General features: G+C 70.8%; 106 protein-coding genes and 4 pseudogenes (2 of these 110 only partly in view). 38 read left to right on the top strand and 72 right to left on the bottom strand.

All coding sequences use genetic code 11. The features are described 5' to 3' along the window. On the bottom strand, positions 1–556 hold the start of the coding sequence (locus ACXYMW_RS02520; RefSeq protein ID WP_459033712.1) for a xanthine dehydrogenase family protein molybdopterin-binding subunit. It extends 1,676 nt beyond the left edge of the window; only the first 556 of its 2,232 coding nucleotides appear in the window; the start codon lies at positions 554–556; the stop codon falls past the left edge of the window. Between the two features lie 311 nt (positions 557–867). Between ACXYMW_RS02520 and ACXYMW_RS02515 the strand changes: the two genes are divergently transcribed. Further along, positions 868–1,338 (top strand): (2Fe-2S)-binding protein, encoded by a 471-nt coding sequence (locus tag ACXYMW_RS02515; protein WP_459033711.1) that lies wholly within the window; start codon positions 868–870, stop codon positions 1,336–1,338. 11 nt (positions 1,339–1,349) lie between these two features. Continuing rightward, on the top strand, positions 1,350–3,641 hold the full coding sequence (locus ACXYMW_RS02510; protein ID WP_459033710.1) for a xanthine dehydrogenase family protein molybdopterin-binding subunit: 2,292 nt from the start codon (positions 1,350–1,352) through the stop codon (positions 3,639–3,641). Positions 3,642–4,226: 585 nt separating this feature from the next. Here ACXYMW_RS02510 and ACXYMW_RS02505 read toward each other — a convergent pair. The 7 genes from ACXYMW_RS02505 to ACXYMW_RS02475 all read right to left on the bottom strand — a co-directional run bounded on the left by ACXYMW_RS02505 (position 4,227) and on the right by ACXYMW_RS02475 (position 10,367). After that, positions 4,227–5,000, bottom strand: a complete 774-nt coding sequence (locus tag ACXYMW_RS02505; RefSeq protein WP_459033709.1) for an SDR family NAD(P)-dependent oxidoreductase — start codon at positions 4,998–5,000, stop codon at positions 4,227–4,229. Next, positions 4,993–5,781, bottom strand: coding sequence for an SDR family NAD(P)-dependent oxidoreductase (locus tag ACXYMW_RS02500; RefSeq protein ID WP_459033708.1), 789 nt, complete (start codon positions 5,779–5,781; stop codon positions 4,993–4,995). Before ACXYMW_RS02500 ends, ACXYMW_RS02505 begins: the two co-directional genes overlap by 8 nt. Further along, complete coding sequence (locus ACXYMW_RS02495) at positions 5,781–6,965, bottom strand: zinc-dependent alcohol dehydrogenase (protein WP_459033707.1); 1,185 nt, start codon at positions 6,963–6,965, stop codon at positions 5,781–5,783. Before ACXYMW_RS02495 ends, ACXYMW_RS02500 begins: the two co-directional genes overlap by 1 nt. A 13-nt stretch (positions 6,966–6,978) precedes the next feature. Then, positions 6,979–7,638 (bottom strand): SRPBCC family protein, encoded by a 660-nt coding sequence (locus tag ACXYMW_RS02490; protein ID WP_459033706.1) that lies wholly within the window; start codon positions 7,636–7,638, stop codon positions 6,979–6,981. Between the two features lie 340 nt (positions 7,639–7,978). Further along, entirely contained in the window at positions 7,979–8,479 is a 501-nt protein-coding gene (locus ACXYMW_RS02485; protein WP_459033705.1) for a YciE/YciF ferroxidase family protein, read from the bottom strand. 431 nt (positions 8,480–8,910) lie between these two features. After that, positions 8,911–9,654 carry a sulfite exporter TauE/SafE family protein gene (locus tag ACXYMW_RS02480; protein WP_459033704.1) on the bottom strand — a complete coding sequence of 248 codons (744 nt, stop codon included), beginning with the start codon at positions 9,652–9,654 and terminating at the stop codon, positions 8,911–8,913. After that, the gene (locus tag ACXYMW_RS02475) at positions 9,651–10,367 is read right to left on the bottom strand and encodes a GntR family transcriptional regulator (RefSeq protein ID WP_459033703.1); all 717 of its coding nucleotides are present in this window, start codon (positions 10,365–10,367) and stop codon (positions 9,651–9,653) included. The genes ACXYMW_RS02480 and ACXYMW_RS02475 overlap by 4 nt, the downstream gene beginning before the upstream one ends. Positions 10,368–10,457: 90 nt before the next feature. On the opposite strand from ACXYMW_RS02475, the gene ACXYMW_RS02470 reads away from it, so the two are divergent. The 4 genes from ACXYMW_RS02470 (at position 10,458) to ACXYMW_RS02455 (ending at position 15,140) form a co-directional block, all read left to right on the top strand. Then, positions 10,458–11,315: a fumarylacetoacetate hydrolase family protein gene (locus ACXYMW_RS02470; protein ID WP_459033702.1), complete on the top strand. Its 858-nt coding sequence runs from the start codon at positions 10,458–10,460 to the stop codon at positions 11,313–11,315. Positions 11,316–11,422: 107 nt separating this feature from the next. After that, positions 11,423–12,496 (top strand): tricarboxylate transporter, encoded by a 1,074-nt coding sequence (locus ACXYMW_RS02465; RefSeq protein ID WP_459033701.1) that lies wholly within the window; start codon positions 11,423–11,425, stop codon positions 12,494–12,496. Positions 12,497–12,588: 92 nt separating this feature from the next. Continuing rightward, complete coding sequence (locus ACXYMW_RS02460) at positions 12,589–14,601, top strand: tripartite tricarboxylate transporter permease (RefSeq protein WP_459033700.1); 2,013 nt, start codon at positions 12,589–12,591, stop codon at positions 14,599–14,601. Between the two features lie 11 nt (positions 14,602–14,612). Further along, positions 14,613–15,140 carry an OsmC family protein gene (locus tag ACXYMW_RS02455; protein ID WP_459033699.1) on the top strand — a complete coding sequence of 176 codons (528 nt, stop codon included), beginning with the start codon at positions 14,613–14,615 and terminating at the stop codon, positions 15,138–15,140. Positions 15,141–15,234: 94 nt separating this feature from the next. Here the strand turns inward: ACXYMW_RS02455 and ACXYMW_RS02450 are convergent, their stop codons facing one another. The 4 genes from ACXYMW_RS02450 to ACXYMW_RS02435 form a co-directional block, all read right to left on the bottom strand. After that, positions 15,235–16,482, bottom strand: coding sequence for a TRAP transporter large permease (locus ACXYMW_RS02450; protein WP_459033698.1), 1,248 nt, complete (start codon positions 16,480–16,482; stop codon positions 15,235–15,237). After that, on the bottom strand, positions 16,479–17,015 hold the full coding sequence (locus ACXYMW_RS02445) for a TRAP transporter small permease (RefSeq protein WP_459033697.1): 537 nt from the start codon (positions 17,013–17,015) through the stop codon (positions 16,479–16,481). Before ACXYMW_RS02445 ends, ACXYMW_RS02450 begins: the two co-directional genes overlap by 4 nt. Before the next feature lies 1 nt (position 17,016). Further along, positions 17,017–18,000 carry a TRAP transporter substrate-binding protein gene (locus ACXYMW_RS02440; protein WP_459033696.1) on the bottom strand — a complete coding sequence of 328 codons (984 nt, stop codon included), beginning with the start codon at positions 17,998–18,000 and terminating at the stop codon, positions 17,017–17,019. A gap of 420 nt (positions 18,001–18,420) precedes the next feature. Next, positions 18,421–19,038 carry a trimeric intracellular cation channel family protein gene (locus ACXYMW_RS02435; RefSeq protein WP_459033695.1) on the bottom strand — a complete coding sequence of 206 codons (618 nt, stop codon included), beginning with the start codon at positions 19,036–19,038 and terminating at the stop codon, positions 18,421–18,423. 322 nt (positions 19,039–19,360) lie between these two features. Between ACXYMW_RS02435 and ACXYMW_RS02430 the strand changes: the two genes are divergently transcribed. Then, entirely contained in the window at positions 19,361–20,380 is a 1,020-nt protein-coding gene (locus ACXYMW_RS02430) for a nucleotidyltransferase family protein (RefSeq protein ID WP_459033694.1), read from the top strand. 89 nt (positions 20,381–20,469) lie between these two features. On the opposite strand, the gene repC is transcribed toward ACXYMW_RS02430, so the two are convergent. The 11 genes and pseudogenes from repC to qhpG all read right to left on the bottom strand — a co-directional run bounded on the left by repC (position 20,470) and on the right by qhpG (position 34,216). Beyond that, on the bottom strand, positions 20,470–21,642 hold the full coding sequence (repC, locus tag ACXYMW_RS02425; protein ID WP_459033802.1) for a plasmid replication protein RepC: 1,173 nt from the start codon (positions 21,640–21,642) through the stop codon (positions 20,470–20,472). Positions 21,643–21,809: 167 nt separating this feature from the next. Beyond that, positions 21,810–22,760: a plasmid partitioning protein RepB gene (gene repB, locus ACXYMW_RS02420; RefSeq protein WP_459033693.1), complete on the bottom strand. Its 951-nt coding sequence runs from the start codon at positions 22,758–22,760 to the stop codon at positions 21,810–21,812. Next, entirely contained in the window at positions 22,744–23,937 is a 1,194-nt protein-coding gene (gene repA / locus ACXYMW_RS02415) for a plasmid partitioning protein RepA (protein WP_459033692.1), read from the bottom strand. The genes repB and repA overlap by 17 nt, the downstream gene beginning before the upstream one ends. A 238-nt stretch (positions 23,938–24,175) precedes the next feature. Then, positions 24,176–25,875, bottom strand: a pseudogene (locus tag ACXYMW_RS02410) (AMP-binding protein). Between the two features lie 113 nt (positions 25,876–25,988). Next, positions 25,989–26,651, bottom strand: coding sequence for a hypothetical protein (locus tag ACXYMW_RS02405; RefSeq protein ID WP_459033691.1), 663 nt, complete (start codon positions 26,649–26,651; stop codon positions 25,989–25,991). After that, positions 26,648–28,456, bottom strand: a complete 1,809-nt coding sequence (locus tag ACXYMW_RS02400; RefSeq protein ID WP_459033690.1) for an ABC transporter transmembrane domain-containing protein — start codon at positions 28,454–28,456, stop codon at positions 26,648–26,650. Before ACXYMW_RS02400 ends, ACXYMW_RS02405 begins: the two co-directional genes overlap by 4 nt. A gap of 16 nt (positions 28,457–28,472) precedes the next feature. Continuing rightward, positions 28,473–29,558 carry a quinohemoprotein amine dehydrogenase subunit beta gene (gene peaD, locus ACXYMW_RS02395; RefSeq protein WP_459033689.1) on the bottom strand — a complete coding sequence of 362 codons (1,086 nt, stop codon included), beginning with the start codon at positions 29,556–29,558 and terminating at the stop codon, positions 28,473–28,475. An 11-nt stretch (positions 29,559–29,569) separates the two neighbouring features. Continuing rightward, on the bottom strand, positions 29,570–29,893 hold the full coding sequence (gene qhpC, locus ACXYMW_RS02390; RefSeq protein WP_459033688.1) for a quinohemoprotein amine dehydrogenase subunit gamma: 324 nt from the start codon (positions 29,891–29,893) through the stop codon (positions 29,570–29,572). Next, complete coding sequence (gene peaB, locus ACXYMW_RS02385) at positions 29,890–31,314, bottom strand: quinohemoprotein amine dehydrogenase maturation protein (protein ID WP_459033687.1); 1,425 nt, start codon at positions 31,312–31,314, stop codon at positions 29,890–29,892. Before peaB ends, qhpC begins: the two co-directional genes overlap by 4 nt. 26 nt (positions 31,315–31,340) lie before the next feature. Beyond that, entirely contained in the window at positions 31,341–32,885 is a 1,545-nt protein-coding gene (gene peaA / locus ACXYMW_RS02380) for a quinohemoprotein amine dehydrogenase subunit alpha (RefSeq protein ID WP_459033686.1), read from the bottom strand. Further along, positions 32,861–34,216 carry a flavin-dependent monooxygenase QhpG gene (gene qhpG, locus ACXYMW_RS02375; protein ID WP_459033685.1) on the bottom strand — a complete coding sequence of 452 codons (1,356 nt, stop codon included), beginning with the start codon at positions 34,214–34,216 and terminating at the stop codon, positions 32,861–32,863. Before qhpG ends, peaA begins: the two co-directional genes overlap by 25 nt. Before the next feature lie 154 nt (positions 34,217–34,370). On the opposite strand from qhpG, the gene qhpR reads away from it, so the two are divergent. Then, the gene (qhpR, locus tag ACXYMW_RS02370; protein WP_459033684.1) at positions 34,371–35,387 is read left to right on the top strand and encodes an AraC-like transcriptional regulator QhpR; all 1,017 of its coding nucleotides are present in this window, start codon (positions 34,371–34,373) and stop codon (positions 35,385–35,387) included. 132 nt (positions 35,388–35,519) lie between these two features. Here qhpR and ACXYMW_RS02365 read toward each other — a convergent pair whose 3' ends face one another. Next, a complete protein-coding gene (locus tag ACXYMW_RS02365) occupies positions 35,520–36,458 on the bottom strand; it encodes a LysR family transcriptional regulator (RefSeq protein ID WP_459033683.1) in 939 nt (312 codons plus the stop codon). A 109-nt stretch (positions 36,459–36,567) separates the two neighbouring features. Between ACXYMW_RS02365 and ACXYMW_RS02360 the strand changes: the two genes are divergently transcribed. The 3 genes from ACXYMW_RS02360 (at position 36,568) to ACXYMW_RS02350 (ending at position 39,821) form a co-directional block, all read left to right on the top strand. Beyond that, entirely contained in the window at positions 36,568–37,731 is a 1,164-nt protein-coding gene (locus tag ACXYMW_RS02360; protein WP_459033682.1) for an acyl-CoA dehydrogenase family protein, read from the top strand. A 139-nt stretch (positions 37,732–37,870) separates the two neighbouring features. Beyond that, the gene (locus ACXYMW_RS02355) at positions 37,871–38,989 is read left to right on the top strand and encodes a CaiB/BaiF CoA transferase family protein (RefSeq protein ID WP_459033681.1); all 1,119 of its coding nucleotides are present in this window, start codon (positions 37,871–37,873) and stop codon (positions 38,987–38,989) included. After that, positions 38,979–39,821, top strand: coding sequence for an HTD2 family dehydratase (locus ACXYMW_RS02350; protein WP_459033680.1), 843 nt, complete (start codon positions 38,979–38,981; stop codon positions 39,819–39,821). The genes ACXYMW_RS02355 and ACXYMW_RS02350 overlap by 11 nt, the downstream gene beginning before the upstream one ends. 134 nt (positions 39,822–39,955) lie before the next feature. On the opposite strand, the gene ACXYMW_RS02345 is transcribed toward ACXYMW_RS02350, so the two are convergent. Next, positions 39,956–40,639, bottom strand: coding sequence for a winged helix-turn-helix transcriptional regulator (locus ACXYMW_RS02345; protein WP_459033679.1), 684 nt, complete (start codon positions 40,637–40,639; stop codon positions 39,956–39,958). 68 nt (positions 40,640–40,707) lie between these two features. On the opposite strand from ACXYMW_RS02345, the gene ACXYMW_RS02340 reads away from it, so the two are divergent. The 3 genes from ACXYMW_RS02340 to ACXYMW_RS02330 all read left to right on the top strand — a co-directional run bounded on the left by ACXYMW_RS02340 (position 40,708) and on the right by ACXYMW_RS02330 (position 42,123). Continuing rightward, positions 40,708–41,139 (top strand): VOC family protein, encoded by a 432-nt coding sequence (locus tag ACXYMW_RS02340; RefSeq protein ID WP_459033678.1) that lies wholly within the window; start codon positions 40,708–40,710, stop codon positions 41,137–41,139. 101 nt (positions 41,140–41,240) lie between these two features. Continuing rightward, positions 41,241–41,606: a DUF1428 domain-containing protein gene (locus ACXYMW_RS02335; protein WP_459033677.1), complete on the top strand. Its 366-nt coding sequence runs from the start codon at positions 41,241–41,243 to the stop codon at positions 41,604–41,606. 28 nt (positions 41,607–41,634) lie between these two features. Beyond that, positions 41,635–42,123 carry a VOC family protein gene (locus ACXYMW_RS02330; protein WP_459033676.1) on the top strand — a complete coding sequence of 163 codons (489 nt, stop codon included), beginning with the start codon at positions 41,635–41,637 and terminating at the stop codon, positions 42,121–42,123. Between the two features lie 60 nt (positions 42,124–42,183). On the opposite strand, the gene ACXYMW_RS02325 is transcribed toward ACXYMW_RS02330, so the two are convergent. Further along, positions 42,184–43,455: an MFS transporter gene (locus tag ACXYMW_RS02325; protein WP_459033675.1), complete on the bottom strand. Its 1,272-nt coding sequence runs from the start codon at positions 43,453–43,455 to the stop codon at positions 42,184–42,186. Positions 43,456–43,647: 192 nt separating this feature from the next. Here ACXYMW_RS02325 and ACXYMW_RS02320 point away from each other — a divergent pair, with 192 nt between their 5' ends. Then, on the top strand, positions 43,648–44,208 hold the full coding sequence (locus tag ACXYMW_RS02320; RefSeq protein ID WP_459033674.1) for a hypothetical protein: 561 nt from the start codon (positions 43,648–43,650) through the stop codon (positions 44,206–44,208). A 31-nt stretch (positions 44,209–44,239) separates the two neighbouring features. Here the strand turns inward: ACXYMW_RS02320 and ACXYMW_RS02315 are convergent, their stop codons facing one another. The 4 genes from ACXYMW_RS02315 to ACXYMW_RS02300 all read right to left on the bottom strand — a co-directional run bounded on the left by ACXYMW_RS02315 (position 44,240) and on the right by ACXYMW_RS02300 (position 47,996). Continuing rightward, positions 44,240–45,520 carry a TRAP transporter large permease gene (locus tag ACXYMW_RS02315; protein ID WP_459033673.1) on the bottom strand — a complete coding sequence of 427 codons (1,281 nt, stop codon included), beginning with the start codon at positions 45,518–45,520 and terminating at the stop codon, positions 44,240–44,242. A 2-nt stretch (positions 45,521–45,522) separates the two neighbouring features. Next, positions 45,523–46,038 (bottom strand): TRAP transporter small permease, encoded by a 516-nt coding sequence (locus tag ACXYMW_RS02310; RefSeq protein WP_459033672.1) that lies wholly within the window; start codon positions 46,036–46,038, stop codon positions 45,523–45,525. A 270-nt stretch (positions 46,039–46,308) separates the two neighbouring features. Next, a complete protein-coding gene (locus ACXYMW_RS02305) occupies positions 46,309–47,274 on the bottom strand; it encodes a C4-dicarboxylate TRAP transporter substrate-binding protein (protein ID WP_459033671.1) in 966 nt (321 codons plus the stop codon). Between the two features lie 32 nt (positions 47,275–47,306). Further along, a complete protein-coding gene (locus ACXYMW_RS02300) occupies positions 47,307–47,996 on the bottom strand; it encodes a GntR family transcriptional regulator (protein WP_459033670.1) in 690 nt (229 codons plus the stop codon). Positions 47,997–48,119: 123 nt separating this feature from the next. Between ACXYMW_RS02300 and uxuA the strand changes: the two genes are divergently transcribed. The 12 genes from uxuA (at position 48,120) to ACXYMW_RS02240 (ending at position 62,102) form a co-directional block, all read left to right on the top strand. Further along, complete coding sequence (gene uxuA / locus ACXYMW_RS02295) at positions 48,120–49,334, top strand: mannonate dehydratase (protein WP_459033669.1); 1,215 nt, start codon at positions 48,120–48,122, stop codon at positions 49,332–49,334. 355 nt (positions 49,335–49,689) lie between these two features. After that, entirely contained in the window at positions 49,690–50,628 is a 939-nt protein-coding gene (locus tag ACXYMW_RS02290; protein ID WP_459033668.1) for a PDR/VanB family oxidoreductase, read from the top strand. Beyond that, positions 50,618–51,808: a Gfo/Idh/MocA family oxidoreductase gene (locus tag ACXYMW_RS02285; RefSeq protein WP_459033667.1), complete on the top strand. Its 1,191-nt coding sequence runs from the start codon at positions 50,618–50,620 to the stop codon at positions 51,806–51,808. Before ACXYMW_RS02290 ends, ACXYMW_RS02285 begins: the two co-directional genes overlap by 11 nt. Further along, positions 51,805–52,797 (top strand): ABC transporter substrate-binding protein, encoded by a 993-nt coding sequence (locus tag ACXYMW_RS02280; RefSeq protein ID WP_459033666.1) that lies wholly within the window; start codon positions 51,805–51,807, stop codon positions 52,795–52,797. Before ACXYMW_RS02285 ends, ACXYMW_RS02280 begins: the two co-directional genes overlap by 4 nt. An 11-nt stretch (positions 52,798–52,808) precedes the next feature. After that, on the top strand, positions 52,809–53,255 hold the full coding sequence (locus ACXYMW_RS02275; protein WP_459033665.1) for a hypothetical protein: 447 nt from the start codon (positions 52,809–52,811) through the stop codon (positions 53,253–53,255). A 98-nt stretch (positions 53,256–53,353) separates the two neighbouring features. Continuing rightward, the gene (locus ACXYMW_RS02270; protein WP_459033664.1) at positions 53,354–54,835 is read left to right on the top strand and encodes an aldehyde dehydrogenase family protein; all 1,482 of its coding nucleotides are present in this window, start codon (positions 53,354–53,356) and stop codon (positions 54,833–54,835) included. Positions 54,836–54,861: 26 nt separating this feature from the next. Then, positions 54,862–56,619 carry a thiamine pyrophosphate-dependent enzyme gene (locus ACXYMW_RS02265; RefSeq protein ID WP_459033663.1) on the top strand — a complete coding sequence of 586 codons (1,758 nt, stop codon included), beginning with the start codon at positions 54,862–54,864 and terminating at the stop codon, positions 56,617–56,619. A 138-nt stretch (positions 56,620–56,757) separates the two neighbouring features. Further along, positions 56,758–57,285: a MarR family winged helix-turn-helix transcriptional regulator gene (locus ACXYMW_RS02260; protein WP_459033662.1), complete on the top strand. Its 528-nt coding sequence runs from the start codon at positions 56,758–56,760 to the stop codon at positions 57,283–57,285. A gap of 226 nt (positions 57,286–57,511) precedes the next feature. Continuing rightward, entirely contained in the window at positions 57,512–58,495 is a 984-nt protein-coding gene (locus tag ACXYMW_RS02255; protein WP_459033661.1) for a TAXI family TRAP transporter solute-binding subunit, read from the top strand. Continuing rightward, positions 58,492–60,396, top strand: a complete 1,905-nt coding sequence (locus ACXYMW_RS02250; RefSeq protein WP_459033660.1) for a TRAP transporter permease — start codon at positions 58,492–58,494, stop codon at positions 60,394–60,396. The genes ACXYMW_RS02255 and ACXYMW_RS02250 overlap by 4 nt, the downstream gene beginning before the upstream one ends. Before the next feature lie 70 nt (positions 60,397–60,466). Next, complete coding sequence (locus ACXYMW_RS02245) at positions 60,467–60,706, top strand: hypothetical protein (protein WP_459033659.1); 240 nt, start codon at positions 60,467–60,469, stop codon at positions 60,704–60,706. 115 nt (positions 60,707–60,821) lie between these two features. Beyond that, positions 60,822–62,102, top strand: a complete 1,281-nt coding sequence (locus ACXYMW_RS02240) for a Rieske 2Fe-2S domain-containing protein (RefSeq protein ID WP_459033658.1) — start codon at positions 60,822–60,824, stop codon at positions 62,100–62,102. A gap of 419 nt (positions 62,103–62,521) precedes the next feature. Here the strand turns inward: ACXYMW_RS02240 and ACXYMW_RS02235 are convergent, their stop codons facing one another. Next, positions 62,522–63,487 (bottom strand): sodium-dependent bicarbonate transport family permease, encoded by a 966-nt coding sequence (locus ACXYMW_RS02235; protein WP_459033657.1) that lies wholly within the window; start codon positions 63,485–63,487, stop codon positions 62,522–62,524. 97 nt (positions 63,488–63,584) lie between these two features. Between ACXYMW_RS02235 and ACXYMW_RS02230 the strand changes: the two genes are divergently transcribed. Further along, positions 63,585–64,496, top strand: coding sequence for a LysR family transcriptional regulator (locus ACXYMW_RS02230; protein WP_459033656.1), 912 nt, complete (start codon positions 63,585–63,587; stop codon positions 64,494–64,496). Positions 64,497–64,655: 159 nt separating this feature from the next. Here ACXYMW_RS02230 and ACXYMW_RS02225 read toward each other — a convergent pair whose 3' ends face one another. Then, the gene (locus tag ACXYMW_RS02225) at positions 64,656–64,883 is read right to left on the bottom strand and encodes an antitoxin Xre/MbcA/ParS toxin-binding domain-containing protein (RefSeq protein WP_459033655.1); all 228 of its coding nucleotides are present in this window, start codon (positions 64,881–64,883) and stop codon (positions 64,656–64,658) included. 1,441 nt (positions 64,884–66,324) lie between these two features. Here ACXYMW_RS02225 and ACXYMW_RS02220 point away from each other — a divergent pair. Continuing rightward, positions 66,325–66,792: a cupredoxin domain-containing protein gene (locus ACXYMW_RS02220; protein WP_459033654.1), complete on the top strand. Its 468-nt coding sequence runs from the start codon at positions 66,325–66,327 to the stop codon at positions 66,790–66,792. 51 nt (positions 66,793–66,843) lie between these two features. Continuing rightward, a complete protein-coding gene (locus ACXYMW_RS02215) occupies positions 66,844–67,293 on the top strand; it encodes a DUF411 domain-containing protein (RefSeq protein ID WP_459033801.1) in 450 nt (149 codons plus the stop codon). Positions 67,294–67,359: 66 nt separating this feature from the next. On the opposite strand, the gene ACXYMW_RS02210 is transcribed toward ACXYMW_RS02215, so the two are convergent. Both ACXYMW_RS02210 and ACXYMW_RS02205 read right to left on the bottom strand, forming a co-directional pair. Beyond that, positions 67,360–68,253: a DUF305 domain-containing protein gene (locus ACXYMW_RS02210; protein ID WP_459033653.1), complete on the bottom strand. Its 894-nt coding sequence runs from the start codon at positions 68,251–68,253 to the stop codon at positions 67,360–67,362. Between the two features lie 81 nt (positions 68,254–68,334). Next, positions 68,335–68,586, bottom strand: a pseudogene (locus ACXYMW_RS02205) (haloacid dehalogenase); the annotation flags it as partial. Between ACXYMW_RS02205 and ACXYMW_RS02200 the strand changes: the two are divergent. After that, positions 68,525–68,671: pseudogene (locus ACXYMW_RS02200) on the top strand (metal-sensing transcriptional repressor); the annotation flags it as partial. The pseudogenes ACXYMW_RS02205 and ACXYMW_RS02200 overlap by 62 nt on opposite strands. A gap of 130 nt (positions 68,672–68,801) precedes the next feature. On the opposite strand, the gene ACXYMW_RS02195 reads toward ACXYMW_RS02200, so the two are convergent. The 8 genes from ACXYMW_RS02195 to ACXYMW_RS02160 all read right to left on the bottom strand — a co-directional run bounded on the left by ACXYMW_RS02195 (position 68,802) and on the right by ACXYMW_RS02160 (position 74,546). Continuing rightward, on the bottom strand, positions 68,802–69,224 hold the full coding sequence (locus tag ACXYMW_RS02195) for a c-type cytochrome (protein ID WP_459033652.1): 423 nt from the start codon (positions 69,222–69,224) through the stop codon (positions 68,802–68,804). 127 nt (positions 69,225–69,351) lie between these two features. Further along, a complete protein-coding gene (locus ACXYMW_RS02190; protein WP_459033651.1) occupies positions 69,352–69,627 on the bottom strand; it encodes a copper-binding protein in 276 nt (91 codons plus the stop codon). A 32-nt stretch (positions 69,628–69,659) separates the two neighbouring features. After that, entirely contained in the window at positions 69,660–70,154 is a 495-nt protein-coding gene (locus tag ACXYMW_RS02185) for a cupredoxin domain-containing protein (protein WP_459033650.1), read from the bottom strand. Positions 70,155–70,182: 28 nt separating this feature from the next. Then, positions 70,183–71,568 carry a multicopper oxidase family protein gene (locus ACXYMW_RS02180; protein ID WP_459033649.1) on the bottom strand — a complete coding sequence of 462 codons (1,386 nt, stop codon included), beginning with the start codon at positions 71,566–71,568 and terminating at the stop codon, positions 70,183–70,185. A gap of 12 nt (positions 71,569–71,580) precedes the next feature. Next, positions 71,581–73,038, bottom strand: a complete 1,458-nt coding sequence (locus ACXYMW_RS02175; RefSeq protein ID WP_459033648.1) for a TolC family protein — start codon at positions 73,036–73,038, stop codon at positions 71,581–71,583. Continuing rightward, entirely contained in the window at positions 73,035–73,259 is a 225-nt protein-coding gene (locus tag ACXYMW_RS02170; protein WP_459033647.1) for a hypothetical protein, read from the bottom strand. Before ACXYMW_RS02170 ends, ACXYMW_RS02175 begins: the two co-directional genes overlap by 4 nt. Positions 73,260–73,336: 77 nt before the next feature. After that, complete coding sequence (locus tag ACXYMW_RS02165; RefSeq protein ID WP_459033646.1) at positions 73,337–73,729, bottom strand: hypothetical protein; 393 nt, start codon at positions 73,727–73,729, stop codon at positions 73,337–73,339. A gap of 181 nt (positions 73,730–73,910) precedes the next feature. Beyond that, positions 73,911–74,546 carry a hypothetical protein gene (locus ACXYMW_RS02160; protein WP_459033645.1) on the bottom strand — a complete coding sequence of 212 codons (636 nt, stop codon included), beginning with the start codon at positions 74,544–74,546 and terminating at the stop codon, positions 73,911–73,913. 32 nt (positions 74,547–74,578) lie between these two features. Here ACXYMW_RS02160 and ACXYMW_RS02155 point away from each other — a divergent pair. Together ACXYMW_RS02155 and ACXYMW_RS02150 are read left to right on the top strand one after the other, a co-directional pair. Next, positions 74,579–75,652, top strand: a pseudogene (locus tag ACXYMW_RS02155) (aldehyde dehydrogenase family protein). Between the two features lie 11 nt (positions 75,653–75,663). Next, on the top strand, positions 75,664–76,080 hold the full coding sequence (locus ACXYMW_RS02150; RefSeq protein WP_459033644.1) for a cupin domain-containing protein: 417 nt from the start codon (positions 75,664–75,666) through the stop codon (positions 76,078–76,080). A 224-nt stretch (positions 76,081–76,304) separates the two neighbouring features. Here ACXYMW_RS02150 and ACXYMW_RS02145 read toward each other — a convergent pair whose 3' ends face one another. The 17 genes from ACXYMW_RS02145 to ACXYMW_RS02065 all read right to left on the bottom strand — a co-directional run bounded on the left by ACXYMW_RS02145 (position 76,305) and on the right by ACXYMW_RS02065 (position 92,694). Further along, entirely contained in the window at positions 76,305–76,694 is a 390-nt protein-coding gene (locus ACXYMW_RS02145; RefSeq protein WP_459033643.1) for a MerR family DNA-binding protein, read from the bottom strand. Between the two features lies 1 nt (position 76,695). Continuing rightward, positions 76,696–77,505 (bottom strand): HpcH/HpaI aldolase/citrate lyase family protein, encoded by an 810-nt coding sequence (locus tag ACXYMW_RS02140; RefSeq protein ID WP_459033642.1) that lies wholly within the window; start codon positions 77,503–77,505, stop codon positions 76,696–76,698. Next, positions 77,502–78,701, bottom strand: coding sequence for an MFS transporter (locus tag ACXYMW_RS02135; RefSeq protein WP_459033641.1), 1,200 nt, complete (start codon positions 78,699–78,701; stop codon positions 77,502–77,504). Before ACXYMW_RS02135 ends, ACXYMW_RS02140 begins: the two co-directional genes overlap by 4 nt. Beyond that, positions 78,698–79,459: a GntR family transcriptional regulator gene (locus ACXYMW_RS02130; protein WP_459033640.1), complete on the bottom strand. Its 762-nt coding sequence runs from the start codon at positions 79,457–79,459 to the stop codon at positions 78,698–78,700. Before ACXYMW_RS02130 ends, ACXYMW_RS02135 begins: the two co-directional genes overlap by 4 nt. Positions 79,460–79,462: 3 nt before the next feature. Further along, the gene (locus tag ACXYMW_RS02125; protein WP_459033639.1) at positions 79,463–80,641 is read right to left on the bottom strand and encodes a CaiB/BaiF CoA transferase family protein; all 1,179 of its coding nucleotides are present in this window, start codon (positions 80,639–80,641) and stop codon (positions 79,463–79,465) included. Continuing rightward, the gene (locus tag ACXYMW_RS02120) at positions 80,638–81,789 is read right to left on the bottom strand and encodes an acyl-CoA dehydrogenase family protein (protein ID WP_459033638.1); all 1,152 of its coding nucleotides are present in this window, start codon (positions 81,787–81,789) and stop codon (positions 80,638–80,640) included. The genes ACXYMW_RS02125 and ACXYMW_RS02120 overlap by 4 nt, the downstream gene beginning before the upstream one ends. 15 nt (positions 81,790–81,804) lie before the next feature. Then, positions 81,805–83,223 carry an MmgE/PrpD family protein gene (locus ACXYMW_RS02115; protein ID WP_459033637.1) on the bottom strand — a complete coding sequence of 473 codons (1,419 nt, stop codon included), beginning with the start codon at positions 83,221–83,223 and terminating at the stop codon, positions 81,805–81,807. A gap of 17 nt (positions 83,224–83,240) precedes the next feature. Further along, a complete protein-coding gene (locus tag ACXYMW_RS02110; protein ID WP_459033636.1) occupies positions 83,241–84,509 on the bottom strand; it encodes a TRAP transporter large permease in 1,269 nt (422 codons plus the stop codon). A gap of 3 nt (positions 84,510–84,512) precedes the next feature. Then, a complete protein-coding gene (locus tag ACXYMW_RS02105) occupies positions 84,513–85,043 on the bottom strand; it encodes a TRAP transporter small permease (protein WP_459033635.1) in 531 nt (176 codons plus the stop codon). Positions 85,044–85,068: 25 nt separating this feature from the next. After that, a complete protein-coding gene (gene dctP, locus ACXYMW_RS02100; RefSeq protein ID WP_459033634.1) occupies positions 85,069–86,061 on the bottom strand; it encodes a TRAP transporter substrate-binding protein DctP in 993 nt (330 codons plus the stop codon). A 50-nt stretch (positions 86,062–86,111) separates the two neighbouring features. Next, positions 86,112–86,618 carry a MaoC family dehydratase gene (locus tag ACXYMW_RS02095; protein ID WP_459033633.1) on the bottom strand — a complete coding sequence of 169 codons (507 nt, stop codon included), beginning with the start codon at positions 86,616–86,618 and terminating at the stop codon, positions 86,112–86,114. A gap of 191 nt (positions 86,619–86,809) precedes the next feature. Further along, positions 86,810–87,790, bottom strand: coding sequence for a 4-hydroxythreonine-4-phosphate dehydrogenase PdxA (gene pdxA / locus ACXYMW_RS02090; protein ID WP_459033632.1), 981 nt, complete (start codon positions 87,788–87,790; stop codon positions 86,810–86,812). 25 nt (positions 87,791–87,815) lie between these two features. Continuing rightward, entirely contained in the window at positions 87,816–88,772 is a 957-nt protein-coding gene (locus ACXYMW_RS02085; RefSeq protein ID WP_459033631.1) for a phosphoglycerate dehydrogenase, read from the bottom strand. Continuing rightward, positions 88,772–89,659, bottom strand: a complete 888-nt coding sequence (locus tag ACXYMW_RS02080; RefSeq protein ID WP_459033630.1) for a dihydrodipicolinate synthase family protein — start codon at positions 89,657–89,659, stop codon at positions 88,772–88,774. Before ACXYMW_RS02080 ends, ACXYMW_RS02085 begins: the two co-directional genes overlap by 1 nt. Before the next feature lie 11 nt (positions 89,660–89,670). Next, positions 89,671–91,155 carry a tripartite tricarboxylate transporter permease gene (locus ACXYMW_RS02075; RefSeq protein ID WP_459033629.1) on the bottom strand — a complete coding sequence of 495 codons (1,485 nt, stop codon included), beginning with the start codon at positions 91,153–91,155 and terminating at the stop codon, positions 89,671–89,673. A 91-nt stretch (positions 91,156–91,246) separates the two neighbouring features. Next, a complete protein-coding gene (locus ACXYMW_RS02070; protein WP_459033628.1) occupies positions 91,247–92,200 on the bottom strand; it encodes a tripartite tricarboxylate transporter substrate binding protein in 954 nt (317 codons plus the stop codon). 44 nt (positions 92,201–92,244) lie between these two features. Next, entirely contained in the window at positions 92,245–92,694 is a 450-nt protein-coding gene (locus ACXYMW_RS02065) for a tripartite tricarboxylate transporter TctB family protein (RefSeq protein WP_459033627.1), read from the bottom strand. Between the two features lie 378 nt (positions 92,695–93,072). Here ACXYMW_RS02065 and ACXYMW_RS02060 point away from each other — a divergent pair, with 378 nt between their 5' ends. From ACXYMW_RS02060 to ACXYMW_RS02050, 3 genes are read left to right on the top strand one after another with little or no spacing between them, the layout of a single operon-like run. Further along, positions 93,073–94,191 carry an iron-containing alcohol dehydrogenase family protein gene (locus ACXYMW_RS02060; protein ID WP_459033626.1) on the top strand — a complete coding sequence of 373 codons (1,119 nt, stop codon included), beginning with the start codon at positions 93,073–93,075 and terminating at the stop codon, positions 94,189–94,191. Positions 94,192–94,209: 18 nt separating this feature from the next. After that, the gene (locus ACXYMW_RS02055) at positions 94,210–95,217 is read left to right on the top strand and encodes a four-carbon acid sugar kinase family protein (protein WP_459033625.1); all 1,008 of its coding nucleotides are present in this window, start codon (positions 94,210–94,212) and stop codon (positions 95,215–95,217) included. A gap of 30 nt (positions 95,218–95,247) precedes the next feature. Beyond that, positions 95,248–95,970 carry a FadR/GntR family transcriptional regulator gene (locus ACXYMW_RS02050; RefSeq protein WP_459033624.1) on the top strand — a complete coding sequence of 241 codons (723 nt, stop codon included), beginning with the start codon at positions 95,248–95,250 and terminating at the stop codon, positions 95,968–95,970. A gap of 115 nt (positions 95,971–96,085) precedes the next feature. Here ACXYMW_RS02050 and ACXYMW_RS02045 read toward each other — a convergent pair whose 3' ends face one another. From ACXYMW_RS02045 to dctP (ACXYMW_RS02015), 7 genes are all read right to left on the bottom strand, one after another. Further along, entirely contained in the window at positions 96,086–97,600 is a 1,515-nt protein-coding gene (locus tag ACXYMW_RS02045) for an aldehyde dehydrogenase (NADP(+)) (RefSeq protein WP_459033623.1), read from the bottom strand. Beyond that, positions 97,597–98,337, bottom strand: coding sequence for a ribonuclease activity regulator RraA (locus ACXYMW_RS02040; protein ID WP_459033622.1), 741 nt, complete (start codon positions 98,335–98,337; stop codon positions 97,597–97,599). Before ACXYMW_RS02040 ends, ACXYMW_RS02045 begins: the two co-directional genes overlap by 4 nt. An 11-nt stretch (positions 98,338–98,348) precedes the next feature. Further along, complete coding sequence (gene araD / locus ACXYMW_RS02035; RefSeq protein ID WP_459033621.1) at positions 98,349–100,082, bottom strand: L-arabinonate dehydratase; 1,734 nt, start codon at positions 100,080–100,082, stop codon at positions 98,349–98,351. 5 nt (positions 100,083–100,087) lie between these two features. After that, complete coding sequence (locus ACXYMW_RS02030) at positions 100,088–100,255, bottom strand: hypothetical protein (RefSeq protein ID WP_459033620.1); 168 nt, start codon at positions 100,253–100,255, stop codon at positions 100,088–100,090. An 11-nt stretch (positions 100,256–100,266) separates the two neighbouring features. Next, positions 100,267–101,583 (bottom strand): TRAP transporter large permease, encoded by a 1,317-nt coding sequence (locus ACXYMW_RS02025; RefSeq protein WP_459033619.1) that lies wholly within the window; start codon positions 101,581–101,583, stop codon positions 100,267–100,269. Continuing rightward, positions 101,573–102,094 carry a TRAP transporter small permease subunit gene (locus ACXYMW_RS02020; RefSeq protein WP_459033618.1) on the bottom strand — a complete coding sequence of 174 codons (522 nt, stop codon included), beginning with the start codon at positions 102,092–102,094 and terminating at the stop codon, positions 101,573–101,575. Before ACXYMW_RS02020 ends, ACXYMW_RS02025 begins: the two co-directional genes overlap by 11 nt. A 63-nt stretch (positions 102,095–102,157) precedes the next feature. After that, positions 102,158–103,180 (bottom strand): TRAP transporter substrate-binding protein DctP, encoded by a 1,023-nt coding sequence (dctP, locus tag ACXYMW_RS02015; protein WP_459033617.1) that lies wholly within the window; start codon positions 103,178–103,180, stop codon positions 102,158–102,160. Positions 103,181–103,312: 132 nt separating this feature from the next. On the opposite strand from dctP (ACXYMW_RS02015), the gene ACXYMW_RS02010 reads away from it, so the two are divergent. Then, positions 103,313–104,044: a GntR family transcriptional regulator gene (locus tag ACXYMW_RS02010; RefSeq protein WP_459033616.1), complete on the top strand. Its 732-nt coding sequence runs from the start codon at positions 103,313–103,315 to the stop codon at positions 104,042–104,044. Positions 104,045–104,198: 154 nt separating this feature from the next. Here the strand turns inward: ACXYMW_RS02010 and ACXYMW_RS02005 are convergent, their stop codons facing one another. Genes ACXYMW_RS02005 through ACXYMW_RS01995 form a run of 3 tightly spaced genes read right to left on the bottom strand, consistent with a single transcriptional unit; the run spans position 104,199 to position 107,197 of the window. Then, a complete protein-coding gene (locus ACXYMW_RS02005; RefSeq protein WP_459033615.1) occupies positions 104,199–104,963 on the bottom strand; it encodes an ABC transporter ATP-binding protein in 765 nt (254 codons plus the stop codon). Beyond that, on the bottom strand, positions 104,957–106,018 hold the full coding sequence (locus ACXYMW_RS02000; RefSeq protein ID WP_459033614.1) for a FecCD family ABC transporter permease: 1,062 nt from the start codon (positions 106,016–106,018) through the stop codon (positions 104,957–104,959). Before ACXYMW_RS02000 ends, ACXYMW_RS02005 begins: the two co-directional genes overlap by 7 nt. A gap of 45 nt (positions 106,019–106,063) precedes the next feature. After that, on the bottom strand, positions 106,064–107,197 hold the full coding sequence (locus tag ACXYMW_RS01995) for an ABC transporter substrate-binding protein (RefSeq protein ID WP_459033613.1): 1,134 nt from the start codon (positions 107,195–107,197) through the stop codon (positions 106,064–106,066). A gap of 123 nt (positions 107,198–107,320) precedes the next feature. Between ACXYMW_RS01995 and ACXYMW_RS01990 the strand changes: the two genes are divergently transcribed. After that, positions 107,321–108,076: a class I SAM-dependent methyltransferase gene (locus tag ACXYMW_RS01990; protein WP_459033612.1), complete on the top strand. Its 756-nt coding sequence runs from the start codon at positions 107,321–107,323 to the stop codon at positions 108,074–108,076. 211 nt (positions 108,077–108,287) lie between these two features. Here ACXYMW_RS01990 and ACXYMW_RS01985 read toward each other — a convergent pair whose 3' ends face one another. The 3 genes in view from ACXYMW_RS01985 to ACXYMW_RS01975 are tightly spaced (at most 20 nt apart) and all read right to left on the bottom strand, a layout consistent with a single transcriptional unit that may run on beyond the window. Further along, entirely contained in the window at positions 108,288–109,283 is a 996-nt protein-coding gene (locus ACXYMW_RS01985) for a Gfo/Idh/MocA family protein (RefSeq protein WP_459033611.1), read from the bottom strand. Further along, positions 109,280–110,167, bottom strand: a complete 888-nt coding sequence (locus ACXYMW_RS01980) for a sugar phosphate isomerase/epimerase family protein (RefSeq protein ID WP_459033610.1) — start codon at positions 110,165–110,167, stop codon at positions 109,280–109,282. The genes ACXYMW_RS01985 and ACXYMW_RS01980 overlap by 4 nt, the downstream gene beginning before the upstream one ends. Positions 110,168–110,187: 20 nt before the next feature. Continuing rightward, positions 110,188–110,518, bottom strand: the 3' portion of a protein-coding gene (locus ACXYMW_RS01975; RefSeq protein WP_459033609.1) for a carbohydrate ABC transporter permease. 503 nt of this gene lie beyond the right edge of the window; only the last 331 of its 834 coding nucleotides appear in the window; the start codon falls outside the window, past its right edge; it ends in the stop codon at positions 110,188–110,190.

Raw genomic sequence — 110,518 nt, 5'->3', positions numbered from 1 at the left:
GCGGGCGGGCCAGCGCACAGCGCGGCTCCAGCGCGAAGGCCGCGACCCGCGGCCAGTCGAGCCGCACCTTGGCGCGATGCGCCGCGTCGGCCAGCGCCGCCTCGGTCTCCGCCGCGCGCCCGAGCCGCCGGAAGAAGGCCCGCCCGGCGCGGGCCGGCGCGTCGTCGATGTCGAGCGCGATGGCCTCCAGCGCGTCCTGCACCGCCGCGGCGCTGTCGCCCACGACCAGCGCCACCGCCTGGCCGAGATGCGCGATCTCGTCGCCGGCGAGGATCGGCTGCGGATACTCCTCGGCGGCGCCGCCATCATCGCGCGGCAGCGGCTCGTGCTCGATCGGCCCGATGCCGTCGGCGGCGAGATCCTCCGCGGTCAGCACCGCGCGGATGCCGGGCAGGGCGGCGGCCTCCGAGATATCGAGACCGACGATCCGGCCGCTCGCCACCGGGGCGCGCAGGAACCCGGCCTGGCAGACCCCGTCCTCCAGATGGTCGGCGACATAGCCCCCCGCCCCGGTCAGCAGCCGTGCGTCCTCGCGTCTCCCGTTCCAGCCGGTCACCCTGCCACCTCCCCCGGTCGTTGCGCGCGGATGGTAGCGTCTGAGTGCTCGGGCGCAAACAGAACGTCGTTCTGCCATGCGAAACGGATTGCGGATTGTTTCGGGCCGGCAGCCCGCAAGGGCACCGGCCGTCGTTCCGCTGGCTGGAACGCCATTCAGCATTGAGTTGTCGCCTGACGGGCGCGCTCGCTACCGTTGGGGCATTCCCGCCGGTCGGTGTCGTGCCGCGACGGAGAGGGCACCGCTGTGCCGTCTCCGCGCGCCGGAGCTGCGCGCGCCGCGAAGGCCTCGGGGACAGGGAGGAGACCACCATGACCAAGCAACGATTCGACCTCACCGTCGATGGCCAGGCCCACAGCGTCGAGGCCGAGCCCGACATGCCGCTGCTCTACGCGCTGCGCGGCGATCTGGCCAAGAAGGGACCCAAGTTCGGCTGCGGCCTCGCCCAGTGCGGCGCCTGCACCGTGCTGCTCGACGGCGAGCCGATCCGCTCCTGCGTGACGCCGATCGACAGCGTCCAGGGCGAGGTGCGCACCCTCGACGGGCTGGCGGAGGACGGCACGCCGCACCCCGTGCAGGCCGCCTTCATCGAGGAAGAGGCGCCGCAATGCGGCTACTGCACCAATGGCTGGATGATGTACGCCGTGGCCATGCTGGAGAAGAACCCCGACCTCTCGGACGCCGAGATCCGCGACAACTTCGCCGGGCTGAAGTGCCGCTGCGGCACCCATATGGCGATCCTGCGCGCCACCAAGGCCGCCGCGGCGGCGATGAAGGCGTGAGGAGAGCGACCATGACCGAGACCCTTCAGGACCGCTCCACCCTCACCCGCCGCGCGCTGCTGAAATCCGGCGGTGCGCTCTTCGTGAGCTTCGCCGCCACCGCCGGGATCGTCGCCGCGCCGGAGATCGCCGCGGCCCGCGAACCGCACCGCCCGCTCGACCCCGCCGCGCTCGACAGCTGGATCGCCGTCGGCCAGGACGGCCGCGTGACGGTCTACTGGGGCAAGATGGACATGGGCCAGGGCACCGATACCGGCATCGCCATCATGGCGGCCGAGGAGCTCGACGTGGACATCGACAACGTCGACATCGTCGCCGGCGACACCGCGCTCTGCGTCGACCAGGGCGGCGCCTCGTCGTCCTCGGGCGTGCAGCGCTCGGGCGTCGCGATCCGCCACGCCGCCGCCGAGGCCCGCCGCCTGCTTCTGGAGATGGCGGCCGAGGAACTCGAGGTGCCCGCCGCCGAGCTCAGCGTCGAGGGCGGCCGCATCACCGCCGCGGGCGACGCCGCCAAGTCCGTGAGCTACGGCGAGCTGGTCGGCGGCGGCCTGTTCTCGCACAAGCTCGACTGGAACGGCCGGCTCGGCAACCGGCTGGAGCTGGCCGGCACCGCGCAGCCCAAGGACCCGAAGGACTACAAGCTCGTCGGCACCGAGATCCCGCGCAAGGACGTGCCGGGCAAGGTGCTGGCGACGATGGACTTCGCGCATCACCTGGTGGTGCCGGGGATGCTGCATGGCCGCATGGTGCGCCCGCCCGTCGCCGGCGCGGTGCCCGAGGCGGTGGACGAAAGCTCCATCGCCGAGACCGGCGCCCGCGTGGTCTGGAAGGGTGCCTTCCTGGGCGTCGTGGCCGAGGAGGAATGGGACGCCATCCGCGCCGCGCGCGACCTGAACGTGACCTGGTCGCAGCCCGGCCCGCAGCTTCAGACCGACACCAAGGGCGTGCACGACTTCATCCGCGCGGCCGAGATCAAGCACGAGGAGCACACCACCGACGAGGGCGATCTCGACGCGGCGCTGGAGGGTGCTGCCACGCTGGTCGAGGCGGAATACGAATACCCGTTCCAGAGCCATGCCCGCATGGCGCCGGCCTTCGGCCTCGTCGACGTGCGCGACGGCGGCGCGACGATCTGGACCGACAGCCAGAAGCCGCATTCGGTGCGTCCCGGCGTCGCCGACGTGCTCGGCCTCGACATCGAGAACGTGCGCGCGATCTGGATGCCGGGGCCCGGCTCCTACGGCCGCTCGGACGCCGATGACGGCGCCATCGACGCCGCGGTGCTGTCGGCCGAGGTCGGCCGCCCGGTCCGCATGCAGTGGATGCGCAACGAGGGCATCGCCTGGGATCCGAAGGGCGTGGCCGCGGTCTCGACCGGGCGCGCCGGCATCGACGCCGAGGGCAATGTCACCGGCTACCATTACGGCATCAAGGGCTTCTCGCGCTCCAACATGCGCTCGCGCGGGGACGAGGCGGGCTCGGTGCTGGCCGGGCACCTGCTGGGCCGCGAGCCCGAGAACGGCTATGCCGCGCGCTCGCCCGAGCAGAGCTACGCCTTCGACTCAATGCGCTACACCGAGCAGGTGATCGACCCGCTGCTGAAGGTCGCCTCCCCGCTTCGCACCGCGCATTTCCGCGACCCGATGGGGATGGAGGTGCATTTCGGCCAGGAGAGCTTCATCGACGAGGTCGCCCATGCCGCCGGCATCGACCCGGTCGAGTTCCGGCTGCGCCACCTGACCGAGGAGCGCGACCGCGCCGTGCTCGAGCTGGCCGCCGAGAAGTCCAACTGGCAGGCCCGCAGCGGCCCCAACCCCGAAGCCGGAGACGGCCCGGTCCGGCGCGGCCGCGGCATGGCCTATGCGCAGCGCAACGGCGCGGTGAACGCGCTGGTGGCCGAAGTCGAGGTCAACATGGAGACCGGCGAGGTCTACGTGCCGCGCTTCATCCTCGCCTCCGACCACGGCCAGATCATCAACCGCAAGTCGATGCGCACCACGCTCGAGGGCAACCTGATCATGGCGCTCAGCCGCACGCTCTTCGAGGAGGTCGAGTTCGATTCCGAAATGGTGCGGTCGGAGGATTGGGCGACTTACCCGATCCTCGAGATGGCGCAGGTGCCGCAGGAGATCGACATCCACATGATCGACCGGGTGGAGATCGGCCCGCGCGGCGCCGGCGAGGCCTCGACCCGGATCGTGCCCGGTGCGGTGGCCAACGCCATCTATGACGCCACCGGCCTGCGCATCCGCAAGCTGCCGCTGACGCGCGAGCGCATGCGCACCGCCCTCGCGACGCTCTGATCGCGGCCCGGGCGGCCCCGTCGCGGGCCGCCCGGCACATCGCGCGCCCCCGGGCGCGGTCCCCGGGACGTGCGGACCGGCGCCTCGGCCGGCACCGGCGCACTGGAGCGCGCCAACCCTCTCAACCATCAACAGCTGTTAACTTTCCGCGGCAGCCGACCGCCCGGTTCGGCGGAGCGCGCAGGACGCCCTAGCGAGCAGTCGGGTCTTGAACGCGGGGCTGTCTGTCAGATCGCCCGGAACGGGCGTGTGGGGGGCATCCGCAATCACGGGCCGCCGCCTCCCGTTCACCGGCCGCGACGTTGCGGATGAGGGCGCCGAGCGGGCGGCGGAGAATGTCCGTTCCGTCCGCGCAAGACCGGCCGGCGCCAGTGGGTCTCAATCGCCAGCGGCTCCCGCACGCCGCGCCGCTGCAAGCCGCGCTCACTCAGAAAGACGCGCCGGCGCCGCCGGTTTCATCCGATTGAGGCCGGGATTTCATGCCCGGGTCTGCCATCCAGGTCAGCGCCCTATGCGCAGTGGGCTCGCACAGATCGGCGCGTTCGCCGGGTTCGGCGGGGACGCGCGGCGCCCCGCCGCCTCCCCTCACTCGGGCTTGGCGCCCATGCGGTGGATGCGTGCCAAGACGCTCTCGGGCACCAGCCCGGTGAGCGCGGTGATCGCGCGGTTGTGCAGGCCCGGGACCACGCCGCGGCGGCCGGCCATCACCGCCTCGTAGCCCTTGCGCGCCACCATGTCGGGGTCGTCCTTCTGCTTCTCCGCGATCGGTGCGTCGGCCAGGTCGTTGCCCTTTCGGTAAAAGATCGGCGTCTCGGTCGGGCCCGGCATCAGGCAGGTCAGGGTCACGCCGCTGTCTTTCCACTCGTCCTGCAGGGCGTAGCACAGGCTGTCGAGATAGGCCTTGGTGGCGTTGTAGACCGCATCGTAAGGACCCGGAACGAAGCCGCCGATGGAGCCGGTGACGAGGATCCGGCCGCGGCCCCTTTGGGCCATGCGGCGCCCGAAATGATGCAGCATCGTGGTGGTCTGCAGCATGTTCAGGTCGATCAGGCGCTTGATGTCCTGCCAATCCTGATCGGCAAAGGCCCGGCCCAGGGCGCGCCCGGCATTGGCGCACAGAAGGTCGACCTCGCGGGGGCCCACCGCGTCGAGAAAGGTCCGGACCCCGTCGCGCGACGCCAGATCGACGACGGAGGCCTCGACGGCCACGCCCAGCTGCCGCAGCTCGTCGGCGGCGGCATGGATCTCCTCCTCGTCGGCACAGATGACGAGGTCGTGGCCATCCTCCGCCGCCAGGCGGGCGAGACGCAAGCCGAGCCCGGTCGAGGCGCCGGTCACGACGGCAAGCTTGTCAGCCATGGGAACGGTCCTCCGGTTCGGCCATGTTGCGATGCAGGCGCGCCAGGAGGGCGTCCGGCAGAACCCCGCTCAGCGCTGTCTGCACCTTGGTCATCACGCCCGGCGAAACTCCGGAGGCGCCCCGCTTCATCGCCGCGTATCCCGCGCGGGCGACCTCGGCGGCATCGGCCTTGCGGCGGCTCTGCCCGACCGGGGTGTCGTCCATCTCGGCGCGGTGGAAGAACTCGGTCTCGACCGGGCCGGGCATCAGGCAGGTCACGGTGATCCCGGCATCGCGCAGCTCGTCGCGCAGGCCCCAGCTCAACGTGTCGATATAGGCCTTGGTGGCGTTGTAGACAGCCTGGTAGCTGCCGGGAATGTGCCCGGCCAGCGATCCGGTGATCAGGATTCGCCCGCTGCCGCGCGGCACCATGGCCCGCGCCGCGCGGTGCAGCAGCGCGGTCGTGCCGGTCACGTTCAGGTGGACGACCTCCTCGATCCTTGCGGGATCCTGCTTCAGGAAGGCATCGCCCAATCCGCGGCCGGCATTGGCCATCAGGTCGTCGGGAACGCGCCCCTCGAGCGCGTCCCAGAGCGTCGCGACGCCGCTTTCTGTGGCGAGGTCGGCCTGCACCGCCGTGACCGCGGCGCCCTCGGGGCGCAGTTCCGAGGCGATCTCGGCGATCTCCGGCTCGTGGGCCGTCACGATGAGCGCGGCGCCATCCGCGGCGGCCAGCCGGGCGAGCTCGCGCCCGATTCCGGTCGACGCCCCGGTCACGAGGGCCAGACGTGGTCTTTCCATCAGGCGGCCTGCAGGCCGGGCTTCAGAACGACCTTGGTCCATTCGTCCTGATTGTAGCGGAAGTTCTGGTAGCCCGTGGGCGCCTCCTCGAGCGGCAGGCGGTGCGAGATCAGGAACTGGGTGTCGAGCTCGCCCTCGCCGATGCGCCGCAGCAGATCGTCGAGGTACTTCTGAACGTGGGTCTGTCCAGAGCGGACCTGCACGCCCTTCTCCATCAGCGCCCCCAGCGGGAACTTGTCTAGCATGCCGCCATAGACGCCGGGGATCGAGATCGTGCCGCCCTTGCGCACGCACATGATGGCCTCGCGCAGGGCATGGGCGCTGTCGGCGCCGATGCCGACATTCTGCTTGATGTTGTCCATCACCGTGTCGGGGGCGAAGCCGTGGCTTTCCATCCCCACCGCGTCGATCACCGCGTCGGGGCCGAGCCCGCCCGACATTTCGGTCAGCGCCTCGAGCACGTTGGTCTGCTTGAAGTCGATGACCTCGGCGCCGAGCTTCTTGGCCAGCGCCAGCCGGTTCGGGAACTCGTCGATGGCGATCACCCGTCCGGCGCCCAGCACCAGCGCCGATTGCACCGCGAAGAGCCCGACCGGGCCGCAGCCCCAGACCGCCACGGTGTCGCCTTCCTTGATGTCGGCGTTCAGTGCGCCCTGCCAGCCGGTGGGCAGGATGTCCGACAGGAACAGCACGTCGTCGTCGTCCATGCCGTCGGGGATGACGATCGGGCCGACATCGGAGAACGGCACCCGGACATATTCCGCCTGTCCGCCCGGATAGCCGCCGGTGAGGTGCGAATAGCCGAAAAGCGCCGACAGCGCATGGCCGTAGAGCGGCTCGGTCAGGTCCTGCTTCTCCGCCGGGTTGGTGTTGTCGCAGGCCGAGTAGAGCTGGCTCTTGCAAAAGAAGCAGCTGCCGCAGGAAATGGTGAAGGGCACCACCACGCGCTGGCCCTTCTTCAGCGTGCTCTTGGGGCCGGTCTCCACCACCCGGCCCATGAATTCATGGCCGAGGATGTCGCCGGACAGCATGCCCGGGATGACCCCGTCATAAAGGTGCAGGTCGGAGCCGCAGATCGCCGTCGAGGTGACCTCGATGATGGCGTCGCGGGGATTGACGATTTCGGGGTCGGGCACGGTGTCCATGCGGACGTCGTGCTTGCCGTGCCAGGTGAGTGCGCGCATGTCGTACTCCGTCTCAGGCCGCGTCGCGGCGGTTGGCGTTGGTGGCGATCTCGCCGGTCTCCAGCAGCATCTTCAGCCGCTTCAGGTCGCGGCGCGCCTGCAGGTGCGGCTCGGCCTGGAGCAGCTTGGCGACGGCGCGGCCGAGAGTGCCGCCCGGCGCGTCGTAGGCCAGGTCGAGCGTCACTTCGGTGCCGCGCCCGGCCGGGGCGTCGCGGAACTGCACCTCGCCGCGATGCGCGAGGTCCGACTCGTCGGTGCTGTGCCAGGCGATGCGACGGTTCTCCTCGTCGGCGGTGATCTCGGTCACCAGCGTCACGTCGCGGTTGCCCGGGCCGGCGATCTGCCAGCGCGAACGCTCGCCCTCGACCCGGATGTCGTGCACGTTCGCCATCACCGTCTTCAGGTTGGTGAAGTCGCGCCAGAAGGCGTAAATCTCGGATTTCGGCCGGTCGATGGTGATGGTGCGGCCGGTCACGGTCCAGCGTCCCTGCCGGTAGCGGGAGCTGCGTTCGGGGGCGTCGTCGGCGGGCCGGTACGCCACCGAGTTCCGGGTGCGGGCCTGGTACCACGCCAGCCCGGCGATCCCCAGCACCGCCCCCGCGCCGGCCGCCAGCCAGAGCCGGTTGCGATCCGCATCATGAGGCTGCGGGACGGGAAGGTAGTCGTGTTCCATGATGAACCTCATCGCATCGGTGGGGCGGTTCCCGGTGATCCGGGGGTGGCCGACGTCATTTCGGGTCGGGCCGAGACTTGGGAAATCCACCCGTCAACTCTGCGGCGAACGCGGCGGGGCGGAAAAACGATCCCCTCGAAATTGGGTCGGCAGAACGGCACGGCAGGATTCGCGGCGTTTCCCTTTTGGCCGGGAGTCCGGGTATCAGCCGGCAAACGCCGCCAATCGGATTTCCTATCCGGATAGGCAAAAGCGACGGCCCCGTCCTGCCGTCGACCGACAGCGGTCGGCCGCGGAGCAAGGGGCCGCGCGCGCGGCCCCTTGCGGCCTGCCGCTCGGGTCAGGCGGCCTTGTTCAACGAGGTCTCGGCCAGCTTCGTCAGCTTCTCGTCGGTGGCCTTCTCCTCGTGCAGGGTGGCCTCGAAGAGCGCCACGCAGTCGGAATGGCCCATCTCGTTGGCCCAGGCGATCAGCGTGCCGTAGCGCGCGATCTCGTAATGCTCGACGGCCTGCGCCGCCGCCGCCAGAGCCGCATCCAGCACCTGCTGGTCCGCGGTTTCGCTGGCGAGCTCCTCGGCCTCCTTGATGATGCCGTCGATGGCCGGGCATTCGACGCCCTTGGGTTCTTCGCCGAGGGAGCGGAAGGCCTCCTCGAGTCGCTTGACCTGGCCGTGGGTCTCCTCGAGATGCGCCTCGAAGCCCTCGCGCAGCGGCCCTGCCGAGGCCTTCTTGATCATCTTGGGCAGGGCCTTCTCAATCTGCTTCTCGGCGTAATAGACGTCCTGCATGGTGTGCAGGAAAAGATCGTGGAGCGTTTTGATGTCCTTGGAAAACAATGCCATCGGTATCTCCTTCGGGTTTCGTGCGGAGCCGTCTCCGCGTCGTGTCGGAAAACCCGGGCCATTTGCTTCCGTTCCCGTGCCGAATTCATATTCAATTCGCGAACGCTCCGAATAGGCAATGCGCCGCCGATTCGAATTAACGCAATCGATTTGCGATATGTCTGGCCATTGGAATGCGTGTGAAGTCCGGGGGATCTCAGCAGCCTGTGGGCGGCCTACCCGCGGTCGAAGGCCACCGCGGGGCAGCGGTGGCCTTCGGAAGCGTCTCGAGCGCCAATGTACCAGGATTTACCATGCGCGCGGCGTCGTGGACGGACTTCAACGCCGCCAGACTAGCACGCTTTGCCGCCGCTGCCCCGACCGCTTATCGGTCAGCTGCCGCCAGCCGCGGCCGGAGCGTCCGGCGCCCCCTTTCCCGGCCCCCGGGCGGCTCAGATCAGGAAGGAGACGGCCAGCACCACGCCGATGGCCGAGACCGCGAGCCGCATCGGGCGTTCGGGGATCTTCCGGGTCACCGCGGCGCCGAGATAGCCGCCCACCAGCCCGCCCAGGAGCACCGCCACCGCGGCGTCCCAGCGCACCAGCCCGGACAGCGCCAGCGGCGCCACCGCGGTGGTGTTGATGGCGGCGGCGAGCAGGTTCTTGGCGCCGTTCACCCGGCCCAGCGGCACCGCGTCCGAGGCTGCCAGCACGGCGAGCAGCATGAAGCCCAGGCCGGCGCCGAAATAGCCGCCATAGAGCCCGCAGAAGAACAGCAGCAGCGCCGTGGCCGGCCCGATCCGGTTGCCGGGGAAGGCGCGCCGCATCAGTTCGGCGCTGCGCGGCCCGAGCGCGATGGCGCCCACCGCGATCGCCAGCAGGAACGGCACCACCGCCATGAAGGCCCGCTCGGACGAGAAGATCAGCGCCAGCGCGCCGAACAATCCGCCCGCCAGCACCGGCAGCAGGCGGCGCAGAAGCTGGCCGGCATCGGCCCGCAGCTCGTGGCGGTAGACCCAGGCGGCGGGCAGCTGCGCCGGCCAGACCGCGATGGTCGAGGTGGCATTGGCGACGATCGGCGGCAGGCCCGAGGCGACGAGCAGCGGGAACACGAAGAGCTTGGCGCCGCCGGCGGCGGCATTGACCATGCCGCCGAGAATGCCGGTCGCGAAGAGCAGGGCCGCGTTGTCGATCATGTCGGGGTGTCGCCGCCCCCCGACAGGACCTCGGCGGTGCGGGCGAAATGCGCCTCGGTCAGGCGGCAGACCGCCTCGCTGTCGCGCGCCAGCGCCGCCTCGGCGATGCCGCGATGTTCGGCGCCGAGGTCGCGGGCGCCGATATGGCGGTAGATCGAGGCGCGCCGGTAGCGTTCGCAGATGTCGTGCAGCCCGTCGCGGACATGCAGCAGCCAGCTCGACCCGCAGGCGCTGACCAGCGCGGTGTGGAACTCGGCATTGGCGCGTTCCCAGGCGTCGGTGACGCCGCCGGATCCCGCCAGCGCCGCGTCCTGCTTCTCGAGCCGGTAGGCGGCGGCGACGATTCGCGCCTCCCAGGCATCGTCGCCGCGCGCCAAAGCGAGGCGCAGGGCCTCCTTCTCGATGGCGGTGCGCGCGACGTTGAGATCGGCGAACTCGCCCGCGTCGAGCGGCGCCACGGTGAACCCGCGCTGCCCCTCGGCCACCACCAGCCGCTCCGAGGAGAGCCGCTGCAGGGCCTCGCGGAGCGGCGTCGGGCCGGTCTCGTATAGTCCCCGAAGCCGTTCGATTCGCAGGCGTTCCCCGGGCTTGCGCACGCCGCGGATGATGTCGGTGCGCAGCGCCTGGTAGGCCGCCTCGGTCAAGGTCGTCCCGTCGCCCGCCCGCGGGCGGGTGGAGAGCTTGGCAGGGGCGTTCGGGGACCGGTCCGTCATGTTCAGGCTTGTAGCAGCATTCAATCAGACTTTGACAGCGAAAAAATCTACGGTTACACATTTCATCGATAATTTGAGGAATCATCGCAAATGAAGCTTGTCACTGTTTCGCACGGCGGCGACCACCATGCCGGCTACCTCGACGGCGATGAGGTCGTCCTCTGCGCCAGCGGCGCCCACGCGCTGCGCACCCTGATCGAATCCGGCGAGGCGCCCGACGCCTGGTCCAAGGCGGGCGACACCCGGGTGCCGCTGTCCGAGGTCACGCTGGCCGCGCCGATCCCCGAGCCCCGGCGCGACATCTTCTGCGTCGGCAAGAACTACTTCGCCCATGCCAACGAGTTTCACTCCAGCGGCTTCGATTCGAGCGGCAAGGAGGCGGTACCCTCGGCGCCGGTGGTCTTCACCAAGGCCACGACCTCGATCTGCGGCCCGGGCGAGGACGTGCTGGGGTCGCTCGACCCGACCGAATCGGTCGATTACGAGGGCGAACTGGCGGTGGTCATCGGCCGCGGCGGCCGCGGCATCTCCGCTGCCGAGGCCATGGACCACGTCTTCGGCTACACCATCGTCAACGACGTCACCTCGCGCGAGCTGCAGAAGACCCACAACCAGTGGGTCATCGGCAAGGGCATCGACACCTTCTGCCCCATGGGCCCGTATATCGTCACCGCCGACGAGGCCGGCAGCGTCGACGCCATGGAACTGGTGACCGAGATCAACGGCGAGGTGCGCCAGAAGGCCCGGGTGGCCGATCTGGTCTTTGACATCCCGACGCTGATCGAGACCCTGTCGCGTACCATGACCCTGCTGCCCGGCGACATCATCGCCACCGGCACCCCGGAGGGCGTCGGCATCGGCTTCCGGCCGCCGCGCTACCTGGCGCGGGGCGACCGCATGCGGGTCTCGATCTCGGGGCTCGGCAGCCTGGAGAACGCCATCGCGTGAGCGGTGCCGGGCCGCGGCCGCCGGGAGGAGCGGGGCCGCGGCGCGACGACGACGAAGACAGCCGGCCGCCAGAGAGGCCGGCGCATTTCAAGGGAGGAAAGATCATCATGCGCATGCGCACCCACCTGCTCGCCACCGCGGCGGCCCTCGCGCTTCCGGCGGCGGCCCTGGCCGAGGTCGATTTCAGCGGCAAGACCATCGAGGTCGTCGTGCCCTTCGGCGTCGGCGGCGCCACCTTCGTCTCGGCCAAGTTCCTCGAGCCGTATTTCGAGAAGCACCTGCCCGGCAACCCGACCATCGAGGTCGTCGACCGCCCCGGCGGCGGCTCCATCCTCGGCGCCAACTGGTTCGAGCAGAACGCCAAGGCCGACGGCACCACGATCCTGTTCACCACCTCCTCGACGGCGAACCCCTTCGTTCTGGGCCAAGAGGGCGTGGAATACCGGCTGGCCGATTACCGCGTCGCCTACAGCCATCCCTTCGGCTCGGTGGCCTATACCTCGCCGGCCACCGGCATCACCGAAGCGGCCAACATCAAGGAATCCGACGTGCCGCTGGTCTATGGCGGCATCGCCGCCGCGGCCTCGGACCTGCCGGCGCTGCTGTCCTTCGAGGTGCTCGGCCTCGACGTGAAATCGGTGCTCGGCTTCAACGGCCGCGGCCCGGTGCGGCTGGCCTTCGAGCAGGGTTCGGTCAACCTCGATTACCAGTTCACCCCGGTCTACCTGACCCAGGTCGTGCCCTCGATCGAGGAAGGCAGCGCGGTGCCGCTCTGGACCGGCGGCTCGGTCGACGACAACGGCGACCTGACCCAGCCCGACCCGCTGGCCCCGGAACTGCCGCCGGTCTACGAGGTCCACAAGTCGCTCTACGGCGAAGCGCCCTCGGGCATCGAATGGGACGCCTTCCAGTCGATCGCCAAGGTGACCTATGCCTACGGCCTGACCGGTTACATGCATCCCGACACGCCGCAGGAGGTGCTCGACACCTTCGCGCAGGCGGTCGAGGCGATCAACGCCGACCCGGAATTCCAGAAGGAAAGCCAGGAGGTCACCAACGGCGCCCGCCTGAGCGCCGGGGAGAAGACCGAACAGGCGATCAAGGCGGCGCTGTCGCCGTCGGAGGAGGTGCGCACCTATCTGCGCGACCTGCTGAGCGACAAGTATGGCGTGAGCTTCTGATCGTCTGACCCCTCCCGCGAGGGTCCGGCCCAGGCAGAACCCGTTCCGGCGCCCTTCGGGGGCGCCCCCCATTGGCCCAGCAAGGAAACCCGATGCTTTCAGAAGCGCTCAGCGCGCTCGGCGACATGGCCGATCCGATCCGGATGGCGGCATTGCTCGGCGGCATGGTGGTCGGCATCGTCTTTGGCATGCTGCCGGGTCTCGGCGGCGTCGCGGCGGTGTCGATCCTGCTGCCCTTCATCTTCTATCTCGACGACTTCTCCGGGCTCGCCATGCTGCTCGGGGCGGTCTCGGTGGTCTACACCTCCGACACCATCACCTCGGTCCTGATCGGCGCGCCGGGCTCTCCGGCCTCGGCGCCGACCGCCATCGAGGGCCACGCCATGGCCAAGAAGGGCCAGGCCAGCCGCGCCCTCGGGGTGGGCTTCCTGGCCTCGATGGTCGGCGGCCTCGTCGGCGCGGTGATCCTCGCCCTGGCGATTCCGGTCGCCGGCCCGATCGTGCTGATGCTGGGCGAGCCCGAATTGTTCATGTTCGCCCTCGTCGGGCTGTTCTTCGCCGCCTCGATGGTCGGGCCGGACCTCGTCAAGGGTCTGGCCGCGGCCTGCATCGGCATCCTGCTGGGCGTCGTGGGCCCGGCCCAGGCGGCGGCCGATTACCGCTTCACCTTCGGCCAGGTCTACCTGCTCGACGGGCTGTCGCTGACCATCGTGGCGCTCGGCCTGTTCGGCGTCGCCGAGGTCATCGGCATGCTGGCCTCGGGCGGCGGCATCTCGCATCAGCGCATGGAGGTGACGGGCTGGTCGCAAAGCGTGCGCGACTTCGCGCAGCACTGGTTCCTGATCCTGCGCTCGGCGGTGATCGGCGTCTTCGGCGGCTTCGTGCCCGCGGTCGGCGCCTCGGCCTCGACCTGGGTGGCCTACGGCCACGCCATGCGCTCGGCGCGCGACAAGTCGCGCTTCGGCAAGGGCGAGATCCGCGGCATCGCCGCGGCCGAGGGCGCCAACAACGCCACGGTGATCGCCGACCTCGTCCCGACGCTGCTGTTTTCGGTCCCCGGCGGGCCGGCGGCGGCGATCTTCCTCGGCGCGCTGTTCTCCTTCGGCTATTACCCGGGGCCGCGGATGATCTCGCAGAACCCGGACCTGATGTACCTGATCATCTGGTCGGTGGCGCTGACCTCGGTGCTGGGGGCGCTGATCTGCTTTGCCATCACGCCGACCCTGGCGCGCCTGACCCGCATTCCCTTCGGCATCATCGCGGCCCCGCTGATGGTCGTCATGGTGATCGGCGCCTACCAGTCGACCTCGACGCTGGGCGACATCTACATGCTGTTCGCGCTCGGCACGGTGGGCTGGCTGATGAAGCACGCCTCCTGGCCGCGCGCGCCGGCGCTGGTGGGCTTCGTGCTGTCGGGCCCGATGGAGCAGTATTTCTGGCTGTCCAACCAGCTCTTCGGCTGGTCCTGGCTGCTGCGCCCCGGGGTGCTGGTGATCGCCTCGATCATCGTGCTGCCGATCCTCGCCCGGCTGGCCGGACGCGCGCTGCGCCGCCGGCGCCAGCGGGCGGCCGCGATGGCCGCCGGATCCGGGGCATCGGGCGCCGGCGGCTCCGCCCAGACGCTCGCCGAGGCCGATGCCGCCGCCGCCGACGCGGATGACGAGCCGAGACCGGGGCAACCGCCGCGCGCGGTCGAACTGGCCCTGGCGCTGGTCGCCACCGCCGCCTTCGGCTGGGCCGCGTGGGAGACCGCGCAGTTCAACCAGTCGTCGCGGCTGATGCCCCTGCTCTGCATCGTGCCCGGCCTGCCGCTGGCGCTCCTGCTGCTGGTGCGCGGCCTGCGGCGCGGCGCCGACAGCCTGCCCGAGGCCGAGCGCGACGAGGTCCGGGTGCTCGGCGCGCTGGTGCTCTATGCCGCGGCGATCTGGGCCTTCGGCTTCTCGCTGCCCACGATCGCCCTGCTGACCTGGATGCTGGTGCTGCGCGCCGGGCTGCGTCCGCTCGCCGGCATCGTCTACGGCGGGGCGATCTTCATCGCCGCGCATGTCCTGTTCTCCCTCCTGCGCGGCGACGCGCCGGTGGGAGCCATCCTGCCCATCAGTTGAGGAGATACGCCATGTCCGACATGATCGACGACGACATCATCGCCCCGAGCATCGATCCCGAGACCAAGAAGATCGGCATCCGCCACGTCAAGGCGACCAACGCCGCCGGCACCCGCACCAAGATCCAGGTGCGTGACTTCGCGCCGGTCTACACCGACGAGCCCGACAGCCTCGGCGGCACCAACAGCGCGCCGAGTCCCTTGGAGACCGTGCTGGTGGCGCTGGTCGGCTGCGACGGCGTGATCATCAACGGCGTCGCCGAGGCGATGAAGTTCGCCTATGCCGGCGTCGACTTCGCCTGCCAGAGCCAGATCGACGTGCGCGGGCCGAAGGGCGTGCCGGGCGTTCGGCCCTACTTCGAATCCGCCAAGCTCGACATCACCGTCTACAGCGACGAGAGCGAGCAGCGCTTCGCCCAGCTGCGCAAGAACGTCGAGTATCGCTGCCCGGTGATGAACCTGCTGAACGCGGCGGAGGTCGCCATGGACGTCACCTGGACGCAGCGTCCGGCGGCGGACTACGCCGGCTCGGTGGACTGAGGCAGCCGCGCCCCCGGCGAACCCCGGACGCGGGGGGACGTGCTGCGCCGCGCCGGGCGGATCCTTCCGCCCGGCGCGGTTGCGCCTTTCGGGCTCAGACCAGGAGCGGCACGAAGGCGATGAGCAGATAAACCAGCAGCAGCACGCCCAGATAGGGCAGCACCGCGCGGGTGATCCGCTCGATCGGCAGGCCCGCCGTCGAGGAGGCGACGAAGAGGTTGATGGCCACCGGCGGGGTCACCATGCCGATCGCCAGGCCGACGACGATGATGATGCCGAAATGCACCGTGCCGAGGCCCAGCTGCAGCGCCAGCGGCAGCAGCATCGGGGTCAGGATGATCAGCGCCGAGGCGGTCTCGAGGAAGACCCCCGCGACCAGGATCACCGCCATGATCAGCAGCAGCAGGACATAGGTCTCCGAGGACAGCGCCATCGCCGCCTCGGCGATGCGTCCCGGCACCTGCCAGCTCGACAGCGTCCAGCTCAGCACCGCCGAGGCGGCGATCACGAACATGATCACCGCGGTGGTGACCCCGGCCCGCACCACGATGGCATAGAGCGCCCCGAGGCTCAGGTCGCGGTAGACGAAGATCGAGATCAGGATGGCGTAGTTCACCGCCACCACCGCCGCCTCGGAGGGCGTGAAGATGCCCGAGAAGATGCCGCCCAGAATGATCAGCGGCGCCATCAGGCCCCAGCTTGCCGCGGCCAGGCTGCGCCCGATGGTGCGGAGGTTGAGCGCGGTGCCGCGCGGATAGGCCCGCCGGTGGCCCTGGATCAGCGCCACCGCGATCAGGCCGAGCCCCATCGCCACGCCCGGCAGAAAGCCGTTGAGAAACAGCCGGGCAACCGATTCCTGCGCGATCACCGCGTAGATGATCATCGGCACCGAGGGCGGGATCACCACCCCGATGGTGCCCGAGGCGGCGATCAGCGAAGCCGCCGCTGCCGGGTCGTAGCCCTTGCGGCTGAGCTCCGGCACGAGGCTCGCGCCGACCGCCGCGGTGGTCGCGGCGCCGGAGCCCGAGATCGCCGCGAAGAACAGCCCCGCCAGCACCGAAACGATGGAGAGCCCGCCCTTCAGGAAGCCGAACAGGCTGTCGGCAAAGGCCACGAGGCGGCGCGAGATCTCGCCCTGCGCCATGACGTCGCCGGCCAGGACGAACATCGGCACCGCCACCAGCGCGAAGGAATTGATCCCCGCGAACATCTGCTGCGGCACCACCATCAGCGGCAGGCCGGACGCGTCGAGCGCCGTCATCGTGGCGGCGCCGATGACGATCGCCACCGGCAGGCCCATCAGCAGGAAGAGCAGGAACAGGGCCCCCAGGAGAAGCGTCACGGCACGCCCTCCCCGCCTGTGCGGCCCGCGGCGGCAAGCTCGGACGCCGCCGCCCGCGGCGGCGCCCCGGCGATCAGCCGCACGAGGTCGATCGCCGCCAAGAGCGCCATCAGCGCGGCGCTCACCGGCATCACCGCGTAGACATGGCTCATCGACAGCCGCAGCGACGGCGATTTCTGGAAGCTCTGGACCTGCATGTAGTGCCAGCCGATCACCGCGAGGGTGACGAGAAAGGCCAGGGCCACCAGCAGCGCCGCGCCGGTCACCGCGCGCCGCCAGAGCGGCGGCAGGCTGTCACGCAGCAGCGCCACGGCGATGTGGCGGCCCTGCTGGTAGGCCAGCGCGGCGCCCAGGAAGGTGATCCAGATCAGCCCGAACCGCGCCACCTCCTCGGTCCAGCGCAGCGAGGTGAAGGCCACCCGGCTGACGATCTGGAGGGTGATCACCAGGGTCAGCCCGGCCATGCCGGCGAACACCACGGGCGCCAGCACGGCCGCGACGGCCCTGTCGATCCAAGCCAGCGCCCGGAGCATGTTACTGCAGCGCGTCCTGGATGCGCGGCAGGTAGTCGCCGAACTTCTCGCCATATTCGGCATAGACCGGCTGCACGGCTTCGGCGAAGGCGGCGAGGTCGGCATCCTCGATCACCTCCATGCCGGCATCCTTCAGCGCCTGCAGCTGCTCGCCCTCGAGCCTGGCGTTGAGCGCGCGCTCGTATTCCGCGGCCTCCTGCGCGGCCTCCGCCACGATCTGCTGCGTCTCCTCGGAGAGCTGGCCCCATTTCGGCAGGCCCATGACGAAGATCGCCGGCGCGTAGGTGTGCCGGGTCATGGTCATGTGGGTCTGGGTCTCGTTCAGCTTGAACGAATGCACCACGTTGACCGGGTTCTCCTGGCCGTCGATGGTGCCCTGCTGCATCGCCGTCAGCGCCTCGGTCCAGGCCATCGGGATGGCGTCCGCGCCAAGCTGGCGGAAGGTGTCGATATAGACCGGGTTCTCCATCACGCGGATGCGCAACCCGTCGAGATCGGCGGGGCTGGCCACCGGCTTCTCGGAATTGGTCAGGTTGCGGAAGCCGCGCTCGGCATAGGCCAGGCCCTTGAGGTTCACCTCCGACAGCCGGTCGAGCAGCTCCTGCCCGATCTCGCCGTCGAGCACCTCGTAGGCGGCCTCGGGGGACGGGAACAGGAAGGGCAGCTCGAACACCGCCATCTCCTCGAGGAAGTTGGAGACCGGGCCATTGGTGATGATGCCCATGTCGACGGTGCCGATCTGCATGCCCTCGAGCAGCGTGCGCTCGTCGCCCAGCGTGGCATTGGGGAAGATCTCGACGCTGATGGCGCCGTCGGAGTGCTCGGAGACCAGCTCCTGGAACTTCTCGGCGGCGGCGTGGAAGCCGTCCTGCTCGTTGACCACATGCGCAAGGCGCAGGGTCACCGGCTCGATCTCGGCCGGGACCGGCGCGGCGGCGAGAGTCATCGCGGCGGCGAGGCCGGTGAATGTCAGAAAGCGGGTCATGTCATACTCCGTGGCTGAAGGCGCACGCCACTGGCGCCGCGGCCGAACCGTGCGCGCGGGCGGGAAAATTTGTCATATCGCTGCGGCAAACCTGCGCGAAATGGCGGTTTGTTGCGCCTATGGCGCAGAAGCCGGGGGAATTGCAAGACGTTGCGGGTCGACATTTCCGAAACCCCGCGGGCCCGAAAATCGGGCACCCGGCCCGGGGAATGGCTTGCCTTCGGGGTGCCGAGGGGCCGCGTGGCGCCGGTGGGTGTTTCGCCGTCCTGAAAGCGGGCGATCCCGGCCGCCCCCGGAGCCGGGCGCCGCGCCGGTGAGGGTCCGGGCCCCCTGCCCCGCCCTTGCCGCCGCCGCCCGCGCGGGTCTTGTGCCGAGTGCGGCCCCTTGCCCTCCCGGCGCCGGAGCCGCATCTGCCAGGTCCTACGACCCCGGCGCGCGCGGGGCGCGCCAGCCGCGCCAGACGCTGATCACCCGGATCGCGAAGGCCGCGACGACGCCCGCCGCGGCGGTCCAGCTCTCGGCCAGGCCCAGGGCGGCGCCGATCACCACCAAGGCGGCCCCGACCATCGCGGCAAGCGCGTAGATCTCCTCCCGCAGCACCCGCGGCGTTTCCACCACCAGCAGGTCGCGGACGGCGCCGCCGCCCACCGCGGTGAGCACGCCCAGCAGGATGGCGGGGGTCGGGTCGAGCTCGAAGTGCAGCGCCTTCCGGCATCCGCTGACCGCGAAGAGACCGAGCCCGAGCGCGTCGAGCACCATCACCGGCTTGCTGAGACGGGCCAGCACGCGATGGCCGGCAAAGCCCACGAGGCCCGCCGCGAGCGCCGTCAGCAGATAGCGGGGATCCTCGAGCGCGGTGGGCGGCGTGGCGCCGAGCAGCATGTCGCGGATCATGCCCCCCGCCAGCCCGGCCGCCACCGACAGGACCGCGATGCCGAAGATGTCGAGCCGGCGCCGCACCGCGACCACCGCGCCGCTGATGCCGAAGACGAAGGTGCCGAGCAGGTCGAGCCAGAGACCAAGCGGGAGGACTTCCATGTGCGGGACCGATGCCGTGAAACCGGACAGCACCATCGCCGCTAACGGGCCCGGCGTCCACCGGACCGCGGCGCTGCTGCTCTCGAACCGTGTCGGTCGGACCCGGCCGCGCAAGCGGGAATGCCGATTGGCCCCTCTGGCTTAGCGGTCCTGGCTAGCGCTGTGGCAGGCGCCCGAAGCCCCTGCCCTCTCCGGCCGGCGATTGCGCAGATCTGCGGCTCAATGAATGCGCGCATTCGCGGCCCTACCCGACAGAAAATTTTTCCTAGGGTAGACTTCAGAGTCTCTTACCCTACAAAAAATTTAGCGTAGGGTAGCCGGCATGATCGCGCATCACTCGCATATCGGCGTCGCCGCCTGGACCGACCTTCTGCGCCTCCTCAAGGATACGCAGGTGTCCGAGCTGCGCGGATCGCCGAAGCTGAAGACGGTCGGCAACCGCAAATACTGGTATGACCAGTACCGCATCGGCACCGAGGTTGTCGACCGCTACATCGGCGAGGACAGCTCCGCGCTGCGCGAACGGCTGGAGCGGATCGGCGAGTTGGCGCGCGCCCGCAAGGCCAACGAGGCCGAGCGCGCGCGGCTCATGCGGGTGCTCCGGGCCGAGGGATATCTGATGGCGGATGCCCAGACCGGGCAGGTCGTCTCGGCCATGGCGCGGGCCGGGGTCTTCCGGCTCGGCGGCACGCTGATCGGCACCCAGGCCTTCCGGCTCTACGAGGGCGAGCTCGGCCTGCGGATCGGGTTCGGCCAGACCGCGGTCACCGACGACATCGACATCGCAAGCTTCGAACGGCTGTCCCTTGCGCTCCGCGACGTGGTGGACGAGTCCCTGCCCGAGGTGTTTTCACAGCTGCGCTTCGCGCCGGTTCCCTCGATGGAGAAGTCGAGGGTCTGGCGCTGGAAGCAGACCGACCGCAATACCCTGGTCGAGTTCCTGACCCCGTCTTTCGACGCGCAGGAGGGTCTGCGCGACCTCCCTGCCCTCGGCGTCGCCGCGCAGAGCCTGCATTATCTGAATTACCTCATCGCCGAGCCGATCCAGACCGCGCTGCTCTACCGGTCCGGAACGCTCGTGCAGATCCCGCGCCCCGAGCGTTTTGCCATCCACAAGCTGATTGTCGCGGATCGGCGCAGGGCGGACCCGGACCGGCTCAAGGTGCGGAAGGATCGCGCGCAGGCCGAATTCCTGATCGAGGCGCTGAGCGAGGAGCGGCCCGAGGACCTCGCCGAGGCCTACCGGACGGCTCTGGACCAGGGGCCTGCCTGGCGCAGCCGGCTGGCATCGTCGCTGGAGAATTTGCCGAAAAGCCGGGAGCGGCTTCAGGCCTTGCTGTGAGTGCCGCCGGCCAGCAGCAGCTCCACCGGCGCAGTCGCGTGGACTTAACAGCTGTTAAGCGGCCCGCAGCGACGGGCATTTAACAGCTGTTAAGCCGCCTCCGCGACCCGGGTCAGCGCCAGCAGCATCGGCCCGCAGCCAAACTGACGCGCCGCAGCCTTGGCCGAAAGGGCCCGCAAATAGGCGCCGGGCGAACGGATCTGGCCGAACCGCTGCAGTATGGCGGCCACGACGATGGCGGCCTGTGCCGGTCCCATGCTGCGCTGCGCCTGCAGCCATGTCGCGTCGTCGATGCCCATGCCGGCACGCAAATTCGCCGCCAGTTCGTGCAGTTGATGCCAATGCCGGATGGGTTCCTGCGCGAAGACCTGGATCTCCGAACAGCACGAGAGCACCAGGGGCAAGGGCACGTGCGGAAGACCCCGCGCCTCGCCCTCTGCGTTTTCTTCGCGATGACCGGCGTTGCCATCGCAGCCTTCAGATTCAGGATCTTCTTTGTCTGAATTCTGATGGTGCTGCTCAATTCGGGACTCGCTGGTGCTCAGATTTACCGTTTTGCAGCGACTCGGGCCTTCCAGAACGTCGCGCGCCAGATCGAGCAGGCCGAGGAGATCGGACTTGAGGTCGAGCAGGTCGCCCTCGGGCAGCTTGCGGCGCAACGCCCGTGCCGCCAATGCGGCCCTGTCCGACAATTCGTCCCAGAGCGCCAGCCCGGGGCGCTCGGTGGCGCCCAGTGTGGCCACCGCCGCCAGATCGCGGCGCATCAGGCTGACGACCTCGCGCAAGCTCCGCAGGCGTTCTTCCGCGGCATCGACCGCCTCGGCGGCCTGGCGGATCTCCGCGGCCCGGCGGGGCAGGGGGCTCAGGTCGAAGCCGAAGGCCACGTCGCCGCCGGCATTGCGACGACAATAGCGCTTGCCGTTGGGGCTGTCCCTGCGCGCCAGAAAGCCAAGGGCGACCAGCCGGGCCAGGTGGCGCCGCATCGTCGAGCAGGCCATGCCGTTCAGCCGCTCGGCCAGGGCCTTGTTGGAGGGAAAGACCACGGAGCCGCGATCGGCGGCCAGGTCGCGGTCCGGATGGAAGCTCAGGAGGCCCTGGAGCACGGTCAGCTCGCGCTCGCCCAGCCCGAAGGCGCGGCGCGCGCGGGTCAGATCGCGGTGCAAAGCCCACTTGTCCACGGCCAATGAGGCCGCGGGGTCAGACGGTGCCAGATGGGCGCGCGTCATCGGCCGCTGAAACGGCGAAATCGGGGTGTAATGCATGGTCTTGGCCACGAAAGCACAGCTCCGCCGGCCCGCAACGCGCTTTGCGCTTGCAGGGGATCGGGCCGGTCGCTAAGCTCAGAGGTGCGAAAACTGAGGGCTGTAGCGGGCCGGTCCTGCGACGGTTCTTACCTGAGGCCTCGTGAAGTCACATTCACGGGGCCTTTTCATGCGCTTCCTGTCGTGTCTCCCTGTTGTGACTGCTCATCCTCGGTCTTCCGGGCGTTCCATCGCCCGTGAAGTTCGGCGATCAGGGCAGGGGCCTCGCGTTCGAGCCAGCCGGCAAAGCCGGCATCCTGCGCTGCGATGTCGATTCTCAGATTGCGGCCGCGTCCCGACCGCGACAGCCGCGCCGTGCCGACGCCCGGGATGGCGTGTCCGGCGTCGCGCGGGGCCGGGGTCGCCTTCGGCTGCGCCGCCTTGAGCACCGCCAGGAAGGCCGCGTCCGAGCGTTCCCCGGTGGCGCCGCCACGCTCGGCGGTGGCCGCGGCCTCGAGCAGGGTCTGGCCCTCGGCACCCCCGGCAATGGCGCGCTTCAGCTCCTCCCAGCGCGGCCGGCCGATGCCGGGCGCCGGTCCGATGGCGCGGATCAGATCGTCGCCGACGGTGCGCACCACGCCGAGCATCTGCGACAGCCCGGCCTCGGTCAGGTTCAGCACCTCGGCCACCGCCTTGTTGCTGCGCTCGCCCTCCGGCAGATGGTCGCCCTCGACCAGCGCGGCGGCGACCAGCGCCCGTTCGATGAAGCTGAGGTCGCGCCGCTCCTGGTTCTCCAAGAGCTGGTCCTTCAGCGCCTGGTCGTCCTCGAGCTCGGTCACGATGGCGCGGACCGGGCGGTCGAGCTGCCGGCACGCCTCCAGTCGGCGGCGCCCGTAGATCAGCTGGTAGCTGTCGCCCTCGCCGGGCCGCACCAGGATGGGCACCCGCTGGCCGTTGCGCTGGATCGACGCGGTGAGGTCCGCGACGTCGAGCCCGAGGCGGTCGTCGAGCCGTCCGGACACGGCGATGCGCTCCGGCTCGATCTCGGCGATGCCGCCGCGCAGGCGTCGGTTCTCGCGCACGTCCGGCGCGTTGTAGAGCGTGCTCAGCGCCGGGTTAAGCTTAGCCCTTCGTGCCATCTCGGCCCCACGTCTTCTGGATCAGCATGGCGATCTCGTCGTTCACCGCGTTCATCGATTCCACCGCCCGGTCGTAGGTCGAGCGGGTGAAATCCTTGCGCTCGACCTCGTAGAGGGTCTGCTTGGTCAGCCCGGCATCCGAGATGGCGGTGGATTCGACCATGTGGTTGGTCAGCACCGAGCGCCCGAACAGGCCGCGGATGAAGGCGATCATCTCGGTCTGCGGGGCGTCGCCGACTTTGTAGCGCGTGGGCAGGAATTTCAGCCATTCGTAGCGCAGGTTGGCGCCGGCATCGCGGATCACGCCAAGAAGGTCCGAGGTCATCCGCAGGAACTGGCTCATCGACATCAGGTCGAGCATCTGCGGATGCACCGTCACCAGCACCCCGGTCGAGGCCGAGAGCGCCGACATGGTCAGGAAGCCGAGCTGCGGCGGGCAGTCGATCACCACCACGTCGTAATCCGGCTCGACCTCGTCGAGCGCGTCGCGCACCCGCGAGAAGAATGCCTTGGCGCCGCCGCGATGGATCGCGGCGGGCGTTTCGTGCTCGAATTCCATAAGCTCGAGATTGCCGGGAATCAGGTCGAGCCCGCGCATGTAGGTGCGGCGGATGACGTCGGCGATCGGCACCGGGTCGTCGTAGCGCACGACATCGTAGAGCGTGCCGCCCTCCATCAGGTCGATCTCCGGCTGGATGCCGTGCAGGGCGGACATCGAGGCCTGCGGATCGAGGTCGATGGCGAGCACCCGGTAGCCCTTGAGCGCCAGCCGTTGCGCCAGGTGAGCAGAGGTCGTGGTCTTGCCCGACCCGCCCTTGAAGTTCACCACCGAGATCACCTGGAGGGCGTCGCCCTCGCTGCGGCCGGGCACGTAGGTGTTCGGCTTTTTCGCTTTCAGCTCAAGAGCTTGACGGATTTCCCAGATATCGTCGAGGGTGTAGCGCCGGTGGTTGCCGGCGGTCATGTCGACCTCGGGAATCTTGCCTTCGCGGTGCAGCTTGCGAAGATAGGTGTGGTCGACGCCGAGCAGGTCGGCGGCCTCGCCGCTGGTCAGGCTGCGCATCGCCTTCTGGGCATTGGGGGGAAAATGCGCCTCTCTCTGCGCATGCAGATTCGCCGCCAGCAATTCGGCATAATGGCCGATGGCAATGTCCAGGTCCTGGTCCGTATCCGTCATGCTCTGCTCGATCCGTGGGCGCGGTTTTTCGTGAAACTCGCGCTATTTTTCGAGACTATTGCCCGGCGTAACGGATTCGTGCAAGAGATTTCCTTGTCGGACGGCCGGTTGGGTCCCTGGCGCCACGTGCGGCGAGGATAGACGCGGCGCTTCGGCGACACCAGACGGCGCACCCGCGGAGGGGCGCGCCGGCCGGGCGCTGCGCGGGGGCGCCGCTCCGGCCACCCCGGGGATCGCCTCACCCGGCGCCGTTCTCCGCGGTCTCGCGCTGCATCGCTTCGCGCATGAGAAACTTCTGCGGCTTGCCGGTCACCGTCATCGGCAGGCTCGCGACGATGCGGACGTGCTGCGGCACCTTGAAATGCGCGATCTGCCCGCGGCACATCTGTCGCACCGCCTCCGCGTCGAGCGTGGCGCCGCGCTTCGGCACGATCCAGGCGCAGACCCGTTCGCCCAGCCGGTCGTCGGGGATGCCGAAGACCTGCGCGTCCGAGATGCCTGGGCAGGTCAGCAGGAACTCCTCGATCTCGCGCGGATAGATGTTTTCGCCGCCGCGGATGATCATGTCCTTGGAGCGGCCGACGATGGTGCAGAACCCCTCCGCATCCAGGACGCCGAGATCGCCGGTGCGCATCCAGCCGCCAACGATGGCGGCATCGGTCGCCGGGGCATCGTTCCAGTAGCCCTGCATCACCGAATAGCCGCGCACCTCGAGCTCGCCGCGCGTGCCCACCGGCACCACCCGGCCCTCGGCATCGGTGATCCGCACCTCGAGATGCGGGTGCACGCGGCCGACCGTCTCGCAGCGCTTGTCGATGGGGTCGTCGGTGAAGCTCTGGAAGGAGACCGGCGAGGTCTCGGTCATGCCGTAGCAGATCGTCACCTCGGCCATGTTCATGCGGGTGTTGACCTGCCGCATGACCTCGATCGGGCAGGTGGCGCCGGCCATGATGCCGGTGCGCAGGCTGGCGAGATCGCGGGGCGCGGAATCGAGCTCGCCCAGCATCGCCACGAACATCGTCGGCACGCCGTAGAGCGCGGTGCCGCGCTCGGCCGCCACCGCGTCGAGCGTCGTCGCTGGGTCGAATCCCTCGTCCGGAAACACCATCGCCGCGCCTTTGGAGACCGCGCCCAGGACGCCCATCACCATGCCGAAGCAATGGTAGAGCGGCACCGGGATCACCAGCCGGTCGGACGCGGTCAGACGGATCCGGTCGGTGACGAAGCGGGCATTGTTGACGATGTTGGCATGGGTCAGGGTGGCGCCCTTGGGCTTGCCGGTGGTGCCCGAGGTGAACTGGATGTTGATCGCGTCGTCGGGATCGAGGCTGGCGGTGATCCGGTCCAGCGCCGCCTTTTCGACCCCGTTTCCGCCCGCTGTCATCGCGGCGAAGGACAGCGCGCCGGCGCCGGGGGCGTCGTCCATCCCACCACGTGGCGCAGCGCGGGGAGCTGGGCGCTGCGCTGGCCGCCGGGCGGCGTGGTCGCCAGCTCGGGGACCAGTTCGCGGATCATGCCGAGGTAGTCGGAGCTCTTGAAGCGGCGCGCGGCGACCAGCACCGAACAGCCGACCTTCTCCAGCGCGTAGGCCAGCTCCGAGACCCGGTAGGCCGGGTTGATGTTGACGAGGATGGCGCCGATCCGCGCCGTGGCGAACTGCGTCAGCACCCATTCCGGGCGGTTCGGGGACCAGATGCCGACCCGGTCGCCGGGCGTGACGCCGAGGGCCAGCAGCCCCGCCGCCACCTCGTCCACCGCGCGGGCAAAGGCGGCGTAGTCCAGCCGCAGGCCGGCGGCGGGAAACACCACAGCGTCGCGCTGGCCATGTGCGGCCACCGCACGGGCCAGCAGCGCCGGGATGGTGATGTGTTCGAGCGGCCGGTCGCGCGGGCCGGCCACCTGGCTCAGCCCGTCGGCGGGGGCGGTCCTGTCGGTCATGTCTGTCCTCCTCCTCAGATGCGCGGCCCGTCCCTCCGGGCGCGCGATGTCGTGTCGTCCAGCCGGCCTGCGCGTGCAAACCGCCCCGGCGGGGTCCCGCCGAGGCGCGGCGTTCAGGCGCCGCCGGCGAGGCTCCGGGCGGGCGGGGGCATCCCGCCGCGCCGTTCGCGGCCGCGATGGGCCGGCGGGCGGCGGGGGCGGTCGCCGGGCGGCGCCCCGTCGGCCATGAGCAGGCCGGTGAAATGCGCCGCGGCGCGACTGGCGCCGACGACAGCCGCGCCCGGCACGCCGGGGCAGGCGCCGAACCGGGCATTCGGCGTCTCCAGCAGGCTCCAGTCGGCGGGGCCGCAGCGGGCGTCGCCCTGCACCGAGAGCACGCCGGCAAACGCCGCCGGCCAGACCGCGGCACCGCGCGCCGGGGCCGAGGCGACGATGCCGATGCCGGCGGCCTGCGCCCGCGCCACCGCCCGGGCCAGCCGCCTTTCGGGCCGGGCGAGGCCGAAGGAGCAGTGGATCACCGCCACCCGCGCCGCCAGCGCCCGCTCGAAGCTCGCGATCACCGCGCCGAGGCCGGTGGCCAGGGGGCCGGGAAACACCGTTAGGCCGACGATCTCCACGCCGGGCGCCGCGGCGCGGATCGCTTTCGCCAGCTCCCTGGCGTGGGTCGCGGCGGGGCTGGTGGCGGCCTCGGTCACGACGGCGCAGAAGTCGTGCCGAGCGACCAGCCCGGGCAGGTCCCGGGGCAGCGGTCCGTCGATCAGCGCGACGCGGCTCATGCCCGGCCACCGCCGAGATCGAGCACGCGCTCGGCCGGGCGCGCGGCGGCATCGGGGCGGTGATCGGTGCGGATCCGCGTGACCCCGGGCAGCGCCGCGTCGAGATGGTCGAGGAGGCGCGCTGCGGTGGCCGGGTCGACCTCGGAAAGCGCCTCGTCGAGGATCAGCAGCCGGACCGGGCGCAGCAGGACGCGCAGAAGGCAGATGCGCTGCCGCTCGCCGCCCGACAGGGTCAGGCCGTTCTCTCCCAGCACCGCGTCGAGCGCGCCGGGGCCGGCGAAGCGCCGGGCGAGGCCGAAGGCCTCGAGATGGCCGGCGAGCGCGGCCTCGGCACCCGGGCGGTCCCAGAAGCCCTCCGGCGCGAAGAGGTTGTCGCGCAGGTTGGCGCGCAGGATCAGCGGCCGCTGGCCGACCAGGGCCACGCCCGCGGGCAGGGCGCCCGCGCCGGCCGCGGTGGAGACCTCGACGCCGCCCAGCGTGATCCGCCCGGCCGCGGGCCGCGCGCGCCCGGCGAGCACGCCGAGCAGGGTGGTCTTGCCGGCGCCGCTCGGCCCGGTGACGGCGAGCCGCGCGCCCTCCGGGAGCGACAGGGTGATCGGCCCCAGCCGGGCGCCGCCGGGCAGCGCGACCTCCACCCGGTCGAGCGTGAGCGCATGGCCGCGGGGCGCGGCCGCGGGGGTGGCGCGGGGCGGGCAGGGGGCGTCCATCACCGCGTCGAGCCGGGCCAGCGCCACCCGCACCCGTGCCTGCGCGTGCCAGAGTCCGAGCAGTGCCTGCATCGGCCCGGTCATGACGCCGAGATAGGCGATGAAGGCGATCAGCGAGCCCAGCGGCCAGTCGCCCCGGATCACCATCAGCCCGCCGGCGACGAAGATGCCCGAGCGCAGCAGCGCGGTCAGGATCGCCGGCACCGCGCGGGTCACCTCGGCCCACTGGAACTGCGCCACGAGGCCGCGATTGAGCCGGGCGTGGTCGGACGCGGCACGGGCCTCGACAAAGCCGGTGCCGCGCGCCGCCTGCAGCGCCGCCATGCCGAACACCGCCTCGGCCAGCCCGGCGGCGTAGCGACCCTGCGCGGCGCGCGCGGTCTCGGCCATGCGCTCGGTGCGCGGCCGGGCCCAGGCGAGAAACAGCAGCTCGCAGGGGGCCAGCAGCGCCGCGGCGAGGCCGAGGCGCCATTCCAGCACCATCAGCATGGCCGTGCCGCCGACCAGCCGCACCGCCGAGGAGACGCCGCCGAGCACGCCGTTGAAGGCGAATTTCTGCACCTCGCCGGCATCGCCGTCGATCCGCGCCATGACCTCCCCGGTGCGCTGGCCGGCGAACCAGGCCGGCGGCTTGACGGCCAGCGCCGAGACCAGCGCGGCGCGCAGGTCGGCCAGCATGCGCACCGAGGCGCGCATGTGCAGGATGCCCGACAGCGCGCCGAGCCCGGTCGCCGCCAGCCCGACGGCGAAGAGCGCCGCGGCCCAGTGCACCAGCGCTGCCGGGTCGCCGGCCATCAGCCCGCGGTCGATCACCAGCTTGCTGAGATAGGGCGGGGCGAGGCCGATCAGCGCCGCCGCCAGCCCGAGCGCCAGCAGCAGGCCGAGCCGCGGCAGGTGCGGACGCAGCAGCGGGCCGATCCAGCGCGCGGCGCCGGGGGTCAGGCAGGCGGCGGTGGGGAGGAAACGGGGAGGGGAGACGAGGGGCGGGGGCCCCCCCCCCCCACCCCCGGGATATTTCGGCTCAGAAGAAGAGGGGCGCGGGAAGATCTGGGGGGGCGGCAGGTCCGCGGGACCTGCCCCGGTGTCGGAGAGGGTCATCGCGGCGCCGCCCTTGTCACTGCGGGATCACCTGCAGGGTGGCCACCGACATGTCGCCGCCCGAGGGGATCCGGATCTCGCCCACCCGCTCCAGCGTCTGGCTGTCGTAGATGCCGATATCCTCGTTGGTGCCGGCGACGTAGATCTCGCGCCCGTCGGAGGAGACGTTGATGACGTAGTAGGTGTGCGGCAGGTCGACCCGCTTCACCAGCTCTTGCGTCTCGAGGTCGTGCTTGGAGAGCTGGGTGTAGACGCCGTAGAGGTAGCGCGGGTCGGTGGCCGAACGCACGCCGGAGAACATCAGCACCTCGAAGCTGGCGAAATCGGCGATCTCGGTCTCGCCGGTGGCCAGATCCACGCTCTGGTAGCCCCAGACGAAATCCGCCATCTCGGTCCGGCTCTCGTCGGTGAAGACCGGGGCGGTGTACATCAGCATGAACTCGTCGTTCTGCGATCCCGTCGGCCAGAAGGCGAGCACGTCGGGGCCGCCATAGGTCGGCCGGTCCCAGCTGGCATTGGCGATGGCGATCTCGGTGGCGCCGGTTTCGGGGTCGATGCGCAACACGTCGTGGCCGGCGAGGTAGACGTCGCCGTTCGCGTCCGCCGCCATCAGGGTGCCGCGGCGCGGCGCGGGGAAGCTGCGCAGGGGCTCGGCGTCGAGCCCGGCGGCGGTGTCGTAGACCGCGAATTCGGGCGCCATGACCTCGTAGCGGTCGGCCAGCATGCGCACCGGGTTGCGCACGGTGTAGAGCTCGCGCCCGTCCCGCGACACCGCGAGCGAGGCGATCGAGCGGCGCGTCACGTCGCCCGTCGACTGGCGGGCGAAGAACACCTGCTCGCAGGTGGCGATGTCGATGCCCACCACGTCCTGCCAGCGGTTCACCAGCATGTAGGCGATGGCGTTGTCGGGCGACATCACGGTGACGCCGGGCACCACGTTGAGCCCGAGATCGCAATCCTGCTTCAGGGTCCGGGTCGCGGCGTCGAAGACGTAGAGGTTGCCGGGGCGGGCCGGGGTCACCAGCAGGTCGCCGGCTTGGGCCGGGGCGGCGGCGGCGAGGGCCGGCAGGGCCAGCGCCAGCGCGGGAAATAGGCGTCTCATCGGGCGCTCCTTCAGGTTTCGGCGTCTTTGGGATAGCCGGTGCCGAGCGCGCGCCAGTCGCGCGCGGCGTTGGGCGCGGAGGCGTCCCAGTCGGGGTGGCTGACCATGATGTCGGGCACCTGGGCCGGCCACCAGCAGGGGTCGGAACAGCCGTAGAGATCGGCCTCCATCGGCTGGCACAGGGCGGCGAGCCCGCCGAACGGGTCGACCTCCCAGCCGGGATCGAAGGTGGTGGCGCAGCCGGCGGTGACGGTCTGCATGGCGCGGACCTCGTCCATCCGGTCCTCGCCGGCGGCGGCGCGGACGCGCTCGGCCTTCTGGTTCAGCGGTTTCATTTTCCGAACGCCCTCCTCGGTGCGACATGGCGGTGAAAGAAATCCGGGCGGGTGGCGATCAGCTCGGCATAGATGCCGATGCCGAAATCGATCCAGTCGCGCATCAGATCGCAGTAGTGATAGGTCGGCATCATCGGGTCCGAGAAATGCGCGTAGCTCTCGTGGTAGCAGCCGCCCGCGCAGAGGTTGCGGATCCGGCAGGTGGCGCAGCCCTTCTCGGTGCGGTCGGACCGGTCGCGGATGAAGGCCGCCAGCTCCTTGCGCTTGATGCCCTGATCGACCGATCCGAATTGCTCCATGCCGGAGCCGGTGAAGCGGTGGCAGAGGTTGAGCCCGCCGTCGTGGTCGACCGCCAGCATGCCGACCCCGGCGCCGCAGGGCAGCGCCTTGGAACGGCCCTCGTAGAGGTCGGTCATCATCTGGTGCATGTTGGAATAGCCGATGTTGCGGCCCGCGCGGGCGGCGTCGAGATACATCCGGCCCAGCGTCTTCATGCCCTCGAAGACCTCCAGCAGCTCGTCGCCGTTGAGGTTGAAGGCGTCCATCTCGCCCGAGGTCACCGGCGAGAAGCCGACCTCGGCAAAGCCGATGTCATTCTTCAGGTGGTCCCAGATCTCGACGATCCGGGTGACCCCGGCGGTCAGCGTCACCCGCACGCCCACCGGCTTCGAGCGGTAGCGCCCGAGCAGCAGCCGGGCCTTGGCGGCGACGGTGTCGTAGGTGCCCTTGCCGCCGACCGTCTTGCGGTTGAGGTCGTGCAGCGCCTTCGGCCCGTCCATCGACACGGTGAGCCCGAAGCGGTGGGCGTCGAGCCAGTCGATGACCTCCTCGTTGAGCAGCGTGGCATTGGTGGTCAGGCTGAAATTCACCGCCTTGCCGAGGGCCGCGAAATGCGGCTCGGCCCAGTCCACCACCTGCCGGATCAGCGGCAGGTTCGAGAGCGGCTCGCCGCCGAAGAAGACGATGTTGTAGCTGTCGCGGTCGGGGTTCTCGGCGAGCAGCAGCTCGACCGATTTCACCGCCGTGTCGAAGGCCATCTTGCGGCCCTTCGACGGGATCGCGAGATCCTCCTTGTAGCAGTAGGAGCAGGCCAGGTTGCAGCCGGTATTGACGTTGAGCACCACGGTGGTCAGCGGAAAGGTCTCGAGCTCGATCGGCGGCCGCTCCGGGCGCAGCGGCCGGCCGTCATTGACGATGTCGAGCCGCACCAGCTCGTCGAGCCGGGCCGCCGCCTCGGCGGCGGCGAAGCGGGCGTCGAACTCGGCATGGTCGAAGGCGCGGGCCTCGGCAGCGTAGTCGAGGATCGCCCGGTCCATGGCGTCGATCTCGAAGATCGAGGTGGTGGGGACGTGGAACAGCATTTCCCGTCCCGCCACCGCCACGCGGTGGGCATTGGCCGGCTGGTAGTGGAAATCCTTCATGGTCTGGCTCTCCTGTCCGGGTCCGCTCAGCGGATCGGGGGGTCGATGAAGCGCTGCACGGTGACGATGAGCTGGGCCTCGGCGCTGTGGCCCAGGGCCTCGGCGATCACCGTGAGCTCGCCGGCATTGTTGGCGCTGAACGGGCGTTCCGGGTTGGGTCCCGCGACGGCGGGCTCGAAGATACCGTCCGGCCCCATCGCGCCGGCATGGCGGGTGTCCTGCATCTTCTCGGCGTGCGCGTGGAGGTTCTCGACCCGCCACGCGGCGTCGATGCGGCCGATGCGGATGTCGTCCTCGGTGCCGGCTTCGCCGTCGGGGCCGTTCCAGAGGCCGTAGGCGGCGAACTGCGCCGGCACCGTGCCGGGCCCGACCTCGGAGCCGCCGCCGACGCGGGCGATGGTGAAGGCGGGCTCGACCACCAGCGCGTCGATGCTGGCGTAATGCGCGACGCGGGTCTCGGCGGCGCCGGCGGTGACCGTTACGGTGCCGTTGCCCTCGGCCTCGAAGGTGAGCCGGGCGCCGTGGGGATTGGCGGCGATCTGGCCCGCGGCGCTCTCGGCGGCGTCGAGCCCGGCGCCCACCACCTGCACCTCGGCGGCGCCGGCGGGCACGGCGGAGGGCACGGTGCCGAGGATCATCGGCGCGCCGTCCGCCCGGGCCGCGGTCAGCGGCGCGCCGAGGCTGTCATTGTCGTGCAGGAACTGGCGCCCGGCGAGCGCGCTGCCATCCTCCGACAGCGCCAGCACCTGCCGGTAGGCGGTGCCGCCGATGTCGAGATTGGCGCGCCATTCGTAGCCGGTATAGAGGTTCATCTCGCCCGAGACCTCGTGGCGTGTGCCGTCGGCGGTGACCACCTCGCCGGTCACCGCGTAGGGCGAGGCCTCGCCGCTGATGCTGAGCGCGCCATAGGCCTCGCCGCCCTCGGGCAACGCGGTCAGCAAGACCCAGTCGCCGGTGACCGCGGGGCGCTCGGCGGCGCGCCATTCGGCCCAGGCCTCGGTCTCGAGCGGCCGGGTCTCGGCCAGCCACGGCGCGATCTCCTCGCGGGCGATGCGGTACCATTCGCGGTCGCGGCCGAGCGCCTGATATTCGATGGTCGGGAACTGGCCGACATGGAAGTCCATGTGCAGCAACCATTCCTCGGCGCTGCGGTTCTGCAGCAGCGCCCGGGCGCCGGTATGGCAGCGCGCGCACATCGCGGCGAAGGGCTCGTCGAAAGCCTCCACCGCATGCGGCACCTTCTCCAGCGCGTAGCGGTAGGGCGCGGCCTCGGAGGGGGCGAGGCCCTGGGTGTCGGCAAGGTACTGGACGATGGCGCGGCGGTCCCCGGGGCTGACCGAGAGGCCGTGGAACTGCTCCATCCGAACCACCGTCATCATCCAGCCCTCGGGCGTCTTGCGCTGGCCCTCCATACGGCTCAACCCGCCGCCGTCGGTGGCGCTATGGCAGCCGCCGCAGGTCTCGGTCAGCAGGGCGCGGCCGGGATCGTCCTCCTCCTGCGCCGCCGCCGTCGCGGCCAGGCTTACCGTCGTCAACAGCGCCGCGGTCAGGCGCTCGGGTCGTGTCCGCATGGCAGGGTCCCCCTGTCGGATTGGTCCGTGATCTCGAAACCGGCGCCGAGGCCGCGCGCGGCCAGCCAGCGATGCAGCCGCGCCGCGGTCTCGGGCGGGCGGTCGGGCAGGATGTCAGCGCCGAAGCGCGCAGGCTCGGGCAGCGGGCGGCCGGCCAGCCGGCGGAGCACCGGGGCAAGGTCGATGCCGGCCACGAAGGCGGCGCCGCCGGGCTCCTGCGCGCTGACCAGCACCTCGCGGCGGGTCAGCCGGCCCGCGGCCACCACCACCCGGCGGACCAGCCGCGGGCGGGCCGGCGCGTCATGCGCGGGCGCGTCGGCGGGCCAGCCGGCGCGGGCGGTCCAGAATGGCGTGGTGCCGCCCACCTCGCGGTAGAAGTCGCGGCCGATGCGGGCCTGCCGGCGCGCCGTCTCGACCACGCGGGCGGTGTAGAACTCGGCCGCCAGATCGTCCTCGCCGCGGTCCAGCGCGGCGAGGATCGGCGGCAGCATCAGCGCCGAGGAGACCGCCCAGAACAGTCCGTGCCCGGAGAGCGGGTCGAGCGCCATGGCGGCATCGCCGAGGCGCAGGCAGCGCGCGTCGAAGCGCGGCGCGGTGAGCCGCGGCGCGATGTCGTGGCAGAGCGCCGGCTCGGGCAGCGGCGGCGCCCCGGCGCCCAGCACACTGGCCCAGAGCGCGGCATGGGCGGCGCGGCCGCGATGACCGGCAGCCAGCCGCGCATCGCCCACCGCCTGCATCCAGGTGCGGCCCTCCCCGGCGTCGATGGCCCAGGTCCAGCCCTCGGGCCGCGCCTCAAGCCGCGCTCCGCAGACGGGCCAGAGCGCCGCGGGCACCCAGCCCGCCACCGCCAGCGTCGCCGGTGCCGGAGCGGCGCGGGTCCCGCGGCGCGCGGGCCAGGAGGCGCGGCGGCCGCGGGCCTCGACCAGCCGGGCGGCGCGCAGCACCCTGCCATCGGCCAGGGTCAGCCGCCCGGCCGCGGGGTCGAGCGCCGCGACGGGGGCGGCGAACAGCGTCGCACCGGCATCTTCCGCGGCGCGGCGCAGCCCTTCATCGAAGGTGGCGCGCGCCACCGCGTGCTCGACATTGCGGGCGCCGCGCTCGTCGCCCCAGCGCACCTGCCGCTGGCGGGCCGGCCCGACGCCCTCCGCCGGCAGGCCGAGACCCTCCAGCACCTGCACGAGGCGGGGCGCCATCCCCTCGACGCGACCCGGCCCGGCGCCGCCGGCGACCAGCGCCACGCGCCGCCCGCCGCGCGCCAGGAGCGTCGCCGCCACCGCCCCGGCGGGGCCGGCGCCGGCGATCGCGACATCATATGCAAGCTCGGTGTCCATGATCCGGCAAGCATGCCGGGGCAGGGGGGGCCGTGTGACCGACATTTCCGGACCGGAAACACGACAATTCCGGACAAACTTCGCGCCGGGGCGCCGGAACGCTCACCGGAAGCGGCGATTCCGCGCTAGGATCGCCGCAGCCGTGGAGAGCCGCATGCCAGCCGCCTATGACCCGTTGATCGCCGCCTCGACCCTCGCCGATCCGCTCCGCGCGGTGACCCTGCTCGGCGGCGACGTGGCGGCGCTGTGCCGCAAGTCCGGCATCCCGGCCGGCGGCGCGGCGGGCGGCGACCGCATCAGCCTGCGCACCTTCGTGTCGTTCTGCGAACACGCCGCCGAGGATCTGCGGATGCCGGATTTCGGCTGGCGGGTCGGCGGGGTCTTCGACCTGCGCAACCTCGGCGCGGTGGGCGAGAGCATCCTGGCCGCGCCGACGCTGGGCGCCGGGCTGACCCTGTTCCGCACCGCCTTCGCCTGCGTGCAGTCGGATTCGGAGCTGCGCTTCCGGGTCGAGGGCGACGAGGCGCGGCTGGAATACCGCATCCTCGATCTCGCCATCTGGCCGCGCCGCCAGGACGCCGAGCTGACGCTTGCGGTGCTGCACGCGCTGGTGCGCCGCGCCTCGGGGGACGGCTGGCAGGCCCGGATGCTGAGCGTCGAGCATGCCGACACGGCGCTGACCGCCCCCGGCGTGGCGCCGGGCGCCACGGTGCGGGCGCGGGCGCCGATCAACGGCTTCGTGTTCCCGGCCCGCCTGCTCGGCGCGCCGCTGGCCCGCGGCGCCAGCCCGGGCTTCCGCCACGCGGTGCAGACCCATGTCCGCAGCGCCCTGCGCGAGGCGCAGGAGGCACCGGTGGCGGTGCAGGTCCGGCGCGCGCTGATCCGCAGATTCGGTGCGGGCGCGCCGAACCAGACCGAGGTGGCGGCGGCCCTGGGCATGTCGCGGCGCACGCTGCGGCGGCGCCTGGCGGACGAGGGCCTGCGCTTCTCGACCGTGCTGGCGGAATGCCGGATGGAGGTCGCGCGCCGGATCCTCGAGGAAGGCCGCGCCGATGTCCGCGACGTGGCCCAGCACCTGGGATATTCCGAGGTCTCGGCCTTCGAACGCGCCTTCAAGAAGGTCGTGGGCGAGACCCCGGCGCGGTATCGCGGCCGACACGCTGTGGCCTGAATGCCCGGCCCGGCGGGGCTGGCCGCCCTCGGCTGCGCCGCGGGCGATCCCGTCCCGGGACCCCGGAGCGGGCCGCGCATCTTGGGCGCCGCGAGGCCCCTTTGGGCGTGCGGGCGCCGCGCCCCGGCCGCGTCAGCCGGGCGGCCGGGCGCCGGCCCAGTGTCCGGAGGCCACGAGATCGCGCGCGGTCTGCCGCAGCAGGTCGCGCACGACCTCCTGCGCCCGGGTCATGGCGCGGCCGGTCGGCGTCATCAGCGCGGCGCTGCGCCAGAGCCCGGGCGCGGCGAGGGCGGTGACGGCGAGGGCGCCGCGCCGGGCCTCCGCGCGCACCGAGTGCCGCGGCAGGATCGAGGCGCCGTGCCCGGCCGCCACCAGCTGCTTGATCGCGGCGTAGCTGTCGACCTCGATCGCCACCTCGGCGCGGATGCCGCGCGCCGCGAAGGCGCGGTCGATCAGCCCCCGGAGCCCGTGCGCGGGGCTCGGCAGCACCATCGGCCGTCCGGCCAGGTCGGCGAGATCGGCCGCTTCCGGCAGCGCCGCGCCGGGCGCGTCGAGCAGCGCCAGTTCCTCCTCCAGCAGCGGCTCGGCGGCGAGGCCGGGCGCCGGGCTCTGGCCGTAGAGCACCGCGAGGTCGACCCGGCCCTCGGCCAGCCAGTCAGCGACGAAGCCGCTCATCGCCTCGGCCACGGTCAGCGTGATGCGCGGATAGCGGGCGCGGGCGGCCTCGATCAGCGGCAGGGCGAGGATCTCGCCGATGGTGCCGGGCAGGCCGATGCGCACCGCGCCGGCAGGATCGCTCTCGAGGCTGCGGACCTCCTCCTCGGTGCGGGCGATGTCGTCGAGGATGGTGCGGGCCCGGAGCGCCAGCAGCGCGCCGGCCTCGGTCGGCGTCACGCCGGCCGAGCTGCGGATCAGCAGGCGGGTGCCGAGTCGTTCCTCGAGGGTCCGGAGCGCCAGCGACAGCGCCGGCTGCGCGACGTTGAGGCTGCCCGCTGCGCGGGTGATCGAGGCTTGCGCGACGATTTCCGCGAAGTAGCGCAGGAGCCGGGTGTCGAGCGGGCGGGGATCCATGGCGGGCGCGTCCGGGCATATGGTTTCGGTATGGTATCCATCGTGAGGATATATTTGCGGCATGGCGGCGCAAGCTGGTAATCCGGGGGCAATCCAGAGGAGAGAGGCCATGCGCGACGCCGCCCCCGACGAGTTCCAGGACATCCGCGACGGCGTGCGGGCGCTCTGCGCCGAGTTTCCCGACGCCTATCACCGCCGGATCGACGAAAAGCGCGCCTATCCCGAGGCCTTCGTCGACGCCCTGACCCGCGCCGGCTGGATGGCGGCGCTGATCCCCGAGCAATATGGCGGCTCCGGCCTCGGCCTCACCGAGGCTTCGGTGATCATGGAGGAGATCAACCGCCAGGGCGGCAATTCCGGCGCCTGCCACGGCCAGATGTACAACATGAACACGCTGGTGCGGCACGGATCGGAGCGCCAGAAGCGGGAGATCCTGCCCAAGCTCGCCACCGGCGAGCTGCGGCTGCAATCGATGGGCGTGACCGAGCCCACCACCGGCACCGACACCACCCAGCTCAAGACCACCGCGGTGAAGAAGGACGGCCGCTGGGTGATCAACGGCCAGAAGGTCTGGATCAGCCGGGTGCAGCATTCCGACCTGATGATCCTGCTGGCCCGCACCACGCCGCTCTCGGAGGTCGCGAAGAAGTCCGACGGGCTGTCGATCTTCCTCGTCGACGTCAAGGACGCCATGGCCAGGGGCATGAGCGTGAAGCCCATCGCCAACATGGTCAACCACGAGACCAACGAGCTGTTCTTCGACGATCTCGAGATCCCCGAGGAGAACCTGATCGGCGAGAAGGGCAAGGGGTTCAAGTACATCCTCACCGGGCTCAACGCCGAGCGCGCGCTGATCGCCGCGGAATGCATCGGCGACGGCTACTGGTTCACCGACCGGGTGACCCGCTACGTCTCCGAGCGCACCGTCTTCGGCCGGCCGATCGGCCAGAACCAAGGCGTGCAGTTCCCCATCGCCGAGGCCTATATCGAGGTCGAGGCGGCGAACCTGATGCGCTGGAAGGCCTGCGCGCTCTACGATGCCGGGCAGCCCTGCGGGGCCGAGGCCAACATGGCCAAGTACCTCGCCGCCAAGGCCTCCTGGGAGGCGGCCAATGCCTGCCTGCAATTCCATGGCGGCTTCGGCTTCGCCAATGAATACGACATCGAGCGCAAGTTCCGCGAGACCCGGCTCTACCAGGTGGCGCCGATCTCCACCAACCTGATCCTGAGCCATGTCGCCGAGCACGTGCTCGGGATGCCGCGGTCGTTCTGATGGACGGGGGGCGCCGGAGGGGGGGCGAGGGGCGCTGCCCCTCTTGCGCGGCGGGCGCCGCGCAATTCACCCCGGGATATTTCCGCTCAGAAGAAGCGCATGGCCGGGGGGCTGTTTCGGACAAGGAAGGGAGAGGGCGATGAGGTCGGGATTGCCGCTCGAGGGGCTGACCGTGGTGGCGGTGGAACAGGCGGTGGCGGCGCCCTTCGCCACCGCGCGGCTCGCCGATGCCGGGGCGCGGGTGATCAAGGTGGAGCGTCCCGAGGGCGATTTCGCCCGCGGCTACGACGCCGCCGCAGCCGGACAGTCGAGCTACTTCGTCTGGCTCAACCGCGGCAAGGAGAGCGTGGCGCTGGACCTCGCCACCGCGGCGGGGCGGGCGGCGCTGGCGGAGCTGATCGCCGGGGCCGATGTGCTGGTGGCGAACCTCAAGCCGGGGGCGCTCGACCGGCTGGGCTTCGCGCCGGAGCGGCTGCGGGCGGAGAACCCGCGGCTGATCACCTGCGCGATCACCGGCTACGGGCCGGGGCCCTTGGCGGGCGCCAAGGCCTATGACCTGCTGATCCAGGCCGAGGCCGGGCTGTGCTCGATCACCGGCGGGCCGGAGGAGCCGGCGCGGGTCGGCATCTCCATCGTCGACATCGCCACCGGCGCCACCGCCCATGCCGCGATCCTCGAGGCGCTGATCCGCCGCGGCGTGACCGGAAAGGGGGCCGCGATCGACATCGCCATGTTCGACGTGCTGGCCGACTGGCTGACCGTGCCGCTCTTGAACCACGAGGGCGGCACGCCGCCGCAGCGCGTCGGCCTCGCCCATCCCTCGATCGCGCCCTACGGGGCGTTCCGGCCGCGATCCGGCCCGCCGCTGCTGATCTCGGTGCAGAGCGACCGGGAATGGGCGGCGCTCTGCGCGGGCCTGCTGGGCGATGCGGCCCTGGCGCGCGATCCGCGCCTTGCCACCAACGTGGCGCGGGTCGAGAACCGCGCCGCGACCGACGCGCTGGTCGCCGCCGCCTTCGCGCGCCTCGACGCCGACGCGGCGCGAGCGGCGGTGGAGGCGGCGGGCATCGCCTGCGCCTCGGTCAACGACATGGGCGGGCTCTCGGCGCATCCGCAGCTCCGCCGGGTCACCGTGGAGACCCCGAACGGGCCGGTCAGCTACCCGGCCCCGGCGGCGGTCTTCGACGGCGCGGCGCGGGCCTGCGGCGCGGTGCCGGCGTTGCCCGCAACCCAGGGAGTGCCGGCCGATGCCGTTTGACATCGACCATCTGAGGGGCTGGATCGGCCGCAGCGAGACCCGCGACGACGTGCTGACGCCGGCGCTGGCGGAGCGTTTCGAGGCCACCTTCGGGCGCGACGCCGCGCCGGCGCCGGGCGATCCCGCGCCGCTGCTGATCCATCTCTGCATCGGCCTGCCGGCGGTGCCGGAGGCCGGGCTCTCGGCCGACGGGCACCCGAAGCGCGGCGGCTTCCTGCCGCCGGTGCCGCTGCCGCGGCGGATGTGGGCCGGCGGCGCCTTCACCTTCCACGCCGGCCTCAGGGTGGGTGCCGAGGTGCGGCGGGTCTCCACCATCCGCGACGTGGTGGCCAAGGCGGGCCGCAGCGGACCGCTGTGCTTCGTCACCGTCGATTACGAGATCCGGCAGGACGGCCGGCTGGCGATCGCCGAGCGCCACGACATCGTCTACCGCGGCCCCGAGCGGCCGGGGCCGCCGGCCGCCGCGGCGCCGGAACCGGCGCCGGAGGGCGCCGAGCGCCGCGTTCTGACCCCCACGCCGACGCTGCTCTTCCGCTACTCGGCGCTGACCTTCAACACCCATCGCATCCATTACGACGCGCCCTACGCGAAGGCCGAGGAGGGCTATCCCGGGCTCGTCGTGCACGGGCCGATGCAGGCGACGCTGCTCTGCCGGATGGCCGCCGAGCTGGCCGGGCGGCCGCCGGCGCGCTTTACCTTCCGCAGCCTCTCGCCGCTCTTCGACGACGCCCCGGTGACGCTCAACGCCGGCCCGCCCGAGGGCGGCACGCGCCGGCTCTGGACCGCGCGGCCCGGCGGGCCGGTGGCGATGCGGGCGGAGGCGGCGTGGTGATCTCGCGCTGGACCGGGCGCCCGACCGGGGCAGGGGAGGGCCCCCCGGGCACTGCATCCCGCGCGGGGCGCTGACGGCCGCGTCGGGGCGCAACCGGCCCGGCCCGCGGTCGAGGCGGGCCGCGGCAGGCGGGCTCAGCCGGTCTTCGCCGGGAGATTGAACAGCGCGATGAACCGCCGCGCGGTCTCCGCATCGCCGGTGACCCGAACCCCGGCCTCCGCCGCGGGGACGTCGCCGTAGAACAGCGCCGCGAGGGGCGGCGCGGCCGGCGCCGCGAAGCCGAGGTCGGGGGCGGGCGGTTTCCCGGCTTCGACCGGCAGGGCGCCGTCGGCGAGCCGCGCGGTGAACGCGGCGCTGCCGATGGCGAAGGACACTGTCAGGGTCAGGCCGCGCGCGGCCTCGACATCCAGCATGGTGCGCAGCGACAGCATGAACGAGACCGGCGACAGCGGCAGGGTCGGGTCGTGCAGCGGCGAGGCGGCGGCCCAGCGGCCGATCTCGAGAATGATCGGCTCGGCGGCGCGGCCCCACTCGGTCAGCCCGTAGAGCTGCGCCGGCGTCGGTTCGGGCGCGGTCCGGCGCTCCACCACGCCGCTGGCCTCCAGCCCCGACAGGCGTTCGGTCAGCACTTTGGCGCTGAGCCCCGGCAGGCTGGCGCGGAGATCGGTGAAGCGCCGCGGCCCGAACATCAGTTCGCGCACGATCAGCAGCGACCAGCGTTCGCCCAGCAATTCCAGCCCGAAGGCGGTGCCGCAGGCATCGCCGTACCAGCGGCCATGGGGGCTTTCCGCCTGTTCGGTTACTTTAAGTGATTTCATAGTTGCTTTTTGTAACTCACGGGGCGTAGCCTGTCCATATCGAACGGCGCGACTCGGGAGGTTCCGCAATGCCGAAGACGATCTTCATCAACCTGCCGGTCGCCGACCTGGCCCGGTCCACGGCCTTCTACGAGGCCATCGGCTTCGAGAAGAACCCGGCCTTCTCCGACGCGCAGGCCAGCGCCATGGTCTGGTCCGACGCCATCGTCGTGATGCTGCTCGACCATGCCTTCTACGCGACCTTCACCGAGAAGCGCATCATCGATGCAAGCAGCACCAGCGGCGCGCTGCTCTGCCTGACCTTCGACAGCCGCGCGGCGGTGGACGAGATCCACCGCAGGGCGGCCGCGGCCGGCGGGCGCGAGGCCCGGGCGATCGAGGACAAGGGCTTCATGTATGGCGGCGCCTTCGACGATCCCGACGGGCATGGCTGGGAGACCGTCTGGATGGACCCGGCGGCCGCCGGCGACGCCGCCGCGGACGCCGCCGCCGCGGGCTGACCGGCCGGCGCCGGACCGGGCGCTGTGCGTCGGGGCCGCCGGTCGGGATCGGCCGGGCGGGGCAGGGAGTGCCGACACAGTTTGTTCAAGGGAGACGTGACATGACCTACGTGGCCGGATTTCTGACCCCCGTCCCGAACGAGAACCGCGACGCCTATATCGCCAGCGCGCGCAAGGCCTGGCCGCTGTTCCGCGATTACGGGGCGCTGCAGATCATGGAGTGCTGGGGCGACGAGATCCCCGACGGCACGCAGACCGACTTCAAGCGGGCGGTGGCGCTCAAGGAGGGCGAGAGCGTCTGCTTCTCCTGGATGATCTGGCCCGACAAGGCGAGCTATGATCGCTGCGGCGCCAGCATGGATGCCGATCCGCGCTGGCAGGAGCTCGACATGCCCTTCGACGGCAAGCGCATGATGTGGGGCGGCTTCACCCCGGTCTACGAGGACAGCGCGCCGGGGGCGGCATGAGCCGCGGGCGGTGGCGGGGGACGCGGCCGTGACCGCGCCGAGGGCCGCAATCTTCCTGTGGTTCGACAGCGAGGCCGAGCAGGCGGCGGCATTCTACGCCGCCACGTTCCCGGACAGCGTCGTGCAGACCGTGCTGCGCGTCCCCGAGGGCGTGCCCGGCCTGCCGGCGGGCGGCGTGCAGCTGGTGGAGATGACGCTGCTCGGCCTGCCCTACGTGCTGCTCAATGCCGGGCCGGCGGTGCAGCCCAACGACGCCTATTCGCTGCAGGTCTACACCGAGGACCAGGCCGAGACCGACCGGCTCTGGGAGGCCATCACCGGCAATGGCGGCGCGCCGATCATGTGCGGCTGGTGCCGCGACCGCTGGGGCTTCCGCTGGCAGATCACCCCGCGCGCGCTGATGGCGGCGCTCTCCGATCCCGACCGCGCCGCCGCCGCCCGCGCCCAGGCCGCGATGATGGAGATGCAGAAGATCGACATCGCGCGGATCGAGGCGGCACGGCGCGGCGCCGCGTGACCCGGGCGGGCGGCCTGGACGGCCGGCCCGCGGTCCGTGCGGCGACCGCCGCGGGCGCGCTCAGGCCGGGGCGGGGTCCCGGCCGTCCGGTCCGCTGTCATCCTCTGCGGGCAGTTCCGGCATGTGCAGCTCGCCCTCGACCGGGGTCATGCTGACCGGCACGTAGGCGGTCTTCGCCTCCGGCTCGATGCCCTTGTTCACGATCAGCCGCAGCACCGCGAAGAGCACGATCACCGCCTGCGCGATGCCAAGCGTGATCAGGAAGCCGCGCGGGCCGAGCAGGTCCATCGCGGCGCCGCCGAGGAACGGCCCCGCCGCCGCGCCGATCCCCTGCATCAGCACGATGCCGCCGGAGGCCGCGAGCAGCGCCTCGGGCGGCGCGCGGTCGTTGATATGCGCCACGACCACGGAGATCGTCGGCAGCAGCAGCGCGCCCATCAGCGCGGCGATTGCCAGGGACACCGCGAAGCCCTGCACCGAAACCTGCGAGAGCAGCGCCATGGTCGCCGTCGCGGCCAGCGACAGGGCGATGCAGACCCAGCGCCGGTCGATCCGGTCCGAGGCGATGCCCACCGGGAATTGCAGCGCCAGCGCGCCGAAGGTCGCGGCCGCCATGATGTAGGCGATCTCGGAGGCGGTGAAGCCGATCCGCTGGGCGAAGACCGGCGCCAGGCCGAAAAAGGTGCCGAGCGTCGCGCCGGACATCGCCATGGCCACCGCGCCGAAGGGCGAGATCGACCAGAGCAGCCGGATCGAGGGCCGCTCCTGCGCGGTCTCCGAGACCGGAGCCCGGGCCTGGCTCAGCGCCGTCGGCACCAGCGCCAGCGACAGCCCGATGGAGACCGCGACGAAGAGCAGGAAACCGCGCGGGTCGGCGGCGTCGAGTAGCAGCTGGCCGACCACGCCCGCCATCATCCCGACCATTGCGTAGATGGCCAGGAGCCGGCCGCGTTCGCGGCTGTTCACCGAGGCGTTGAGCCAGGATTCGACGGCGATCAGCAGGCCGGCGAAGCAGAACCCGGTGACGCTGCGGATCACCACCCAGACCACCGGGTCGATCACCACCAGATGCATCAGCGTCGCCGCCGAGGCGACCGAGGCCAGGGCCGAGAACGTCCGGACATGGCCGACGCGTTCGATCAGGCGCCCGGCCAGCAGGGAGCCCGCGCTCATGCCGACGAAGAAGCCCGACATCACCAGCCCGGCGGCGGTGGCGCCGAAGCCTTCGAGATCGGCCCGCACGGCGAGCAGCGAGCCCTGAAGGCCGTTGCTCATCTGGAGCATGAAGTAACCGAGCAGGAGGGCGGAAAGGGTCAGGAGAGTCCGTGTCATCACCCGGCCAATGACCGCGCCCGCGGCCCGGTTCCTGATCCGCGTGCGGCGGCGGTCCGGCCGGGCGGGAACGTGCCGGGAATGCCCCTTCCGGCCCCTATGCGGCGCGCCATCGGCCTGCTGCACCGCCCCGCTGGACACGCGCGGCGGCAGCGGGGAAAAGGAGGCACCTGGAAGGAGCGCCCGACCGTCATGCTGCACCGCCTCCGACTTGCCGCGCTCGGCGCGCTGATGCTTCTCGCCGCCTGCGCCGCGGCCCCCGGGGACGGGCCGGAGCGGCCAGGCGACGTCGCCGCGCTGGCGCGGGCCATCTCGGCGCTCGGCCCGGGGGTCGATCGGGCGGAGGCCGCGCGGGCGGCGGAGATCGCGCAGGCCTATCCGCTGCACCTGGCCGAGGCGTGGCAGGTGACCGATCACCCGCTCGTCCACAATGCCAAGGTGCTGCACGGTCTGCGGGAGAAGGGCCTCTGCAACGACTGGACGGAGGCCATGCTCAGCCGGCTGGCGCGGGAGAACTTCCGGACGCTGTCGCTGCACTGGGCCAGTTCGCCGCCGGCCGGCTTCCGTGTCATCCACCATTCCGCGGTGATCAGCGCCCGCGGCGCCCCGCGCGAGGCGGGCCTCGTGCTCGACCCGTGGCGCCAGGGCGGGCCGCTCTTCTGGGCGCCCGTCGACGCGGATGCGCGCTACGATTGGGGCCCGCCGATCACCGCCGGACCGCCCGCGGACCGACCGGGCGCGCCGCCGGCATAGGCGCCGCGCGGCGCCGGCCTGCGCGGGCGGGTCACCCGAAGGCGAGGTCGGGCAGGAACAGCACGATCCCCGGCACGAAGAGCAGCAGCAGGATCAGCGCCAGGATCGCCAGCAGGAAGGGCGCGCTCTCGCGCACATAGGTGTCGATGGGCGTGTCGAGCAGCGAGCAGACGGTGAACATCGCCACGCCCACCGGCGGCGTCATCGAGCCCAGCGTCACCACGGTCATCATCAGGATGCCGAAATGCACCGGATCGACCCCGGCCGACTGCACCACCGGCACGAAGATCGGCGTCAGCAGGAGCACGAGGATGGTGGATTCGAACAGCAGCCCGGCCACGAAGAGGGCGGCGAGGATGACGCCGGCCACGGCCTGCGGATGGCTCAGCGTGTCGAGCAGCAGCCCGGCCACGTCCTGCGGCACCTGCAGGAAGATGATCGCGAAGCCGATCATGCCCGACATCAGGATGATCAGCATGATCAGGCCGATATCCGACAGGGCATGGCCGAAGGCGCGGCGCACCGCGTCGAAGCGCAGCACGCCGTGGGCGAAGCGGCCGACCAGCAGCGCGTAGACCACCGCGAAGGCGCCGACCTCGGAGGGGGTGAAGAGCCCGCCGCGGATCGACAGGATCAGCAGGACCGGAAACAGCAGCGCCCATTTGGCGTCCCAGGCGGCGCGGCCGAGCGCGCGCGCGGTGGGCGGCTCGGCCTCCTCCATGCGGTAGCCGCGGCGGCGCGCCACGAGGAAGGCCGCGACCATCAGGAAGACCATCATCAGCAGACCCGGCACGATCCCGGCAAGGAACAGCCGGCCGATCGAGACCTGCCCGACATAGCCGTAGAGGATCAGCCCGATCGAGGGCGGGATGGTGGCGGTGATCAGCGAGGACAGCGCGATCACCGCCGAAGTGTACCCCTTGGAATAGCCGTTCCGCAGCATCTGCGGACCCAGCACCCGGGCCTGCATCGCCGCATCGGCCACCGCCGAGCCCGAAACCCCGCCCATCAGCGTCGACAGGATGATCGAGACCTGCGCCAGACCGCCGGCCATCCAGCCCACCGCGACGCGGGAGAAGCGGAACAGCCGGTCGGTGATGGCGCTCTCGTTCATCAGGTGGCCGGCGAGCACGAAGAACGGCACCGCGAGCAGCGGGAAGCTCTGCGAGGCGGTGGCGATCTTCTGCACCCCGATCGACAGGGGCATCACGTCCGAGGTGAGGAAGAACACGAAGCCGGCGATGCCGATGGCGAAGGCCACCGGCGCGCCGAGCACCATCAGCAGCACGAAGGCGAGCGAGATCAGTCCCATGCTCAGACCTCCGACGGGCCGGTGACGGGATCGCCGGCGGTGCGGGTGAAGACCAGCCGCTCGGCGCCTGCGGAGCGCCAGGCCTGGACGAGGTTGGCGCAGATCGACACCGTGAGGAGCAGCGCGCCGACCGGCACCGCCATGGTGACCCAGGCATAGGACAGCCCGGAATCGCCGTAGATCCGCTGCCAGTTCAGCATGGTGAGCTTGTAGCCCTGATGGGCGAGCAGCAGCAGGAAGCCGAGGATCAGCGCCGAGAGCGCGGTCTCGATCCAGAGCCGCCGGCGGTAGGGGAAGAGCCGGACCAGGATGTCGACGCCGAGATGCGCGCGTTCGCGCATTGCCCGCGTGGCGCCGAGGAAGCACAGCCAGACGAAGAGCAGCTGAGCGAGGTCGACCGACCAGATCAGCGGCTGGCCGAGAAAGCGCATCACCGCCGCGGCGAAGACCAGCGCGGTGATCACCGCCAGCAGCACCGCGCCGAGCGCGAATTCGAGTCTACCGGCAAAACCGGGCATGGCATCCTCCGGGTCGGTCGAGGGGTGTGGGGCGGGGGGCGCGGCCTGCGCCCTCCGCAGCGGCCGGTTGGATCCTCTCCGGTCACCACCGGATTGGGAGCGGGCGCCGGTCTGGCCGGCGCGGCGCGGTTCGGCGGAGCCGGAGCGCAGGCCGTGGCACGCGCATCGGGAGCGGGGTCCGGCCGCCGGGAGGTCCGGCCTCGCGGGCCTTATGCGGTGGTCGGGCCGGGGCCTGCCGCGGGGTCGCGCCCCGAGCCCGGCCCCGGCGGCTCACTCGGCGGCGAGGGCTTGGAGTTCCTCGCGCAGGGCGCCGTAGCCCAGGTCGTCGTAGACCTTGGCGGTGGCTTCCTTGAACGGGGTGACGTCGATCTCGCGCACCGAGATGCCGGCCTCGGTCAGCTGCGCCTCGATCCCCGTGAGCGAGTCGCGGGTGCCCTCGGAGGCGATATCGCCGGCCTTCAGCGCCTCCTCGCGCAGGATGGTCTGCAGGTCCTCGGGCAGCGAGGCGAACCAGCCCTGCGAGGTCACCATGCCGGTGATCAGGTTGATGTGGCCGGTCTTGGTGACGTGGCTGATGACCTCGTCGAGCTTGGCGCCGACGATGGCCGGGAACTGCGCCTCGGCGCCGTCGATGACGTTCGAGGACAGCGCCGGGTAGACCTCGCCCCAGGGCATCGGCGTGGGCGTCGCGCCCATCGCGGCGATGGTGCCGGTCCAGACCGGGGCGCCGGGGGTGCGCATGCGGATGCCCTCGAGATCGGCCGGCGTGTTGATCTCCTTGTTGGTCAGGAGATGCCGCTCGCCCTGCCACCAGTTGAAGCTCAGCACCTGCAGCCCGGCATTCTGGGCCAGCGCGTCGACCCAGCCCTCGAACATCTCGGAGGTGACGATCTTGCGGATGCCGTCATAGCCCGAGGCGAGGAAGGGCGCGCCGAGGACGCCGAACTCCTCCTGGAACACCGCGAGCCGGCCGCCATCGACGATCACCGCCACCGGGGAGCCGGCGCGGGCCTGTTCCAGCACGTCCTCGTCGGGGCCGAGCTGCGAGTTCGGGAAGAGCCGCACCTCGAGCCGGCCGTCGGAGGCGGCGGCGACGTTGTCGCGGAACGCCTCGAGCCCGGCAAAGAGCGGGTCGGAGGTGGCCAGCGCGGTGTTGACGCTGAGCGTGTGCTCCTGTGCCAGCGCGGTGCCGGCGAGCAGGCTGGCGATCAGGCCGAAGGTCAGGGATCTGGTCATGGTGTCTCCTCCCAGAGAGCGTGGCGGCGCGGTCAGGCGCCGGGGTCGAACAGGTCGGGGCGGGCCGCCTCCACGTCGGGCAGATCCTTGAGGATCTCGCGCAGGTGGCGGCGGAGCGCGGTTTCGGCGGCCTCCGGGTCGCCCGCGGCGATGGCGCGCGCGATGGCGTGGTGCTGGGCCAGGATCTCGTCCATCGGGAAGCGCATAAGACGCAGGAAGCGGACCCGGTCCATCTGCGCCTTCAGGCCTTCGAGCAGGCGGAACACGCCCTCGTGCCCGGCGGCGCGGGCCAGGGTGCGGTGGAAGGTCTCGTCGAGCGCGATGAAGCGCGCGGCGTCGCCCCTGGCGGCCCCGGCCTGGTCCTCGAGCTGGCGCGCCAGTTCGCGGTCGAGCGCCGCATCGGGCTGGGCGGCGAGCAGGCGGACGATGTCGGCCTCGCTGGCCTCGCGCACGAAGCGCGCATCCATCACCGCGGCCACCGAGATCTTGGCGACGAAGGTGCCGCGCTGCGGGCGGACCTCGACCAGCCCCTCCGCGGCGAGCCGGATGAAGGCCTCGCGCACCGGCTGGCGGCTCACCGCATAGGCCGCGGCGACCTCGGATTCCGACAGCCGTTCGCCGGGGGCGATCTCGTTGCGGATGATGCGCTGGCGCAGGTCGGCATGAAGCTGCGGCACCGCGGGCGCGGTCATCCGGATCGGCATCTCGGCAGCGAACGGCATGGTATCTCTCTCCCTCGGCGCCGACCATGCTCCATACTTCCATACTAGTCAACAGAATCACTTCCGGCTATGACCGAAGGCGACCCGGCCGCGGCCGGATTCTGCTGCTGAAGGGAGAGCGAGATGCGCCAGACTTGGAGATGGTTCGGCCCCGAGGACCGGGTCAGCATCGACGACGTGGCCCAGGCCGGGGCCGAGGGCGTGGTCTCGGCGCTGCACCACGTCGCCACCGGCGCGGTCTGGAGCCGCGACGAGATCGCCCGGCGGCAGGCCGAGATCGGGCGGATGCGCGACGGCGGGCCCAGCGGCCTCGCCTGGGAAGTGGTCGAGAGCCTGCCGGTCTCCGAGGACATCAAGACCCAGACCGGCGATTGGCGCGCCCATCTCGACGCCTGGCGCCAGAGCCTGCGCCATCTCGCCGAGGCCGGGCTGCAGGTGATCTGCTACAACTTCATGCCGGTTCTCGACTGGACGCGCACCGAGCTCGCCCACCGCCTGCCCAACGGCGCGACCTGCATGCGCTTCGACTATGTCGATTTCGCCGCCTATGACATCCATATCCTCGCCCGCCCCGGCGCCGCGGAGGATTTCCCCGAAGAGATCGCGGCGGCCGCCGAAGCGCGCTATGCGGCGATGGCGGCGGGCCGCCGCACGGAGCTGGCCGGCACCATCGGTTTCGGCCTGCCCGGCGCCGCCGAACGCATGACGCTCGACGACATGCGGACGCGGCTCGCCCCCTACGACGCGATCCCGGCCGAACGGCTGCGCGCGCATTTCACCGACTTCCTCTCCGAGGTGGTGCCGCTGGCCGAGGAACTCGGGATGCGGCTCTGCTGCCACCCGGACGACCCGCCCTTCGGGCTGCTGGGCCTGCCGCGGGTGATGTCGACCGAAGCCGATGCGCGCTGGCTGCTGGACGCGGTGGACTCGCCCGCGAACGGGCTGACGCTCTGCTCGGGCTCGCTCGGCGCGCGGCCCGACAACGACCTGCCGGGAATGATGCGGCGGCTGGGCGACCGGGTGCATTTCCTGCATTTGCGCAACGTCCGCCGGGAGAGCGCCGCGCTGCGCGGCTCGTTCTTCGAGGCCGAGCATCTGGGCGGCGACACCGACATGGTGGCGCTGATCGCCGCGGTGGTCGCGGAGGAGGCGCGTCGCCGCGCCGCCGGCCGCGCCGACCACTCGATCCCCATGCGCCCCGACCACGGCCAGGACATCCTCGACGACCTCTCCCGCAAGGCCCAGCCCGGCTATCCCGCGATCGGCCGGCTCAAGGGTCTGGCCGAACTGCGCGGCGTCTACGCGGCGCTCAGCGCGGATCTTGCGCAGAGCGGATAGGGGGGCCAGGTCGCGCATGTCAGCGCGGCGCCCCCCCAGCCAGTGTGACCTGCGCCGAGCGCCGCCCCTGCGGAGTTCCGGCGCGTCGCCTAGGCGGGGACGCACCGGCGGCGCCGTTCGCCCTCCTCGCCGGGTCACCGCGTCGCCCAGCCAAGTGCAGTGACGCCTGCCGGATTGGGCTTTGAGCAAAGCGGTTTCGCCGCCTAATCAATTGGCACCGCTCCCTCTCGGGAGGGCGGTGTGCCCGGCTCGCTTGGAGGGGTTGACATAAACTTAGCGATCTAAGTAGTGTGGCGTCCAAACGGACTGCGCCGCTTTTCGCGGGCGCGCCGCTCCCTGACGAGGAGACATCGGAATGGACAATCTGACCATGCGCGTCGCCGCGCGGCGCGCTCTGACCGCGCATATCTGCGAATTCACCCTGAGCCCCGTGGGCGATGCCGAACTGCCGGCCTTCACGCCCGGCGCCCACGTGACCGTCGAGACCCCGTCGGGCGCCATGCGGCGTTATTCGCTGGTCAATGACGGCGCCGCGCCGTCGGAATACCGCATCGCGGTGAAGCGCGAGCCCGAGTCGCGCGGCGGCTCGTCCTCGATGCATGACGACGCCCGGGAGGGCACCGAACTGCGCATCGAGCCGCCCGAGAACAGCTTTCCGCTCACCGAGGCCAAGGAATACCTGCTGATCGCCGGTGGCATCGGCATCACCCCGATCTACGCCATGGCGCAGCATCTCGAACGCGAGGGCAAGCCGTTCAAGGTGATCTACTGCACCCGCAGCAAGGACGAGACCGCCTATCTCGACGACATGGTGGAGGCCTTCGGCGACCGGCTCACGGTGCATCACGACAACGGCGATCCGGACGAGGCCTACGATTTCTGGGACCATTTCGAGGAGCCGCAGGACATGGCCGTCTATTGTTGCGGCCCCGGCCCCCTGATGGAAGAGATCGAGGCGGTGTCGGGGCACTGGCCCGAGGGCCGGGTGAACTTCGAGGATTTCAAGCCGGTCGAGGTGGTGCGCGCCGACGACACCGCCTTCGAGGTGACACTGGAGAAATCCGGCCGGACGGTGACCGTGCCCGAGGACCGCTCGATCCTCGAGGCGCTGCGCGATGCCGGGGTGGCCACCACCAGCTCCTGCGAGAGCGGCACCTGCGGCACCTGCAAGACGCGGCTGATCTCGGGCGAGCCGGATCACCGCGACATGGTGCTGCGCGACGACGAGCAGGACGATCACATCATGATCTGCGTGTCCCGGGCGAAGTCAGGGAGCCTCGTCCTTGACCTCTGAGCCGCTGCGGCTGGGCGTGGCGGGGCTGGGGCGCGCCTTCATGCTCACCCTGCCGTCGTTCCGCGCCGATCCGCGGGTGACGCTGGTCGCCGCGGCGGCGCCGCGCGCCGAAAGCCGCGCCGCCTTCGCGGCGGAGTTCGGCGGCACCGGCTATGCCAGCGTCGACGAGATGGCCGCCGATCCGGCGGTCGAGGCGGTCTATGTCGCGACCCCGCACCAGATGCATGCCGACCATGTCGCGGCAGCGGCAAAGCACGGCAAGCACATCCTCGTCGACAAGCCGCTGGCGGTCACGATGGAAGACGCCGACCGCATGGTGGCGGCCGCCGCGGAGGCCGGCGTGCACCTGATCGTCGGGCCGAGCCACAGCTTCGACGCACCGGTGATGCAGGCCCGGGCGCTCATCGAGTCCGGCGAGGTCGGCGCGGTGCGCATGGTGCAGGCCTTCAACTACACCGATTTCCTCTACCGCCCGCGGCGGCCCGAGGAGCTGCGCACCGATCAGGGCGGCGGCGTGCTGTTCAGCCAGGGCGTGCACCAGATCGACATCGTGCGGCTCCTTTGCGGCGGCCGGGCACGGCGCATCACTGCGCTGACTGGCGCCTGGGATCCGGCGCGGCCGACCGAGGGCGCCTATGCCGCACTGATGCAGTTCGAAGGCGGCGCCTTCGCGACGCTGACCTATTCGGGCTACGCGCATTTCGACAGCGACATCTGGATGGGCGACGTGGCCGAGCTGGGCCAGGACAAGGCGCCCGAGGGCTATGGCCGCGCGCGCCGCGCGCTGGCCGGGCTCGACGCCGCGGCCGAGGCGCGGCTCAAGACCACCCGCACCTACGGCGCCGGCGCCGAACTGGCCCCGGCGCGGCATCACGAACATTTCGGCCCCGTGCTTGTCTGCTGCGACCGCGCCGATCTGCGCCTGACGCCGGACGGGGTAGAGATCTTCGGCGACACCGAACGGCGCATGCTGACCCTGCCGCCCGACGCGGTGCCCCGGCGCAGCGTCATCGACGCGCTCTGGCACGCGGTGCGCGAGAACCGCGCGCCGGCGCAGACCGGCCGCTGGGGGCGCGCCAGCCTCGAAGTCTGCCACGCCATCCTGCGCTCGGCCGAGACCGGCGCGGCAATCGACCTGACGCGGCAATGCGGAACACGGAACGAGGAGGACCACGCGTGAGCGAGCTGACACTGTCCATCGCCATGGGCAATTACGACCGCACCCGGGCGATCGTCGACGGGCGCGCCCGGATCGACGGGGTCGACCCGGTGCCGATGCTGCTGTCGCCGGAAGAGATGTTCTTCCGCGCCTTCCGGCATCAGGCCTTCGACATCTCGGAGCTGTCGCTGTCGTCCTACTCGATCTCGGTGGCGCGCGGCGATCCGCATTACGTCGCGGTGCCGATCTTCCTGAGCCGCGCCTTCCGCCACACCTCGGTCTATATCCGCACCGATCGCGGCATCGCGCGGCCCGAGGATCTGAAGGGCAAGCGCATCGGCATCGCCGAATACCAGCTCTCGGCCAATGTCTGGGTACGCGGCATCCTCGAGGACGATTTCGGCGTCCGGCCCTCCGACGTGACCTGGGTGCGCGGCGGCATGGACACGCCGGGCCGGCCCGAGAAGATCAAGGTCGACCTGCCCGCCGACGTCACCGTGGAGGCCGCGCCGGAGGGCGCCACGCTCAACGCCATGCTGGAGGCGGGCGAGATCGACGGTTTCATCGGCCCGCGCTGGCCGCGCTGCTTCGCCGAGGGGCACCCGCATGTCGGGCGGCTCTTCGCCGACAGCGTCGGCGCCGCCGAGGACTATTACCGCCGCACCGGGATCTTCCCGATCATGCACGTCCTGGGCGTGCGCCGGACGCTGGCCGAGACCCATCCCTGGCTGCCCGGCGCGCTGGTCAAGGCCTTCGCGGAGGCCAAGCGGCTGGCCCAGGAGGCGCTGCAGGACACCTCGGCCACCAAGGTCACCATGCCCTTCGTGGAGGACAACCTGAACCGCGCGCAGGCGCTGATGGGGGCCGATCCCTGGACCTACGGCGTGGCCGACAATGCCCACGTGCTGGAGAAGTTTCTCGACTACCACCACGCCCAGGGCCTGTCGCCGCGGCGGGTCGGGCTGGACGAGCTGTTCCACCCGTCGACGCACGAAGCCTACAGCCTCTGAGGGAGGGTCCGATGACCGAATTCGAACCCGGAGACCTGGTCGAGATCCGCACGGCGCGGGGACTGGCCTATGCTCAGGTGACGCACCGCCACCCGAGCTATCCGCCGGTGGTGCGGGCGCTCGAGGGCACCCACGAGACCCGGCCCGACGATCTCGAAGCGCTGGCGGCGGGGCCGACCCGCTTCGTCGCAATGATCCCGCTGGCTGCCGCGCTGCGCCAGGCCGGGGCGGAGTGCGCGGCGGTGGCGCGGCTCGACATTCCCGAGGACCAGCGCGCCTTCCCGACCTTCCGGATGCCGGTCCGCGACAAACAGGGCGAGGTCGTCTACTGGTGGTTCTGGGACGGACGCGGCCTGAGCTACGATGTCGAGCTCGACGCCCGCCAGCAGGACCTGCCGATGCGCGAGGTCATGTCCGGCGCCCGGTTCCTCCAGCTTCTGGAGCGCGACGCCGCCTGACCCTTCCGGCGCGCCCGGGGAGGCGGGCGCGCCGGAAGGCCGACACATGCCGGGCGCGGCCGCATCGGCCCGGCGCCCGGAAAAGGGAGGACACGACCATGCCCGACGGCACCCCGCCCGATCCGCAGACGGTGCTGCCGCAGCACCGCGCGCTCTATTACGGCGGCGGCTGGCACGCGCCCGCCGCCGCCAGCTATGCCGAGACCGTGAACCCCGCCACCGGCCGGCCGCTGGCGCGGGTCGCCGAGGCCGGGCGCGCCGATGTCGACGCCGCGGTGCGCGCCGCCCGCGCCGGTTTCCGCGAATGGCGCGACGTGGCGCCGCTGGAGCGCGCGCGCATCCTGAAGGAGATCGCCGCCCTGCTGCGCCGCCACGGCGACGAGCTGGCGATGCTCGACGCCGCCAATTGCGGCAACCCCTATACCGAGATGCGCGGCGACGCGCTGGTGGCGGCGGCGCAGATGGAGTTCTTCGCCGGGCTGGTGACCGAGATGAAGGGCGACACCATCCCGATGGGCCCCGAACGGGTGAACCTGACCGCGCGCGAGCCCTTGGGCGTGGTGGCGCGGATCCTCGCCTTCAACCATCCCTTCATGTTCTGCGGCGGCAAGATGGCCGCGCCGCTCGCCGCCGGCAACGCGGTGCTGATCAAGCCGCCGGTGCAGGCGCCGCTCTCGGCGCTGCGGCTGGCCGAACTGGTCGACGGGCTGTTGCCCGCGGGGGTCTTCGGCGTGCTGCCCGGCGGCACCGAGGCCGGCGCGGCGCTGGCCGAGCATCCGGGCGTCGCCAAGGTGACGCTGATCGGCTCGGTCGCGGCCGGGCGCGCGGTGATGCGCTCCGCCGCCGACACGATCAAGCCGGTGCTCCTGGAGCTCGGCGGCAAGAACGCCTTCATCGCCTATCCCGACAGCGATCCCGACAAGGTGGCGAACGCCATCGTCGCGGGGATGAATTTCGGCTGGTGCGGACAATCCTGCGGCTCCACCAGCCGCGCCTTCCTGCATGCCGACCTGCACGACGCGGTCATCGACCGGCTGGCCGACGCGGTGGCGCGCTTCCGCCCCGGCCTGCCCACCGATCCCGCCACCACCATGGGCGCGCTGGTCTCGCGGGCGCATTTCGACCGGGTGATGGGCTTCATCGAGACCGCGAAGACCGAGGGCGCGCGGCTGGTCGCCGGCGGCCACGCGGTCACCGAGGGGCCGCTGGCCGCGGGCTGCTTCGTCGCGCCGACGATCTTTGCCGACGTCACCCCCGAGATGACCATCGCGCGCGAGGAGATCTTCGGCCCGGTTCTCGCGGTGCGCCGCTGGGAAGACGAGGCGGCGATGCTGGAGGAGGTCAACGGCCTCGACGTCGGCCTGACTTGCGCGATCTGGAGCCGCGATCTGGCCACCGCGCACCGCGCCGCCAACCGGGTCGAGGCCGGCTTCGTCTGGATCAACGAGGTCGGCCGGCACTTCCTCGGCGCGCCCTTCGGCGGGGTCAAGAAGTCGGGCATCGGCCGCGAGGAGGGCATCGGCGAGCTGTTGTCCTTCACCCACGAGAAGAACATCCACATCAACCTCGCTGGCCAGTAGGCCGGCGCCCGCGGGAGGAGCCCCCGATGCGCGACGAGATCGACCGCCCCGTGCCGTCCGAGGCCACGGCCCGCTACGGCAGCGATGCCCTGGCCGAGATGATGCGGCGGCTCGGCACGCCCTATGTGGCGCTCAATCCGGGATCGAGCTTCCGGGGCCTGCATGACAGCCTGGTCAACCATCTCGGCAACCGCGACCCGCAGATGCTGCTCTGCCTGCATGAGGAGCACGCGGTGGCGCTGGCGCATGGCTGGGCCAAGGTCACCGAGACGCCGCTCGGGGTCATCCTGCACGCCAATGTCGGGCTGATGCACGCCGCCATGGCGCTCTACAACGCGTGGTGCGACCGGGTGCCGATGCTGGTCTGGGGCGCCACCGGGCCGGTCGACGCGGCGAAGCGGCGGCCCTGGATCGACTGGCTGCACACCTCGCGCGACCAGGCCGCGGTGGTGCGGCCCTACGTCAAGTGGGACGACCAGCCGGCCTCGCTCCGGGCGTCGCTGGCGGCGATGATGCGCGCGGCGACGATCACCGCGACGCCGCCCATGGCGCCCACCTATGTCTGCTTCGATGTCAGCGTGCAGGAGGCGCCGCTGGAGGCCGAATTGGCGCTGCCCGACCCCGCCCGCCACGCCGTGCCGCGGCTGCCCGAGGTGGCGCCGGCCGACGCGGCGCGGCTTCTGGAGCTGCTGGAGGCGGCCGCCGCGCCGGTCTTCCTGATGGGCCGGGTGAACCGCGACCGCGCCGCCTGGGACCGCCGGGTGGCGCTGGCCGAACGCTTCGGCGCGCGGGTGGTGACCGACATCAAGACTGCCGCCGCCTTCCCGACCCGGCATCCGCTGCATGCCGGTGCGCCGGGCTACTTCCTGTCGCCCGAAGCCGCCGAGGTGATCGCCGCGGCCGACCTCGTCGTGTCCTTCGACTGGGTCGACCCGGCCGGGACGCTGGATCAGGCCGGGCTGACGCCCGAGACCGCGCGCATCGTCAACGTGACGCCCGAACCCCTGATGCAGAACGGCTGGGCGCTCGACCACCAGGCGCAGCCGCCCTCGGACCTGACGCTGCTGACGACGCCCGACGCCGCCATCGCGGCGCTCTGCGCCGAGGCGGGGCTCGACGCGCCCGAAACGCCGCTGCCCGCGCGCGCCGCTGCGGCGCCCCGCGCCAGCGGCCCGATCTCCATCGACAGCCTGGCCTCTGCGCTCGACAATGCGGTGGCCGCGCACCGGCCGAGCTATCTGCGCCTGACGCTGAGCTGGAACGGCGCGCTCTGCGACTTCCGCGACCCGCTCGATTATCTGGGCTACGATGGCGGCGCCGGCATCGGCTCGGGCCCCGGCATGGCGGTGGGCGCGGCGCTGGCGCTGCGCGACCACGGCAGCGCCCGGCTGCCGGTGGCGGTGCTGGGCGACGGCGATTTCCTGATGGGGGCCACGGCGCTCTGGACCGCGGCCCGACACGCCGTGCCGCTGCTGATCGTAGTGGCCAACAACCGCTCCTACTTCAACGACGAGGTGCATCAGGAGCGGGTGGCGCGCGACCGCGGCCGGCCGGTGGAGAACAAGCATGTGGGCCAGGCGATCGCCGATCCCGACATCGACATCGCCGCCATCGCCCGCGCCCAGGGCGCGCTGGCCTTCGGCCCGGTGGCGCGGATGGAGGATCTGGGCGCGGTGCTGGCCGAGGCCGCCGAGGCGGCGCAGAACGGCCGGACGGTGGTCGTTGATGTCCGCATCCTGGGCGGATACAGCGAGGCGATGGCCGCGGGCATGACCCAGGACTGACCGCACCGACCCGCACTGACCGCACTGGCCGCGCGGGGCGCGACGAAGGGCGGGCTTGCCGGCCTGGGGCAGGGCGGCCAGCCTTGCCAGGGCCCGGCGTCCGGCCGGGGCGCGCGACGAGAACGGATGGACCACGCGATGAGCGACGCGGAGATCACGGGCCCGGCGGGGCCGGAAAGCGGCTGGGAAGAGGAGCGCATCGCGCGCCTGATCCGCTTGGCGGCGCGCGCCTTCAACCGCTCCCTGCAATTGCGGCTCACCGGCGAGGGCGTGACCTTCGGGCAATGGATCTTCCTGCGCATCCTCTGGCAGAGCGACGGGCTGACCCAGCGCGAGCTGAGCGAGCGGGCACAGCTGACCGAGCCCACCACCCATACCGCGCTGTTGCGGATGGAGGAGCTGGGCCTGATCGTGCGGCGCAAGGTCGGCAACAACCGGCGCCGCCAGCACGCCTTCCTGACCGAGCGGGGCCGGCAGCTGCGCGACGTGCTGGAGCCGCTGGCGGTGGAGACCAACGAGCTGGCGCTCGACGGTCTGTCGGCGGCCGAGGTGAAGACCCTGCGGCACGCCCTCAGCACCATCATCCGCAATCTCGGCGAGGACGAGAAGGAGGCCGCGTCGCGCGGGCTGCGGGTTCCGGCCACCCGGTCGCTGGCCGGCATCTGATCCCCGACGCCCCGCCCGCCTGATCCCCCGCCCTGGCGCGGGCGCCGGACCGTGCCGGGTCCGGGCCCCGTCGCCGCCATAAAATAAGATATCTAAGTTATTGACTCGACCCCGCGCGCCTCGGTACAAACATAGACGTCTAAGTTTCTGCGTGTGCGAAGGAGGCGCACCCGAAACGAGGTATCGCCGTCCGGCTGATCCGGCGCGGCCCCCAAGGGAGGACAACATGAAGCTCACCACACTCGCGGCTGCCTTCGGCGTGGCACTGGCGGCCCCGGCCGCCATCGCCGAGCCGGTCAACCTCACGCTGTCCGGCGGCAATCCCGGCGGCCTGTGGTCGCTCCTCGGCGCCGGCATCGACCGCGCCACCAAGGCCGACGACCCGGATTCGGTGGTCACCTACCAGGCCACCGGCGGCGGCTTCGCCAATATTGGCCTGCTGGGCAGCAACCGCACCGATCTGGGCCTCCTGCACGACGCCGAGGCCAAGATCGCCCTGCAGGGCGGCGAGCCCTTCCAGGCGCCGATCGAGAACATGCGCGCCATCGGCTACATGTACAACTGGGCGCCGATGCACTTCTTCCTCGAGGCCTCGATGGCGCAGGAATACGGCATCGACAGCCTCGACGACATCGCGGGCAGCGGCGCGCCGCTGCGCATCGGCATCAACCGCTCGGGCAACATCACCTCGAACGTGGCGCTCTTCATGCTCGAAGAGGCCGGCGTGACCGAGCAGGTGATCCAGGAGAATGGCGGCCAGTTCGTGCGCGCCGGGGCCAACGAACAGGCCGACCTGATCCAGGACGGCCGGCTCGACATGATCACCAACGGCATCTTCATCAACCATTCCTCCTTCCGCTCGGTGGACGAGAACAGCGACGTCGTGCTGCTCGCCGTGCCGCAGGAGATCGTCGAGGCCACCAATGTCGAATTCGGCACCGGCACCATGACGATCCCCGCCGGCAGCTATTCCAGCCAGGAGGCCGACGTGACCACCTCGGCGCTCGGCGCGCTTCTGGTCGCAACCGCGGACATGCCGGAAGAGACCGCCCATTCGCTGGCCAGCTCGCTGGTGAAGAACGTCGATGAGGTGCGCGCCGTGCACAGCTCGATGAAGCAGCTCTCGCCCGAGCTTCTGGCCACGCCGAGCGTTCTCGACTTCCACCCGGGTGCCGCCAAGGCCTACCGGGAAGCGGGCCTGATCCAGTGATCGGCTCCCTCGTCGCCACCGGCCGCAGGCGCAAGCTTGCGGCGGGTTCGCAGCGAGTCCTGATCGTCGTCGCAGCGATCTTCGCGGCGTGGGTGATCTATGCGAACCTGTTCACGATCTCGGATCCGCTCATCCTGGGCATCCTGTTCGTGTGCGGCATCTACACCATCATGTTCGTCGCGATCGGGGCCACCCAGACCGCGCCGGACCGCGTCCCGCTCTACGACTGGGCGCTGTCGGCGCTGAGCCTGGCCTGCGGGGTCTACTTCTTCGTCAATGCCGGCGCGATCTCCGACCGCATCAGTCTGCTGCACGCCTTCACCCCGGCGCAGCTGTTCTTCGGCACCGCGCTGCTGGCGCTGACGCTCGAGGCGACGCGGCGCACCACCGGGCTCGGCCTCACCGGCGTGGTGGTGCTGTTCCTGATCTACAATCTCTACGGCTATCTGCTGCCGCCGCCCTTCGGGCACGGCGTGAGCGACTTCTCCTACCTGCTCGACATCCTCGTCTTCACCACCGACGGCGTCTTCGGGGTGCCGATCCAGGTCGTGGCGAGCTACGTCTTCCTGTTCGTGATGTTCGGCACCTTCCTGTCGAAGGCCGGCGGCGGCGAGTTCTTCTTCAACGTCGCGGCGCTCCTGACCGGGCGTTCGCGCGGCGGGCCGGCGAAGATCGCGGTGATCTCCTCGGGGCTTTACGGCACGATGTCGGGCAGCCCGACCTCGGACGTGGTGGCCACCGGCTCGATCACCATCCCGGTGATGAAGCGGCTGGGCTACAAGGCGCGCTTTGCCGCCGCCGTCGAGGTCGCGGCCTCCACCGGCGGCAGCGCCATGCCGCCGATCATGGGTTCGGCCGCCTTCATCCTCGCCGAATACACCAACGTGCCCTACCAGGAGGTCGTGCTGGCGGCGCTGGTGCCGGCGCTGCTCTACTATCTGGGCGTCTTCACCCAGGTGCATTTCCGCGCCGTGCGCCACGACCTGCGGCCCTCGGACGACGAGATCCCCACCGCGCGGCAGACCTTCGCCACCGGCTGGGTCTTCCTGATCCCCATCATCGGCATCGTCTCGGCGCTGGTGGCGGGCTATTCGCCGACCTTCACCGCCGGGATCGGGGTGCTGGGCGCGGTGCTGGCCTCGATGCTGCTCAGGGCCACGCGGCTCTCGCCGTGGCAGATCGTCGAGGGGCTGGGCGAGACCACGCTGCGCATCCTGCCGGTGGCCGGCGCCTGCGCCGCCGCCGGTCTGGTGATCGGCGGGCTGTCGATGACCGGGCTCGGCATGAAGGCCGCCAACGTCATCCTGACCATCAGCAACGCCCAGCCGGCGGTGACCCTGCTGATTGCGGCGGTGGTGACGATCATCCTCGGCCTCGGCATGCCGACGCCAAGCGCCTATATTCTGGCCGCCGTTCTGGTCGGTCCGGCGCTGGCCAAGCTCGGCTTCCCGGTCCTGCAGAGCCACATGTTCCTGCTCTACTTCGCGGTGCTTTCGGCGCTGACCCCGCCGATCGCCGTGGCGGCGCTGGCGGCGGCGGCGATCGCCGACGAAGATCCGTTCAAGATCGCCTTCTCGGCGGTGCGGCTCGCGGCGGTGGGCTTCCTGCTGCCCTTCGCCTTCGTCAGCAATCCCGGCCTGCTGCTTCTGGCCGATCCGCTGAGCAACCTGATCGCGGTCACCGGCGGCATCCTCGCCACGGCGGCCATCGCGATCTCGATCGAGGGCAGCGTCGGCGTCACCCTGCGCCAGATCGAGCGGCTGGCCCTGTCGCTGGCCGCGGTGGTCGCGGTGCTGCCGTTCAAGATGATCGCGCTGCTGGGCATCGCGGTGATCGCGGTCCTGCTGGTGCGCTGCGCCCTGCAGGCGCGCGGCACCGCGGCCGAGAAGGCCGCCGGCTGAACGCGGCCGCTGCGGGGCCCGGCGCCAGGCGCGCACGGGCCCCGACGGGCAGAGGACGAGAGGACCATCTGTGACGCAACCGACCTCCCCCCGCCGGGCCGGCCCGCCGGCCTTCTGGAAACGCTGGGCGCTCGCGATGCTGGCGGTCTATCCGCCGCTGGTGGCGCTGGTCTACGCCTCGCGCGCGCTGCTGAAGGGCGTGCCGACCCCGGCCTCGCTGTTCCTGATCGCGCTCTGTCTCACCGGGCTCTCGACCGGGCTGATCCTGCCCTTCCTGCAGCGCCGGTTGTCGGGCTGGCTGCACCGCTGAGCCCGCCGCCAAGGGGGGCGGACGCGCCCACAACCCAGACTTGACCCGATAAACTTAGATTGCTAAGAATATACCCAAGATACTGCCGAGACGGCCGGGTTCGTAGGAGAGAGACATGCTGACACACGAGGAAAACGAACTCCTGACGCGGGTCACCGGGGATGCGCCCATGGCCCGTTTGATGCGCCAGCACTGGACGCCCGTCTGCCTGATGGAGGAGGTGGCCGAGCCCGACGGCAAGCCGCTCCGCGTGGAGGTTCTGGGCGAAAGCTACGTCGCCTTCCGCGACACCAAGGGCCGGCTCGGGATGCTCGACGAGCTCTGCCCGCACCGCAAGGCCTCGCTGGTCTATGGTCGCAACGAGGATTGCGGCCTGCGCTGCCTCTATCACGGCTGGAAGATGGACGTGGACGGCAATGTCGTCGCCATGTCGTCTGAGCCAGAGGGCAGCCCGCTCAAGGACAAGGTCAAGGCGCGGTCCTACCCGGTGCGCGAATGGGGCGGCTTCGTCTGGGCCTGGCTCGGCGACCGTGACGAGATGCCGGACTTCCAGCCGCCGGCCTTCGCGCCCGAGGAGGACACGCCGGTCTCGATCCTGAAGATCCGCGTGCCGGCCAACTGGGCGCAGATCCACGAGGGCCAGATCGACAGCGCACACAGCTCGTCGCTGCATTCCTCGACGATGAAGCCGGCCCGGGTCGAGGGCGCCGCGTCGGACGACAAGTCGTGGTACCGGCCCTCGACCGACAAGTCGCCGCGGATGCAGACTGAGACCACCAGCTACGGCTTCCACTACGCCGCCATCCGCAAGCCGATCAAGAACGCCCGGACCCACAATTACCTGCGGATCACGGAATTCATCGCGCCGTATTATTCGCTGATCCCGCCGAACAACAACTACAAGGTGGCCAGCGTCATCGTGCCCATCAACGACGATGAATCCGCCTTCCACTTCATCGCCTGGGGCGGGCCGAACGTGCCCTCGACCGAAGAATGGCGCCGCTTCAACCACGCCGTCCCGGGCGAGGATGTCGACCACAAATGGCGCAGCAAGCGCACGCTCGAGAACGACTTCCTGCAGGACCGCGAGGCGATGAAGGAGGGCCATTTCACCGGCGTGCCCGGGATCCCCAACGAGGACATCATCATGTGGGTGTCGATGGGCAGCCGGGTGGCGCGCCACACCGACACGCTGGGCGCCTCCGACCTCGCCATCGTGGAATTCCGCCGGTTGATGGTCGATGCCGCCGCCAAGGTCGCCGAGGGCGGCCGCGCCATCGGCACCGAGGCCGACGTGCCGCAGGCCCGGATCGCCTCGCACGAGGGCGTCTATCCCAAGGAGGTGGATTGGCGCACCCTGGTCGATCCCAGCGCGGAAAGCCACGCCGCGGAATAGCACGGCCTCCCGCGCGACGATCCTTGAGGGGTCGTCGGGCGTGTTACGATCCGCGCCCGGCCTGGCGCGCTGTGCAGACGCAATCCGGGGGTGGCATAGCGAGACGCCCGCACGCCGCGTCTCGTTGGCCGCGGCGCTTCGCACTCCGCGCTGTGGGTCCGGGCTCTGGGCGACCGCGGGTCACGCCCTCGACCGCGAGGCCGAACCGGGGAGCCGCGGCCGCACCTCGCTCTTCTCAAGATCGCCGGTTGCGACGGGACCGGAACGCGCATCATGTCGGAGCGCGAGTCCATCGCGCGCCACCGGGTTTAGAGCCGAGCTCGCCGCGTCGAGCGGCAGGTCGACCTCGTCGATGTTGAGGGAGCGGCGGTTGCCGTCGGCCGTGGCAGGAGGGGCGGCCCGCCCCTCCGCACCCGCGATCAGGACAGCCCGGCCAGCCACAGGTAGAACGGCAGCCCGAGCGTGACGTTAAACGGGAAGGTCACCCCGAGCGACAGCGTCAGGTAGATGCCGGCCTCGGCTTGCGGCAGGGCGATCTTCATCGCCGCCGGCACCGCGATGTAGGAGGCCGAGGCGGCCAGTACCATCAGCAGGAACAGGCTCCCGGTCTGCAGTCCGATCGCCGTGCCGATGCCCCAGGCCAGGACCGCGCCGATCACCGGCATCAGCACGCCGAAGACGAACAGCCCGGCGCTCAGCAGGTGCCGGTTGCGCAGCAGGCTGCGGCCGGCGGACAGGCCCATGTCGAGCAGGAACAGGCAGAGCACGCCGGTGAACGGCGTCACCACGAAGGGGGCGATCATCTCCATGCCCTTGTCCCGGGTCAGCGCCCCGATCACGAAGGCCCCGGTCAGCAGCACAATGGACCCGTTGGCGAACAGCTCGCGGATGGGCAGGCTGCCGCGGCCTTCGGGATTGCCGTAGCGGTGCGCGATCCACAGCGCCGAAAGGATCGCCGGCACCTCCATGGTCGCCGCCACGGCCACCATGTAGCCGTCCGACGCGGTGCCCGTCAGCTCGAGCAGGCTGGCCGCGGCCACGAAGGTAACGATCGAGATCGACCCGTAATGCCCCGCCACCGCGGCGGCATTCAGCGGGTTCAGCCGGGTGATGCCGCGCAACAGCGCATAGGCGAGGAACGGGATCAGGAAGGACAGGGCAAGCCCGGCTCCCAGCGCCAGGAAGAGGTCGGCGCTCATGCCGTGATCGGCGAAGCTGTGCCCGCCTTTGAAGCCGATGGCCAGGAGCAGGTAGAGCGACATGAACTTCGCCGCGCCCTCGGGGATCGACAGGTCGCTACGCACCACCGCGGCCACCAGGCCGAGAACGAAGAAGAGGATCGTCGGCACCATCAGGTTGCCGACCAGGCTGTCGAGAACGGGCATCGTGGGGAAACTCCGGATCGGGGATGCGCGCCTGTTGCCCGGTTTCCGGGAATAGCTTAAATATAAAGAGGCACGACCGAGAATAGCCGGAAGCTATATGCGACCGACCCTGAGGCAGATGGAATACGTCGTTGCAGTCCACCAGCTGGGCAGTTTCGGGCTGGCGGCGGAGCTGTTGCATGTCAGCCAGCCCAGCCTCTCGACGCAGGTCGCGGCGGTGGAGGCGGAACTCGGTGTGCGGCTCTTCGACCGCGGCCGCGGAGGCGTGCGCGCCACCTCCAAGGGGCTCGATTTCGTCACCCGGGCGCGCCGCATCCTGTCGGAAGTCGAGGGCCTGCGCGGGGCGATGCAGTCGGAGGCGCCGTTCGGCGGGCGGCTGCGGCTGGGCGTGCTGCCCTCGATCGGGCCGTACCTTCTGCCGCAGGCGATGCATGCGCTGCACCGCGACCATCCCGACCTCCGCGTCGTGGTGCGCGAGGAGAACACGCTCAGCCTTGACGAGGGCATCCGCAACGGCCGCTTCGATGCCATCATCTCCACCCCGGAGGATCACCCGAACACCGAGCAGCAGCGGCTGTTCGTGGAGCCGCTCTGGGTCGCCGTGGCCCGCGATCACCCGCTGGCCGGCGCGGCCCAAGCCGGCGCGGCCGATCTGGCCGGGCAGCGGCTGCTGACGCTGGATACCGGGCACCGCCTGGCCCGTATCGTGTACGCCATCGCCGGCGCCAGCGGCGCCATCGTCTCGGACGATTACGAGGGCACGAGCCTGGATTCCATCGTGCTGATGGCGGCAACCGGAGCCGGGATCGGCATCCTTCCCGACCTCTTCGCGCGCCGCCAGGGCATCCACCGCAGTGAGGTCTGCGTGCTGCCGCTCGCGATGTCCGACGCGGACCGCGTGATCAGCCTGCTGCTGCCCGCCGACCGTCCCGGCGGCATGGCGCAGCCGCTGGCGCGCATCCTGCGCCATGCGGCCGAGGAACTGGACCTGCAGGTGATCGCCGGGTGAGCAGGGCGCGGAGGGCGGACCGCATGGCGGCCGCTGGCGTGGCCGCGACCCGGGGCATGGCCGAGCCGCGCGCAGAGGGTATGGGCGGCAGCTGCGCTGCCGCTCACCAGCTTGCCCTTGAGGAGGGGAGATTCGACGGCCGGGGCCGCGTGGGCGGAGTCAGGCGGCCTTCCTGTTGCCCGATGCCAGCCCGCCGAGCTGCGAGATCACGGCGCTCAGCTGCATGACCTCGAAATGATCGCGCCGGCTCAGCACTTCGAGGGGGCTCATCCCGCCCAGCAGGGAGTTCGGGGTGGTCATGAACATGCGCTCCGCCTCGGGCTTCTGAAGCTTGGCGCGAACGAAGTTACGCAGGGATACCAGGGTCTCATCATTCACGGGAATCATCAGGTACCTCCAAATCGCATGCGGCTAAATCCTGCCGCGAGCAGGCAACATATGTGTGACGTGGCGGAATGTCACGCCGCGGCGCCGCATCGCATTCGCAGAAACGCATGCATTCGCACGAAGAACCGGCGTGACACCGCCGCTGCGGCCATTTTTCGGGCGCATCGAGCAGGTCCGCAGACAAGAACAGCAGGTTCCCGCGCCGAGGCTGTTGCGCGGAAACTTGAGGGCAACCGTCACTGACCCTGGCCCTCGGAGGATGCCGCGCTGCCCGGACCGAGCGAGGTCTCCGGCTGGTCTGTTGGGCGCGGCAGCGCGCAGGGGGCGAAAGCAAGTAAGGTATTGGAATGACGTGCGAGTTTATCGTCTCTCCGCCATCGTTTGCCGTCCGGAAAGGGGTCTAGCTTCGACTAGGACGCGCGACGCAGGACCGCTCGTTCTTCGAGACACGAAAGCGCCGGGGCCTGCCCGGAGGGTGCCTCGGATCCACTCCTCAAGGACCCGCCCCGCTCCTTCGCGGAGAAGCATCGCATTTGGTGAAAAGCGTCAGGAAAATGTTGACGGAAACTCCAGATGGCCAAGACGTTTTGCCCGCCGTTGGCAAGCTCAAAGCCGGTTTCCGAGAACTTGCGTGGGGTGCCGCAGACCCGGCGGCGCGTGGACGAAACGCCCCGCGGAACCGGCAAGGACCTCTCGCCGTCACCTCTCCCGATAGGCCGTTGCTACCAGCACTTTGCCAGGAATGGGTGCAGCTGAGCCAAAGTGGCTTCCCGGAAGATCATGTAAGGTTTTAGGCGGCAGAAAGCACTGCATACAATAAATCGCGGTAGGGCCGGCTGCCTCGCGCGTTGTATCCTTGGTGCTTTGCGTCTCTGACGCGCTTGGGCGGGACTTCGCCGATCCTGAAAAAATCGACCCTCGGCGCGCGCTGCCAACTGGAACGTGATGCTGCAGGCGGCGGCGTCGGGCTTGCCTCGCCGCAGTTCGGCAGCATAGCGTGCCCGGCAATGCGCCCGACAATCGTCCTGCTGCTCCGCGCCCTTTGCATCGCACTGCTCCTGCCGTTCGCGGGGGTGGCCGGGGCGTCGTGGGACGATGCGGCGTCCGCTTCCCCCTGCGCGACGCACGACAACTGTGCCGGCCCTGAGGGCCTCGTGGCCGACCATCCGTCCGACCCCTGCTGCGTCCACGGGCACCCGGCCGAACAGGGCGCCCTGCATTGCGCGGCGCATGGCTGTGCCGCGTTCCTCGGGGCCGCGGCGCCAGCGCAGGATCCGGGGCCGGCCCGGACGGCCGAGTTCGCCCGGGCGGGACCGGGACTGACGCCGCGCCGCCTCCCCGGCGCTCCGCAGCGGCCGCCGGCCGGCTGACCCCTCGCATCCTGACGACCTTGAACCTGCGCCGGCGGGCTGCCGGCACGTTGCGTCCCATTGGAGGATTCATGAAACATCTTGCCCTTTCCGCCGTCCTGGTCGCCGCCGCCGGCAGCGCCTTTGCCGCCGGAGCCGGCGACCACAGCCATGCCGACATGCCTGCGGGCCAGCCTGGCGACCGGTCCGAGATCGACCGCGTGATCGAGATCCGCATGGTCGAGACCGAGGGCGGCATGGGCTACGAGCCCGCCGCGTTCGAGGCCGAGGCCGGCGAGACGATCCGCCTGGCGGTCACCAATGCCGGCGTCCTGCCGCACGAGATCGTGCTCGGCACCAAAGCGAGCAACCGCGCGCATCAAGAGGAGATGGCCGGGATGGCGGACATGGCGCACGACGATCCGAACGCGCTCCAGCTCGCCCCCGGCGAGAGCGGCGAGATCGTCTGGACCTTCACCGACGAAGGCACCTTCCAGTTCGCCTGCCTGATCCCCGGCCACATGGAGGCCGGCATGCACGGCCCCATCACCGTCAACTGAACGAAGCCCGGAGACAGACCCATGACCGACATCACCCTGACCCGCCGCGCGATGCTTGCGGGCGTCGCCGCCACCGGCTTCGCCGCGCTCCTGCCCACATGGGGCCGGGCCGCCGCGCCGCAGATGCATGTCCTGAAGGACCCCAATTGCGGCTGCTGTTCGGCCTGGATCGAGATCCTCGAGGCCGAGGGCTTCGAGGTCACCACCGAGGCTTCGGCCGGCACCGCGCTTGCCCGTTACAAGAGCGACAACGGCATCCCGATGGAGCTGGTCTCCTGCCACACCGGGAGGATCGACGGCTACATGATCGAGGGCCATGTGCCGGTGGCCGACATCCGCCGGCTGCTGGATGAGCGCCCCGACGCGGTCGGCCTCGCGGTGCCCGGCATGCCCTATGGCTCGCCCGGCATGGGCCCCGAAGACCAGCGCGAGGCCTACGACGTGATCCTGATCGGCATTGACGGCGCGACCGAGGTCTTCACCTCCTACGCGGAAGGCTGAGCGCTCGACGGAACCGCGCATGCCGGCCTTGGATGCCGGCGTGCGCTGCAGTCCGGTCGGCGCCGATCAGGCGGCGCAGTCGAGGAAGCCGCGATAGCCCACGGTCAGGCCGCGCTCGAGATGGAAGCGTATCTCGGCCTCGGCGCGGCGCAGCCCGCCCTCGTCCTGCCAGTCGGCCTCCGGGTCCGGCATGACCGACACCTCGGTCCCCTCGGCCGTCAGGCGCAGCCCGTCATCGAGGGTCGCCGGGCCGACCGCGCTGTCGGCGGCGAGCGCGACCAGCGTGCCCGACAGCTTGATCACCCCCTCCGAACCGGCCATCGCCAGCACAGCTTCCCCCTCATTGGTCCGCCGGAAGCTGCAAACTGCTGCCTGTCCGAGACCGGTCTCGACGTCTTCGGGGCTGAGGCCGGCCGGATCCACGCCCGCCAGTTCGACCGACGCCAGGGCCTCGTCCACGCTGCCTTCCTCGGCCGGCGCGTCCGGGTCGCCGAGCTCGGCCTCGGCCGCGACGCCGTTCGCCTCGATATCGGCGATCAGGTTGCGCATCTCGCCGATCTCCTTGCGCTGCGCGGCGATGATCTCGTCGGCCAGCTTGCGCACCCGCGGGTCGTCGATATTGGCCCGCTCCGAGGTCATGATGGCGATCGAATGGTGCGGGATCATCGCCCGCATGTAGCTGACATCGCCCACCGTGGTCTGGCTGCGCACCAGCCAGAGCATCAGCGCGAACACGGCCACCGACCCGGCATAGATGGCGAGGTTGAGCGTCTTGCTGGAATACATCGACAGCATGAAGCTCAGCATGATCACCGCCATCGTGGCGCCCATCAAGAGCGCCATGTAGGTCCGGGTCTCGCTGAAGAAGACATGCTCGAAGGCGTAGGTGTTGAGATACATCAGCCCGAACATGACCAGGGTCGAGGTCGCGATCATTGCGGCAAAGCGCCAGTAGGACATGCGCGTCTCCTTGCGTTTCTGTCGGTCGGTCAATGGAAAAAGGGACGCCGCGGGACCGGGGTTCCCGCGGCGTCGAAGCGGTCAGGCCTCGAACCCGACCCGGGCGGCGCGCAGGCGCAGCGCGTTGGCGATGACCGAGACCGAGGACAGGCTCCTCGCCGCGACGGCGATGATCGGCGACAGCAGGAGCCCGGTGAACGGGTAGAGAAGCCCCGCCGCCACCGGCACGCCCAGCCCGTTGCAGAGGACGGCGAAGGCGAGGGTCTGCTTGATGGTGCGCAGCGTCGCGCGGCTGAAGCGCCGCGCCGTGACCAGCGCGGTCAGGTCGCCGCGGGGGATCGCCCGGATGGTCGAGGAGGATCGCCACTGCGTCGCTGTCCCGGTGCAGACGGCGGCGGTGCGGTCGGCGCTGCGCGGGGTGGAGCGTCTGATGATCGAGGATCACGCCAACCATTGCATGGAGGCGGCGATCCTCTCGGGCGATCCGGACGAGCAGCGCACCAGGTTCCGCGAGAGGGTGGCGCTGCTCGAGACGTCGCGGGGCCAGGTCAGCGCGCTTCGTCGGCCTCGGTCACGCGGGCCTGGTGCGCGCGCGCACGCTCCGGCCACTCGGATTTCAGGTAGTCGAGGATGGCATCGACCTCGGCGGTGCTCAGCCTGCCGTCGAAGCCCGGCATGTCGCTCTCGTAACCGCCGCCCACCACCGCGGCGGTGCCCCGCAGGATGATGTCGCGCAGGACCCGGTCGGGGTGATGCCAGGTGTGGCCGGTCGCGTCGTGCGGCGGCGCCGGCAGTCGCCCGGAGGGCAGCGGCTGCCGCCAGTCCGGCTGGCCCTCGAGCTCCGCGCCGTGGCAGGACGCGCAATGTTCGAGATAGAGGGCGCGGCCGTCCGCTGAGGAGGGGCCGCCGGCCGAGATGAGCATCGCCGCGAGGGCCACGAGCGCGGCCAGCGTGCCGATGCCAAGGATCATGCGGCGCGGGGTTCGGCGGGGGGCGGGCGAGGTCATGGGCGGGCTCCCGGGGGCGTTTGGTCTCTCATGGACCGCGCGGCGCCGACAGGCGACGCCACGCGGCAGGGTCAGGACGGGCTCGGGGCCGTCACTTCAGCTCGGTCACGGTCAGCTTGCCCGACACCCGGTCGGCGAGGAACTCGATCTGCTGGCCTTCCGAGAGCCGGGCGAGGAGGTCGGGATCGGCGACCTCGAACACCATGGTCATCGCGGGCATGTCGAGGTCGACGAGCTCCTCGTGGATGATCGTGACCTTGGAGCGGTCGGTGTCGAGCTTCTTCACCGTGCCCTTGGTGAAGGTTTCGGCGAAGGCCGGCGCTGCGGCGAGGGACAGGGCAAGGGCGAGCGTTGCGATACGGGTCATGGTCTGGGTCTCCTCTGGAAGGGTGGGTCGGGTCAGTTGACGGTGATCGGGCCGCGCATGCCGGCCTCGGCATGGCCGGGGATCAGGCAGGCGAACTCGAAGGTGCCGGCGGTCTCGAAGGTCCAGATCAGTTCGCCCTCGGCGCCGGGTTCGAGCTTCAGAGCGTGCGGGTCGTCGTGCTCCATCTCCGGGAATTTCGCCATCAGAGCGCCGTGCTCGGCGTTGTTCTCGGGCGTGTCGAGCACGATCTCGTGCGGCAGCACGCCGGCATTGCGCACCTTGAGGCGCAGCGTCTCGCCCTGCGCGACCGCGAGCGCGCCGGGCGCGAAGGCCATGCCGCCATCGGTCTCCAGCATGGTGATCTCGATCGCGCGGTCGACCTCGGCGGCGGTGCCGGCCTGGCCCATGGCGTGGCCCTCGTGGGCATGCCCGGCGCCGTCTCCGGCATGGCTGTGATCGCTGGCACCCGCGGCGAAGGGCGGGGCCGCGAGCGTGGCGACGGCCAGGGCTGCAAGAAGCTGTTTCATCGGGTGGTTCCTCTCTCGTTGATGCTGCTCAATGCCCGCCGTGACCGCCGTGTCCGGAAGGACCGGAGGAGGCAGCGGCGGGAGCGGGGGTGACGGTGGTGGCGGGCGAGTCCTGACGGGAGACGTCCGGCAGCTCGCCGGTCCATTCCCAGGCCTCGGTGCCCGGCGGGTTCTCGTACCAGCCGGGGTCGGCGTAATCGTCGGCGGCGAGGCCGGGGCGGACCTTCACCACCGAGAACATGCCGCCCATCTCGATCGGTCCGTGCGGGCCCCAGCCGGTCATCATCGGCACGGTGTTCTCGGGCAGCTCCATGGACATCTCGCCCATATCGGCCATGCCGGCGCTGCCCATCGGCATGTATTCCGGCTGGTGGCGGCGGATGATCTCGGTCACCCGGCGCTTGTCGGCGCCGATGAAGGTCGGCACGTCGTGGCCCATGGCGTTCATCGTGTGGTGCGACTTGTGGCAGTGGATCGCCCAGTCGCCGGGATGCACGGCGTCGAACTCGTAGGCCCGCATGGCGCCGACGGGGATGTCGATGGAGACCTCGGGCCAGCGCGCGCTCTTGGGCACCCAGCCGCCATCGGTGCAGGTCACCTCGAAATCGTAGCCGTGCATGTGGATCGGGTGGTTGGTCATCGTCAGGTTGCCGACCCTGACCCGCACCCGGTCGCCCTGGTTGACCACCAGCGGGTCGAGATCGGGGAACATCCGGCTGTTCCAGCACCAGAGATTGAAGTCCGTCATCGTCATCACTCGCGGCATGAAGGTGCCGGGCACGATGTCGAAGGAATTCAGCAGGAAGGCGAAGTCGCGGTCGACCGGCATGAAGGACGGGTCCTTCGGGTGCACGATGAAGAGCCCCATCATGCCCATCGCCATCTGCACCATCTCGTCGGCATGCGGGTGGTACATGAAGGTGCCGGACTTCGTCAGGTCGAACTCGTAGACATAGGTCTTGCCCGGCGGGATCGCCTTGTGGCTGAGCCCGCCGACCCCGTCCATGCCCGAGGGCAGGATCAGCCCGTGCCAATGCACCGAGGTGTGCTCGGGCAGCCGGTTGGTGACGAAGATGCGCACCCGGTCGCCCTCCACCGCCTCGATCGTGGGGCCGGTGGACTGGCCGTTATAGCCCCAGAGCCGGGCGATCATGCCGTCGGCGATCTCGCGCTCCACCGGCTCGGCGACGAGGTGGAACTCCTTGACGTTGCCGTTCATCCGGAAGGGCAGCGACCAGCCGTTGAGGGTGACCACGGGATTGTAGTCGCGCCCCGTGGCGGGCCGCGGCGGCACCTGCGTGCTGGCGTCCGCGGCGAAGGCCGCCTCGGGCAGGCCGGTGGTGGAGGTCCGGGCCAGCGCGCTGCTCGCGACGAGGGTCGCGCCGGCGGTCAGGAGGTGTCGTCTGTTGATCATGTCGGTGTTCCCTCAATGTCCGGCGCCGCCGGCCTCGGCCGGGGCGGCGACGCCGCCCGACGGGCTGGCGCCGGCCCCGCCGCCGCCATGGATCGCCGCGCGCATCGCGGCATCGGCGCGCCAGAAGTCGGCGCGCGCCTGCGCCTCGGCCTGCGCCGCGGTCAGGCGGGCGCGGGTGTCGGCGATCAGGTCGAAGGTGGAGGTGATCATGCCGTTGTAGCTGAGCAGCGCCTCCTCGGCGATCTCGCGCCGGAGCGGCAGGACCGTGCTGCGGTAATGCCGGGCGATCTGGTGCGTGCCGAGCCAGGCGTCATGCGCCGCGCGGGCCTCGGAGCGGACCTCCACGGCGCGCTCCGCCAGCTGGTGCGCGACCCGCAGATAGGTGAGCTCACCCTTGCGCCGCCGCGCCTCGCCGCTGTCGAAGATCGGGATCGGGAACTCGATCTCCAGATTGCCGGTGGTCTCGCGGCGGGTCTCGCCGTCCTCGATCTCGCGCTCGGTCTCGAGCCCGGCGACGAGGTCGAGATCGCCGAGGATGCGGGTCGCCTCGGTCAGCCCGTGCTCGCGCGCCACGGCCTCGAGCTCGAGCCGGGCGATGGCCAGATCGACGCGCTGCGCCAGCGCCGCGGCCTCGATGTCGCGACGCGGCGCGACGCCCGGCAGGCCGGGCAGGCGGTCGGGCACGAGGTAGGTTAGGTCGGACCCCCAGAGCCCCATCACCCGGGTCAGCGCCTCCTTGGCCTGCCGCGCCGCGAGCCGGGCCTGGGCGCGCTGGCCCGCCAGCTCGGCCTCGAAGGCGAATTCGCGCGTTTGCCCCGCCGCGTTGAGAAACCCGGTGCGCCCCAGCTCGGCGGCGAGCTCCGCCGCGGCCTCCGCGGTGCTCTGCGCCTCGCCCACCAGATGCGCCTGCTCGAAGGCGGCGACGGCGTCGATCCAGGCTCTGCGCGCCTCCTGCGCGACGCGCAGGGTTTCTTCCGCCGCGGCCAGCTGCGCCTGCCGGAAGCGGGTGTCGGCGATGGCGGTGCGCCGCTTCTGGGTCTTCCAGGCCAGCAGGTTGGCGGCGATCGCGCCCTCGATGGCGCGGAAGGCCACCGCCTCGGCGCCGATCCCGGTCAGCCCGAGCGACAGCGTCGGGTTGGGCCGCATGGTCGATTGCCAGACCTCGGCCGAGCTGAGGCCGATCTCGGCATAGGCGGCCTGCAGCCCCCGGTTGTTCAGCAGTGCCACCTGCACGGCGGTGTCGGGACCGATGGTCCGGCCCTGCACGCGGGCGGAGACGCGGGCGGCGTTCTGCTGCACCTCGGCGGCGGATTGCAGCCAGACCGCCTGCCCGCCGGTGACCGCGCTGGTGCGGCTCGCGACGGTGGCGAAGCCGGCCTGCCGGTCGGACAGGAAGGCGCGCTGCTCGGGCGTGGCACAGGCCGAGAGCGTCAGCGCGCCGGCCATCGCGGCCAGTGTCAGGCGCCTCACGGCTGACCTCCCGCCGGCGATTGCCGGTCATTCAGGTCGCGCCACGGATCCGGCGCGCCGGCCCGGCGGGGCGTGTAGCCGGTCAGCAATGCGGGGGCATGCGAGGGGGCCAGCTGGACGGGCTGCGCGGCCTCGGCCAGGGGCGCGGGGTCGGGCAGCGTGGCCACCGGCGCGCAGCCGGCCACCACGAGCGGCAGGGCCGCTAGGGAAAGCAGTTTCATCGGGAATCCTGAACCGATCGATCGTCATGGAGCGGGGTCCGGCCATGGGCCGGTTGCCTCGCGCGGGCGAAATCGGGTCAGGCGTTGGGCGGTCGGTGCAGCTCGCCCGCCCGGCGCGGGAAGGCGGCCCGGTCGGCGGCAGGCCCGAACCAGGCGGGATGCGCGAAGATCAGGCGCTGCGCCACTCTCGGCTCAGGCGCGTGCGGCCCGGCCGGCGCCGCGATGCAGCCCGCATGGTCGCCGGCGACGGGTTCGCCATGGGGCCCGGTCATGTCATCCGTGGCGGAAGGCTCCGCCCCATGCGACGCCCCGTGATGCGCCACGGCGACCGCGTGGACATGGCCGTCGTGACCGGCCGCCTTGCAGCCGAACTCCCCGGCCGCGCTCGCCGGCGCAAGACCGGCCAGCAGCAGCCCCAGAGTCAGGAGCAGCGCCGGAAGGTGTCGCAGAGGGGCGGCGAGGATCGACATGCGGTGACTAAGCGCCGGAAGAGCGGCCGCCGCAAGACACATTTTGCGCAGCTTGCGCGCGGACGGTTCGGCTGTGACCCGTTGGGCAGTGTTCCGCCGGCCGGGACCGCTTCGCGGCCGGCGGTGTCCCGTAATGCCGGCACCGGGCGGCGGTGGCTCTAACCCGTGCGGCCCGGGGTCCTCAACATGTGCGCCGATCCCGGTTTGGGGCGCCTCTCTGCGGTCCCAACCTGCGCGCCAGAAGGGCCGGGATGACGCCGCCTTGCCGCAGGAGTTCGACCTCGCGGAGGGTCTCCACGGCGGCGCGGCAGCGTATGCCGCGGCGCCCGCCGCCCGGCCGAAGATGCCCGATCTCGAGCGGACAGCCCGGCGACAGCGTCACGGGGCCGACGTCGATCCGGAAGCGATCCGCCGGGCCGATGCCGGCCGCTTCCGGCACCCAATCCTCGTCGATCGCGACGGGCAGCACGCCCATGCCGATCAGGTTCTGCCGGTGGATGCGTTCGAAGCTGCGGGCAACCACGGCGCGGACGCCGAGCAGCGCCGGGCCCTTGGCGGCCCAGTCGCGGCTCGACCCCATGCCGTAGCGCTCCCCGGCCAGCAGGATCGACGACCCGCCCGCGGCGCGCAGCCGGTCCGCGGCCTCGAAGGCCGGCAGGCGGCTGCCATCCGCCAGTTCGGTCCAGCCCGGCGGCAGGTCCGGGGCGACGACATTCCGCGCCAGCCGGTTGGTGTAGAGGCCGCGCAGCATCACCTCCCAATTGCCGCGGTAGGCGGCGTAGACGTTCAGGTCGCCGGGCTCCGCGCCGCGGGCCACCAGCCAATGCCCGGCCGGGCTCTCGGCATCGACTGCTGGCGGACGAGGAGATCGCCTCCAATGCCCGCCACTCCGCGGTGGGCTACGACCCGCTGGGCGTGGTGCTGGCGGTGATGCCCTGGAACTACCCGTTCTGGCAGTTCTACCGCTTTGCCGCCCCGGCGCTGGCCGCCGGCAACGGCGCACTCCTGAAACACGCCGCCAACGTGCCGCGCTGCGCCCTGGCCATCGAAGACGCGATGCGCGCAGCCGGCTGCCCCGAGGGGCTGATGCGGGCGCTCTTGGTGCCGGCCAGCGCGGTCGCCGGGCTGATCGCCGATGACCGCATCGCGGCGGTGACGCTGACCAACTCCACCCAGGTCGGCCAGATCGTCGCGGCGCAGGCCGGCGCCGCGCTGAAGAAGCAGGTGCTGGAGCTCGGCGGCTCCGACCCCTTCATCGTGCTGGAGGATGCCGACGTGGCCGCCGCCGCCCGCGTGGCCGTCACCGCGCGCTTCCTCAATGGCGGGCAGTCCTGCGTGAACGCCAAGCGCTTCATCGTTCACGCGGCGGTGCTGCAAGAGTTCACCGACCGCTTCGCCGCCGGCATCCGCGCGCTCAGGGTCGGCGACCCGATGGACGAGGCCACCCAGATCGGCCCGATGGCGCGGGCCGGGCTGCGCGACGAGCTGCACGACCAGGTCACGCGCTCGATCGGCGAGGGGGCAAGGCTGGCGCTCGGCGGCACACCCCTTGACGGCCCCGGCAGCTAATACGCGCCGACGCTGCTGACGGAGGTGATCCCGGACCACACCGCCTTCCGGGAGGAGCTCTTCGGCCCCGTCGCCTCGGTCATCCGCTGCGCCAGCGCCGAGGAGGCAGTGACGCTCGCCAATGAGACCGAATTCGGCCTCGGCGCGGCGCTCTGGACCTCGGATGCGGAGCGCGCCCGCGCTCTGGCGCGCGAGATCGACGCCGGCGCGGTCTTCGTCAACGGCATGGTCGCCTCGGATCCGCGGCTGCCCTTCGGCGGCATCAAGAAATCCGGTTACGGCCGCGAACTCGGCGCCCACGGCCTGCGCGAGTTCACCAATATCAAGACGATCTGGACCGGCCCGGCAGAGTGAAGGAGACCCCGATGACCAAGACTGCCCCCGCCATCCTAAGCCCCGATACGCTGCCGGTGAATGACCGCGGCAACGGCGCCCGGACCATTCCGCTGGTGACCCGCGCCTGCGGCTCCACCAGCCTGATCAACGGCATCACCGCCTTCGACCCCGGGGCGCGGATCGGCCTGCACTACCACAATTGCGAGGAGTCCGTTCTAATCCTCGAGGGCGAAGCGGTGGCCGAGATCGGCGGTGCGCGGCACGCGCTGAAGGCCGGCGACACCACCTGGATCCCGGCCGATGTCCCGCACCGTTTCCTGAACGAAAGCGACGCGGTGATGCGCATCTTCTGGACCTATGCCGATATCGATGCGACCCGCACCATGGTCGCGACCGGCGCCTGCCAGTCGATCGACGAGGAGCACGCCCGGGCGGTGCGGCTGTGATCCGCGGCAGCGTCCCGCTCGCCATCGCCCCGGCCGGGGCCGCCTCGTTCGAGGCCGCCGTGGTCTAGGTCCGTTTGTCCGAGGGCAAGTCCCGCGCGGACCATGTGACCCGGTCGAGAGCCGCGTCGAGGCGCGGTTTGCGGCGCGCGCGGGGCAGGCCGTCCGCGACGTCCGGACAGGGCGGCGGCCAGGCGGCCGCGCGCGCACGGGTTTCGCTTGTCGCGTCAGGCGTGGCGTCTGGCGGGCCGGGGGAGAACCTCGTCGATCTCGGACAGGATGGCGGACAGCTCGTCGCGCTCGGCGGCCAGGGCGCGGCGCTGGCGACGGAGTTCGGCATGCCAGCGGGCGGCCTGCGCGGCCGGTCCGTCGGTGTCGTAGATATTGAGGATCTGGCGGATGTCCTCCAGCCGCAGCCGGAGGCGCCGGCCGCGCAGCGCCAGTTCCAGCCGCACCTGCTGGCGCGCGTCGTAGACGCGGTCGGGTCCGCCGCGGTCGGCGGTCAGGATCTCCAACGCCTCGTAGTGCCGCAGCGTCCGGGGAGTGATGCCGAAGCGCGCGCAGACATCGTGGAAGCGCAGCGGGGCACGGGTAACGTCGGGGCCGCCGCCGTCCATCTCAACGGCCCTCCGCGACCGCCAGCACCCGGGCGGCGCGGTCGATCACCGGGCGGTCCACCAGCTTGCCGTCGAGGCGTATGGCGCCGCGCGCTCCGGCCTCGGACGCGGCGGCAACGATGCGGCGGGCGGCGGCGATCTCCGCCTCGCTGGGCGCAAAGCCGCGATTGATGCCCGCGACCTGCCGGGGATGGATGCAGAGCTTGCCCGCCATGCCGAGGCCGCGCGCCGCGGCGCAATCGGCCGCCAGCGCCTCGGCATCGTCGAGCGCCAGCGTCACGCCGTCGACCGGCCCGGCAAGGCCGGCGGCGGCGGAGGCCAGGACCAGCGCGGACCGGGCATGGGCGAGGCCCGCGGACTCGTCCTCGATGCCGCAATCGGCCATGAAATCGATTGATCCGAAGAGCAGCCGCGCGACGCCCGGCTCTGCCGCGATCTCGCGCGCGGCGTAGAGCCCGGCGGCGGTCTCGATCAGCGGCAGCAGCGGCACGCCGGGGCGCAGCGCGGCGAGGACGGCGCGGCAGGCCTCCGCGCTCTCGGCCTTGGGCAGCAGCACCGCGGCGACGCCGGGATGGGCGGCGAGGGTCAGGTCCTCGGCATGCAGCTCCGTCTCCGGCGGGTTGATCCGCAGCGACGCGCGGTTGCCGGCGTCGAGCCAGGCGGCGATCGCGGTGCGGGCCTCAGATTTGGCCTCCGGACGGACCGCGTCTTCGAGGTCGAGGATGGTGCAATCGGCGCCGGCGGCCAGGGCCTTGTCGAAGCGGTCGGGCCGGTCGCCGGGCACGAAGAGGAAGGATCGGGCATGGTTCATCTCGGGGACTCCGTCAGTCTTGCCGCGCGGTCCGCGCCGCCGCCGAACAGCAGCGCGAGGGCCATCGCGGCCATCATGGCCGAGGCCGCGGCGAAGGCCGGGCCGTAGCCGAAATGCTCGACCAGCGCTGCGAAGGCCGGCGGCCCGGCGACGACGCCCGCATAGGTCATGAAGAGCGCCGCGCCGGTGGCGGCGGCGACCCGGCCCGGCGGCGCGATGCGCGCCACCTCGGCCAGGAAGACGCCGTTCCAGCCGATCGCCGCCGCCCCGAAGAGCGCCGAGACCGCGCCGAGCAGCAGCAGCGCACCGGCATCGGTGCCTTGCGCGAAGACCGCGGCGCAGACCGCGGAGAGGGCGGCCAGGAGCGCCAGCACCTGCCGCGCCGTGGCGAAGCGGTCGGCGCACCATCCCCAGAGCAGCCGGCCCGCGACGCCCGCCGCCTGCGCCACGGCAAGGGTCGCCCCGGCCTGCGCCAGCGGCAGCCCGCGCGCCTGCGCCAGATAGGTCACGAGAAAGCCGGTCAGGATCAGCTGCATCGCCGCGAAGACGAAGGAGGTCAGCGCCAGCCCGCGCAGGCCGGGATCGGCCAAGAGCGTCTTCAGCGCGGGCGGGGCGCCGGTGCCGCCGCCGCGGCGGCGGTCGCGGTCGAGCACGGCGCGCAGCGGCTGCGCCGTCAGCGCCACCAGCAGGCAGGACACCGCCGCCAGCCCCAGGGCCGCGCGCCAGCCGAAGGCCAGCGCGAGGGGGGGCAGGGTCAGCCCGGCGAGAATGCCGCCCAGCGGCACCCCGGTCTGTTTCAGCGAGAAGACGAAGCCCATGCGATGCGCCGGCGTGCTTTGCGCCAGGAGGTGCGAACTGGCCGGCGTCACCACGCCGTAGCCGAGGCCGATCAGCAGCGATCCGGCGGCGATGGCGGGCAGGCTACCGGTCAGGCAGACCGCCAGCCCCGCCGCCGCCAGCGCCAGCGCGCCCTGGCTTGTGCGCAGGGCGCCGTGCCGGGCGATCACCCTCCCGGCGGCGAGGCTCGCCAGCGCCGCGGCGCCATAGACGAGGCCGACCTGCACGCCCACCAGCGTCGCGCGCGTGCCGATCCGGGCCGCCACGTCGGGCGCCAGCACCGGCCCGGCGAGCGCCGCGGCCGAGATCATCGCCTGGATCGCGATGGTCGCGGCCAGGACGGTCCAGGGCGATCTCACGAGCGCTCCTGCACGTCGGCCTCGACCCTAAAGGTGTTGGAATAGCTGAAGCGTTCGCCGGGATGCAGCGAGATCGCGGTCTCGTAGACCTCGCCCGATGCCGCGATGTAGGTGCGGGTGATGCGCAGCCCCGGCGCGCCCTCGGGCACCCCCAGCCGGGTCGTCGCCTCGGGCGTCAGGATCACCGCCTCGATGGTCTGGCGGATCTCGGCGGTGGTCAGCCCGTAGCGCCGCTCGATCAGCGCGTAGATCGGCTCGGTCGGCGCGGCGAGGTCATCGAGGATGCCGCGGTAGGAGCGCGCGATCCAGATCTCGGTGAGCGCGATGGGCCGGTCGTCGTCGGGCATGAAGCGCTCGCCCCAGAGGTGCAGCCAGCCCTTGCCCTCGGGCGACCCGATCAGCTGCGCGAGCTCGCCCTCGGCGGTCACGTCCTCCGACCCGGTGACGCGCAGGCTGACATCGCGCACGTAGCGCATCAGGTCGGAGGCGCCTTCGCCGGCCTGCACGTAGCGTGCCGCGATGCGGTCGGCGCGCACCGTGGTGCCGATGCCGGCCTGCCGCGACAGCAGGCCGAGATCGACCAGCCGCCGCAGCGCCTCGCGCACGGTGTGGCGCGAGACGTCGAATTCGCGGCAGAGGTCGATCTCCGGCGGCAGCAGGCTGCCCACCGGGTAGCGCCCGGACTGGATGTCTTCGAGAAGCGCCTCGGCGAGCGCGGCATAGCGGGTGCGGCCGCCGAAGCGTGTGTCCTTCTCCATGTCTTACCCCACGGATTCCTTGTGTTTCTCGGGCAGCATACCGATCGCGCCGAGGATGTCGTCGGTGTCCGCGCCGAGCGCCGGACCGGGACGCAGCGGAAGCGTCTCGCCGGGGCAGCGGATCGGGCAGGCGACGGTGCCGATGGACCCGCGCGTCGGGTGCGGCACCTCGGCGATGGTGCCGCGGGCCCGCGCGAAGGGCGCGTCGAGCGCCGAGCCGATGTCGTGCACCGGGGCCGCCGGAACCTTGCCGCCGAAGCGGGCCATCCAGCCCTCGGTGGTGTCGGCCTGCAGTGCGGCGTCCAGCGCCTCGGTCAGCGCGTCGCGGTTGGCGAGGCGGGCCTTGAAGTCGCAGAAGCGCGTGTCGGTGGCCCATTCGGGCCGGCCGATGGCGGTGCAGAGGATGCCCCAGAACTTCTCCTTGTTGCACATGATGAAGATCCAGCCGTCGCCGGTCTTGTAGAGCTGCGAGGGCGTCAGCGAGGGATGCGCGGAGCGCGGGTGCCGCCCGGTGTTCACACCCTCGTTGAGATACCAGGTGGCGAGGTAATTGAGGTTGTGCATCGCGACCTCGTAGAGCGAGGTGTCGATGTCGCGGCCCTGTCCCGTGCTGCGCGCCCCCAGAACGGCCGAGACCAGTGCCAGCGCCGACATCGTGCCGGTCATCATGTCGATGATCGACAGGCCGAAGCGCGAAGGCGGCTGGCCCGGCTCGCCGGTGACCGACAGGTAGCCCGCCTCGGCCTGCATCAGGTAGTCGTAGCCCGGCCAGTCGGCGCGCTCGCCGTCGCGGCCATAGGCCGAGAGGTGGCAGCAGACGATCGCCGGTTTGATCTTGCCGAGCGCGGCGTAATCGAGGCCGAGCTTCGCCGGCAGGTCGCCGCGCAGGTTGTTGAAGACCGCGTCGGCACTCTCCACCAGCCTGTGCAGCGCGGCGCGACCGTCCTCGGATTTCAGGTCCAGCGTGATCGACTTCTTGTTGCGGTTGAAGGCCTGGAAGAAGTGGCTGTCGCCCTCGCCGAAGAAGTAGGGGCCGACCAGCCGGCCGACATCGCCGCCCTGCGCGGCGTTCTCGATCTTGATGACCTCGGCACCGAGATCGGCAAGGTGCTGGGTGCCGAAGGGACCGGCGCCGTATTGTTCGACCGCGAGCACGCGCAGCCCGTCGAGGGGGAGGCTCATGCCGGGTTCCTTTCGATCTGCTGCTTGGCGATGATGATGCGCTGCAGCTCGTTGGTGCCCTCGCCGATGGTCAGGAGCGGCGCGTCGCGATAGAGGCGTTCGACGTTGTATTCCTTGGAATAGCCGTAGCCGCCATGGATCCGCATCGCGGCCGTGGCGTTTTCCAGCGCCGCCTCGGTGGCGAAATATTTCGCCATGCCGGCCTCCATGTCGCAGCGCTCGCCGCGGTCATAGGCGCGGGCGGCCGACAGCGTCAGCAGGCGCGATGCCTCGGTCCGGGTGGCCATCTCGCCCAGTTGCAGCTGGATCGCCTGATGCTCGCAGATCGGCTTGCCGAAGGTCTTGCGGATCTGGCTGTAGCGCGTCGCCTCGTCGAGCGCCGCCTGCGCCACGCCGACGCCGCGCGCGGCGACGTTGATGCGGCCGAGCTCCAGGCCCGAGAGGATCTGCTTCAGGCCCTGACCCTCGACGCCGCCGATCAGCCGGTCCACCGGCACGCGGTAGTCCTTGAACTCCAGCTCGCAGGTGTCGATGCCGCGATAGCCCAGCTTCTCGAGCTTGCGGGCGACGTTGAAGCCCGGACCCTTCTCGGCGATCAGCAGCGACATGCCGCGATGGCGCGGCTCGGCCTTGGGGTCGGTCTTGACCAGCAGCGCGATACAATTGCCGTATTTCGAGTTGGTGATCCAGGTCTTGGTGCCGTTGACGACGTAGGCGTCGCCGTCGCGCCGGGCGGTGGTGCGGATCGCCTGCAGGTCGGTGCCGGCGTCGGGTTCGGTCAGGCCGATGCCGCCGCGCAATTCGCCGGTGGCGAAGCGCGGCAGGAACTCGGCCTTCTGCTCGGGCGTGCCGGCGCGCTGCACCGCGGCGGCCATGATCAGGTGGCTGTTGACGATGCCCGAGACCGACATCCACGACCGTGCCAGCCGCTCGATGATCCGGGCATAGACCTCGGTCGAGAGGCCGAGTCCGCCGTGCTCCTCGGAGATGATGCAGCCGAAGAGGCCCATCTCCTTCATCTTCTCGACGATCTCGGCGGGGTATTCGTCGCGCGCCTCGAGGTCGTGCACCACCGGGTCGATCTCGGTGAGGCAGAAGCGGTCGACGCTGTCTAGGATCATGCGATCCTGTTCCTGCATGCCGGTCATGTCTCGGGTCTCTCCTCAGCGGGCCTGGCCGGCGAGCAGGCGTTCCAGCGGCGCGAGGTGGTCGGCGGTGTCGAGGCCGAGCACGGCCTCCCGCAGACGCTCGGCGCGGGCCGGGGTCCAGCTCATGCAGGCGTTTTCGGTGAACTTGGCGGTGATGTCGGCGGCCGAAAGCGGCCGGTCGGAGGCGCCGCGGTTGATGTCCTCGCGGTGGCGCAGCTCGCGCCCGTCGGTGGTGCGGATCACGACCTCACCACTGTAGTACTTGGGGAAGCGCGAGTTCGGATCGACCGCGTGGCGCACCTTCGGCATGAAGGCCAGCATCTCGGGCGCGGTATAGGCGGCCGGGTTGAGGTCGGGCAGGCCGAAGCGGCCCCGTAGGAGGCCCGAGGCCACGGCGTAGGGGATGGAGAACTGCGCGTCGTAGCCGTTCTGCGGCGCCACCTTGGTTTCGCGCGGCTCGCAAACGGTCTTGATGACCTCCTCGGGGACCAGCGCGGTGACTTCCGCTATGTCCTCGGCGGCGAGCCCGTGTTCGGCGTGGAGCGCCACCGCCGCATCGGCGCAGGCATGGGTGAAGTGGCAGGCCGGCATCGGTTTCACCGCGACGTGGCCGACCTCCCAGACGCTGCCCAGCCCCTCGGTGGCGAGTGCCAGGTCGGCCCCCTCGGCGCGGGGGCCGAGATAGGCGTTGTAGAGGCCGAAGCGTCCCTCGTAGACCGCCTTCGGCGCGACGAAGCCGTGCCGTGCCATGGTGACCGCGGTGATCGCCGCGGCGGCGGCCCAGCCGGGATGCATCCGCTTGGTCCAGGCGCCGTCCTGCAGAAATTCCAGCGATCCGCCGGCCATCGACAGCGCGATGCCCTGCGCGCCGGCAAGCTGCGCCGCGGTCAACCCGCGCAGCCGCCCGGCGGCGATCACAGCGCCGAAGATGCCGATCAGCCCGGTCGGGTGGAAGCCGACCTGGTGGAAGCCGCCGCGCGCGACGCTGCCGAGCCGCGTCGCGACCTCCATGCCGGCGATGTAGGCGGTCTGCATCTCCGCCCCGCTGGCGCCGGTCTCCAGCGCCATGGTCAGGGCCGCCGGCAGCACCGGCGCGGTGGCGTGGATGACGCCGGCGGTGTGCGTGTCGTCGTAGTCGAGCCCGTGGATCAGGAGCCCGTTGAGCATCGCCGCGTCGCGGGGCGCCAGCTGCGTGCCGAAGCCGATGACGCGGCGGGTGCCGCCGCCACCAAGCTCGCTCAGCGCGGCATGGGCGCGGTGCGCGAAATCGTACTGGGTGGAGGCCAGCGCGATACCGAAGGCGTCGAGCATCAGCAGCCGCGCGCGCTCGGCGGTCTCGGCCGGAATGACGCCCGGCGCGAGGTCGGTGGCGAAGCCGGCCAGCGTCTCGGCGATGGTCGCCTCTGCGCGGGTGTCGGTCGTCGTGTCCTTCATGGTTTCCTCCCGAGGGGTCAGACGAGGGCGAGCGAGATCGCCGGGATGAACGAGATGAGGCCGAGCCCGAGCAGCCGGACCGCGTAGAAGGGCAGCACGCCGCGGGCGACCTCGTGCACCGGGATGCGGGAGATGCCGCTCATCACGAAGAGATTGAGCCCGATCGGCGGGGTCAGGGTGGCGATCTCGACATTGGCGACGATGATCACCGCGAAATGCACCGGATTGATGCCGAGCGCCTGCGCCATCGGGAACAGCAGCGGCGCGGTCAGCACGATGAGCGCGATCCCGTCGAGGAACATGCCCATCACCAGGAGCACGAGGTTGATCGCGATGATGAACTGCCACCATTCGAGGCCGGCCTCCTGCAGGGAGGCGACGAGCTGCGCCGAGACCCCCATGCGCGCCAGGATGAAGCCCAGGAGGCTGCCGCCCATGACCACCGCGAAGATCATCGAGGTCTGCAGCAGGCTCTCGCGCGCCGTCGTCCAGATCCCGCGGAGGTTCACCGAGCGGTAGACCACGAGGCAGAGGAAGGCGGCATAGGCGGCGGCGAAGGCCGAGACCTCGGTCGGCGTCATGAAGCCGGTGTAGATGGCGCCGAGGACCAGCACCGGCATCAAGAGCGCCGGCACCGTGCGCGGCGCCAGCCGGGCGAAGCGGGTCCAGTCCGGCGCCTGCGCCTTGGCGCCGTAGCCGCCGCGCCGGCTCAGCCAGAAAGTCGCCACCGACAGCAGGATCGCCTCCATGATGCCGGGCAGCAGGCCCGCGATGAACAGGGTGTCGATGGGCAGCCCGACGATGGAGCCGATCAGGATGAAGCCCAGCGACGGCGGGATCATCAGCCCCAGCGTGCCGCCGACGGCGACGATGGCGGCGGCGAAGCGCGGCGGGTACTTCTCCTCGCGCAGGCCGGCCACGGTGGAGCGGCCGATGGCCGCCGCCGAGCCCACCGAGGAGCCCGAGACCGCGGCGAAGAACACCGAAGCCGTGAGCACCGTCAGCGCCAGCCCGCCGCGCACCGCGCGCACCACGGCACCGACGAAGTCGATCATCAGCGCGGCGATCTGGCCCCGCATCATCAGGTTGCCGGCGAGGATGAACATCGGAATGGCGATCAGCGGGTAGGAATTGACCGAGGAAAAGGCGGTCTGCGCGATCACCGTGGCCGGCACGCCGCTGACCGACAGAACGATCACCGCGGTGACGAGGCCCAGCACCGTGGCGACATGCGCGCCGAGCGACAGCAGGACGAGGATCAGGACGAGGGCGATTGCCAGGATCATGGATCAGAACTTTCCGGCGGCGCCGTCGTCGTCCTCGAAGAACGGATCGCGGCCCTTGAGCGCGCGCCAGAGCACGCGGAGATAAAAGATGGCGAGCAACGCGGCGCCGATCGGCATCGCCATGAAGACCAGCCACATCGGCAGTTCGAGGTTCGATTCCGACAGCATGCCCATGGTGTAGTAGCGCCGGATTTGCGGCAGGGCGCCCCAGAACAGGATCGCCGCGAAGCCGAGCCCGATCAGCCCGGCAAGACCGCCGGCAATCACCCGCAGCCGCTCCGGCAGCAGGCTGACCACGAGGTCGCTGCGGATGTGGTAGCCGCCCGCGCCGGCCGCGCCGAGGGTCAGGAAGAAGGCCCAGAGGATCATGAAGCGCACCGCTTCCTCGGCCCAGAACCAGCTGTGGTCGAAGAAGGCGCGGCCGCCGGCCTCGACCAGCATGATCAGCGTGGCGGCGATCAGCAGCACGGTGCCGGCGGCGGTCAGCGGGCCCTGTTCGAAGCGGTCCCAGGGGGTGCGGCGAACCGGCGGCACGGGGCCGCCGGTCGCCGGAGCGGACTCAGCTGGGCGCGCCACACTCGGCCTCCAGCGCTTTCAGGGCCTGGGCCGCCTCGGGGTGGCTCTCGGAGAAGCTGGCCGAGGTGCCGGCGGTCAGATCCTTCCACGCGGCGATCTGGGCTTCGTCCGCGACCACCAGCTTGGCGCCCTGCGAGGTCATCTTCTCCAGCGATTCCTTGTCCTTCTCGATGGCTTCTTCCCACTGCGTCTCGGTGATGCCGTCGATGCTCGCCTGGATGGCCTCGCGATGCGCCTCGGGCAGCGCCTGGTACCAGGCGTCATCGACCACCACCGCGTAGGTCAGGATCGACAGGCCGGGGACATAGAAGGCGTTCTGGCCGGTCATGCCGATCATCTCGGCCCAGCCGGCGGGCGAGGTGAAGACGCCGTCGATGGCCCCCTGGCTCAGGGCGGTGGACATCTCCGAGGCCGCCATGGAGACCGGCGAAATGCCGAGCGCGTGCATCGTGTCCTGCACCACCCGGCCACCGGTGACCCGCACCTTGGCGCCGTCGAGGTCTTCCATCGAGGCGACCTCGCGGTCGGAGAAGATGAAGTAGAGATCGGCGGTGCGCAGCAGGCCCAGCACCCGCAAACCGGCCTTCGACAGTTGCTCGGTCATCAGGTCGCGGATGCCGGTCTTCATGCAGGCATCGGCCATCATCTCGTCGGAGATTGCGAAGGGCAGATTGATTGCCCCGGTCTCGGGCGCCACCGTCTCGAGCCGCACGGAGACCGGCCAGACCATCTGCACCGCGCCGGTGCCGAGCGCCGCCAGCGCGGCCTGGTCGGAATAGATCTGCCCGGAGGGGAAGACCTTGACCTCGATCTCGCCGCCGGTGGCTTCGCCCACTTCTTCGGCAAAGCGGTTCATGTAATCGGTCTTCCAGTGGCTGGCGGCGACCTCGCTCGGCAGCACCAGTTCGGCGGCCGACGCGGCCCCGGCCAGCATCGTCGTCGCGGCGAGCGCCGCGGCAAGCGTCTTGAATGTCATGGATGATCCTCCCTCGGTGTGATGCGCCGCACTCCCCTGCGCCGCGTAAGTCAGTAATTCGTCGGGCTCTCCGCATCGGCGGCCCGGCTCTTGATCAGGGCCGAGCGCTCGAAGCTCATGAACACGGTGTCGTCGTGCTTCTTGCCGAGCGTGCGGACGCGCACGATGCCCTGGCCGGGGCGGGAGCGGCTCTCGCGCTTCTCCAGCACCTCGCTCTCGGCATAGATCGTGTCGCCGGAGAAGACCGGCGCCATCAGCTTGATCTCCTCCCAGCCGAGATTGGCGATGGCCTTGCCCGAGACCTCGGGCACCGACATGCCGAGCACCGTCGCCACGGTCAGACCACTGTTGATCAGCAGTTTGCCGAACTCGCTCTGAGAGGCGAAATGCGCGTCGCAATGCATCGGATGGTAGTTCATCGTCATCAGCGAGAACTGGATGTTGTCCTGGTCGGTCAGGGTGCGGCCGGGGCGATGCTCGTAGATATGCCCGACCTCGAAATCCTCGAAATAGAGCCCGATCTCGCCCCTGAACCGGTTGGGTCCCACTTGCCGCATGCGCTGTTCCCGACTTTCACCTAATATTCGTATGTCCGGACATTTGCCGATCGAAGGCCCCAAGTCAAGCGTCGGTTTGCCGGGCGCGGCGATCGGCGGATGAGGGCCGCGCTGCGCCGCTACCCGGCGCCGCCGCCCGGGGAGGGCCCCCGGACCCTGACGCGGCGCCCGCCGATCCTGGCGCGCCGGTTTCAGGCAGCCGCGCGGCGCCGCGCCGCAAGACGGCCGGCATAATCGAGCGCGGCCAGCATGTTGACGTGATTGGCACGGCCGGTGCCGGCGATGTCGAAGGCGGTGCCGTGATCGACCGAGGCGCGGTCGATGGGCAGGCCCAGCGAGACGTTTACCGCGGTGTCGAAGGCGATGAGCTTGATCGGGATGTGGCCCTGGTCGTGGTACTGCGCGATCACCAGGTCGAAGGCGCCGGTATTGGCGCGGTGATAGACCGTGTCGGCCGAAATCGGGCCCTCGACGTCGATTCCCTCGGACCGCGCACGGGCCACGCCGGGAGCGATCTGGTCGTCATCCTCGCGTCCGAACAATCCGCCCTCGCCGCAATGCGGGTTGATCCCCGCGACGGCGATGCGCGGGCGCGCGATGCCCATGCGGCGGAGATGCGCATGTCCGGTGCGGATCGTCTCCAGCACCTGCTCCGGGGTGGCCCGGCCGATGGCGTCTTTGAGCGAGACATGGGTGGAGACGTGCAGCACGTTCAGCGTCGGCGAGGCCAGCAGCATCCACGATGACCGGCACCCGGTCAGGTGCGCGAGCATCCCGGTATGGCCGTCATAGTGATGCCCGGCCGCGTTCAGCGCCGCCTTGTTGATCGGCGCGGTGACGATGCACGCCGCCGCGCCCGCTTGCGTCAGTTCGACCGCCTTCTCGATGTATCGGAACGACGCTTCGCCGCAGGCCTCGGACAGCTGCCCGAAGGCGCCGGGCAGGCCCGGGGTCGGGACCTCGATCACCCGGACCCCGTCGCCGCCCGCCTCCGGCGAGAGCGTCAGCGACAGGCCGCAGGCGCGGACCGCGCGGTCCAGCGTGTCGGCGTCGCCGATCACCGCGTAGCGGGCCCGCTCTTCGGCCGACAGGCTGGCCAGCGCCTTGACGGTGACCTCGGCGCCGACGCCGGACGGGTCACCCATGGTGATGACGATGGGGGTGTCGGACATTGCGTCCCTCCTTAACGGGAATGGCTCAGCGGGCGGCCAGGTCGTCGCCGTTCAGGCAGCGCGGCGGGGTCCGGCCGGCGAGCAGCGCGTCGAGGCTTTCGATCACCATCAGGCCGACATTCTCCAGCGCCTCGCTTGTGTCGGCGCCGGAATGCGGGGTGAAGATGGCGTTCGGGTGGGCGAAGACCGGGTGCGATATGTCGGGCGGCTCGGTCACATAGGCATCGACGGCGACACCGCCGAGGCGGCCCGCGGCGAGAGCCTCGGCCACCGCATCCAGATCGACCACCTCCCCGCGGGCGAGGTTGATGAGCTTCGCGTCCGGCTTCATCCGCGCCAGCGCCGCGGCGTCGAGCAGCGCGGCATTGCCGGCGCCGCCGAAGACGTGCAGCGAGACGTAGTCGGCGCGCGCCAGCAGGTCCTCGAGCGGCCCGAAGGTGACGCCGTGCTGCGCCGCGAAGTCCTCGTCCGGGAAGCGGTCGGTGGCGATGACCTCCATCCCGAGGCCGAGCGCCAGCTTCGCCAGTCGCTTGCCGATGTTGCCGAGGCCCACGATGCCCAGCGTCTTGCCGCCCAGCTGCGTGCCGATGCGCCGGTCCCAGCCGCCCGAGGTGACCGAGGCATGGCCCTGCGGGATGAAGCGCGCCATGGCGAACATCAGCCCCACGGCCAGTTCCGCCACCGCGTCGGCATTGGCCGCGGGCGTGTTGCAGACCGGCAGGCCGGCGGCGCTGCAGGCGGGAATGTCGATGTTGTCGACGCCCACGCCATGCTTGAGCACGCCGCGCAGGCGCGGCCCGTGGCGCAACGTGTCTGCCTCGACCGGCACGAGGCCCACGACCAGCGCGTCGGCGCGGGGCAGCGCGTCGGCGACCTCGACCGCATCCGCGCAGCGCACCAGCTCCCAGCCGCGTTCGGCGATCAGGTCGGGGACGCGGCCATGCTTGCCGAAACCGGGCGAGGTGGTGACGATCACCGCCATCAGACGAGCCCGTATTTGGCGAGGATCGCCGCGATCTGGCGGTCCTGTTCGGGATCGGGCAGCAGCGCCGGCTGGCGCGAGGCGCCGACCGAATTGTCCATCACCCAGAGCGCGCGTTTCACCAGCGCCGGCGGGTAGCCCAGCGTGTAGAGGTCGCTGCGGAAGGCGCCAAAGGTCTCCTGCGCCTTGGCGGCGCCGGCCTCGTCGCCGGCATTGAAGCAACGCACGATCTCGGCCAGCACCTCGGGCAGGACGTTGCCGAGGCCCGAGATGGCCCCGCGCGCGCCGTTCCGGAACGCCCAGTGCACCAGGTGGTCGGGGCCGGAATAGACGTCGAAGCCGTCTTCCTCGCGGCCCACCGCCATGTACTGCTCCAGCGTCTCCTGCGCGCCGCCCGAGTCCTTGATGCCGGCGATGTTGCCGTGGCGGGCGAGCGTGCGCGCGGTCTCGGGCGCGATGTGGTTCTGGGTGCGCGCCGGGATGTCGTAGAGGTAGACCGGCGTTTCGACCGCGTCGGCCGCGGCGGTGAAGTGGCGCACCAGACCGTCCTGCGTGCAGGCGATGAAGAAGGGCGTGATCACCGCGATGCCGTCGACGCCGAGCCGGTCGACCTCGCGCGCCAGCGCCACCGTCTCGAAGGTGGCGGGCATGCCGGCATTGACGATGACCTTGGCGCGACCCGCGACCTCGTTCACCACCTCGCCGGTCAGGCGCACCTTTTCGTCAAAGGTCAGGGCGGAGAAATCGCCGTTGGTACCGGCGCACATGATGTTGTTGCCGGCCGCGACCTGGCGGCGGACCTGCGCGCGCGTAGCGTCGTAATTGATGGTCTCGTCGTCGTTGAAGCAGGTGACGAGGGCGACGAAGGCCTCTTTGGGCGCGGTCATGAGAGCGGTCCTTAAAGGTTGGGAGCGGCGCGGCGGCGCAGCAGCGCGCGGGACAGGGCGGGCCAGCCGGCCGACAGGAGCGTCAGGCCGAGGAACAGCAGGCAGATCGGGGTGGAGATGAAGGCCAGCACGTTGTCGTCGTTCTGCAACAGGCCCCGGCGGAGGTTCGATTCCAAGAGGGGCCCGAGGATCAGCGCGATGCAGAGCGCGGCCTGGCTGAAGCCGAATTTCTGCATCCCCCAGCCCAGCACGCCGAAGCCCACCATGGTGTAGAGGTCGACCGGGTTCAGGTTGATCGCGAAGGAGCCGATGAAGCAGAAAACCACGATCGACATGGCCAGGAGCCGGCGCGGGATCATCAGGATGCGCGAGAAGAGCGGGATCAACGCCATGCCGAAGACGAACATGAAGATCGTCGCGATGAAGGTGCCGCCGAACATGCCGACCACCACGTCGGGGTTGGTCTGGAACAGCATCGGTCCCGGCGCCAGACCCTGGATCAAGAGACCGCCCATCAGCACCGCGGTCACCACGTCGCCGGGGATGCCGAGCGCCAAAAGCGGGATCAGCGCGGCGGCGCAGACGGCGTTGTTGGCCGATTCCGTGGCGGCGATGCCGGGGGCGTAGCCGGTGCCGAACTTCTCGGGCGTCTTCGAGGCGCGGCGCGTCTCGTTATAGGCGATCCACGACGCGGTGCCCGAGCCGGTGCCGGGGATGATGCCGATCAGCGTGCCGATCAGCGAGCCGCGCACCAAAGCGCCGCGGCTCTCGGACATGTCGGCACGGCTGGGCCAGCGCCCGGCGACGCGCTTGATCGGCGCCTCGTCGGCGGCGATGCGCTCCATCTGGGAGAACACCTCGGACAGCGCGAAGAGGCCGATCAGCGCCGGGGTAAAGGCAAAGCCCGAGGCAAAGCCCTGCACCCCGAAGGTGTAGCGCAACACGCCCGAGATCGGGTCGGCGCCGACGGTGGAGATCAGGATGCCCAGGAGGCCCGAGATCGCGCCTTTCAGGAGATCGCCCGAGAGCGAGGCGATGATGGTCAGCCCGAACAGCGCCAGGGCGAAATATTCCGCCGCGCCGAATTCCAGCGCGATGCCGGCCAGCTGCGGCGCCAGCGTCGCCAGCACCACCGCGGCCACCAGCCCGCCGATGGTCGAGGCGATGGTCGCCATGCCGAGCGCCTTGCCGGCCTCGCCCTTCTGCGCCATCGGGTAGCCGTCGAGCACCGTGGCGGCGGAGGCCGGGGTGCCCGGCGTGCGCAGCAGGATCGAGGAGACGCAGCCGCCGTAGATGCCGCCGATATAGATGCCGATCAGCATGTTCAGCCCCATCACCGGGGTCATGCCGAAGGTCAGCGGGATCAGCAGCGCCACGCCCATCGTGGCGGTCAGTCCCGGCAGCGCGCCGATCACCAGCCCGCCCAGCGTGCCGGCCGCGATGGTCAGCAGGATCTGCGGGTTCAGCAGCGGCGTGAGAAAGGCAAGGGTTTCCATGGCGTCCCCGGCGACAGGTCGGAAGGCCCGCGCGGCGGCGGGACGGGTGGACGGGGGCGCCGCGACGGGCGCCCCCGGAGGGCTCAGCGCCTCAGTTGTTCAGGCCCAGCATGTCGAGGTCTTCCAGCACCGCTCGGGTCATCTCGGCGTCGCGGGCGGCGCGGGCGGCAAAGGCTTCGCCGTCCTCGAAGGTGACGAACTCGCCCATATCGGTGAGGGTGGTGCGGAACTCCTCGTCATTGGCGACCTGCTCGACCGCGTCGCGCAGCCAGGCGAGCGTCGCCTCGTCCATGCCCTTGGGGCCGATCAGGCCCTTCCAGGACGACCAGGTGAAGTCGACGCCCTTCTCCACCGCGGTCGGCGTGTCGGGGAAAAGGTCGATGCGCTCGTCCTCCATGACGAAGAGCGGCGTCATCTGGCCGGCCTCGGCGGCGGCCAGCGCCTCGGCCGGGGAGGCGACCATGGCGTCGATATGGCCGCCGATACAGGCGGTGCGGGCCTCGGAGGAGCCGTTGAAGGGCACCGACTCGATCTCCATGCCCGCGGCGGCGGCAAAGGCCTCGGCCGAGATCTGGTTGGCGCCGCCGGCGCCCGAATTGCCGATCTGCGGCTTGCCGGACTTGCCGGCCTCGACGAAGCCCTCGTAATCCGAGAAGGGCGCATCGGCGCAGGCCACCATGACCTGCAGCGAGCGGGCGAAGAGGCCGATGAACTCCACGTCCTCGAGCTGGTAGTCGGTGCCGCCGATCAGCGGCTTGATCACCAGCGGTCCCTGCGCGCCGGCGCCCAGCGTATAGCCGTCGGGGCGTGCGTTGATCGCCGCGGAGGAGCCGATGGCACCACCGCCGCCGGGCTGGTTGCGCACCACCACCTGGCCGTCGAAGAGCCGCTCGAACGTGTCGGCGACGACGCGCAGCGACAGGTCGGTCGAGCCGCCGGCGGAGTAGGGCACCACGACCTGGATCGGGCGCTCGGGGAACTCGGCCTGGGCGGCGCCGGCGGCGAGGGCCGCGACGGCGGCCGCGGTAAACGTGGTTCTGAACATGAAGTCTCCTCCCTTGGATGTCTCGTCGTGTCGTGTGTGGGGTGTCAGGGCAGCCAGACCGAGAGCAGCTCGGTGAAGCCGAAATAGATCGCCAGCGTCATGCCGACGGGAAACAGGATCACCACCAGCCAGTTGCGCTCGCCCAGACGGATCAGGCCGAGCACGAAGGCGGCGAGGGTGGAGGGCAGGTAGCCCACCGGCATGAAGGCCACCGCGTAGGCGATCATCAGCAGGGTGAAGCCCGCCATCGCGGCCAGCGTGCGGCGGCCCGGCATGGCGAGCTCGGCGCCGCCATCCCCGCGCAGGGCGCGCAGGATCAGCGCCAGGGACAGAACCGCGATCAGCGCGATCACCAGCCAGGGCACGAAGCTCGGCCCGGCGGCGGAGGAGCTGAAGCCCTGCTTGATGTAGGTCGTCCGCCAGGCCGCTGCGCCGCAGAGCGCCAGCAGGCCGCCGCCGATCCACAGATCCGCCTGTCCCTCGCGCAATGCCATGCTGTCCTCCCGAACCGGCGTCCGGGGCTGGGGCTCCGAACCATGGCGGGCACCATGGCGACTACCAAACAACATGTCAACTGTGAAAACCGGATTCTGTTATCGGCGTCGAAATCAGCGCGGAATTCTTGCTGCGCATCCTCCTGCTCATCGCCAGGGAGCAATCTAAAATAGCAATAAAACAAGGTCTTATTATAACTCCACGCTGGTTTCTACGTGAGCCCCGCGCGCGATCACTTCACAAAATCCGCGGAATTTCCTATTTGACAACTTGTCACTCACTTGTCAGAGATCGGCGCAAGGCGCGACCGCCGGTTCCGCTGCCCGGCAGCGCCCGCCCAGCCCGGTCCCGCGATCTGCGTTCCGAGGAGGACAGCCATGACCACCCTGACCACCCCCATCGACCTGCGCCGTCCGGCGCTTGTCCGCTATGGCAGCGGCACGCGGGACAGCCTCGCCGGCTGGGTGGCGGCGGGCGGCTTTGCCCGCCCCGTGGTGATCGCCGACCCGGTGAACGCGGCGCGTCTCGACGTGCTCGGCCTCGGCGCGGTGGCCTGTTTCGGCGGGGTGGTGCCGGAACCGGCGGTAGACAACCTGACCAAAGCCGTGGCCGCGGCCGCGGATGCGGACCTGATCATAGGCTTCGGCGGTGGCTCCGCGATGGATCTCGCGAAGCTCGTGGCGGTCATGGTGGGCCGCGACGTGACGCTGGCCGAGATCAGCGGCCCCGACCGCGCGCCGCCGCGCCGGGTCGGCCTGGTGCAAATCCCCACCACCGCCGGGACCGGCTCCGAAGTCGGCACGCGGGCGCTGGTCACCGATCCCGCGACCAACAGCAAGATCGCCACCGAAAGCCCGGAGATGCTGGCCGATCTGGCCATCGTCGACCCGGACCTGACGATCTCGGTGCCGCCCGCGGTCACCGCTGCCACCGGCGTCGACGCCATGGCGCATTGCGTCGAGGCCTATACCTCGAAACGCGCCCATCCACTGGTCGACGGCTACGCGCTGCAGGGGATCGAGCTGGTCGGGCGCTACCTCGCGCGCGCGGTCGAGGACGGGCAGGATGCCGAAGCGCGGGCGGGCCTCTCGCTCGCGGCGCTCTACGGCGGGATTTGCCTCGGGCCGGTGAACACCACCGCCGGCCATGCGCTGAGCTACCCGCTGGGCACCCGCTACAGGCTGCCGCACGGCATCGCCAACGCGCTGATCTTTCCGCATGTTCTGGCCGCCAACGCCACCGCCCGGCCGGAAAAGACGGCGGCCGTGGCGCGCGCGCTCGGCTTCGACGGCGGCTGCGAGGACGCGGTGCGCGCCGGGGCAACGGCCTTCTGTGCGGGCCTCGGGCTCGACATGCGGTTGCGCGCGCACGGCGTGAAGGCGGACGCCCTGCCGGACATGGCCGCGGAGGCGCATGGCATCCGAAGGCTGCTCGACTGGAACCCGCGCGAGCTCTCGGTGGCGGAGATCGAGGCGATCTACCGGCGCGCCTGGTAGGGCGCGATGATCCCCCGCATGCACATCGTCGCCGACGACCTGACCGGCGCGCTCGACAGCGCGGCGGTCTTCGCCGGGCGCGGCGCGCGGGTGCGGGTGGCGACCGGGCCGGAGGGGTTGGGCGAAGCGCTGGCCTCGGCGGCCGAGGTCGTGGCGGTCAGCACCAACAGCCGCGACGGCAGCGCGGCCGAGGCGACGGACGCGGCGCGGCGCGTGGCGGCCGATCTGGCGGGCCGCGCGGGCCTTCTCTTCAAGAAGATCGACAGCCGCCTGAAGGGCCATATCGCGGCGGAACTGGCGGAACTGGTCCCCCAGCACGCCCGGCTGGTGGTGAACCCGTCGATCCCGCGGGTCGGCCGCACCTGCCACGGCGGCGCGGTCACCGGCGCGGGCGTCGCCGAGCCGATCCCCATCGCGCCACGGATCGGCCGCGCCGTCAGCGTGCATGACACCGATAGTGCGGGCGCGCTGGCCGCCATCCTTCCCGCCGACCTCACGAGCGCGACCTATGTGGGCGCGGCCGGGCTGGCCGAGGCGCTGGCCGACCGGCTCTATCCCGGGCCGGTACGGGACGTTTCGCGCCTGCCGCGTCCGGCCATTCTGGCCATCGGGTCGCGCGATCCGGTGACCGCGGCGCAGGTGGCCGCGCTGGCCGGCGTGCCGATCTGCGACGCGCCGAATGGCGTGGCGACGGACCTGCCACGCGCGCCCTGCCTGGTGCTGCGGATGACGCAAGGGGCTGCCCAGGTCTCTGGCCCCGAGGCCGCCGCGGCCTTTGCCGGGACGCTGGCCCGCGCCCACGACGCGCTGCGGCCGGCGACGCTTTTCGCCTGCGGCGGCGACAGCGCCGCGGCGCTGCTGGCGCGGCTGGGCATCGGCCAGCTGGACGTCGCGGGCGAGGTGCTGCCGGGCGTGCCGGTCTCCCGCGATGCCGGCGGTGCGGGGCCCTGGTTGGTGACCAAGTCCGGCGGCTTCGGCGAGGCGGACACGCTTGTCAAACTTGTAAATAGGCTGACCGCGGGCTAAGCCCTTGCGGGTCAAAGGACGGGGCCGCACATGCCGAGCGAGAAGACCAAGCCGAAGATGCCGCTGGCCGAGAAGGTCTACCACGCGCTGCATGCCCGCATCCTGAACGGTGACTATCCCGCCAACGAGAAGCTGCCGCCGGAGATGCAGCTCTCCGAGGAGTTCGGCGTATCGCGCCCGGTGCTGCGCGCCGCGCTGGAACGGCTGCGCGAGGACGGCATGGTGCAGTCGCGGCAGGGCGCCGGCAGCTTCGTGCGGGCGGTGCCGGCGAGCGTACCGCTGGGCTTCGCGCGGGTCGAGACGCTGGCTGACATCCAGCGCTGCTACGAGTTCCGCATCAATCTGGAGACCGAGGCGGCGGCGCTGGCGGCAGAGCGCCGCAACGACGCGGCGCTGGCGGAGATCGACCGCGCGCTCGACCTCCTGCGCGACGCCACCGGGTCGCTGCAGCACCGCGAGGACGCCGATTTCATGTTCCACGGCGCCATCGCGAAGGCCTCGAACAACCAGTATTTCGAGGCCACCTTCCGGGCGCTCCGCGAACACGTGAATGTCGGCATGAAGCTGCACGGCGAGTCGCTGATGACCGACGGGCGCAAGGGGCTCGAGGCGGTGCTGCAGGAACATGCCGGCATCTTTGCGGCGATCCGCGCAGGCGATGCCGAGGGCGCCCGCGCCGGCATGCGGGCGCATCTCGAACATTCGCGCGACCGGCTGTTCGGCGGTGGCCTGCTCGACCTGAGGATGGGCTGAGGCGCGGGCGCCCTCCGCCCGGCCGCAGCGCGCTTCCGGGCGAACGCAGCCGGCCTGTGGCGCGCAGCGGTCCGTGACGGAGGGGGAGCCGCCCGGCACCGGGCCGGGCGGAAGGTCAGGCCAGATCGCCCGCGATCAGCGCTTCGGGCAGGTTCTGGTAGCAGACCGGGCGCAGGAAGCGGCGGATCGACAGCGTGCCGACGCTCGTGGCGCCGAAATTGGTCGAGGCCGGGTAGGGCCCGCCATGCACCATGGCATCGGCAACCTCGACCCCGGTGGGGAAGCCGTTGACGAGGATGCGGCCCGCCTTGCGCTCGAGGATCGGCAGCAGGCGGCGCGCGGTCTCGGCGTCGCCCTCCGCCATGTGCAGCGTGGCGGTGAGCTGGCCGTCGAGGCCGCGGGCGAGGGTCTCCATCTCGTCCGCGCCTTCCACCCGGACGACGAGGCCGAGCGGGCCGAAGACCTCCTCGCCCAGGCCGTGATCCTGCAGGTAGGCCGCGGCGTCGGTCTCGTAGAGGTTGGGCCGCGCTTCGCGGCCGTCGCTGTCGGTGGTGAGCACGGGCCGGACGGCGTTGCGGCTCGCGAAGCGGGCCTGACCGTCGCGGTAGGCCTGCGCGATGCCCTCGGTCAGCATGGTCTGGGCAGGCGCCTCGGCGAGCGCGGCCTTGGCGGCGGCAACCACGGCATCGCCGGCGGGGCCGGCCTGCACCACGGCGATGCCGGGATTTGTGCAGAACTGCCCGGCGCCCATCAGCAGCGAGGCGGCCCAGGCCGTGCCGATCTCGGCGCCGCGGGCCGCGACGGCCTCGGGCAGCAGGAACATCGGGTTGACCGAGCCCAGCTCGCCGAAGAACGGGATCGGCTCGGGGCGCTGCGCGCAGAGGTCGAAGAGCGCGCGGCCGCCAACCAGCGAGCCGGTGAAGCCCACCGCCTTGATCAAGGGGTGCTGCACGAGGGCCTGGCCGACATCGCGCTTGCCGCCCTGGATCAGCGAGAACACCCCGGGATGGAGGTCGCAGCGTTGGATCGCGGCGTGCACCGCCTCGGCAACGATCTCGCCGGTACCGGGTTGGGCGGAATGGCCCTTGACCACGACCGGGCAGCCGGCGGCCAAAGCCGCGGCGGTGTCGCCGCCGGCGGTGGAGAAGGCGAGCGGGAAGTTCGAGGCGCCGAAGACCGCGACCGGACCGATGGGCCGCTGCACCATGCGCAGGTCGGGGCGCGGCAGCGGCTGGCGGTCGGGCAGCGCCACGTCGTGGCGGCGGTCGAGATGGCCGCCCGCGCGGATGTGGCTGGCAAAGAGGCGCAGCTGGCCCACCGTGCGGCCGCGCTCGCCCTCGAGCCGGGCCTCGGGGAGGCCGGTCTCGGAGGTGCCGATGGCGGTGATCTGAGGCCCGCGGGCGTCGATCTCCTCGGCGATGGCCTCAAGGAAGGCGGCGCGGTCCTCCCGGGAGGCGTAGCCGTAGGACCAGAACGCTTCCTCGGCGGCCTCGCAGGCGGCATCGACCAGGGCGGGGGTGCCGACGGAATAGGCGTGCGCCGTGCCATGCGCCGGCTCGGAGCGGAAGGTGGTCTCGCCCGCGATCCACGCGCCGGCGATCAGGTGTTTGCCGTGGGGGGTGAAGCTCATGCCGGGGCTCCCGTCTTGTCCCTGGCCTTCTGCCAGGCCTCGAATTTCTCGCGGTTCTCGTCCTTGGTGCAGGGATAGAGGCCGATGATCGGCGCGCCGGCCTCGACCTCCTCCAGCACGAAGGCCTCGAAATCCTCCATGCCGGCGCAGGCCTCGGCGATCTCGTCTGCGAGGTGCGCGGGGATCACCATGACGCCGTCGCGGTCGCCGACCAGCACGTCGCCGGGGAACACCGCCGCATCGCCGCAGGCGATCGGCACGTTGATGTCGAGCGCCTCGTGCAGGGTCAGGTTGGTGGGCGCCGAGGGCCGGGCGCAATAGGCCGGCATGTCGAGCTCGCCGATGCCATGGGCGTCGCGGAAGCCGCCGTCGGAGACCACGCCGGCGCAGCCGCGCACCGCCAGCCGGGTGACGAGGATCGAGCCGGCGGTGGCGGCGCGGGCATCCTTGCGCGCGTCCATCACCAGCACATGTCCCGGCGGGCAGGTCTCCACCGCCACGCGCTGGGGATGGTCGGCGTTGCGGAAGACCTCGAGCGGGTTGCGGTCCTCGCGCGCCGGAATGTAGCGCAGGGTGAAGGCCTGGCCGACCATGTTCTGCGCCTTCGGCGCGACCGGGGCCACGCCCTGGATGAACTGGTTGCGCAGGCCGCGCTTGTAGAGCTGGGTGGCGATCGAGGCGGTGGAGACCCGCATCAGGATCGCGCGGGTGGCCTCGGAGAGGACGTAATCGGTCATCGCTGGGTCCGTCAGAAGATGTCCGGCTCGCCCGCGGCGCGGCCGAAATCGGTTTGCAGGTAGTCGAAGTCGCAGCCGGTATCGGCCTGGCCGACATGGCGCGAGAACATGTAGCCCCAGCCGCGCTGGAAGCGGGGTTCGGGCGGGGTCCAGGCGGCGCGGCGGCGCTCGAGTTCCGCGTCATCCACCAGCATGTCGAGCCGGCGGTTGGCAAGATCGAGGCGGACGATGTCGCCGGTTTTGAGCAGCGCCAGCGGGCCGCCGACGAAGCTCTCGGGCGCGGCATGCAGCACGCAGGCGCCGTAGGAGGTGCCCGACATGCGCGCATCCGAGATCCGCAGCATGTCTCGGTGGCCCTGCTTGATCAGCGCCTTGGGGATCGGCAGCATGCCCCATTCGGGGAAGCCCGGGCCGCCCTGCGGGCCGGCATTCCTGAGCACCATGACGGTGTCGGGGGTGACGTCGAGCTCCTCGTCGTCGACCGCGGCCTTCATCTCGGGGTAGGAGTCGAAGACCAGCGCCGGGCCCTCGTGGTGATAGAAGCGCGGGTCGCAGGCGGCGGGCTTGATCACCGCGCCGGAGGGGCAGAGATTGCCCTTCAGCACCGCCAGCGAGCCCTCGTGGTAGACTGGGTTCGTGAGCGGCCGGATGACGTCGTCGTTGTAGACCTCGGCGCCCTCCAGCTCCTCGCCCAGGCTGCGGCCGGTGACCGTCAGGCAGGAGGTGTCGAGCCGCTCGGCGATCTGCGCCATCAGCGCGCGCAGGCCGCCGGCGTAGAAGAAGTCCTCCATCAGGTAGTCCTTGCCGGCGGGGCGCACGTTCGCCACCAGCGGCGTGGTGCGGCCCAATGCGTCGAGATCGTCGAGCGTGAGGTCGATGCCGGCGCGGCGCGCCATGGCGATCAGGTGCACCACGGCATTGGTCGAGCAGCCGGTGGCCATGGCGACGATGGCGGCGTTTTTCACCGCGCCCTCGGTGATGATCCGGTCGGGGGTCAGATCCTCCCAGACCATCTCCACGATCCGCCGGCCGCAGGCCGAGGCCATGCGGGCGTGGCCCGCGTCCACCGCCGGGATCGACGAGGCGCCGGGCAGGGTCAGGCCCATGGCATCGGTGATCGCGGTCATGGTGGAGGCGGTGCCCATGGTCATGCAGGTGCCGGCGGAGCGGGCGATGCCGCCCTGCACGCCCTGCCACTCGGCGTCCGAGATGTTGCCGGCGCGGCGCTCGTCCCAGTATTTCCACGCATCCGAGCCGGAGCCGAGGATGCGGCCGGCATAATTGCCGCGCAGCATCGGCCCGGCCGGCAGGTAGATGAACGGCACCCCGGCCGAGATCGCGCCCATGACGAGGCCCGGCGTGGTCTTGTCGCAGCCGCCCATCAGCACCACGCCGTCGAGCGGGTGGGCGCGGATCATCTCCTCGACCTCCATCGCCAGCATGTTGCGGTAGAGCATCGAGGTCGGCTTGGTGAAGCTCTCGTCGACCGAGAGCGCCGGCATCTGCACCGGAAAGCCGCCGGCCATCTGCACGCCGCGCTTCACGTCGCGGACGCGCTCGGGGAAGTGGCTGTGGCAGGTGTTGAGCTCGGACCAGGTGTCGAGCACGCCGATCATCGGCCGGCCCTGAAACTCCTCCTCGGCGTAGCCCAGTTGCATCATGCGCGAGCGGTGTCCGAAGGAGCGCAGGTCGTCGGGGGCGAACCAGCGCGCCGAGCGCAGGTCCTTGGGGTCTTTGCGGGTCATGTCGGTCATCCGGTCAGGGCGAAGGTCAGCCAGGTCAGCAGCAGGGTCAGCGCGAGGCCGGCCAGTTCCGGCCAGTTGCCGAACTCGAAATGGTCGCGGCGCTCCTCGGTGGCGTATTCGCGGGCCGAGAGATCCTCGTCCTGGCGGGTGAGGTGATCGTCGTCGTCGGTCATGGTCTCACTCCTCAATCCAGCATTCTCGGCAGCCACAGGGCGAGGTCGGGGAAGAACAGCACCAGCGCCAGCCCGACGGCCTGCAGCGCGATGAAGGGCAGCACGGCGAGGAAGATGTCCTGCAGCTCGATCCCCTTGGGCGCCACCGACTTCAGGAAGAAGCAGGCCGGGCCGAAGGGCGGCGAGAGGTAGTAGATCTGGATGTTCATGGCGAAGAGCACGCCGAACCAGACCGGGTCGAAGCCGAGATCGATGACCACCGGGGCGAAGATCGGCACGGTGATGAAGATGATCGCGATCCATTCGAGGAAGGTGCCCAGCACCATGACGATCAGCATCATCACCGCGATCACCATCAGCGGCGGCACGTCGAGCCCGGTCAGCACGCCGCGCAGGAACTCGCCGCCGCCGATCCGGTTGTAGATGCCGATCAGCGACACCGCGCCCAGCACCAGCCAGATGATCGAGCCGACGGTGAGCACGGTCTGCCGCATGGCGTCGCGCGACATCGTCCAGTTCAGCTCCTTGCGGGCGGCGGCCACCACCAGCGCGCCCACGGCGCCGATCGCGGCGGCCTCGGTCACAGTGGCGACGCCGGAATAGATCACGCCCAGGACGGTGCCGATCAAGAGGCCGGGCAGGATCACGCCCTTCATGAACTTCAGCCGCTGGTGGAACGGCAGGGCGGTTTCCGGGATGTCGTAGACCGGGGCCAGCGCCGGGTTCAGGCGGACCCGGACGAGGATGTAGAGGATGTAGAGCGTGGCGAGGATCAGCCCGGGCACCGCCGAGGCGGCGAACAGCTGGGTGATCGAGACCTGGGCCGCGAGGCCGTAGATGATCAGCACCACCGAGGGCGGGATCAGCGTGGCCAGCGCGCCGGCGGCGCAGATGATGCCGATGGCGAGCTTCTTGTCATAGCCCAGCCGCAGCATCTGCGGCAGCGCGATCAGGCCCAGCATGACGATCTCGCCGCCCATGATGCCGGACATCGCGGCCAGCACCACGGCGACGATGCAGGTCTGCACGCCGACCGAGCCGCGGAAGCGCCCGCCGAGGATCGCCATCGAATCGAACAGCGACTTGGCGATGCCGGATCGCTCCAGCACGTTGGCCATGAAGACGAAGAACGGCACCGCGATCAGTTCGTATTTGTGCAGCACCTCCGAGACGTTGGCGGCGACCACGAAGAAGCCGGCGCGGGGGCCGAAATAGAGGATCGCGGTGGCCAGCGAGACCGTCAGCGTGGTGATGCCGAGCGGCACGCCGACCGCCATCAGCGCCAGCAGCGCGACGACGATCAGCAGGGTGATGATTTCAATGCCCACCGTCGATGTCCTTTTCGGTTCCCTGCACCCAGCGGATGATGTTGGCGACCAGCTGGGCCATGTAGAGAAGGCAGCCGATGACGATCAGCAGCTTCAGCAGCGTCGGCTGGATCGAGTTGAAGGCGGTGCCGGAATATTCCGTGCGGCCCAGCACCTTGGTCGCCGGGTGCCAGAGCGCCAGGGTCAGCACGAAGAGCGCGCCCAAGGCGATCAGCATCTGGCAGAGCCGGAAGACGCGCCAGACGCGCGGGCCGACGACGAGCTCCAGCATGGTGATCGAGATGTGGCGGTGGCGCTCGGTGACGTAGCCCACCGACAGGACCCAGGCGGCGGCGCAGAGCGTCATCGCCAGTTCGGTCGACCACACGGTCGGCGCGTCGAAGCCGTAGCGCAGCACGACCTCGAGGGCCGAGATCGCGATGCAGGCAAAGAACAGGACAGAGCAGCCCTGGCCGATGAAGACGCTGGCGCGGTCCATTCCATCGGCGTAGCGGGCCAGAACGCGTTTCATCGCATCCCCCGGCAAAGATGAGGGCGCCGCCCACGGGAGGCGGGCGGCGCCGGACAGGTCGGATTACTGGAAGAGGCCGATCTCTTTCATGTAGGCGAGGTTGGCGTCGAGCGCCTCCTTGGCCAGCTCGGACTTCTCGGCGTATTTCTCCCACTCGGTGCGGGCGACCTCGCGCAGCCGGTCGCGGTCCTCCTGCGCCCAGTCGATCACCTCGATGTCGTCGGCGGCGTCGTCGCGCTCGGCCAATTCGGCGTCGAGCTTGGAGACCTCGTCGGCCATCGCGTACATCGCGTCATACCACCAGTCGCGCAGCGCGGTCCGGTCCTCTTCCGACAGCGCCTCCCACTTGGCGGCGTTCACGGTGAACTGCATCGACGGCATCGAGTGGATGCCGGGATAGAGCGGGTAGGGCGCGACGTCGTGCAGGCCGGTTGCGTCGTTGTTGACATAGGCCGAGGCGTCGGCGGCATCGACGATGCCCTTCTCCAGCGCGCCGAAGACCTCGGAGAACGGGATCGAGACGGGCGAGGCGCCGGCGGCCTGGAACACCGCCGCGGCGAGGCCCTCGGGCGAGCGGATCTTCTTGCCCGACAGGTCGTCGAAGCCGCGGATCGGGGTGCGGGCGGGCAGCGCCTCGCGCGAATAGGGGCCGCAGGCCACCACCTTGACCTCGCCGCCGGTGACCGCGTCGGCCGCCTTCTGCATCATCGCCTCGCCGCCGCCGTCGCGGCAGAAGCCGAGCATCTGCTGGGGCGTGTCGTAGCCCGAGATCAGGTCGCCCATGATGGCATAGGCGGGCTCGAGCCCGGCGAAGTAGTTGACCGAGGTGAAGTCGCCGTCGATGACGCCGGCGGCCACCGCCTCGGGCGTGTCGCGGGCGGGGACGACCGAGCCGTTCGGGGTCAGCACGATCTCGATCCGGCCCCCGGTGCGCTCGGAGATCTGCGGCAGCCATTCCTCGGTCAGGTACTGGGTCGAGAAGTCGCCCGCGTTGAACGAGGTCTGGATGTTGAGCGTCTCGGCGCCGGCGGCCCCGGCGGCCAGCACGGCGGTGCCGGCGAGAAGTGCGGTAATTCTGCGTGACATGACGGTCCTCCCGAAAATCGGCGGCGCGCGGCCCCTCGCCGCTGCCTTGCTGGAACACTAATATATTAGTGTATCGTCCGCAAGCCTTCTGTATGATGTCGGGAAATCGGCGCGACAGGACGGGGCAAGACATTGGGACATTTCTCGAAATCACCGGATCTTCCGACCCCGCCGCTGGCCGGGCCGGGGCGCCCGGCGCGCCCCGCCTTCCGCAAGGCCAGCGTCAGCCAGCAGATCCACGACGCCCTGCGGGCCCGCATCCTGGCGCTGGAATTGGCGCCCGGGCAGAACCTCTCGCGCAACGAGATCGCCGAGTTCTACGGCGTCAGCCAGACCCCGGTGCGCGACGCCATGATGAAGCTCGAGGAAGAGGGCCTTCTGGCGATCTTCCCGCAATCCAAGACCCAGGTGTCGCGCATCGACGTGGACCAGGCCCGCGAAACCCAGTTCCTCCGGCTGGCGCTCGAGGTGGAGATCGCGCGGCGCCTCGCCGAGGCCGGCGCGGCCGCCGCGCTGCAGCCTGCCCGGACGGTGCTGGCCCAGCAGCGCGCGGCGCTGGAGGTCGGCGATCTCGACGGGTTTGCCCGTGGCGACCGCGATTTCCACCGTGCGCTCTTCGCCGCCGCCGGGGTCGAGCGTCTGTGGACGCTGATCCTCGAACGCTCCGGCCATATCGACCGGCTGCGCCAGCTCAACCTGCCCGATCCCGGCAAGGCGGGCGAAATCGTCGACTACCATACCCGCATCCTCGACCACCTGGCCGAGGGCGATGGCGCCGCGGCCGAGCGGGCGGTGCGCGGCCACCTGACCGGGACCCTGGCCCAGGTCGACCGCATCATCGCCCGGCATCCGGAATTCTTCTGAGCCGGCCGGGCCCGCGCCTCAAGTCGCTCCGCGGCGAGGCGCGGCTGCGTCGAGCCGGCAATCGGCCCCGGTCCCGTGGACGGCAGGTGCGACGCGGGCCCGACCCCGTCCCGGCCGGGGCCGGACGGCGGCGCGGAGCGATGGCCGCCTGGCGTTACTCCGCGGCCTGCCGCGCGGGGCCGTCGACGATCATCATCGGGCAGCCGCGCGAGCAGCGTTCGACCCGGCTGTCGATGCCGTAGAGCCGGCCGATCAGCTGTGGCGTCAGCACGTCCAGCGTCGGTCCGGTGGCCAGGATGCGCCCGCCCGCCAGCGCCATCACCATGGCGCAGGAGCGCATCACCTGGTTCAGATCGTGCAGCGCCAGGATCATCACCGCACCGGTCTCCCGGGCATAGCGGCGCAGCGCCTCGAGCACCTCGTATTGCCGGTAGAGATCCAGCGCCGAGGTCGGCTCGTCCATCAACACGATCCTGGGTCGCGTCACCAGGGTCTGCGCGATCGACACGGCCTGCCGCTGGCCGCCCGAAAGCTCCGGCAGCTGGCGCTCCGCCAGATGCGCCACGCCGAACCGGTGCAGCACGTCGTCCACCGCGGCGAGTTCCGCGGCCGAGAGCCGCCAGCCGCGGCCGTCCTGCTTCAGCGCCAGAATGATGGATTCGTAGACCGTCAGCGCGGCGCTCATGCCCGTGTCCTGCGGCATGTAACGCAGGTCCGCGCGCGTCGCGCCGCGCAGGCTTACGCTGCCGGAGCCGCGCAGCTGCCCGGCGATGCGGCGGAACAGGGTCGACTTGCCCGCCGCGTTCGCGCCGACCAGCGCCGTCAGGGCGCCGCCGGCGATGTCGGGCGTCGTGGCATCGGTCAGGATCTGGCGCCGCCCGTAGCGTGCGCCGACCCGGTCGAGGGCGAGGGCTACCACGATTTGCGTCCTTTCGTCAGGATCAGGGCGGCGAAGAAGGGCACGCCGACCAGCGCCGTGATGATGCCGATGGGCAGCACCGCGCCGGGCAGGAGCGCCTTGGACAGGACCGAGGTGGCCGACAGGATCACCGCCCCTGCGAGCATCGCGCCGGGCAGGAAAAAGCGCTGGTCCTCGCCCAGCAGAAGCCGCGCGACATGCGGCCCGACGATGCCGATGAAGCCGATGGTGCCCACGAAGGAGACCGGCACCGCGGCCAGCAGCGAGACGAGGAACAGCGCCTCGAGCCGCAGACGCTTGACCGGGACGCCCATCGCGGCGGCCCGCGTCTCGCCCAGGCGGATGGCGGTCAGCGCCCAGGCCCGGCGGGCGAAGAGCGGCGTGCAGACCGCGAGGATCGCGGCGCAGACCGCCACCTTGCTCCAGGTCGCCTTGGTCAGGCTGCCCATGGTCCAGAAGACCACCGCCGAGAGCGCCTGTTCCGAGGCGAAATATTGCAGCAGTGCCAGCGCCGCGTTGAAGCTGAAGACCAGCGCGATGCCCAGCAGGACGATGGTCTCCACCGTCACGCCGCGCAGGGTGCTGAGGCCGAAGATCAGGAGCGATGCCGCCATGGCCATGGCGAAGGCGTTGACCGGCACCATCAGCGCGACCGCCGCCGGAAACAGCGCCACGCCCAGCACCATGGCAAGCGCCGCGCCGAAACTCGCCGCCGCCGACAGGCCCAGGGTGAAGGGGCTGGCGAGCGGGTTGGCGAGGATCGTCTGCATCTGCGCGCCGGCCAGCGACAGGCTGGCCCCGACCGTCACCGCGAGCAGCGCCATCGGCATGCGGATGTCCCAGATCACCACGCGGGTCTGCAGATCGGCGGAGCCCGGCGCCAGGATCGTGCGCAGCACCTCCGGCAACGGGTAGCGCGCCGGGCCGAGCGAGACATCCACGGCCAGGGACAGCACCAGCAGCGCGCCGAGCCCGGCGAGGATCGCGATCCGGCGCGCGACGAGACCGCGATAGCTGATTGCGTGGGCGGAGGCGTTCGTCGAGAGGCTGGCCATCAGAGCTCCGGAAGCAGGGAGCGGCCGGCGGGCCGCCCCGTCAGGTCAGTGCGCGGGCGCATCCAGCGACACCCAGTAGCCGGGGCGGTACTCCACCGGCAGGAAGCGGTCGTGAAGCTCGGCCAGCGTCGCCTCGGGGTCGAGATCGGCGAACAGATCCGGGTGCAGCCAGGTCGCCAGCCGCTGCACGGCGACGAAGCTGTAGGGACTGTTGTAGAACTGGTGCCAGATGGCGTGCACCTGCCCGGTCTCCACCGCCGCCACGCCGGTGAAGGCGGGCCGCTCGGTCAGGGCCGCGAGCTTGCGGCGCGCCTCGGCCTCGTCGGCGCCGGGGCCGACACCGATCCATGCGCCGCCCGGCACATAGGCCTCCCAGTTGCCGCCGGTGACGACGATCTGGTCGGGGTCGCTGGCGATGATCTGCTCGGGGTTCACCGTGCCGAAGGTGCCGGGGATGAAGGGCGCGGCCATGTTCTCGCCCCCGGCCAGTTCGACGAAGGTGCCGAAATTGCCGTTGCCGAAGGACATGCAGCAATCCTCGGAATAGCCGCCGGCGCGCTCCACGAAGACCAGCGGCCGGTCGAGGTCGGTCTGGGCGGCGATCACCTCGGTCACCCGGTCGATCTGCGCCTCGTAGAACGCGATGAACTCGGCGGCGCGCTCTTCCTCGCCGAAAAGCTGGCCGATGATCTCCATCGACTTGGCGGTATGCTCGAACGGCTTCTCGCGGAAATCGACATAGAGGATCGGGATGCCGACCTTGGCGAGCTTGTCCTCGTACCCCGCCTCGTCGGTGGCCGCCTTGGCCTCGAGGTTCAGGATCATCACGTCGGGGTCGAGCGCGACCGCCTGTTCGATGTCGAAGGTGCCATCCTTGAAGCCGCCGAAGGTCGGGATCTCGGCCAGGTCCGGGAACTTGTCGGCATAGAGCGCATAGCTTTCGGGCGCCGCCTGGAGCAGGTCGTCGCGCCAGCCGACGACGCGGCGGAACGGGTTCTCGCCGTCCAGAACGGCGGCGAAGAAGATCTGCCGCCCCTCCCCCAGGATCACCCGGTCCGCCGGGCCGTCCAGCGTGACCTCGCGCCCGGTGATGTCGGTCAGCGTGAGGGGGTCGGCCAGCAGCGGCGTGGCCGGAAGGCAGGCCAGCGCTGCCGCGCTCAGCATCAGTCTCGGGATCATGTTCGAGTCCTCGGTTCCGGGGTTTGACCCCGGCATCATATTTCCGATAGTTCCAGTCAAGATATAAATTGACTGAATTTGTCGGTTAAGCGACAGGAGGCGAACACCCACGCGAGGACGAAGATGGACGCCCTGCCTCCGAGCAACCGCGACATTCGGGACGACATTCGCGAATATTGGTCCGACCGGGCCGCCACATTCGACGCCGATCCCGGCCACAAGATCGCCGAGGGCCGCGAAATGGCGGCCTGGGAGGCGTTGTTTCACAAGCATCTGGGCGCGGCCGAGGGGCGCAGGCTGCTGGACCTTGCCTCGGGCACCGGGGAAATCGCGCGGCTCTGCCAGCGGATGGGCTTCGACGTCACGGGTCTCGACTGGGCCGAACCGATGCTGGAACGGGCGCGGGCGAAACTGCCCGGCACGACCTTCCTGCAGGCCGATGCCGAACGCACCACGCTTCCGGCAGGCAGCATGGACGTCATCGTCACGCGGCATCTGGTCTGGACCCTGGTCGACCCGGCAGCGGCCTTTGCCGAATGGCACAGGGTGCTGGCGCCGGGGGGCCGGGTGCTGCTGGTGGACGGCGATTTCGTCAGCACGAGCTGGCTCGCGCGGCTCCTTCTCCGTCCGCAAGGGCGTGAGCGGGCCGCTACCGCGCGGCATCGTCGCATTCTCCGGCAGGTGCATTTCTCTCGCGGCGCCCGGGCCCGGGAGGTGGCGGCCCTGCTGGCCGAGGCGGGCCTGGCCGAGATCCGCATCGACACGCGGCTCGGCCCGATCCACAGGGCCCAGTTCCAGGCCATGGGCTGGCGCAAGTCCCTGCTGCGGGCGTCCGAACACCGCTATGCCATCAGCGCGAAGAAACCCGATCTGCCGTGACCCATGGCGGTTTGCGCTCCGCGCCGTGCCGCGCGACGGCATGGCGCAAAGCCACGCCCCGGTGACAATCGTCGCATACCCGGCCCCGGCGGGCGGTCTCGATCCGATCGACATGGATCGCGGGCGATTGCCCGGCACGGGTCCGCCGGCGGCTGGCCGGAGACCGCGCTCCGGCCGGCCGCCTCCTTCGATCTGCCGGCCCCCGGGGTCGCTAGACCTCGATCTGTGCGATCATCCTCTCGAGACGTTCCATCGCGCGCACGCCGTCCTCGATATCGGGCACTGCGCGCGGCTCTCCCCGGAGCATGGCGGACACGTCGGCCAGGAGCGCGGCGTAGCCCTTGTGATCCTCGTTCGCAGCGGCGGTGAAGTTCGGCCGCCAGCTCAGCGTGTCGCAGGCCGGATCGAGCCGCGCGCCGGGATCCTCGGCCTTGAAGGGCGGGTCGCGATAGAACGCCACGTCGATGATGTTGTCGACATGCAGCCGGGTGTGGTCGCCCATGATGCGCAGCTCCTCCATCGGCGTGCCGCGCGACTGCACGGTGCCCATGACGACGTTGCCGATGACCCCGCCCGCCGTGGTGAAGTTCAGGTTCAACAGCAGTTTTCCGGCCGCGGGAGAAGTGGCGCGCACCTGCATGTCGCCGAAATCCTCGCCGGCGAACCACGGGATCAGGTCCATGTAATGCACGCAATGGTGCAGGTAGAAGCCGGTATAGTCGGGTTCGCCTTCGAAATAGGTGGGCGCGGTCATGTAGGCGCCGGTGATCCCCAGCACCTCGCCGAAGGTGCCGCCTGTCAGGGTGTTCATGGCGATGCGGTTGCCGGTGGAATAGCGCTTCATGAAGCCCACCATCACCGGCTTGCCGGCGCGGCGCGCGGCCTCGGCGACCTCGCGGGCGCCGGCGGCATCGGCGGCGGGGGGCTTCTCCATGAAGACCGGCAGCCCGGCCTCGAGCGCCGCGATGGCGGCGGCGCGGTGCAGGTCCGGGCCGACCGCCATGCCGACGGCGTCGAGGCCCCCGGCCGCGATCATCTCGCGAAAGTCGGTGTGGCAGGCGGTGACGCCGTATTCCGCGGCGGTGCGCGCCAGCGCCGCGCCGTCGCGGTCGCAGAGCGCCGCGATGCGGATGTCGTTGCGGCCGAGCTGCGGCAGCAGCATCTGGCGTGCGTGGCGGCCGCAGCCGATCCATCCCATCCGGATCATTGATCGACCTCCGCCAGCGCAAGAGCGTTGCGCACGACCCCGAGACCGGCGCGCAGCTTGGCGCTCTCGTCCTCGTGCGGCGCCCGCCAATGCGCGATGGGCAGGGCGACGCGGTCGTCGTCGCGGCGGAACGGCTCGAGCGAGATCGGCCCGGCATAGCCCGCCTGGGCGAGCGCGCGCATCACCGCGGGCCAGTCGATATGGCCGGTGCCGGGATGGCCACGGTGGTTCTCGTTGGCCTGGAAATGCGCGATGCGCGGGCCGGCCATGCGGATCGCATCGGGGATCGAGCGCTCCTCCATGTTCATGTGGAAGGTGTCGAGCATCAGCTTGAGGGCCGGGTTGTCGACCGCGTCCACCACCTCGCAGGCCTGCCGGGTGGTCGACAGGATGTCGGTCTCGAACCGGTTGAGCGCCTCGACCGCGAGGATGACGCCCGCCGCCTCGGCATGGGGCGCCACGGCGCGCAGGCCCTCGATGGTGCGGGCGGCTCGGGCGGCGATGTCGGCGTCGCTGCGCGGCACCGGCGGGCGGCCGGCAAAGACCATGGGCTCGCCATAGAGCGGCCCGCCGACGATGCCCGCGCCCATTTCGGCGGCGATGTCGACGCAGCGCCGCAGGTAGTCGAGGCCGCCCTGGCGCGCGGCTTCGTCCTCGGAGGCGATGGAGCGCTGCGGGTTCACCCGCGCGGCGAGCACCGTGAAGAGGCCGGCATCGGCGGCGGCGCGGCGCACCTCGGCCGGGCTCAGATCGTCGTCGGGCTCCGGCACGAGAAGCTCGACAAAGTCGAAGCCCAGGTCGCGCGCCTTGCCGAAATAGGGCAGGTGGGCGCGGGTGAAGGGGCGCGCGAACTGCATGGAGATGATGCCGATCGGGTTCTGCACGACAGGTCCTCTTGGGTTTGTCAGCCCTTCACCGCGCCCTGGGTCAGGCCGGAGATCAGGCGTTTCTGGACGAGAAGGAACAGCACGGTCGCGGGCAGGGCGCCGACGATGCCGCCGGCGGTCAGCAGGCCCCACTGCACCTCGTATTCGCCGATCAGCGTCTGCACGGCGACGGTGATCGGGCGCACCTCGCGGCCGCCCAGCGTCAGGGCGTAGAGGTATTCGTTCCACGACGTGATGAAGATGTAGATGCCGGTGGCGATGATCCCCGGCAGGCAGAGCGGCAGCACCACGCGGCGCAGCGCCTGCAGGCGGGTGCAGCCGTCGGTCATCGCCGCCTCGTCGAGCGAG

It is taken from the genome of Roseivivax sp. CAU 1761 (genome assembly GCF_054482755.1).
Note: the sequence above shows the minus strand (reverse complement) of the source record. Positions and strands in the feature narration are given on the sequence as shown.

What these genes read in the sequence shown, in the direction of transcription:
- peaB (WP_459033687.1), bottom strand. Translation starts at nt 31,314, where the DNA reads ATGAAGGATTTCCACTACCAGCCGGCCAATGCCCACCGCGTGGCGGTG.
- uxuA (WP_459033669.1), top strand. Translation starts at nt 48,120, where the DNA reads ATGCGCCAGACTTGGAGATGGTTCGGCCCCGAGGACCGGGTCAGCATC.
- dctP (WP_459033617.1), bottom strand. Translation starts at nt 103,180, where the DNA reads ATGTCACGCAGAATTACCGCACTTCTCGCCGGCACCGCCGTGCTGGCC.
- ACXYMW_RS02220 (WP_459033654.1), top strand. Translation starts at nt 66,325, where the DNA reads ATGAAACATCTTGCCCTTTCCGCCGTCCTGGTCGCCGCCGCCGGCAGC.
- ACXYMW_RS02170 (WP_459033647.1), bottom strand. Translation starts at nt 73,259, where the DNA reads ATGAAACTGCTTTCCCTAGCGGCCCTGCCGCTCGTGGTGGCCGGCTGC.
- ACXYMW_RS02510 (WP_459033710.1), top strand. Translation starts at nt 1,350, where the DNA reads ATGACCGAGACCCTTCAGGACCGCTCCACCCTCACCCGCCGCGCGCTG.
- ACXYMW_RS02290 (WP_459033668.1), top strand. Translation starts at nt 49,690, where the DNA reads ATGGACAATCTGACCATGCGCGTCGCCGCGCGGCGCGCTCTGACCGCG.
- ACXYMW_RS02195 (WP_459033652.1), bottom strand. Translation starts at nt 69,224, where the DNA reads ATGATCCTTGGCATCGGCACGCTGGCCGCGCTCGTGGCCCTCGCGGCG.
- ACXYMW_RS02230 (WP_459033656.1), top strand. Translation starts at nt 63,585, where the DNA reads ATGCGACCGACCCTGAGGCAGATGGAATACGTCGTTGCAGTCCACCAG.
- ACXYMW_RS02075 (WP_459033629.1), bottom strand. Translation starts at nt 91,155, where the DNA reads ATGGAAACCCTTGCCTTTCTCACGCCGCTGCTGAACCCGCAGATCCTG.
- ACXYMW_RS02150 (WP_459033644.1), top strand. Translation starts at nt 75,664, where the DNA reads ATGACCAAGACTGCCCCCGCCATCCTAAGCCCCGATACGCTGCCGGTG.
- repB (WP_459033693.1), bottom strand. Translation starts at nt 22,760, where the DNA reads ATGGCACGAAGGGCTAAGCTTAACCCGGCGCTGAGCACGCTCTACAAC.
- repA (WP_459033692.1), bottom strand. Translation starts at nt 23,937, where the DNA reads ATGACGGATACGGACCAGGACCTGGACATTGCCATCGGCCATTATGCC.
- ACXYMW_RS02495 (WP_459033707.1), bottom strand. Translation starts at nt 6,965, where the DNA reads ATGCGCGCACTCACCTGGCACGGCAAGCACGACGTCCGCATGGACACC.
- ACXYMW_RS02325 (WP_459033675.1), bottom strand. Translation starts at nt 43,455, where the DNA reads ATGACACGGACTCTCCTGACCCTTTCCGCCCTCCTGCTCGGTTACTTC.
- ACXYMW_RS01985 (WP_459033611.1), bottom strand. Translation starts at nt 109,283, where the DNA reads ATGATCCGGATGGGATGGATCGGCTGCGGCCGCCACGCACGCCAGATG.
- ACXYMW_RS02275 (WP_459033665.1), top strand. Translation starts at nt 52,809, where the DNA reads ATGACCGAATTCGAACCCGGAGACCTGGTCGAGATCCGCACGGCGCGG.
- ACXYMW_RS02050 (WP_459033624.1), top strand. Translation starts at nt 95,248, where the DNA reads ATGCCGAGCGAGAAGACCAAGCCGAAGATGCCGCTGGCCGAGAAGGTC.
- ACXYMW_RS02350 (WP_459033680.1), top strand. Translation starts at nt 38,979, where the DNA reads ATGCCGTTTGACATCGACCATCTGAGGGGCTGGATCGGCCGCAGCGAG.
- ACXYMW_RS02470 (WP_459033702.1), top strand. Translation starts at nt 10,458, where the DNA reads ATGAAGCTTGTCACTGTTTCGCACGGCGGCGACCACCATGCCGGCTAC.
- ACXYMW_RS02460 (WP_459033700.1), top strand. Translation starts at nt 12,589, where the DNA reads ATGCTTTCAGAAGCGCTCAGCGCGCTCGGCGACATGGCCGATCCGATC.
- ACXYMW_RS02300 (WP_459033670.1), bottom strand. Translation starts at nt 47,996, where the DNA reads ATGCCGTTCGCTGCCGAGATGCCGATCCGGATGACCGCGCCCGCGGTG.
- ACXYMW_RS02305 (WP_459033671.1), bottom strand. Translation starts at nt 47,274, where the DNA reads ATGACCAGATCCCTGACCTTCGGCCTGATCGCCAGCCTGCTCGCCGGC.
- ACXYMW_RS02045 (WP_459033623.1), bottom strand. Translation starts at nt 97,600, where the DNA reads ATGAGCTTCACCCCCCACGGCAAACACCTGATCGCCGGCGCGTGGATC.
- peaD (WP_459033689.1), bottom strand. Translation starts at nt 29,558, where the DNA reads ATGAGACGCCTATTTCCCGCGCTGGCGCTGGCCCTGCCGGCCCTCGCC.
- ACXYMW_RS02020 (WP_459033618.1), bottom strand. Translation starts at nt 102,094, where the DNA reads ATGAAACGCGTTCTGGCCCGCTACGCCGATGGAATGGACCGCGCCAGC.
- ACXYMW_RS02335 (WP_459033677.1), top strand. Translation starts at nt 41,241, where the DNA reads ATGACCTACGTGGCCGGATTTCTGACCCCCGTCCCGAACGAGAACCGC.
- ACXYMW_RS02340 (WP_459033678.1), top strand. Translation starts at nt 40,708, where the DNA reads ATGCCGAAGACGATCTTCATCAACCTGCCGGTCGCCGACCTGGCCCGG.
- ACXYMW_RS02120 (WP_459033638.1), bottom strand. Translation starts at nt 81,789, where the DNA reads ATGACCGGCATGCAGGAACAGGATCGCATGATCCTAGACAGCGTCGAC.
- pdxA (WP_459033632.1), bottom strand. Translation starts at nt 87,790, where the DNA reads ATGTCCGACACCCCCATCGTCATCACCATGGGTGACCCGTCCGGCGTC.
- ACXYMW_RS02030 (WP_459033620.1), bottom strand. Translation starts at nt 100,255, where the DNA reads ATGACCGACGACGACGATCACCTCACCCGCCAGGACGAGGATCTCTCG.
- ACXYMW_RS02225 (WP_459033655.1), bottom strand. Translation starts at nt 64,883, where the DNA reads ATGATTCCCGTGAATGATGAGACCCTGGTATCCCTGCGTAACTTCGTT.
- qhpC (WP_459033688.1), bottom strand. Translation starts at nt 29,893, where the DNA reads ATGAAACCGCTGAACCAGAAGGCCGAGCGCGTCCGCGCCGCCGCCGGC.
- ACXYMW_RS02125 (WP_459033639.1), bottom strand. Translation starts at nt 80,641, where the DNA reads ATGAGCCTCCCCCTCGACGGGCTGCGCGTGCTCGCGGTCGAACAATAC.
- ACXYMW_RS02270 (WP_459033664.1), top strand. Translation starts at nt 53,354, where the DNA reads ATGCCCGACGGCACCCCGCCCGATCCGCAGACGGTGCTGCCGCAGCAC.
- ACXYMW_RS02145 (WP_459033643.1), bottom strand. Translation starts at nt 76,694, where the DNA reads ATGGACGGCGGCGGCCCCGACGTTACCCGTGCCCCGCTGCGCTTCCAC.
- ACXYMW_RS02360 (WP_459033682.1), top strand. Translation starts at nt 36,568, where the DNA reads ATGCGCGACGCCGCCCCCGACGAGTTCCAGGACATCCGCGACGGCGTG.
- ACXYMW_RS02180 (WP_459033649.1), bottom strand. Translation starts at nt 71,568, where the DNA reads ATGATCAACAGACGACACCTCCTGACCGCCGGCGCGACCCTCGTCGCG.
- araD (WP_459033621.1), bottom strand. Translation starts at nt 100,082, where the DNA reads ATGACCCGCAAAGACCCCAAGGACCTGCGCTCGGCGCGCTGGTTCGCC.
- ACXYMW_RS02480 (WP_459033704.1), bottom strand. Translation starts at nt 9,654, where the DNA reads ATGATCGACAACGCGGCCCTGCTCTTCGCGACCGGCATTCTCGGCGGC.
- ACXYMW_RS02405 (WP_459033691.1), bottom strand. Translation starts at nt 26,651, where the DNA reads ATGAGCCGCGTCGCGCTGATCGACGGACCGCTGCCCCGGGACCTGCCC.
- ACXYMW_RS02140 (WP_459033642.1), bottom strand. Translation starts at nt 77,505, where the DNA reads ATGAACCATGCCCGATCCTTCCTCTTCGTGCCCGGCGACCGGCCCGAC.
- ACXYMW_RS02310 (WP_459033672.1), bottom strand. Translation starts at nt 46,038, where the DNA reads ATGCCCGGTTTTGCCGGTAGACTCGAATTCGCGCTCGGCGCGGTGCTG.
- ACXYMW_RS02400 (WP_459033690.1), bottom strand. Translation starts at nt 28,456, where the DNA reads ATGACCCTCTCCGACACCGGGGCAGGTCCCGCGGACCTGCCGCCCCCC.
- ACXYMW_RS02260 (WP_459033662.1), top strand. Translation starts at nt 56,758, where the DNA reads ATGAGCGACGCGGAGATCACGGGCCCGGCGGGGCCGGAAAGCGGCTGG.
- ACXYMW_RS02440 (WP_459033696.1), bottom strand. Translation starts at nt 18,000, where the DNA reads ATGACCCGCTTTCTGACATTCACCGGCCTCGCCGCCGCGATGACTCTC.
- ACXYMW_RS02240 (WP_459033658.1), top strand. Translation starts at nt 60,822, where the DNA reads ATGCTGACACACGAGGAAAACGAACTCCTGACGCGGGTCACCGGGGAT.
- ACXYMW_RS02475 (WP_459033703.1), bottom strand. Translation starts at nt 10,367, where the DNA reads ATGACGGACCGGTCCCCGAACGCCCCTGCCAAGCTCTCCACCCGCCCG.
- dctP (WP_459033634.1), bottom strand. Translation starts at nt 86,061, where the DNA reads ATGACATTCAAGACGCTTGCCGCGGCGCTCGCCGCGACGACGATGCTG.
- ACXYMW_RS02085 (WP_459033631.1), bottom strand. Translation starts at nt 88,772, where the DNA reads ATGGCGGTGATCGTCACCACCTCGCCCGGTTTCGGCAAGCATGGCCGC.
- ACXYMW_RS01990 (WP_459033612.1), top strand. Translation starts at nt 107,321, where the DNA reads ATGGACGCCCTGCCTCCGAGCAACCGCGACATTCGGGACGACATTCGC.
- ACXYMW_RS02355 (WP_459033681.1), top strand. Translation starts at nt 37,871, where the DNA reads ATGAGGTCGGGATTGCCGCTCGAGGGGCTGACCGTGGTGGCGGTGGAA.
- ACXYMW_RS02315 (WP_459033673.1), bottom strand. Translation starts at nt 45,520, where the DNA reads ATGGGACTGATCTCGCTCGCCTTCGTGCTGCTGATGGTGCTCGGCGCG.
- qhpG (WP_459033685.1), bottom strand. Translation starts at nt 34,216, where the DNA reads ATGGACACCGAGCTTGCATATGATGTCGCGATCGCCGGCGCCGGCCCC.
- ACXYMW_RS02455 (WP_459033699.1), top strand. Translation starts at nt 14,613, where the DNA reads ATGTCCGACATGATCGACGACGACATCATCGCCCCGAGCATCGATCCC.
- ACXYMW_RS02070 (WP_459033628.1), bottom strand. Translation starts at nt 92,200, where the DNA reads ATGTTCAGAACCACGTTTACCGCGGCCGCCGTCGCGGCCCTCGCCGCC.
- ACXYMW_RS02165 (WP_459033646.1), bottom strand. Translation starts at nt 73,729, where the DNA reads ATGTCGATCCTCGCCGCCCCTCTGCGACACCTTCCGGCGCTGCTCCTG.
- ACXYMW_RS02235 (WP_459033657.1), bottom strand. Translation starts at nt 63,487, where the DNA reads ATGCCCGTTCTCGACAGCCTGGTCGGCAACCTGATGGTGCCGACGATC.
- ACXYMW_RS02255 (WP_459033661.1), top strand. Translation starts at nt 57,512, where the DNA reads ATGAAGCTCACCACACTCGCGGCTGCCTTCGGCGTGGCACTGGCGGCC.
- ACXYMW_RS02320 (WP_459033674.1), top strand. Translation starts at nt 43,648, where the DNA reads ATGCTGCACCGCCTCCGACTTGCCGCGCTCGGCGCGCTGATGCTTCTC.
- ACXYMW_RS02185 (WP_459033650.1), bottom strand. Translation starts at nt 70,154, where the DNA reads ATGAAACAGCTTCTTGCAGCCCTGGCCGTCGCCACGCTCGCGGCCCCG.
- ACXYMW_RS02445 (WP_459033697.1), bottom strand. Translation starts at nt 17,015, where the DNA reads ATGCTCCGGGCGCTGGCTTGGATCGACAGGGCCGTCGCGGCCGTGCTG.
- ACXYMW_RS02055 (WP_459033625.1), top strand. Translation starts at nt 94,210, where the DNA reads ATGCACATCGTCGCCGACGACCTGACCGGCGCGCTCGACAGCGCGGCG.
- ACXYMW_RS02130 (WP_459033640.1), bottom strand. Translation starts at nt 79,459, where the DNA reads ATGGAGAAGGACACACGCTTCGGCGGCCGCACCCGCTATGCCGCGCTC.
- ACXYMW_RS02000 (WP_459033614.1), bottom strand. Translation starts at nt 106,018, where the DNA reads ATGGCCAGCCTCTCGACGAACGCCTCCGCCCACGCAATCAGCTATCGC.
- qhpR (WP_459033684.1), top strand. Translation starts at nt 34,371, where the DNA reads ATGCCAGCCGCCTATGACCCGTTGATCGCCGCCTCGACCCTCGCCGAT.
- ACXYMW_RS02115 (WP_459033637.1), bottom strand. Translation starts at nt 83,223, where the DNA reads ATGAAGGACACGACGACCGACACCCGCGCAGAGGCGACCATCGCCGAG.
- ACXYMW_RS02500 (WP_459033708.1), bottom strand. Translation starts at nt 5,781, where the DNA reads ATGGAAAGACCACGTCTGGCCCTCGTGACCGGGGCGTCGACCGGAATC.
- repC (WP_459033802.1), bottom strand. Translation starts at nt 21,642, where the DNA reads ATGCATTACACCCCGATTTCGCCGTTTCAGCGGCCGATGACGCGCGCC.
- ACXYMW_RS02110 (WP_459033636.1), bottom strand. Translation starts at nt 84,509, where the DNA reads ATGATCCTGGCAATCGCCCTCGTCCTGATCCTCGTCCTGCTGTCGCTC.
- ACXYMW_RS02490 (WP_459033706.1), bottom strand. Translation starts at nt 7,638, where the DNA reads ATGGAACACGACTACCTTCCCGTCCCGCAGCCTCATGATGCGGATCGC.
- ACXYMW_RS02065 (WP_459033627.1), bottom strand. Translation starts at nt 92,694, where the DNA reads ATGGCATTGCGCGAGGGACAGGCGGATCTGTGGATCGGCGGCGGCCTG.
- ACXYMW_RS02265 (WP_459033663.1), top strand. Translation starts at nt 54,862, where the DNA reads ATGCGCGACGAGATCGACCGCCCCGTGCCGTCCGAGGCCACGGCCCGC.
- ACXYMW_RS02215 (WP_459033801.1), top strand. Translation starts at nt 66,844, where the DNA reads ATGCTTGCGGGCGTCGCCGCCACCGGCTTCGCCGCGCTCCTGCCCACA.
- ACXYMW_RS02485 (WP_459033705.1), bottom strand. Translation starts at nt 8,479, where the DNA reads ATGGCATTGTTTTCCAAGGACATCAAAACGCTCCACGATCTTTTCCTG.
- ACXYMW_RS02095 (WP_459033633.1), bottom strand. Translation starts at nt 86,618, where the DNA reads ATGCGGCAAGTGGGACCCAACCGGTTCAGGGGCGAGATCGGGCTCTAT.
- peaA (WP_459033686.1), bottom strand. Translation starts at nt 32,885, where the DNA reads ATGCGGACACGACCCGAGCGCCTGACCGCGGCGCTGTTGACGACGGTA.
- ACXYMW_RS02210 (WP_459033653.1), bottom strand. Translation starts at nt 68,253, where the DNA reads ATGTCCTACTGGCGCTTTGCCGCAATGATCGCGACCTCGACCCTGGTC.
- ACXYMW_RS02365 (WP_459033683.1), bottom strand. Translation starts at nt 36,458, where the DNA reads ATGGATCCCCGCCCGCTCGACACCCGGCTCCTGCGCTACTTCGCGGAA.
- ACXYMW_RS02345 (WP_459033679.1), bottom strand. Translation starts at nt 40,639, where the DNA reads ATGAAATCACTTAAAGTAACCGAACAGGCGGAAAGCCCCCATGGCCGC.
- ACXYMW_RS02465 (WP_459033701.1), top strand. Translation starts at nt 11,423, where the DNA reads ATGCGCATGCGCACCCACCTGCTCGCCACCGCGGCGGCCCTCGCGCTT.
- ACXYMW_RS02505 (WP_459033709.1), bottom strand. Translation starts at nt 5,000, where the DNA reads ATGGCTGACAAGCTTGCCGTCGTGACCGGCGCCTCGACCGGGCTCGGC.
- ACXYMW_RS02190 (WP_459033651.1), bottom strand. Translation starts at nt 69,627, where the DNA reads ATGACCCGTATCGCAACGCTCGCCCTTGCCCTGTCCCTCGCCGCAGCG.
- ACXYMW_RS02430 (WP_459033694.1), top strand. Translation starts at nt 19,361, where the DNA reads ATGATCGCGCATCACTCGCATATCGGCGTCGCCGCCTGGACCGACCTT.
- ACXYMW_RS02060 (WP_459033626.1), top strand. Translation starts at nt 93,073, where the DNA reads ATGACCACCCTGACCACCCCCATCGACCTGCGCCGTCCGGCGCTTGTC.
- ACXYMW_RS02040 (WP_459033622.1), bottom strand. Translation starts at nt 98,337, where the DNA reads ATGACCGATTACGTCCTCTCCGAGGCCACCCGCGCGATCCTGATGCGG.
- ACXYMW_RS02515 (WP_459033711.1), top strand. Translation starts at nt 868, where the DNA reads ATGACCAAGCAACGATTCGACCTCACCGTCGATGGCCAGGCCCACAGC.
- ACXYMW_RS01995 (WP_459033613.1), bottom strand. Translation starts at nt 107,197, where the DNA reads ATGATCCCGAGACTGATGCTGAGCGCGGCAGCGCTGGCCTGCCTTCCG.
- ACXYMW_RS02080 (WP_459033630.1), bottom strand. Translation starts at nt 89,659, where the DNA reads ATGACCGCGCCCAAAGAGGCCTTCGTCGCCCTCGTCACCTGCTTCAAC.
- ACXYMW_RS02435 (WP_459033695.1), bottom strand. Translation starts at nt 19,038, where the DNA reads ATGGAAGTCCTCCCGCTTGGTCTCTGGCTCGACCTGCTCGGCACCTTC.